The sequence below is a fragment of the Enterococcus innesii genome, from assembly GCF_022846515.1.
In the GTDB taxonomy this organism is placed as follows: Bacteria; Bacillota; Bacilli; order Lactobacillales; family Enterococcaceae; genus Enterococcus_D; species Enterococcus_D innesii.
Window position 1 is genome coordinate 3,050,172 of record NZ_AP025635.1, and the last position, 115,343, is coordinate 3,165,514.

111 protein-coding genes, 1 tRNA gene and 1 other annotated feature (2 of these 113 cut by a window edge) are annotated in these 115,343 nt (G+C 40.8%); of the genes, 90 read left to right on the top strand and 22 right to left on the bottom strand.

Features of this window, described 5'->3' with window-relative positions:
* From ENLAB_RS14265 to ENLAB_RS14275, 3 genes are all read left to right on the top strand, one after another.
* Positions 1-1,151: the 3' portion of a CCA tRNA nucleotidyltransferase gene (locus tag ENLAB_RS14265; RefSeq protein WP_244351705.1), read on the top strand. 64 nt of this gene lie to the left of the window's left edge; 1,151 of the gene's 1,215 nt are visible here — the last part of the coding sequence; the start codon falls outside the window, past its left edge; the stop codon is at positions 1,149-1,151.
* A 7-nt stretch (positions 1,152-1,158) separates the two neighbouring features.
* Entirely contained in the window at positions 1,159-1,527 is a 369-nt protein-coding gene (locus ENLAB_RS14270; RefSeq protein WP_077452636.1) for a thioesterase family protein, read from the top strand.
* A gap of 67 nt (positions 1,528-1,594) precedes the next feature.
* Positions 1,595-2,053: a hypothetical protein gene (locus tag ENLAB_RS14275; protein WP_008381061.1), complete on the top strand. Its 459-nt coding sequence runs from the start codon at positions 1,595-1,597 to the stop codon at positions 2,051-2,053.
* Positions 2,054-2,086: 33 nt separating this feature from the next.
* Here the strand turns inward: ENLAB_RS14275 and ENLAB_RS14280 are convergent, their stop codons facing one another.
* The 7 genes from ENLAB_RS14280 to ENLAB_RS14310 form a co-directional block, all read right to left on the bottom strand.
* The gene (locus tag ENLAB_RS14280) at positions 2,087-2,362 is read right to left on the bottom strand and encodes a hypothetical protein (RefSeq protein ID WP_074933093.1); all 276 of its coding nucleotides are present in this window, start codon (positions 2,360-2,362) and stop codon (positions 2,087-2,089) included.
* Between the two features lie 142 nt (positions 2,363-2,504).
* Positions 2,505-3,899 (bottom strand): Y-family DNA polymerase, encoded by a 1,395-nt coding sequence (locus ENLAB_RS14285; protein ID WP_077452635.1) that lies wholly within the window; start codon positions 3,897-3,899, stop codon positions 2,505-2,507.
* A 254-nt stretch (positions 3,900-4,153) separates the two neighbouring features.
* Positions 4,154-4,540, bottom strand: coding sequence for a VOC family protein (locus ENLAB_RS14290; RefSeq protein ID WP_077452634.1), 387 nt, complete (start codon positions 4,538-4,540; stop codon positions 4,154-4,156).
* Between the two features lie 64 nt (positions 4,541-4,604).
* A complete protein-coding gene (gene fosX / locus ENLAB_RS14295) occupies positions 4,605-5,015 on the bottom strand; it encodes a FosX/FosE/FosI family fosfomycin resistance hydrolase (protein WP_244351707.1) in 411 nt (136 codons plus the stop codon).
* Positions 5,016-5,085: 70 nt separating this feature from the next.
* A complete protein-coding gene (locus tag ENLAB_RS14300) occupies positions 5,086-5,337 on the bottom strand; it encodes a hypothetical protein (protein WP_074933086.1) in 252 nt (83 codons plus the stop codon).
* Between the two features lie 329 nt (positions 5,338-5,666).
* A complete protein-coding gene (gene rpmG, locus ENLAB_RS14305) occupies positions 5,667-5,816 on the bottom strand; it encodes a 50S ribosomal protein L33 (RefSeq protein ID WP_005229384.1) in 150 nt (49 codons plus the stop codon).
* A 137-nt stretch (positions 5,817-5,953) separates the two neighbouring features.
* Positions 5,954-6,913, bottom strand: a complete 960-nt coding sequence (locus ENLAB_RS14310; protein WP_244351709.1) for an ABC transporter substrate-binding protein — start codon at positions 6,911-6,913, stop codon at positions 5,954-5,956.
* Positions 6,914-7,115: 202 nt separating this feature from the next.
* On the opposite strand from ENLAB_RS14310, the gene ENLAB_RS14315 reads away from it, so the two are divergent.
* The 9 genes from ENLAB_RS14315 (at position 7,116) to ENLAB_RS14355 (ending at position 13,376) form a co-directional block, all read left to right on the top strand.
* Entirely contained in the window at positions 7,116-7,907 is a 792-nt protein-coding gene (locus ENLAB_RS14315; RefSeq protein WP_077452630.1) for an ABC transporter ATP-binding protein, read from the top strand.
* On the top strand, positions 7,904-8,884 hold the full coding sequence (locus ENLAB_RS14320; RefSeq protein ID WP_008381077.1) for a FecCD family ABC transporter permease: 981 nt from the start codon (positions 7,904-7,906) through the stop codon (positions 8,882-8,884). The genes ENLAB_RS14315 and ENLAB_RS14320 overlap by 4 nt, the downstream gene beginning before the upstream one ends.
* A complete protein-coding gene (locus ENLAB_RS14325; protein ID WP_194195305.1) occupies positions 8,884-9,861 on the top strand; it encodes a FecCD family ABC transporter permease in 978 nt (325 codons plus the stop codon). The genes ENLAB_RS14320 and ENLAB_RS14325 overlap by 1 nt, the downstream gene beginning before the upstream one ends.
* A 90-nt stretch (positions 9,862-9,951) precedes the next feature.
* Entirely contained in the window at positions 9,952-10,491 is a 540-nt protein-coding gene (locus ENLAB_RS14330; RefSeq protein WP_244351711.1) for a 5-formyltetrahydrofolate cyclo-ligase, read from the top strand.
* Between the two features lie 12 nt (positions 10,492-10,503).
* Positions 10,504-11,172: a rhomboid family intramembrane serine protease gene (locus ENLAB_RS14335; RefSeq protein ID WP_005229393.1), complete on the top strand. Its 669-nt coding sequence runs from the start codon at positions 10,504-10,506 to the stop codon at positions 11,170-11,172.
* 30 nt (positions 11,173-11,202) lie between these two features.
* Complete coding sequence (locus tag ENLAB_RS14340; protein WP_005229394.1) at positions 11,203-11,412, top strand: YqgQ family protein; 210 nt, start codon at positions 11,203-11,205, stop codon at positions 11,410-11,412.
* Positions 11,412-12,383 (top strand): ROK family glucokinase, encoded by a 972-nt coding sequence (locus tag ENLAB_RS14345; RefSeq protein WP_005229395.1) that lies wholly within the window; start codon positions 11,412-11,414, stop codon positions 12,381-12,383. The genes ENLAB_RS14340 and ENLAB_RS14345 overlap by 1 nt, the downstream gene beginning before the upstream one ends.
* An 83-nt stretch (positions 12,384-12,466) precedes the next feature.
* A complete protein-coding gene (locus ENLAB_RS14350; protein WP_016613157.1) occupies positions 12,467-12,868 on the top strand; it encodes a rhodanese-like domain-containing protein in 402 nt (133 codons plus the stop codon).
* 151 nt (positions 12,869-13,019) lie between these two features.
* On the top strand, positions 13,020-13,376 hold the full coding sequence (locus tag ENLAB_RS14355; RefSeq protein ID WP_244351714.1) for a DUF488 domain-containing protein: 357 nt from the start codon (positions 13,020-13,022) through the stop codon (positions 13,374-13,376).
* Between the two features lie 55 nt (positions 13,377-13,431).
* Here ENLAB_RS14355 and ENLAB_RS14360 read toward each other — a convergent pair whose 3' ends face one another.
* Positions 13,432-13,599: a DUF3042 family protein gene (locus ENLAB_RS14360; protein ID WP_017144401.1), complete on the bottom strand. Its 168-nt coding sequence runs from the start codon at positions 13,597-13,599 to the stop codon at positions 13,432-13,434.
* Between the two features lie 150 nt (positions 13,600-13,749).
* On the opposite strand from ENLAB_RS14360, the gene ENLAB_RS14365 reads away from it, so the two are divergent.
* The 10 genes from ENLAB_RS14365 to argS all read left to right on the top strand — a co-directional run bounded on the left by ENLAB_RS14365 (position 13,750) and on the right by argS (position 24,683).
* Positions 13,750-14,907: a galactokinase gene (locus tag ENLAB_RS14365; RefSeq protein WP_244351717.1), complete on the top strand. Its 1,158-nt coding sequence runs from the start codon at positions 13,750-13,752 to the stop codon at positions 14,905-14,907.
* A gap of 41 nt (positions 14,908-14,948) precedes the next feature.
* The gene (gene galE, locus ENLAB_RS14370) at positions 14,949-15,947 is read left to right on the top strand and encodes a UDP-glucose 4-epimerase GalE (RefSeq protein WP_081118772.1); all 999 of its coding nucleotides are present in this window, start codon (positions 14,949-14,951) and stop codon (positions 15,945-15,947) included.
* A 3-nt stretch (positions 15,948-15,950) separates the two neighbouring features.
* Positions 15,951-17,435: a UDP-glucose--hexose-1-phosphate uridylyltransferase gene (galT, locus tag ENLAB_RS14375; protein ID WP_244351720.1), complete on the top strand. Its 1,485-nt coding sequence runs from the start codon at positions 15,951-15,953 to the stop codon at positions 17,433-17,435.
* Between the two features lie 32 nt (positions 17,436-17,467).
* A complete protein-coding gene (locus ENLAB_RS14380; RefSeq protein ID WP_081118770.1) occupies positions 17,468-18,448 on the top strand; it encodes a LacI family DNA-binding transcriptional regulator in 981 nt (326 codons plus the stop codon).
* 263 nt (positions 18,449-18,711) lie between these two features.
* On the top strand, positions 18,712-19,437 hold the full coding sequence (gene tsaB / locus ENLAB_RS14385; RefSeq protein WP_081118769.1) for a tRNA (adenosine(37)-N6)-threonylcarbamoyltransferase complex dimerization subunit type 1 TsaB: 726 nt from the start codon (positions 18,712-18,714) through the stop codon (positions 19,435-19,437).
* Positions 19,421-19,963: a ribosomal protein S18-alanine N-acetyltransferase gene (gene rimI, locus ENLAB_RS14390; RefSeq protein ID WP_005237007.1), complete on the top strand. Its 543-nt coding sequence runs from the start codon at positions 19,421-19,423 to the stop codon at positions 19,961-19,963. Before tsaB ends, rimI (ENLAB_RS14390) begins: the two co-directional genes overlap by 17 nt.
* Positions 19,956-20,429 carry a ribosomal protein S18-alanine N-acetyltransferase gene (gene rimI / locus ENLAB_RS14395; protein WP_081118768.1) on the top strand — a complete coding sequence of 158 codons (474 nt, stop codon included), beginning with the start codon at positions 19,956-19,958 and terminating at the stop codon, positions 20,427-20,429. The genes rimI (ENLAB_RS14390) and rimI (ENLAB_RS14395) overlap by 8 nt, the downstream gene beginning before the upstream one ends.
* Positions 20,422-21,441: a tRNA (adenosine(37)-N6)-threonylcarbamoyltransferase complex transferase subunit TsaD gene (tsaD, locus tag ENLAB_RS14400; protein WP_077452619.1), complete on the top strand. Its 1,020-nt coding sequence runs from the start codon at positions 20,422-20,424 to the stop codon at positions 21,439-21,441. The genes rimI (ENLAB_RS14395) and tsaD overlap by 8 nt, the downstream gene beginning before the upstream one ends.
* 135 nt (positions 21,442-21,576) lie before the next feature.
* Positions 21,577-22,590 (top strand): ornithine carbamoyltransferase, encoded by a 1,014-nt coding sequence (gene argF, locus ENLAB_RS14405; RefSeq protein WP_077452618.1) that lies wholly within the window; start codon positions 21,577-21,579, stop codon positions 22,588-22,590.
* A gap of 79 nt (positions 22,591-22,669) precedes the next feature.
* Positions 22,670-22,863 (top strand) — a binding site (T-box leader).
* Positions 22,864-22,991: 128 nt separating this feature from the next.
* The gene (gene argS, locus ENLAB_RS14410; RefSeq protein WP_096742445.1) at positions 22,992-24,683 is read left to right on the top strand and encodes an arginine--tRNA ligase; all 1,692 of its coding nucleotides are present in this window, start codon (positions 22,992-22,994) and stop codon (positions 24,681-24,683) included.
* Positions 24,684-24,764: 81 nt separating this feature from the next.
* Here argS and ENLAB_RS14415 read toward each other — a convergent pair whose 3' ends face one another.
* Positions 24,765-25,235 carry an arginine repressor gene (locus tag ENLAB_RS14415; RefSeq protein ID WP_005236999.1) on the bottom strand — a complete coding sequence of 157 codons (471 nt, stop codon included), beginning with the start codon at positions 25,233-25,235 and terminating at the stop codon, positions 24,765-24,767.
* 301 nt (positions 25,236-25,536) lie between these two features.
* Between ENLAB_RS14415 and rpsB the strand changes: the two genes are divergently transcribed.
* From rpsB to ENLAB_RS14460, 9 genes are all read left to right on the top strand, one after another.
* Positions 25,537-26,325 (top strand): 30S ribosomal protein S2, encoded by a 789-nt coding sequence (gene rpsB, locus ENLAB_RS14420; protein WP_005229426.1) that lies wholly within the window; start codon positions 25,537-25,539, stop codon positions 26,323-26,325.
* A gap of 110 nt (positions 26,326-26,435) precedes the next feature.
* Entirely contained in the window at positions 26,436-27,317 is an 882-nt protein-coding gene (tsf, locus tag ENLAB_RS14425; protein ID WP_005229432.1) for a translation elongation factor Ts, read from the top strand.
* Between the two features lie 147 nt (positions 27,318-27,464).
* A complete protein-coding gene (pyrH, locus tag ENLAB_RS14430; protein ID WP_005229433.1) occupies positions 27,465-28,187 on the top strand; it encodes a UMP kinase in 723 nt (240 codons plus the stop codon).
* 1 nt (position 28,188) lies between these two features.
* Positions 28,189-28,746, top strand: coding sequence for a ribosome recycling factor (gene frr / locus ENLAB_RS14435; RefSeq protein ID WP_077452616.1), 558 nt, complete (start codon positions 28,189-28,191; stop codon positions 28,744-28,746).
* A gap of 191 nt (positions 28,747-28,937) precedes the next feature.
* Positions 28,938-29,738 carry an undecaprenyl pyrophosphate synthase gene (uppS, locus tag ENLAB_RS14440; protein WP_244351723.1) on the top strand — a complete coding sequence of 267 codons (801 nt, stop codon included), beginning with the start codon at positions 28,938-28,940 and terminating at the stop codon, positions 29,736-29,738.
* A complete protein-coding gene (locus ENLAB_RS14445) occupies positions 29,735-30,541 on the top strand; it encodes a phosphatidate cytidylyltransferase (protein WP_077452615.1) in 807 nt (268 codons plus the stop codon). The genes uppS and ENLAB_RS14445 overlap by 4 nt, the downstream gene beginning before the upstream one ends.
* Before the next feature lie 149 nt (positions 30,542-30,690).
* Positions 30,691-31,959: an RIP metalloprotease RseP gene (rseP, locus tag ENLAB_RS14450; protein ID WP_081118765.1), complete on the top strand. Its 1,269-nt coding sequence runs from the start codon at positions 30,691-30,693 to the stop codon at positions 31,957-31,959.
* A 69-nt stretch (positions 31,960-32,028) separates the two neighbouring features.
* On the top strand, positions 32,029-33,738 hold the full coding sequence (locus tag ENLAB_RS14455) for a proline--tRNA ligase (RefSeq protein ID WP_244351724.1): 1,710 nt from the start codon (positions 32,029-32,031) through the stop codon (positions 33,736-33,738).
* A 108-nt stretch (positions 33,739-33,846) separates the two neighbouring features.
* Complete coding sequence (locus ENLAB_RS14460; RefSeq protein ID WP_086292830.1) at positions 33,847-38,196, top strand: PolC-type DNA polymerase III; 4,350 nt, start codon at positions 33,847-33,849, stop codon at positions 38,194-38,196.
* Positions 38,197-38,479: 283 nt separating this feature from the next.
* Here the strand turns inward: ENLAB_RS14460 and ENLAB_RS14465 are convergent, their stop codons facing one another.
* The 3 genes from ENLAB_RS14465 to ENLAB_RS14475 all read right to left on the bottom strand — a co-directional run bounded on the left by ENLAB_RS14465 (position 38,480) and on the right by ENLAB_RS14475 (position 40,860).
* Complete coding sequence (locus ENLAB_RS14465; protein ID WP_200125250.1) at positions 38,480-39,421, bottom strand: AEC family transporter; 942 nt, start codon at positions 39,419-39,421, stop codon at positions 38,480-38,482.
* Positions 39,422-39,527: 106 nt separating this feature from the next.
* Complete coding sequence (yidC, locus tag ENLAB_RS14470; RefSeq protein ID WP_010749323.1) at positions 39,528-40,457, bottom strand: membrane protein insertase YidC; 930 nt, start codon at positions 40,455-40,457, stop codon at positions 39,528-39,530.
* 124 nt (positions 40,458-40,581) lie between these two features.
* A complete protein-coding gene (locus ENLAB_RS14475; protein WP_005236969.1) occupies positions 40,582-40,860 on the bottom strand; it encodes an acylphosphatase in 279 nt (92 codons plus the stop codon).
* Between the two features lie 95 nt (positions 40,861-40,955).
* Here ENLAB_RS14475 and ENLAB_RS14480 point away from each other — a divergent pair, with 95 nt between their 5' ends.
* Together ENLAB_RS14480 and ENLAB_RS14485 are read left to right on the top strand one after the other, a co-directional pair.
* On the top strand, positions 40,956-41,717 hold the full coding sequence (locus ENLAB_RS14480; protein ID WP_244351726.1) for a TrmH family RNA methyltransferase: 762 nt from the start codon (positions 40,956-40,958) through the stop codon (positions 41,715-41,717).
* A gap of 124 nt (positions 41,718-41,841) precedes the next feature.
* The gene (locus ENLAB_RS14485; protein WP_077452608.1) at positions 41,842-42,351 is read left to right on the top strand and encodes an HD domain-containing protein; all 510 of its coding nucleotides are present in this window, start codon (positions 41,842-41,844) and stop codon (positions 42,349-42,351) included.
* Between the two features lie 48 nt (positions 42,352-42,399).
* Here ENLAB_RS14485 and ENLAB_RS14490 read toward each other — a convergent pair whose 3' ends face one another.
* Complete coding sequence (locus ENLAB_RS14490) at positions 42,400-43,599, bottom strand: YdcF family protein (RefSeq protein WP_244351727.1); 1,200 nt, start codon at positions 43,597-43,599, stop codon at positions 42,400-42,402.
* Positions 43,600-43,723: 124 nt separating this feature from the next.
* Here ENLAB_RS14490 and ENLAB_RS14495 point away from each other — a divergent pair, with 124 nt between their 5' ends.
* Positions 43,724-44,236, top strand: a complete 513-nt coding sequence (locus ENLAB_RS14495) for a GyrI-like domain-containing protein (RefSeq protein WP_244351729.1) — start codon at positions 43,724-43,726, stop codon at positions 44,234-44,236.
* Positions 44,237-44,292: 56 nt separating this feature from the next.
* On the opposite strand, the gene ENLAB_RS14500 is transcribed toward ENLAB_RS14495, so the two are convergent.
* The 3 genes from ENLAB_RS14500 to ENLAB_RS14510 all read right to left on the bottom strand — a co-directional run bounded on the left by ENLAB_RS14500 (position 44,293) and on the right by ENLAB_RS14510 (position 46,590).
* Entirely contained in the window at positions 44,293-45,627 is a 1,335-nt protein-coding gene (locus ENLAB_RS14500; RefSeq protein WP_142962855.1) for a serine hydrolase, read from the bottom strand.
* 239 nt (positions 45,628-45,866) lie between these two features.
* Positions 45,867-46,031, bottom strand: coding sequence for a hypothetical protein (locus ENLAB_RS14505; RefSeq protein WP_170920150.1), 165 nt, complete (start codon positions 46,029-46,031; stop codon positions 45,867-45,869).
* A 214-nt stretch (positions 46,032-46,245) separates the two neighbouring features.
* Complete coding sequence (locus ENLAB_RS14510) at positions 46,246-46,590, bottom strand: DUF4828 domain-containing protein (RefSeq protein WP_244351731.1); 345 nt, start codon at positions 46,588-46,590, stop codon at positions 46,246-46,248.
* 182 nt (positions 46,591-46,772) lie between these two features.
* Between ENLAB_RS14510 and sfsA the strand changes: the two genes are divergently transcribed.
* From sfsA to ENLAB_RS14565, 11 genes are all read left to right on the top strand, one after another.
* Positions 46,773-47,498, top strand: coding sequence for a DNA/RNA nuclease SfsA (sfsA, locus tag ENLAB_RS14515; protein ID WP_244351734.1), 726 nt, complete (start codon positions 46,773-46,775; stop codon positions 47,496-47,498).
* 18 nt (positions 47,499-47,516) lie between these two features.
* The gene (locus ENLAB_RS14520) at positions 47,517-48,518 is read left to right on the top strand and encodes a Gfo/Idh/MocA family protein (protein WP_244351737.1); all 1,002 of its coding nucleotides are present in this window, start codon (positions 47,517-47,519) and stop codon (positions 48,516-48,518) included.
* Between the two features lie 14 nt (positions 48,519-48,532).
* Positions 48,533-49,807, top strand: coding sequence for a DEAD/DEAH box helicase (locus tag ENLAB_RS14525; protein WP_244351740.1), 1,275 nt, complete (start codon positions 48,533-48,535; stop codon positions 49,805-49,807).
* Positions 49,808-49,873: 66 nt separating this feature from the next.
* The gene (locus tag ENLAB_RS14530) at positions 49,874-52,588 is read left to right on the top strand and encodes a sigma-54-dependent transcriptional regulator (protein ID WP_077452600.1); all 2,715 of its coding nucleotides are present in this window, start codon (positions 49,874-49,876) and stop codon (positions 52,586-52,588) included.
* Positions 52,589-52,722: 134 nt separating this feature from the next.
* Entirely contained in the window at positions 52,723-53,040 is a 318-nt protein-coding gene (locus ENLAB_RS14535; RefSeq protein ID WP_005229471.1) for a PTS sugar transporter subunit IIB, read from the top strand.
* A gap of 38 nt (positions 53,041-53,078) precedes the next feature.
* Positions 53,079-53,396: a PTS lactose/cellobiose transporter subunit IIA gene (locus ENLAB_RS14540; RefSeq protein WP_005229473.1), complete on the top strand. Its 318-nt coding sequence runs from the start codon at positions 53,079-53,081 to the stop codon at positions 53,394-53,396.
* A gap of 102 nt (positions 53,397-53,498) precedes the next feature.
* A complete protein-coding gene (locus ENLAB_RS14545) occupies positions 53,499-54,914 on the top strand; it encodes a PTS sugar transporter subunit IIC (protein WP_371179804.1) in 1,416 nt (471 codons plus the stop codon).
* An 87-nt stretch (positions 54,915-55,001) separates the two neighbouring features.
* Positions 55,002-55,223, top strand: a complete 222-nt coding sequence (locus ENLAB_RS14550) for a hypothetical protein (protein WP_081118753.1) — start codon at positions 55,002-55,004, stop codon at positions 55,221-55,223.
* Between the two features lie 42 nt (positions 55,224-55,265).
* Positions 55,266-55,451, top strand: coding sequence for a DUF3188 domain-containing protein (locus ENLAB_RS14555; RefSeq protein ID WP_010749336.1), 186 nt, complete (start codon positions 55,266-55,268; stop codon positions 55,449-55,451).
* Entirely contained in the window at positions 55,451-55,864 is a 414-nt protein-coding gene (locus tag ENLAB_RS14560; RefSeq protein ID WP_086292815.1) for a DUF3284 domain-containing protein, read from the top strand. Before ENLAB_RS14555 ends, ENLAB_RS14560 begins: the two co-directional genes overlap by 1 nt.
* A 60-nt stretch (positions 55,865-55,924) precedes the next feature.
* Positions 55,925-57,106, top strand: a complete 1,182-nt coding sequence (locus tag ENLAB_RS14565; protein WP_244351743.1) for a GNAT family N-acetyltransferase — start codon at positions 55,925-55,927, stop codon at positions 57,104-57,106.
* A gap of 76 nt (positions 57,107-57,182) precedes the next feature.
* Here the strand turns inward: ENLAB_RS14565 and ENLAB_RS14570 are convergent.
* Positions 57,183-57,254: transfer RNA gene (locus ENLAB_RS14570), tRNA-Arg, on the bottom strand.
* Positions 57,255-57,323: 69 nt separating this feature from the next.
* Between ENLAB_RS14570 and ENLAB_RS14575 the strand changes: the two genes are divergently transcribed.
* The 5 genes from ENLAB_RS14575 to ENLAB_RS14595 all read left to right on the top strand — a co-directional run bounded on the left by ENLAB_RS14575 (position 57,324) and on the right by ENLAB_RS14595 (position 61,498).
* On the top strand, positions 57,324-58,256 hold the full coding sequence (locus ENLAB_RS14575; protein ID WP_244351746.1) for a DUF7916 family protein: 933 nt from the start codon (positions 57,324-57,326) through the stop codon (positions 58,254-58,256).
* A 96-nt stretch (positions 58,257-58,352) separates the two neighbouring features.
* Positions 58,353-59,048, top strand: coding sequence for a ThuA domain-containing protein (locus ENLAB_RS14580; RefSeq protein ID WP_200125241.1), 696 nt, complete (start codon positions 58,353-58,355; stop codon positions 59,046-59,048).
* Positions 59,049-59,155: 107 nt separating this feature from the next.
* Positions 59,156-60,280 (top strand): baeRF6 domain-containing protein, encoded by a 1,125-nt coding sequence (locus ENLAB_RS14585; protein ID WP_244351748.1) that lies wholly within the window; start codon positions 59,156-59,158, stop codon positions 60,278-60,280.
* Positions 60,281-60,558: 278 nt separating this feature from the next.
* Positions 60,559-60,759: a cold-shock protein gene (locus ENLAB_RS14590; protein WP_003126918.1), complete on the top strand. Its 201-nt coding sequence runs from the start codon at positions 60,559-60,561 to the stop codon at positions 60,757-60,759.
* A 106-nt stretch (positions 60,760-60,865) separates the two neighbouring features.
* Entirely contained in the window at positions 60,866-61,498 is a 633-nt protein-coding gene (locus ENLAB_RS14595) for a YfbR-like 5'-deoxynucleotidase (RefSeq protein ID WP_086292805.1), read from the top strand.
* 98 nt (positions 61,499-61,596) lie between these two features.
* Here the strand turns inward: ENLAB_RS14595 and ENLAB_RS14600 are convergent, their stop codons facing one another.
* A complete protein-coding gene (locus ENLAB_RS14600) occupies positions 61,597-62,367 on the bottom strand; it encodes an SDR family oxidoreductase (RefSeq protein WP_244351750.1) in 771 nt (256 codons plus the stop codon).
* Positions 62,368-62,579: 212 nt separating this feature from the next.
* Here ENLAB_RS14600 and ENLAB_RS14605 point away from each other — a divergent pair, with 212 nt between their 5' ends.
* The 18 genes from ENLAB_RS14605 (at position 62,580) to ENLAB_RS14690 (ending at position 86,954) form a co-directional block, all read left to right on the top strand.
* The gene (locus ENLAB_RS14605) at positions 62,580-65,336 is read left to right on the top strand and encodes a helicase C-terminal domain-containing protein (protein WP_244351752.1); all 2,757 of its coding nucleotides are present in this window, start codon (positions 62,580-62,582) and stop codon (positions 65,334-65,336) included.
* 48 nt (positions 65,337-65,384) lie between these two features.
* Positions 65,385-65,885, top strand: a complete 501-nt coding sequence (locus ENLAB_RS14610) for a cell wall elongation regulator TseB-like domain-containing protein (protein WP_244351754.1) — start codon at positions 65,385-65,387, stop codon at positions 65,883-65,885.
* Between the two features lie 50 nt (positions 65,886-65,935).
* Positions 65,936-67,129, top strand: coding sequence for a pyridoxal phosphate-dependent aminotransferase (locus tag ENLAB_RS14615; protein ID WP_244351756.1), 1,194 nt, complete (start codon positions 65,936-65,938; stop codon positions 67,127-67,129).
* 43 nt (positions 67,130-67,172) lie between these two features.
* Positions 67,173-68,471 carry an asparagine--tRNA ligase gene (asnS, locus tag ENLAB_RS14620; protein ID WP_005236932.1) on the top strand — a complete coding sequence of 433 codons (1,299 nt, stop codon included), beginning with the start codon at positions 67,173-67,175 and terminating at the stop codon, positions 68,469-68,471.
* 179 nt (positions 68,472-68,650) lie between these two features.
* The gene (locus tag ENLAB_RS14625; protein ID WP_244351759.1) at positions 68,651-70,603 is read left to right on the top strand and encodes a CDP-glycerol glycerophosphotransferase family protein; all 1,953 of its coding nucleotides are present in this window, start codon (positions 68,651-68,653) and stop codon (positions 70,601-70,603) included.
* A 161-nt stretch (positions 70,604-70,764) separates the two neighbouring features.
* Positions 70,765-71,910: a CDP-glycerol glycerophosphotransferase family protein gene (locus ENLAB_RS14630; protein ID WP_244351762.1), complete on the top strand. Its 1,146-nt coding sequence runs from the start codon at positions 70,765-70,767 to the stop codon at positions 71,908-71,910.
* Positions 71,900-72,640, top strand: a complete 741-nt coding sequence (locus tag ENLAB_RS14635; RefSeq protein WP_142963214.1) for a WecB/TagA/CpsF family glycosyltransferase — start codon at positions 71,900-71,902, stop codon at positions 72,638-72,640. The genes ENLAB_RS14630 and ENLAB_RS14635 overlap by 11 nt, the downstream gene beginning before the upstream one ends.
* Before the next feature lie 90 nt (positions 72,641-72,730).
* Positions 72,731-76,075 (top strand): CDP-glycerol glycerophosphotransferase family protein, encoded by a 3,345-nt coding sequence (locus ENLAB_RS14640; RefSeq protein WP_244351765.1) that lies wholly within the window; start codon positions 72,731-72,733, stop codon positions 76,073-76,075.
* Positions 76,076-76,202: 127 nt separating this feature from the next.
* Positions 76,203-78,503 (top strand): CDP-glycerol glycerophosphotransferase family protein, encoded by a 2,301-nt coding sequence (locus ENLAB_RS14645; RefSeq protein ID WP_244351768.1) that lies wholly within the window; start codon positions 76,203-76,205, stop codon positions 78,501-78,503.
* 23 nt (positions 78,504-78,526) lie between these two features.
* Positions 78,527-80,242 (top strand): putative glycosyltransferase family protein, encoded by a 1,716-nt coding sequence (locus ENLAB_RS14650; protein WP_244351770.1) that lies wholly within the window; start codon positions 78,527-78,529, stop codon positions 80,240-80,242.
* 126 nt (positions 80,243-80,368) lie between these two features.
* Positions 80,369-81,712, top strand: a complete 1,344-nt coding sequence (mltG, locus tag ENLAB_RS14655) for an endolytic transglycosylase MltG (protein WP_086292795.1) — start codon at positions 80,369-80,371, stop codon at positions 81,710-81,712.
* Between the two features lie 115 nt (positions 81,713-81,827).
* Positions 81,828-82,307, top strand: a complete 480-nt coding sequence (greA, locus tag ENLAB_RS14660; protein WP_005229556.1) for a transcription elongation factor GreA — start codon at positions 81,828-81,830, stop codon at positions 82,305-82,307.
* A 152-nt stretch (positions 82,308-82,459) separates the two neighbouring features.
* Positions 82,460-83,191 carry a cell wall-active antibiotics response protein LiaF gene (liaF, locus tag ENLAB_RS14665; RefSeq protein ID WP_010749367.1) on the top strand — a complete coding sequence of 244 codons (732 nt, stop codon included), beginning with the start codon at positions 82,460-82,462 and terminating at the stop codon, positions 83,189-83,191.
* Positions 83,188-84,255 (top strand): sensor histidine kinase, encoded by a 1,068-nt coding sequence (locus tag ENLAB_RS14670; protein WP_077452577.1) that lies wholly within the window; start codon positions 83,188-83,190, stop codon positions 84,253-84,255. The genes liaF and ENLAB_RS14670 overlap by 4 nt, the downstream gene beginning before the upstream one ends.
* A 3-nt stretch (positions 84,256-84,258) precedes the next feature.
* On the top strand, positions 84,259-84,888 hold the full coding sequence (locus tag ENLAB_RS14675; RefSeq protein WP_077452576.1) for a response regulator transcription factor: 630 nt from the start codon (positions 84,259-84,261) through the stop codon (positions 84,886-84,888).
* 86 nt (positions 84,889-84,974) lie between these two features.
* Complete coding sequence (locus ENLAB_RS14680) at positions 84,975-85,640, top strand: potassium channel family protein (protein ID WP_005229566.1); 666 nt, start codon at positions 84,975-84,977, stop codon at positions 85,638-85,640.
* An 11-nt stretch (positions 85,641-85,651) separates the two neighbouring features.
* Positions 85,652-85,951 carry a HesB/YadR/YfhF family protein gene (locus ENLAB_RS14685; protein ID WP_244351772.1) on the top strand — a complete coding sequence of 100 codons (300 nt, stop codon included), beginning with the start codon at positions 85,652-85,654 and terminating at the stop codon, positions 85,949-85,951.
* A 58-nt stretch (positions 85,952-86,009) separates the two neighbouring features.
* Positions 86,010-86,954 carry a glycosyltransferase family 2 protein gene (locus ENLAB_RS14690; RefSeq protein WP_244351774.1) on the top strand — a complete coding sequence of 315 codons (945 nt, stop codon included), beginning with the start codon at positions 86,010-86,012 and terminating at the stop codon, positions 86,952-86,954.
* 64 nt (positions 86,955-87,018) lie between these two features.
* On the opposite strand, the gene ENLAB_RS14695 is transcribed toward ENLAB_RS14690, so the two are convergent.
* Entirely contained in the window at positions 87,019-88,014 is a 996-nt protein-coding gene (locus ENLAB_RS14695; RefSeq protein WP_244351776.1) for a phosphoglycerate dehydrogenase, read from the bottom strand.
* Between the two features lie 26 nt (positions 88,015-88,040).
* A complete protein-coding gene (locus ENLAB_RS14700; RefSeq protein WP_244351778.1) occupies positions 88,041-88,850 on the bottom strand; it encodes a DUF1189 domain-containing protein in 810 nt (269 codons plus the stop codon).
* A gap of 132 nt (positions 88,851-88,982) precedes the next feature.
* Here ENLAB_RS14700 and ENLAB_RS14705 point away from each other — a divergent pair, with 132 nt between their 5' ends.
* The 14 genes from ENLAB_RS14705 (at position 88,983) to ENLAB_RS14770 (ending at position 103,561) form a co-directional block, all read left to right on the top strand.
* Complete coding sequence (locus ENLAB_RS14705; protein WP_420681252.1) at positions 88,983-89,426, top strand: GtrA family protein; 444 nt, start codon at positions 88,983-88,985, stop codon at positions 89,424-89,426.
* Positions 89,427-89,502: 76 nt separating this feature from the next.
* Positions 89,503-90,108 carry a superoxide dismutase gene (locus ENLAB_RS14710; RefSeq protein WP_005229576.1) on the top strand — a complete coding sequence of 202 codons (606 nt, stop codon included), beginning with the start codon at positions 89,503-89,505 and terminating at the stop codon, positions 90,106-90,108.
* 144 nt (positions 90,109-90,252) lie between these two features.
* The gene (locus tag ENLAB_RS14715; protein ID WP_005229578.1) at positions 90,253-90,453 is read left to right on the top strand and encodes a cold-shock protein; all 201 of its coding nucleotides are present in this window, start codon (positions 90,253-90,255) and stop codon (positions 90,451-90,453) included.
* A gap of 109 nt (positions 90,454-90,562) precedes the next feature.
* A complete protein-coding gene (gene tagD / locus ENLAB_RS14720; protein ID WP_081119169.1) occupies positions 90,563-90,964 on the top strand; it encodes a glycerol-3-phosphate cytidylyltransferase in 402 nt (133 codons plus the stop codon).
* 168 nt (positions 90,965-91,132) lie between these two features.
* Positions 91,133-92,188 (top strand): ABC transporter ATP-binding protein, encoded by a 1,056-nt coding sequence (locus ENLAB_RS14725; protein ID WP_244351784.1) that lies wholly within the window; start codon positions 91,133-91,135, stop codon positions 92,186-92,188.
* A 45-nt stretch (positions 92,189-92,233) separates the two neighbouring features.
* On the top strand, positions 92,234-93,043 hold the full coding sequence (locus tag ENLAB_RS14730; RefSeq protein WP_086292785.1) for an ABC transporter permease: 810 nt from the start codon (positions 92,234-92,236) through the stop codon (positions 93,041-93,043).
* Between the two features lie 186 nt (positions 93,044-93,229).
* On the top strand, positions 93,230-94,258 hold the full coding sequence (locus ENLAB_RS14735; protein WP_096742483.1) for an LCP family glycopolymer transferase: 1,029 nt from the start codon (positions 93,230-93,232) through the stop codon (positions 94,256-94,258).
* Positions 94,259-94,569: 311 nt separating this feature from the next.
* Positions 94,570-96,690 (top strand): peptidoglycan D,D-transpeptidase FtsI family protein, encoded by a 2,121-nt coding sequence (locus ENLAB_RS14740; protein ID WP_244351787.1) that lies wholly within the window; start codon positions 94,570-94,572, stop codon positions 96,688-96,690.
* A gap of 190 nt (positions 96,691-96,880) precedes the next feature.
* Positions 96,881-97,162: a hypothetical protein gene (locus ENLAB_RS14745; protein ID WP_008379625.1), complete on the top strand. Its 282-nt coding sequence runs from the start codon at positions 96,881-96,883 to the stop codon at positions 97,160-97,162.
* 3 nt (positions 97,163-97,165) lie between these two features.
* Positions 97,166-99,202 (top strand): cation:proton antiporter, encoded by a 2,037-nt coding sequence (locus ENLAB_RS14750; RefSeq protein WP_081119165.1) that lies wholly within the window; start codon positions 97,166-97,168, stop codon positions 99,200-99,202.
* A gap of 202 nt (positions 99,203-99,404) precedes the next feature.
* Positions 99,405-101,312, top strand: a complete 1,908-nt coding sequence (locus tag ENLAB_RS14755) for an ABC-F family ATP-binding cassette domain-containing protein (RefSeq protein ID WP_244351802.1) — start codon at positions 99,405-99,407, stop codon at positions 101,310-101,312.
* Positions 101,313-101,329: 17 nt separating this feature from the next.
* On the top strand, positions 101,330-102,277 hold the full coding sequence (locus tag ENLAB_RS14760; protein ID WP_244351826.1) for a thymidylate synthase: 948 nt from the start codon (positions 101,330-101,332) through the stop codon (positions 102,275-102,277).
* 43 nt (positions 102,278-102,320) lie between these two features.
* A complete protein-coding gene (locus ENLAB_RS14765) occupies positions 102,321-103,067 on the top strand; it encodes a hypothetical protein (protein ID WP_140965436.1) in 747 nt (248 codons plus the stop codon).
* A gap of 5 nt (positions 103,068-103,072) precedes the next feature.
* On the top strand, positions 103,073-103,561 hold the full coding sequence (locus ENLAB_RS14770) for a dihydrofolate reductase (RefSeq protein ID WP_142962672.1): 489 nt from the start codon (positions 103,073-103,075) through the stop codon (positions 103,559-103,561).
* 61 nt (positions 103,562-103,622) lie between these two features.
* Here ENLAB_RS14770 and trhA read toward each other — a convergent pair whose 3' ends face one another.
* Entirely contained in the window at positions 103,623-104,276 is a 654-nt protein-coding gene (gene trhA / locus ENLAB_RS14775; protein WP_077452562.1) for a PAQR family membrane homeostasis protein TrhA, read from the bottom strand.
* 126 nt (positions 104,277-104,402) lie between these two features.
* On the opposite strand from trhA, the gene ENLAB_RS14780 reads away from it, so the two are divergent.
* The 7 genes from ENLAB_RS14780 (at position 104,403) to lepB (ending at position 109,911) form a co-directional block, all read left to right on the top strand.
* The gene (locus tag ENLAB_RS14780) at positions 104,403-105,245 is read left to right on the top strand and encodes a DegV family protein (RefSeq protein ID WP_185932336.1); all 843 of its coding nucleotides are present in this window, start codon (positions 104,403-104,405) and stop codon (positions 105,243-105,245) included.
* A gap of 210 nt (positions 105,246-105,455) precedes the next feature.
* A complete protein-coding gene (locus tag ENLAB_RS14785; RefSeq protein ID WP_081119159.1) occupies positions 105,456-106,442 on the top strand; it encodes an SGNH/GDSL hydrolase family protein in 987 nt (328 codons plus the stop codon).
* Positions 106,439-107,089, top strand: a complete 651-nt coding sequence (locus tag ENLAB_RS14790; RefSeq protein WP_077452560.1) for a YpmS family protein — start codon at positions 106,439-106,441, stop codon at positions 107,087-107,089. The genes ENLAB_RS14785 and ENLAB_RS14790 overlap by 4 nt, the downstream gene beginning before the upstream one ends.
* On the top strand, positions 107,089-107,610 hold the full coding sequence (gene msrA / locus ENLAB_RS14795; protein WP_216682676.1) for a peptide-methionine (S)-S-oxide reductase MsrA: 522 nt from the start codon (positions 107,089-107,091) through the stop codon (positions 107,608-107,610). The genes ENLAB_RS14790 and msrA overlap by 1 nt, the downstream gene beginning before the upstream one ends.
* Complete coding sequence (locus ENLAB_RS14800) at positions 107,603-107,824, top strand: YozE family protein (protein ID WP_081119156.1); 222 nt, start codon at positions 107,603-107,605, stop codon at positions 107,822-107,824. Before msrA ends, ENLAB_RS14800 begins: the two co-directional genes overlap by 8 nt.
* 75 nt (positions 107,825-107,899) lie before the next feature.
* Positions 107,900-109,330, top strand: coding sequence for a S41 family peptidase (locus ENLAB_RS14805; RefSeq protein ID WP_244351828.1), 1,431 nt, complete (start codon positions 107,900-107,902; stop codon positions 109,328-109,330).
* Between the two features lie 32 nt (positions 109,331-109,362).
* The gene (gene lepB, locus ENLAB_RS14810) at positions 109,363-109,911 is read left to right on the top strand and encodes a signal peptidase I (protein ID WP_086292763.1); all 549 of its coding nucleotides are present in this window, start codon (positions 109,363-109,365) and stop codon (positions 109,909-109,911) included.
* 134 nt (positions 109,912-110,045) lie between these two features.
* Here lepB and ENLAB_RS14815 read toward each other — a convergent pair whose 3' ends face one another.
* Positions 110,046-111,530, bottom strand: a complete 1,485-nt coding sequence (locus tag ENLAB_RS14815; protein ID WP_244351830.1) for a helix-turn-helix domain-containing protein — start codon at positions 111,528-111,530, stop codon at positions 110,046-110,048.
* 333 nt (positions 111,531-111,863) lie between these two features.
* On the opposite strand from ENLAB_RS14815, the gene ENLAB_RS14820 reads away from it, so the two are divergent.
* Positions 111,864-115,343 carry the 5' portion of a SpaA isopeptide-forming pilin-related protein gene (locus ENLAB_RS14820; protein WP_244351832.1) on the top strand. It continues 96 nt past the right edge of the window, so only the first 3,480 of its 3,576 coding nucleotides appear in the window; it begins with the start codon at positions 111,864-111,866; its stop codon lies beyond the right edge, outside the window.

The following is a 115,343-nucleotide window of genomic DNA, read 5'->3' on the forward strand; positions in this document are numbered from 1 at the left end:
CCGCAGGCTATGAAGCCTACTTCGTTGGCGGCAGCGTGCGGGATACGATCTTAGGCCAGCCGATCCATGATGTCGATATTGCTACCAGTGCATTTCCAGCCGAGATCAAGGCGCTTTTTCCTCGAACCATTGACATTGGTATCGAGCATGGGACGGTGCTGGTCTTGTGGGAGCATGCACAATATGAGATCACCACGTTTCGAACCGAAGCCGCCTATCAAGATTATCGTAGACCTGACAAAGTCGATTTTGTCCGTTCCTTGAAAGAAGATCTAAAGCGGCGGGATTTTACCATCAATGCATTGGCACTTCAAGAAGATGGGGTCATCATTGATCTTTTCGATGGACTTGCAGATATCGAAAATCAAATTTTACGAGCAGTGGGTCACCCACAGGAACGGTTTCATGAGGATGCGCTGCGAATGATGCGGGGGCTACGTTTTGTCAGCCAATTAGGCTTTGTTTTGGAAAAAGAAACGTTGGCTGCTATCCATACGAATCATGCCTTGTTAGGAAAAATCTCTGTTGAACGGATCATGATTGAATTCGTCAAATTACTGTTAGGCAATCATCGTAATCAAGCATTACAGGCTTTCGTAGAAACCGAATGCTATATCTACTGCCCAGGCTTACGGGAATATGGCGAAGCGTTGTTGCGGATGGCAGACTTGCCCGCGATTCCTTTAGAAACCGAAACGGCTGCTTGGGTTTTGCTCATTGACCAAATCGGTTTAGCGCCAGAGGCAGTCCGCAGCTTTTTAAAAGCTTGGAAATGTTCCAATGACTGCATCCGCCAAGTACACACGGCTTATCAAGCACTGCTAATGCGTCGAAACGGCGAATGGAACGATCTGCTGTTGTATCAGTTCGGTCTCGAAGCGACCTATTTAGCCGAGGGATTATTGCGTTATGACAAGCTGCCCAATGATCCAGCAAAAATCAGTCAGCGGTATCAGCAACTACCGATCCATTCTTTGAAGGAGCTGGCGATCAATGGACGCGATTTGCTGCAGACAGTTGATCGTTCTTCTGGTCCGTGGCTCAAAGAAGTCTTGGCTGCTGCCGAAGCTGCAGTCATCACACGGAAAGTTCCTAATGAGAAAGAAGCACTATTGGCATTTGCCCAAGCATATTTAGCGAAGGAGGGATAACTGAAGAATGGAAAGTAAAAAAGACTTTCTCGTTGACCTTCAAGACACTGCGGCTGTTATGGGTTCTGGGGGCTTGGCAGTTTTAGCAACCCCTCGACTGGTAGCAATGGTGGAAAACACCTGTTGGGAAGCACTTGAGCCTACTTTAGATAAAGGGTTTACTACCGTGGGTACAAAGTTTTCGATCGATCATTTAAAACCTTCCCCGGTCGGAGCAACAATCACTGTTTTTGTCCAATGGGAAAAAGAACAAGGATTCCAGTTTGATTATCAGGTGACCGATGGGTCTCAACAACTCATTGCCAAAGGGACTCATCAACGAGCGGCGGTGGAAATCTCTCGGTTTATGAAAAAAGTCAACGAAAACCAAAGTTAATTTGTGTCCCAGTAGCGACTATGTGTTAGAATTAAAATGTATTATTAATAAAAAGGAGCGTTTTGTCATGGCTAGAGAAATGAAAGCTTTAAAATTTTATTTCCGTAATGGAGAAACATGGACGATCGAGCGCCGTTACATCGGTGACTTGTGGATCAAACAAATCACGACCAGTTTTGGCCGTATCCACGGAAGTGAATTTGTTGAGATTCATCCATGTGCTGGGTTCAAAATTGAAATCTTCCAAGAAGGCGATCATGTGGCAACACATGACATCAACTTAGGCGGACTTGAATTAGGGATGTTTGCTCGTGCGTTGAAATATGAAGATATTGAACGGATGGAAATTCTTTACCGTAACGGTACACCGGATCTTGTGTATTTCCCATACAAGGACAAAGATACGGAAGGATTGGATAATGTATACCAATCAACAAAAATCAGTGAAAAAACGAAGAGTCTGTATATCGTGATCGACCCAAATCAAACGGTTGATGACGTTTATCAAGAACATTTCGAAGAATAAGAAAAACGCAGAACCAGCTGGTTCTGCGTTTTTTTAGAATGATTCTTGGAACATATCCGTATACTTTTTTAATAAAAGATAATCTTCGGCATATTCATCTTTTAAAACGATCGTATCGCCAAAAAAACTTTTACGAGCATGTTGAATGATCCGATGCTGAATGTCTTTTTCCAGAAGGTAATCGATCTCAGACTGTTTCAGGTTTTGTGCAGCAGTCGCCCGATTCTTTTCTACATATTGCAGCAAATCGTACTCAAGGTGTCCTGCACCATTGATGACTCGTTTGTATTCGATTTTGTCAATTTTCATCTGCTCACACTCCTTGCTATTAAAGTACCTTAGAAAGGAACAAAGGGGGAGATGAATGAATCGAAATTACATAAATCTTTAAAAAATAGACCATTTGTTAATGTTATCTTAAGAATTGTGAGCACAAAGGAAAGAAACAAATTTATGTAACTGTCGTTTGCGAACCATTAGCTATCGATTCTTTCTCCGTTTGCTGATGGACAGGTCCTATGTTGGCGATCCCATCTAGACCACCAGCATGACCACCAACTAATTTGCTACGGGCAATGGCACGAGCGCCTTCCATCCGGCTTGTGGCGTGAACGATCGAAGTGAAGCCGTATTTTTCACGAATCTTATCGATGATCAAATCTAATTTACGTTGGCGCAACTGCGTTTCTGCCTGCTCAAAAAGATCCAGCTGGACATTTTCTGTATAAACCAATTTTGAATAGGTAATACCGATGTGGCGAACGACTTGCCCCGTATAAAATTTTCGAAAGAGAAACAGGCAATGAGCCACAAGTTTGCGGGTATTGTCAGTTGGCGGGATCTTCATTTGTCGGGAAAAACCAGAGGCAGTTTCCCCAAAGGCTACGCCGATGTAAACATTGATACAAGCGGTCTGACAATGATGGCGGCGAATTCGGGCGGCAACTTGCTCCGCCATTTCCTTGATGACGATCTCAATTTCTTCTTGCAAGTAATAATTGCGATGTAGGACCTGACTGTTGCCATAACTTTTTTCCATGACCTGCGGTGTCGGTTCAGCTAAAATCGTGCGATCAATGCCGTGAGCGTGATGGTAGAGCTGCTCACCAATGATCCCCATGCGGCTGCGCAAAAGATCAGGACTGGCATGAGCCAATTGTTCGATCGTTTCAATCCCCATCAAGTGAAGTCGTTTTTCTGTGCGTCGACCGATTCCCCAAAACTCCGTCATAGGGGCGATTTGCCAAACTTTTGTCGGTACATCTTCGTAGGTCCATTCGGCAATCAAGGAACGGTTGTGTTTGGATTCGTTATCCAAAGCCAATTTTGCTAACAAAGGGTTGTCGCCAATACCGATGGTGACATACAATTTCGTTGTTTCGTAAATGTCTTTTTGAATTTGCTGGGCAATCAGCCATCGCTTTTCTTCGCGAGAAATGGTTTTATCGGGAATGAAAAGATCCAGTGTACGGGTCAGATCCATCATCGTTTCGTCAATTGAATAGATCAGCAAGTCGTCTTGTCCGACATATTTGCGAAAGACATTATTGACTTTGGTATTTTCTTTGATATAAAAACTCATACGTGGCGATGCTTTGTATAAATCCGGATGCGTCGGCAGATTGTCATTGCGAGTCACGTTTGAGATTCCTAATGCCGATTTTGCCTTGGGGGAAGCCGCTAAGATTAAGCCGTTTCCAGTATTGTCAGAATGAGACATGACGACCAGCATCGCTTGGATAGGGTCTAATCCGCGCGAGATGCATTCGACAGAAGCATAAAAACTTTTGACATCGATAAATAAGATATCGCGTTTTGGCTCGAGCGCATAATTAAAACCACCCATTTTTATCACTCCTTAACGAAATTATACGAACGTTTGTTCTTTTTTGTCAAGCGAACAGGAGCGGATGAGTGGATTTGTTTTTTTATAGAGATATTATTTTCGTTTCTAACTGAGGGAAAACGTTGGTTTATAAGAAATACATTCGATTCAGATTGTCAGAATTCGATTGGACATTAAAACGGGATTTTGTCTTTTTACCCGCCGGAATGATTAAAAAAACAGCCGATCCATTGGATCGACTGTCGCTTTATGGATCAATTTTCGGCAGGTAGCGTTGCAAACAAACTTAAGAGATTGCCGTCTATATCTTTGACGATGGCATAGCGTTGCCCCCAAAAGGCAGACCAGGGTTCTTTGAAAGACTGATACCCGGCAGCTACGACTTTTGCATGAAGGGCATCAACTTCTTCAGGGGAATCACATAAAAAGGCTAATTCAATCGTATCACCCACAGTCATTGGTGGATGTCCGTAGATCCCGGCAACCATTTTGCGGCTATTCAAGGAGATGCGAACACCATCATTTGCTAATTCCATATAATCTTCTGAGTGCTGACCTAATGGCGTGAAGCCAAGTACTTGATAAAAAGCCAGTGCCTGTTCCATGTTCTTTGTGATAATACCGACCATATCTAGTTTCATTTTTTTCTTCCTTTCATGTGGGAATTCTTTACATAACAGTCCATGCAGTTGCGAGCAATGAAGATTACTTAGTTTCTGTCAGACGGTAATGGTGCAATCGTTCAGCCAACGTACCAGTATGCAGTTCAAACAAATGGTTGTCATCGTCGTAAAAATAAATAGAAGCACCTTCGCCTTTAATACGAGCACGATCTTTTTCAATCTTCAATCCTAGTCCTCGGATGCGCGTAATCAAGGAATCGATTTGAGTTGGATCGATTTTAAAGGCAATATGGTTATACGTTTTCGGCAGCTTCTGGGAGGCATCCTCCATAACAGCAAGCCATAAGCCATCGATCAAAAAGAATTTTTCTGGGAAGTAAGAATGAGACTGGTCTCGGCTATCATAAATTTCCTCTGCTTCAAACAATGTTTCCAGCATCGTTGTCGTCTTTGCTAAATTCTGTACGATCAACGTGATATGGGAAATCTCCATCGCATCAACACTCCTTTGTTATGACGAAATAGGGGAAAGAGAAACAATTAGTATCAAAAGAAGCATTATGTTAGTGATTGTGAAATACCAAGAGGAAGAGCAGAACATAAAACAGTGCATCTGTTGCGCAAGGAATAAGTTTCTTCTTGTATTTTGTCCAAAAGAAGACATTTATTAAGAAGAGGACAATCACCGTCGGTAGGCTAAAGGTCCAAGCAGGGTGTTTGATGAAAATGAAAAGCATATTTCCAATAAGAGCAAAAAGAAAAGCGCCATAAAACAGACGATAGTTACTAGGTAGATACGTAAAATTGCCAAGCATGGGTTCACCTCCTATAGGCAGTATAGCATGAAAGGGGCGGCTGGTACTCAAAGTATATTGAAAGGACAGCTAGAAGAAAAAGCTGGTTCACGTTCTATGTGCCGCCTTTGTTGAACATTAGTTTCTTTTTTTCATTATACATTAAAATTTATTTATACGTCGCTTCAAAGAAAAAGTTGGTTCAAAAGTTCAAAGCAAATAAGTGAAAATAGGGGAGTGGTTGTGTAAAGAGGGAAATAAAAATGCAGCAGCTATCATTGCAAAATGTCTGAAAAAAAGAAGTTCGCAAACGCCTTGGTTATCAGCGTTTGCGAACTTCTTAAATAGTATTATTTTGTTTCGCGGTGTAAAGTAACTTTTCTTTCACGTGGGCAATATTTTTTCTTTTCCAAACGATCAGGATTGTTACGTTTGTTTTTGTTTGATAAGTAGTTGCGTTCTTTACAAGAAGTGCACTCTAATGTGATGTTTACGCGCATGATTTTCCCCCCTAACGATACAAGAATCCTCTAAGAAATCTCTCAGACTAAAATATAATAGCATGTTTCGTGAGGGAATGCTAGCTTTTTCCTGAAATTTGTTAAGTAGTTTTACTTGACGAATTTCAGGGAACGTATCACTTCAATTTGCCTTGGATATCTTCGATCATTTTGGTATAGGCGATCGGACCGTTGTAGAGCCAGCTTGATTCAGGGCCGAATTCCCATAAATGATTGTTTTTGACTGCATCGAGATTTTGCCAGACTTGTTCACTGAAAAAATCAGCGCCTTTATCACTATTCACTAAAATCAAGTAATCGGCATCCAATTCTGCCAGCTTTTCAAGAGAAACCGCAGACCAATCGGCAGTGGCACTTTCACTGATTTCTGAAACTAGTGTGGGAACTTCAAAACCGAGTTCATGATAAAGTAGCTGACCACTTGATTTTGTTTCTGAAACCATGAAGACGGAATTATTGACCACCCATAAAACAGCGATCGACTTGCCTTTGATTTGATCAGCATAAGCTTCTTTGGTAGCAGCGACTAAATCATCATAATCGGCTTCTACTTGGGCAGCTTGCTCTTCTTTGTGTAAGACCTTTGCGATATCTGTCAAGCGTTCACGCCAGGTCACGTCTTCGCCATTTGTGACCACATAAGTTGGCGCGATCTTGCTGTATTGTTCATATTTGTCACCTTCCACCATGGAACTGCTGTCCATCAGTAGCAGGTCTGGTTCAAAGCTCAAGACATCTTCATAGGGCAGATCATAATTGATTCTTGGCACATCTGCTAGTTTGTCTTGCAAGTATGCTTGATCACTGTCATTGCCGACGGTCCATTGAGCAACTGGTGTTACCCCTAATGCAACCAAATAATCTTCCAAATAACTACCGATCACCCGTTGTGGGTTTTCGGGAACAGTGACTTCATTTCCCATCGCATCGGTAAAGGTTGTTGCTATTTCTGAAGAAGTAGTGGCTGATCCACTGCTATCCGTTGAGTCATTATTCGCGCCGCAAGCACCCAGTAGGGTAAGGAAGCAGGCAGCTAGTAGGGTAAGCCAAGTACTTCTTTTTGACCATTGTTTCATAGAAAAAATTCCTCCTTTGTTACATGTTGAGCACTTATTGCTTTAATTGAGAATAGTTCTCATTTGCTGATAGCTATTATCACGAAGAATCCCTCGTTTGTCAATCATATTTTTTTATTTCCTTTTTTTAGAACTATTGACGAATAGCAGGATTACATTCATAATTGATAAGCATTATCAATCAATTATTTTGGGGACGAATATGGCGAAATTACGAACAGTTGACTTAAGTGTCGGCTATCAAAAACAAAAAATTGTGCAAAATCTAACAATCGAGATACCAGAAGGAAAAATCATCGGGTTGATTGGTCCGAATGGCAGTGGAAAATCGACATTTTTAAAGGCACTCGCCCGAATTTTACAGCCTTTGTCTGGTGAGGTCCTATTAGATGCCCAAAACCTACAGAACATTAAAACCAAAGAAGTGGCTAAAAAGATTGCGCTGCTTTCTCAAGTTAGCGACTCATCGATTGGCTTGACGATTCGCGAAATCGTTTCTTACGGTCGTTTTCCCTATCAAAAAGGACTGAATAGTCTATCGGAACAAGATCTTGCGGCGATCGACTGGTCCTTGCAGGCAACGGGTTTGACGGCACTAGCAGATGAAACGATCAGCACGCTGTCAGGGGGACAAAAACAGCGCGTTTGGATCGCCATGGCACTGGCGCAAGATACGGATATCGTGATTTTAGATGAACCAACGACTTTTTTAGATCCTGCGCATCAATTAGAAATTTTGCTCTTATTACAGCAAATCAATAAAACCTACGGAAAAACGATCATTATGTCGATTCATGACCTGAATCATGCGTCACGTTTTTCTGATTATATTTACGCATTAAAAGGTGGAGAGCTGTTGGTTTCCGGTACACCGGAAACAGTGCTGACCAAAGAATGGCTGCAACGTTTGTTTGAAATCGATGCCGTGTTAGGTACCTTTCCTAATAGTACAAAGCCGTTGGTCTTGACCTATGAGTTAGGAGCCCAAGCATGAAAAAATTTCCTTGGTTGCTGCTGCTTTTTAGCGGCTGCTTTATTATCTGTTTCTTTTTAGCGATCACTCAAGGAGCGGCCGACCTTTCTTTTGAAACGATTTGGGATGCTGTCTTTGCTTTTGATTATGAGAATCAGCTGCATCAAGTCTTGCGCAATATCCGATTGCCGCGTGTTTTGGCTGCTTTTCTAGTAGGAAGCTGTTTTGCTGTTACAGGAGCCATCATGCAGGGGATTACGAGAAATCCCTTGGCAGACGGTGGTCTTTTAGGTGTCAATAGTGGGGCTGCCTTGGGACTAGCGATCGCATTTATCCTCTTTCCTAGTGTGCAACCGAGTCAAGCGGCGCTGTTTTCCTTTTTTGGTGCGTTTGCGGCAACTGGGCTGCTTTTTTTACTGACCAGATACGCCAAACTAGGCATGTCGCCCACGGGACTGATTTTGGCTGGTGTGGCATTAAGTTCTTTTTTCTCAGCCATTAGTCAAACTCTGTCATTGCAATTTGATTTAAACCAAGAGCTAGCCTTTTGGTTTATCGGTGGTGCGGCGAATGTGACTTGGCAACAACTGCGTTTTGTGGGACCCATCTATCTGATAGCCATCGTTTTTGTGCTACGTCTAGGAAAAGCCCTCAATCTGTTAGCGCTAGGAGATGACACCGTTATTTCATTAGGGAAGCATCCGCATCTGATTCGGGCATCTGCCTTACTGTTAGTCGTAGTTTTGGCGGGAATGGCGGTTTCGCTTGTTGGACCGGTCAGTTTTGTCGGCTTAATGGTTCCTCATGTCGTGCGAGGAATGGTGGGTAAAAACTATCAACTGATTTTGCCTTTGACGATCATCGGAGGCGGGACTCTAGTGATGGCCGCTGATCTGGCAGGTCGCTTGATCAATCCCCCTTTTGAGACGCCATTTGGGATACTGATGGCGTTGATCGGTGTGCCTTTTCTATTGGTCAAGATACGGAGGGAAGACTGATGAAAAAAACACTCTTTGTTTTTTTTCTACTGGTGATGGCCGCTTTTTTAGGAAGTGTCATGGTAGGAAAAACAATCTTATCCTTTCAAACATTAGGCGCAATCTTTCAAGGAACGGCGTCTTCAAGTCAAGTACTGACGTTTACTGAGTTTCGACTGCCACGGGCTTGTCTGGCATTGATCGCCGGCGGTGCCTTTGGTTTTTCTGGGTTTGTCTTGCAAGGGGTGACGAGAAATGAGCTGGCTGATGCAAGTATCGTAGGAATCAACAATGGCGCGGGTCTCTTTGTAATGATCTACTTAGGGTTTTATACCCAAGGATCGCAGCTCTTGCCTTTTGTTGGGATCATCGGTGGTTTATTAGCTGCATTACTGGTCTATTTGATTGCCTATAAGCACCGTCAATTGTTGTCGATGGAGCGAGTGCTGCTGGCGGGAATCGCTGTCAATGCAGGGTTGGCGGCGGCTACCTTACTTTTTACGGTGGAATTATCAAAAGATCGCTATCGCTTTGTAGCAGCATGGCTTTCAGGTTCGATTTGGGGAACTTCTTGGCAGCAAATCACCAGTCTGCTTCCTTGGGTCATCGTATTGTCTGCCGCAGCGTTCTGGACCGTACCAAGGCTTAATTTACTTGGCTTTGGCGAGGAGCAGGCAATTAGCTTAGGGGTTTCTTTGACCCGTTTGCGGACGTGGTTTTTAGTGATCGCGGTTGGTTTGGCTGCCAGTACGGTTGGCTATACCGGTAATTTAGCCTTTGTTGGCTTATTAGCGCCTCATATCGCCAAGGGGCTCATCGGCAGAGAATCTCGCAGTGCCTTTTTCTTAGCCGGAATGATCGGCAGTCTGCTAGTCTTAGTCAGTGATACGATCGGCCGTTTACTATTGACCAGCGGTGAGATCCCAGCTGGTATCATCATTTCTATCGTAGGGGCACCGTACTTCGTCTACTTACTGATCCGACGCAAGGGGCGATAAGCAAAAAGTCATGATCTTGCCAAGAAATCTGCGATTCTAGTTTGCTATTTGGACACAGTTTTTGGTACTATTTCTGAGAGGAGTGATCCAATGGAAAAACCAGTCATTAGAGAGCACATGATCCAAACATTAAAAAAAATGCCGATCAAGCAAAAGCAGCAGAAAGAAACGGTGATTTTGCAGTTGCTGTTTTCTTCTCAGATTTGGCAAACGGCTGAGTCAGTAGGTGTGATCCGTTCGTTGCCATTTGAATTTGATACAGCGGCTATTTTTGCTAAAGGATTTGAACAAAACAAACGAATCGCAGTGCCGAAAGCACAACAAAAAAAATTGCAGTTTTATCATGTGGAGCCGGCAACGCGTTATGAAACGTCGGCATTTGGGGTTGAAGAGCCGATCAGTGAGCAAGAAGCCCATCACTTGGATTTGCTGATTGTTCCCGGTTTGGCTTTTTCGAAAACAGGCTATCGCATCGGCTTTGGCGGTGGCTATTATGATCGTTTCTTATCAGCTTTTGATGGCAAGACCGTTTCTTTGGTTTTCGGAGAACAATTCAACGATCAATGGACACCAGATGTATTCGACATCCCAATCGATAAAATCTATACGGATTCGCTTATTCGCACGTAAAGGAGCACGTCAATGAATTCTCAAATGAAAAGATGGCTGAATCAGCCGGTCTTCACGTATCTGTTTTTAGCTATCCAAACAATTGTGTTTATCTTAGGTTATTTTAGTCCCTCTATTCAATCAGGCGGGGTGATGTTTGGTCCGTTTGTCGTCTATTTAAATGAATATTGGCGTTTCGTTACCCCAATTTTTCTACATTTCGGGTTGGCACATTTTGCGATCAACTCTGTGATTCTCTATTATATGGGGCAGCAAGTAGAAGCCATCTATGGTCATAGCCGCTTTTTTGCCTTGTATTTACTAAGCGGCATCATGGGCAATACCATGAGTTTCGCATTCAACCAAATAGGGGTTCAATCAGCAGGCGCTAGTACTTCTTTATTTGGACTTTTTGGGGCATTTTTGATCTTAGGTTGGCATTTTAGAAATGATTATCGCATCCAAGCAATGGTACGGCAATTTGCCTTATTCGTTGGATTGAACCTAGTTTTTGGGGTGTTTGATCAAACGATCGATATGTGGGGACACATTGGGGGGATCCTTGGTGGGTTATTGTTAGGGAATCTTTTGGCATTGCCAAAGAACTACGGAAAATATTCGATCCACACCAGAATCCTTTCTGGCGTACTCTTTGTTTTCTTATTGGCTATTTTTGTGATATATGGTTTTAAAAAATATTAATTACTTGTATAATAAGCAGGAAGTGGTTAAATGGAAACGTTATATGACGTACAACAATTACTGAAACAATTTGGTGTTTACGTATATGTCGGCAAGCGGATCTACGATATAGAACTGATGCAAATCGAGCTGAAGAACTTTTATGACAGTCGCTTGATAGATCGGGATGTATATCTGACTGCCCGGCGAATTCTTACGCGGGAGCATCGAATTGAAGAAAGCCGGGAGGAAAACAAGTGATGGACAAAAAAATCATCGGAATTGATTTAGGCGGAACAACTGTGAAATTCGCTATTTTAACGAGCGAAGGCGAGATTCAGCAAAAATGGAGTATTGACACCAATATTCTTGATGAAGGCTCACATATCGTGCCAGAAATCGTGGCATCGATCAATCATCGCCTAGAATTATATGGCTTACAGCCGGAAGCATTTATTGGTATTGGTATGGGGACACCAGGAAGTGTCGACCGTGACAAAGGAACCGTCATCGGTGCCTACAATCTGAACTGGAAAACACTTCAGCCAGTCAAAGAACTGATTGAAAAAGGCACAAAAATCCCGTTTGCCATCGATAACGATGCCAATGTAGCAGCTTTAGGTGAGCGTTGGAAAGGGGCAGGGGATAACAATCCTGATGTCATCTTTATCACACTAGGTACAGGTGTTGGCGGCGGTATCATCATGGAAGGGCAATTGCTTCATGGGGTTGCGGGTTGTGCCGGAGAAATCGGGCATATCACTGTTGATCCTGAAGGATTTGAATGTACTTGCGGCAAACGTGGTTGTTTAGAAACAGTTTCTAGTGCGACGGGTGTTGTGCGAGTTGCTCGACAGCTAGCAGAAGAATATGCTGGCGACTCGGCATTGAAACAACAGCTGGACAATGGGGAAGATGTTTCAAGTAAAGATATTTTTGAAGCAGCTCAAGCAAACGATCCATTTGGCTTGATGGTCGTTGATAAAGTGTGCTTCTACCTTGGGTTGGCATGCGGAAACCTAGGAAACACATTAAATCCATCAAGTATCGTTTTAGGTGGAGGCGTATCAGCAGCCGGTGAATTTTTACGTGAACGGGTTGCTGCCTACTTTGCTCAGTTTACCTTCCCACAGGTAACGGAAAGTACCGAAATCAAATTGGCAGAACTTGGGAATGACGCCGGTGTGATCGGGGCAGCATCATTAGCTTTGCAATTTGCAGCAAAAGCATAGATGACAAGCTGCTAGGCAATGATACATTCAAGCAGCATACATCAAAAAAAGAATGATTGTTACAACAGAGAGGAATAGAAGAAATGACACCAATTATGTGGCTAAACTTGGTTTTGGCATTAATTATCTTAGCAATCGCTTTGAACTGGGCGTATTTTCAAATCATGGGACGCCGTTCAGCAACGATCATCTCAGAAGATGAATTCAAAGCAGGAATGAAGAAAGCCCAAGTGATCGATGTTCGGGAAAAAAATGAGTTTGACAGTGGACATATTTTAGGGGCGCGTAATATTCCCTTTACTGTTTTGACGAATTCCTTCAGCGCATTTCGTAAAGATCAACCGATCTACTTATATGACACGCGTAAATCGTTGAGCATTCGGGCAGCAAATAAATTACGCAAAGAAGGCTTTACCAACGTCTATATCCTAAAAGAAGGGTATGAAGGCTGGAGCGGCAAGACGAAAAAGAAAAATAGTTTATAAAACAGAGAACTCAAGGCAAAAGAACACAAGCAAATTTGAATGAGCGACGAAACACCAAACGGAGTGTTTCAAGTAAGTCATTGTTCAAGTTACATTGTGGGCTTTTGCCTTTATTTATAGAACTTAGGTCTATCAGTAAGGAGAGTGTGCATTGATCAAGCGAAAAAGAATTTATGAAGCGGCGGAAACGACAGATGGCTATCGGGTATTGGTGGATCGCATCTGGCCCAGAGGAATGAAAAAGGAGACAGCACAGATCGATCTATGGCTTAAAGCAGTCGCACCAAGTACTGAATTGCGCAAATGGTTTGGGCATGATCCTGAACGTTTTGATGCGTTTAAAGACCGCTATCTACAAGAATTAGAGAAAACGCCAACCAAAGATGCCTTGGCACAGTTAAAAACGTTGGTTGCTGAACAAGAGACCGTGACCTTACTATACGGAGCGAAAAATGAAGAACAAAATCAAGCCGTGATTTTGCAGGACTTACTGGAGAAGGAAGAATGATACCTAAAAGAGCCGCCAGCCTATTGAAGGCTGACGGCTCTTTTGTAGCAAATGATTAACGGGCAACGCTTTTACGCATCGCACGTTTCCGTTTTTCATCATGATCCGCTTGTTGTTCATCAATTGGATCAATCACTTGTTTCTTGACCGTCATAACAACACTTGCAGCTGCAGCAACCGTTGCGACTGTTCCTACTAAAAATCCTGAAAGAAATCGTTTCATCATTAAACACCTCGCCTTTAGTTATAGGTTCATTATGAATGAAAACGGAAAAAATATCAAAAAAAATCACTTTTGGGATTGAAAACGCTTGAAATGATTTAGTAAATATTTTACAATAAGTTTACTAAAAAGAAAGTAGGAGTGAGAAAAATGGAGCAATTGCAACAGATCTTTATTGATAAATTTGGAACAGCAGGCACAGGCATGTATTTTGCGCCAGGGAGAATCAACTTGATCGGTGAACACACAGATTACAATGGCGGTTATGTTTTCCCGGCGGCAATCACATTAGGGACGTATGCAGTAGCACGAAAACGTGAAGACCAGTTGATCCAACTCTATTCAGAAAACTTTCCAGAAAAAGGCGTAATTTCCTTTTCGTTAGATGAGCTGGATTACCGAAAAGAAGATGATTGGACAAACTATCCAAAAGGGGTCGTTCGTTTCCTAAAAGAAGCGGGGCAAGGGATCGATCGTGGCTTTGACATCGCTTTTTATGGCAACATTCCCAATGGCGCAGGTCTTTCTTCCTCTGCATCGATTGAATTGCTGACGGGGGTTTGTCTAAAAGATCTCTTTGATTTAACCCTGACGACCTTGGACTTAGTTAAAATCGGCAAAAAAGTCGAAAATGAGTTTATTGGCGTTAACTCAGGGATCATGGATCAATTTGCGATCGGAATGGGTCAAAAAGACCATGCATTGCTTTTAGATACGAACACTTTAAATTATGAAGTCGTACCAGCGGCATTTGGCGATTATGTCGTAGCGATCATGAATACCAATAAGCGCCGCGAATTGGCTGATTCTAAATACAATGAACGACGTGCAGAATGTGAAGAATCATTAGCTCGTTTGCAAAAATCATTAGCCATTGATTCATTGGGCGCATTAGACGAAGCAACCTTTTTTGCAAATACAGCATTGATCGATGATCCACTCTTGATCAAACGGGCGAAACATGCAGTGACGGAAAACCAACGGACATTAAAAGCAAAAGCCGCTTTGACTGCTGGTGATCTTGAAGAATTCGGCCAGTTGTTAAATGCCTCCCATGCTTCATTGCGGGATGATTATGAAGTGACAGGGCGTGAACTAGATACATTAGTCGCAGCTGCTCAAGCGCATCCTGCTGTTTTAGGTGCGCGGATGACTGGTGCGGGCTTTGGCGGCTGCGGGATCGCATTGGTCAAAGCAAGTGAATGGGCTGATTTTGAAGCGTCCGTCAAAGCAACCTATTTAGCAGAAATCGGCTACGCAACCGACATTTATCAAGCAAGTATTGATGATGGTGCACGAAAACTGTAGAATAAGAAACGATGAAGGAATGAAGAAAGAAGGCTGAAAATATGGCGATTTTAGTATTAGGAGGAGCCGGCTATATCGGTTCTCATGCAGTCGATCAATTGATCGGACAAGGAAAACAAGTCGTTGTCGTTGACAATTTGCTGACAGGACATCGCCAAGCGATCCATCCAGCAGCAACCTTTTATGAAGGAGATATTCGCGACAAAGCATTTTTACAATCGGTATTTGAAAAAGAAACGATCGATGGCGTGATTCACTTTGCTGCCAGCTCTTTGGTGGGAGAATCCGTAGAAAAACCATTGAAGTATTTCAACAATAATGTGTATGGGATGCAGGTCCTCTTAGAAGTGATGAAGGAACATCAAGTGAAACATATCGTCTTTTCCTCTACAGCAGCAACTTATGGGGAACCTGACCATAGTCCAATCACGGAAGAAACCCCAACAAATCCTAAAAATCCATATGGCGAAAGCAAGTTGATCATGGAAAAAATGATGCGTTGGTGCGATGAAGCCTATGGAATGAAGTATGTCGCATTGCGTTATTTCAATGTGGCTGGCGCGAAGTCGGATGCTTCGATCGGTGAAGACCATGATCCAGAAACACACTTAGTACCGATCATCTTGCAAGCTGCTTTAGGACAACGTAAAGAGGTAGCGATTTTTGGGGAGGATTACGATACTCCAGATGGTACTTGTGTCCGCGATTATGTTCATGTCGAAGATCTGATCGCTGCTCACCTGTTGGCATTAGAGTATTTACAAAAAGGCAATGAGAGCAATGTCTTCAATCTAGGCAGCAATCATGGGTACTCTGTGAAAGAAATGGTGGAAGCTGCCCGCAATGTAACGAAAAAAGAGATCCCAGCCAGAGTGGCGCCGCGCCGTGCCGGTGATCCAAGTACCTTAGTGGCATCGAGTGAAAAAGCACGAAAGGTTTTAGGCTGGAAACCAGTCTATACCGACGTCGAAGCAATCATCGAAACTGCTTGGAATTGGCATGTCAGCCATCCAAATGGGTATCAAGGGCAGGAGGAATAACCAATGACGATCAGCCAAACAATCAGCGATTTCGTCACTTTAGCAATCAAGGCTGGCGGCTGGATGGAAATGGATCGTATTTATTTGCAAAACCGAGTACTAGCCATGATCGGGGAAGCTGTTTTTAAGCCCAGCGAAATTCGTTCTGTTGCTCGTTCCTCGATTGAATTGATGGACGAACTAGTGGCATGCGCTTTGAGCAATCAGCAAATTGGTGATTCTCAAGCAGAAAGAGAAATCTTTGAAGCCCAGTTGATGGACTTTTTGACGCCACCACCTTCAGTAGTCAATGCTTTTTTTGCGCAGCATTATGCCAATGATCCTAAAGAAGCGACGGATTATTTCTTTGAGCTGTGCCGTCAAAATGATTACATCAAGACCCGGGCCATCGCTAAAAATATCGTCTTTCCTGTTGATACGGAGTATGGGGAGATCGAGATCACGATCAATTTGTCAAAACCTGAAAAAGATCCCAAGCAAATTGCCCAAGAAGGTGCCGCTGCTTCTGTAGATTATCCGAAATGTATGTTGTGTTTGGAAAATGAAGGCTACCAAGGACGAGTCAATTATCCAGCACGGACCAACCATCGGATCATTCGCATGAATTTGGATAATGAAGCATGGGGCTTTCAATATTCTCCATACGCCTATTACAATGAGCATTCGATTTTTCTCTCTTTAGATCATCGTCCTATGAAAATCAATTTGCAAACCTTTGCTCGCTTGTTGCAGATCATTGAAGTGATGCCGCATTATTTTGTCGGGTCCAATGCCGATCTGCCGATCGTTGGTGGTTCGATCTTGTCTCATGACCATTATCAAGGAGGACGGCACACGTTTGCCATGGCAAAAGCGCCGATCGAGCAACGCTTTTCTTTGACTGGTTTTCCTGATGTCGCTGCGGGGATCGTGAAGTGGCCAATGTCGGTGATACGACTACAAGCGAAAAACAAACAAAAATTAGCCGCCGCTTGCCAATATGTGTTAGCACAATGGCAACAGTACTCAGATCCAAGTGTTTCGATCAATGCCTTTTCAGAAGATGGAACGCCTCATCATACGGTGACACCGATCGCACGCAAGCAAGGAGAGCTGTTTGAAATGGACTTAGTCTTGCGGGATAATAATGTTTCCGAAGAACATCCTGACGGCATTTTTCATCCGCATCAAGAAGTGCAGCATATCAAAAAAGAAAATATCGGATTGATTGAAGTCATGGGCTTGGCAGTTCTCCCACCGCGTTTAGCTCCGGAACTAGAAGAAGTGACTGCTTATCTATTGGATCAGCCCAATCAGATCGCGGCATACCATATTCCTTGGGCAGATGCGATCAAAGCCCAGTACCCAGAATGCAATGCCGAAAACGTGTCGCAGATTTTACGTAATGCATTAGGGGAAGTCTTTACACAAGTATTGACGCATGCAGGCGTCTTCAAACGAGACCAGACAGGACAAGCGGCCTTTGCTCGCTTTATAGCTACTTTATAAAAAAGTTCCCCGCAAAAAAAGGAGGCTGGAAGATGGCAACGATCAAAGATATTGCACAACAGGCTGGCGTCTCGCCAGCCACTGTATCACGGGTGCTGAATTACGATTCAGAATTATCGGTCAGCTCTGAAACCAAAGAGAAAATTTTTAAAGCCGCAGAAGCACTCAATTACACAAAACATAAAAAGAAGAGTCAGCCGGAAACCAGTAGTATGCGCTTGATCCAATGGTTTGATACCGAGGAAGAATTAGCGGATCTTTACTACTTAGCGATCCGTATCGGGATTGAAAATAAAACCGAAGAATTAGGGATTCGGTTGCTGAAAGAACCTTATGAAGGATTGACTGATACCGCCGTCGATGGAACGATTGCACTAGGAAAATTCGATGATCACCAGATTCGACAATTGAAAAAAAGCCAATCCAATTTGTTGATGGTCGATTTTGACGCATTGTCCCAGGGCGTCAATTCTCTGGTGGTGGACTTTCAACAAGCGGTGGATTTAGTGATCGATGACTTTATTGCAAAAGGCCACCAAAGGATCGGTTTGTTATCAGGCGTTGAGTTTACCAAGGATCATCACCAAGAAATCGAAGACCCTCGGCGCCGGATTTTTGAGGAACGGCTCCGCCGGTTGAAGTTGCACCACCCGCAATATCATCTCAGCGCACCCTTTACAGTAGAGGGCGGTTATGAGGCGATGAAAGAGTATTTGCAGCAAAACAAAGAGTTGCCAAGTGCTCTATTTGCTTCCAGTGATGCCTTAGCGATTGGCGCTATGCGTGCTTTGCAAGAAAAAAACATCAAGATTCCTGATGAGATTGCAATTATTGGCTTCAATGATGTCAGTGTTGCAAAGTACGTCTTTCCGACTCTGTCAACTATCAAAGTTCATACGGAATGGCTGGGAGAGTTGGCAGTAACGACCTTGCTGGATATAATTACGAATGCAGCACCCGTTCCTCGCAAAGTTACGATCGCAACGGAACTGATTACGCGCCAATCTTCCTAGCAACCAGTTGAATCAACGAAGGATGTCGTTACACACGCAACTGAGTTTTAATGGAATAACAAAAAAATGCATATCGCCTTACCCGAACCTTTAAACAGCCTCGTCGGTTTGCAGCTGCAGCCGCGCTTGCTTTTTTCAAAGGTTCGGGTATTGTTGTCCTATTGCTTTTTTTCTAAACGCAGGCATCTTTTTGGAGACTTGGTTGGGCATTTGATTAGAATATGGTAGAATATGAGAGAGTTTTTTGAATGGGGAGAAGATAGATGAAAACATTAGCGATTGATACCTCAAACCAGACACTGGCGGTTGCGGTGGTCGATGGTCAAGAAGTGTTGGGACAAAGCCAGACGATGGCGATCAAAAACCACAGCACAGCATTGATGCCTGCCATTGATGGATTGATGCAAGCGGTGGGGATGGCACCTAAAGAGCTGGAGCAAATCGTTGTTGCGAAAGGTCCTGGTTCGTATACAGGTTTGCGAATCGGCGTCACAACAGCAAAAACGCTGGCACAAACATTGAACATCCCGCTGATTGGTGTTTCTAGTTTGAAAACAGTCGCTGCCAATTGCGTGGGCGTATCTCAAGTGATCGTTCCGTTGTTTGACGCTCGCCGTCAAAATGTCTACGCAGGTGCCTACCAATGGCATAATGGGACCTTAGAAACAAGGATCAAAGACCAGCATATCTCACTGTCTGAGTTATTGACCCAGCTAAAAGCAGTCGATAGTCAAGAAGTGCTATTTGTCGGCGCCGATACCATCAAATTTAAAGACATGATCGAGGCGGAGCTGCCGACAGCCCATATCAATCAAGTGTCGTTATGGAATTACCCGAATGGCGTGGTTTTAGCTGCTATTGCGAAAGAAGAAGCGCCGGTAGCTTCGATCCATGATTTTGTACCAGACTATTTAAAATTAGTTGAAGCCGAAGAAAAATGGTTAGCCTCGCATGAACCGGGAGTGGATGCCTATGTTGAAAAAATTTAAAACGATGACGGGAAAGCTGGCTCTTTTCCGTCAGATTCAATACCCAGAGCGTAAAAAAGAGATACGAGGGGAAACATATGTTGTTCGTGAATTAGTCGGTGATGACATTAAAGAGCTGTTGCAGGTGGAGCGTCTCGTGTATGCTGGGGAACTGCCTTGGACCAAAAGCGCCTTTTTGTCAGAGCTTTATTCACGGGTCAAACATCTTTATTTGGGCATCTTGCATAATGAGCGGATGATTGGGTTTATCGGGGTGCGGATTTTAGGCGCTGATGCCCATATCACCAATATCGCGATCATTCCTGATTATCAAGGAAAAGGGATCGGTTCTTTCTTGCTAGGAGAAATCGAACGTTATGCAAGGAAAAACAAATGCGACCGTTTGACATTAGAAGTTCGCCTGGGCAATCGTGATGCGCAACGTTTGTATCGGACCCTCGGGTTTGTTTCACAGGCGATCAAAACGGCGTACTACACCGAAGGCAATGAAGACGCATTGGATATGGTGAAATTTTTAAATGACTAACGAACAAGCAGATCAAACGATCCCGACACCGCAAATGCTTTGGTCATTGGCAGATCAGAGCTATCCCTTTGGCTCGCCTTGGAATCTACAGCAATTTCAACAAGATTTGCAAAACAGCAACAGTCGCTATTTGTTCCGTTATGGAAAAACTAATCAAGAGCTGATTGGGTTTCTCTGTTTTCAGCAAGTGCTGGATGAAGCAGAGCTGTTTAATGTAGCGGTTTTACCAGCATATCAAGGGCAAGGTTTGGCGAAAGAATTGTTGAAACGAATGGAAACGATCGTGGAACAAACTGATGGTCGGCGAATCTATCTTGAAGTGCGCGTGTCGAATTTGCAAGCACAAGCTCTTTATTTACGTATGGGCTATACAGTCATCGGTCGTAGAAAAAAATATTACAGTCATCCTGAAGAGGATGCGTTGATTATGGAAAAGAAAGTAGGCGGACAAAAATCAAATGAATGAGTTGATTTTAGCCATTGAAAGCAGTTGTGATGAAACAAGTGTGGCAGTGATTAAAAACGGTGACACCATTTTAAGTAACATTGTTGCTTCGCAGATCAAGAGCCACCAGCGCTTCGGCGGTGTCGTACCAGAAGTCGCTAGTCGTCACCATGTTGAACAGATTACTTTATGCATCGAGGAAGCATTGACACAGGCTGACACACAGCCTGAAGAATTATCAGCTGTTGCTGTCACCTATGGTCCAGGGTTGGTTGGGGCATTATTGATTGGACTTTCTGCAGCGAAAGCCTTTGCCTGGGCCCACAGCTTACCACTGATTCCGGTCAATCACATGGCAGGACATATTTATGCAGCTCGTCTAGTGAAGCCATTGGTTTTTCCTTTAATGGCATTATTGGTCAGCGGTGGCCACACCGAATTGGTGTATATGGCAGAAGATGGCTCTTTTGAGATCATCGGTGAAACGAGAGATGATGCCGCTGGAGAAGCCTATGACAAAGTCGGTCGTGTTCTGGGTTTGCCTTATCCTAGTGGAAAAGAAATTGATCGCCTTGCGCATCTAGGCAGTGATACGTATCACTTTCCTCGAGCAATGATACAAGAAGATAATTTTGATTTTAGTTTCAGCGGCTTGAAGAGTTCCTTTATCAATTTTGTGCATAATGCACAGCAAAGAGAGGAAGCTTTGTCAGTAGAAAATCTAGCAGCTAGTTTCCAAGCCAGCGTTGTCGAAGTATTGGTTCATAAAACGTTGCGGGCATGCCAAGCCTATCCAGTAAACCAGCTGATCGTCGCTGGCGGGGTCGCCGCGAATCAAGGGTTGCGTGACGCTTTACAAGAAGCGATGCAGGAATTGCCGGAAGTGGAATTGTTGATTCCACCATTGCGTCTTTGCGGAGATAATGCGGCCATGATTGGTGCCTATGCCCATGTTGCGTTGAAAAAGCAGCGCTTAGCAGACCTTTCATTGAATGCTGATCCAAGTGTCAGCTTTGCCCATCCGATTTCTTAAGATGATAGCACCTAAGATCCGTTCTTAGGTGTTTTTTTGTTTCATTTATGAGCAAACAGAAGATTTCGTTGTATTTTATTTCATCATTTGGTATCATTGTGTATATTTATTAATTAATGGAGGGGCGGGTATGCAATGACATCGGTTTTTAAAGGACGCAGTTTTTTAGCAGAAAAGGATTTTACTAAAGAAGAACTACAATATTTGATTGATTTTTCCCAGCACTTGAAAGGGATGAAGGCCAACAATCAACCACATCGTTATTTAGATGGCAAAAACATTGCACTTTTGTTTGAAAAGAATTCGACACGGACGCGAGCAGCCTTTACGGTTGCAGCGGTAGATCTGGGGGCGCATCCGGAATTTTTAGGGGCCAATGATATTCAGTTGGGGACTAAAGAATCCGTTGAAGATACCGCCAAAGTATTCGGCCGCATGTTTGACGGGATAGAGTTTCGCGGCTTTAGTCAGCAAGTTGTCGAAGATCTGGCCAACTATTCAGGCGTACCTGTTTGGAATGGCTTAACGGATGAATGGCATCCAACACAAATGATCGCTGATTTTTTGACTATTCAAGAAAACTTTGGTGAGCTGACTGGCTTGACCATCGCATACTGTGGGGATGGGCGCAACAATGTCGCCAATTCTTTGTTAGTGACTAGTGCGATTTTAGGGGTCAATATTCATGTCGTCACCCCAAAGGCCTTGCAGCCAGAAGCAACCATCATCGCACAGGCACAAGCCTATGCCAAGGAATCTGGGGCAAAGATTTTGGTGACTGATGATGTGGATCAAGGTGTTCTAGGCGCCGATGTCGTGTATACCGATGTTTGGGTATCAATGGGTGAAGAAGAAAAATTCCAAGAACGGATCGAACAGCTGCTGCCGTATCAAGTCAACCAATCGTTGATGAAAAAAACCCAAAATGATCAAGTGATTTTTATGCACTGTTTGCCGGCTTTTCATGATGATCAGACCACGTATGGCAAAAAAGCAGCGCAGGCGTATGGAATTTCTGAGATGGAAGTCACTGATGAGGTCTTTCGCAGTAAGTATGCCCGTCAATTTGATCAAGCCGAAAATCGTTTGCACTCAATCAAAGCAATCATGGCAGTGACTGCCGGAGATCTATTTATTCCTAAAGTATAAAATAATTTTTTTTGAAAATGCCAAAATCTCGCTAGCCAAACAAACATTTCTTTGCTATACTTTCTGGGAAGTAAATAGCCTTGATTTGATGAAACAAGAGAAGTAGCGATTCGAGTATCAGTTAGCGAGTTCGGGGTGGTGGAAGCCGAATTGATCAGATTGTGAAACGCACTTGTGAGAATTTGCCAAGCAAACGGAATTCTGCCGTTATCAGAAAAAAGTGGGTCCGAAAAGGACAATCAGAGTGGTACCGCGGGAAATCTCGTCTCTAGTGCATGTTATGCGCTAGAGGCTTTTTTTGTTTTTATCAATCATTTCTTGCATAAAAAACATACAGCTGTTTGCTTGCTTCAAACAACTTTTCATCAAAACATGGGCTCAGTCATTATAGGAGGGATACTATGAATAACAAAGAAATCGTCGCACAAGCGATCCATCAAGTAGTAAAAGAAGATCTATCGATCGAACAAGTTCAGCAATTACTGGAAAATCCAAAGTCAGCCGACCATGGGGATGTGGCATTCCCAGCCTTCTCGCTAGCAAAAGTCTATCGGAAAGCGCCGCAGCAAATTGCCGCAGACTTAGCAGAAAAAATCGATCAAGCGTCTTTTGAAAAAATTGAAGTGGTCGGTCCATATTTAAACTTCTTTATGGATAAAAAAGCAATCTCTGCCCACGTCTTAGAGCTGGTTCTCAAAGAAAAAAATCATTTTGGCGATCAAACCATCGGCAATCAGCAAGCAGTACCGATCGATATGTCTTCACCAAATATTGCCAAACCCATCTCAATGGGGCATTTGCGTTCCACTGTGATTGGTAACTCGATCGGCTTTATTTTAGAAAAAATCGGTTATCAGCCAATTCGCATCAACCATTTAGGCGACTGGGGCACACAATTTGGGAAATTGATCGTTGCCTATAAAAAGTGGGGGTCAGAAGAAGCGGTCAAAGCGGAACCAATCAACGAACTATTACGTTTGTATGTTGATTTTCATGAAGCAGCCGAGACAGATAAGCAATTAGAAGATGATGCGAGAGCTTGGTTCAAGAAACTAGAAGATGGTGACCAAGAAGCAATGGATTTGTGGCAATGGTTCCGTGATGAATCATTAAAAGAATTCAATAAAATCTACGATATGTTGGAAGTTTCCTTTGATTCATTGAATGGCGAAGCTTTCTATAATGATAAGATGACAGAAGTCGTGGAATTATTAGAAGAAAAACACTTGCTGAAAGAAGACCAAGGGGCAGAAATCGTTGATTTGGCTGCCTATGACTTAAATCCAGCCTTGATCCGCAAATCCGATGGTGCGACCCTTTACATCACACGGGACATGGCTGCCGCACTGTACCGCAAACGGACCTACAACTTTGCAAAATCATTGTACGTGGTAGGGAATGAACAAAGTTATCACTTCAAACAATTAAAAGCTGTTTTGAAGGAAATGGGCTTTGAGTGGGCAGATGATATGACCCACGTACCATTTGGGTTGATCACCAAAGATGGGAAAAAACTGTCTACAAGAAAAGGCAAGATCGTTCTTTTAGAAGAAGTATTGAATGAAGCGATCGATTCAGCAAAAGAACAAATCACTGAAAAGAACCCAACCCTTGAAAACAAAGAAGAAGTAGCAAAACAAGTTGGTGTCGGGGCAGTCGTTTTCCACGATTTGAAAAATGACCGTTTGAATAATTTCGACTTTACGCTAGAAGAAGTTGTCCGTTTTGAAGGAGAGACCGGTCCTTACGTGCAATACTCTCATGCCCGTGCCATGAGCATTCTTGAAAAAGCCAACTTTGATCCCGCTGCTGTCAGCAGTCTGGCGTTGGCAGACGCTGAGAGCTGGGAAGTTATCAAATTGATCCAACGCTACCCAGAAACGGTCATGCAAGCGGCGGAAAAATATGAACCATCCGTCATTGCCAAACATGCCATCAAATTGGCACAGGCCTTTAATAAGTATTACGCCAATGTGAAAATCTTGGCTGAAGATGCGGAAAAAGACGCACGTCTGGCTCTAGTTTATGCAGTAACGACCTTATTAAAAGAAGATTTACGGTTGCTTGGTTTACATGCACCCGACAAAATGTAACAAAAAAGCTGTATCCTTGTTTCGACAAGGACACAGCTTTTTTGTAGTAAAAATACAGATAGGTCACATTTGTTCAGTGTTTTATAAGACCGCGTGGTTTCTGATAAATTGATAAAATGTTTCGGCGTCTTCGTCGCTGCGGGAAATCACCGCTACTGTATCAAAGCCCGCCAACGAGCATACTTTTTCTGGCATGGTCACTTCATCGATCGCTGCCGAAAGCAAAGGCGCATTGTCCGCAACGGTATGGATCAAGGTCATGAATTGCACACGATCTACTTTAGTGACAACGTCTTCGATCATCTGTATCAAGCGCTGCTCTTCTTCTTTTTCATCCTCAGAAGCTTGCATTCCTTGAAAAATGACAAACTTTGTCTGACCTGACTCATCAGGTACTTTCACGATTTTCAAATCACGAATATCGCGAGAAATGGTCGCTTGCGTGGCGGAGACTCCTTGGACTTCCAATTGCTGCAATAATTCTTCTTGCGTGCGTACAGTATGTTCAGTAATGATTTGTCTAATAAGTAAATGGCGATCAGCTTTTCGCATAGGTAAACTCCTTTAAGCATGATTGATTAAGTCAGCCTTATCATAGCAGATAACACCGAAAAAACCTAGATATAATAAGAAAAGAATTAGAACGTTAAAAAAAAGCCGAACCACGAATCGTAGTTTTTCATTTGAATCAGTTGCATTTCTTTTTTAGCTACTGTATACTGTTTAAGGCGTGAGTTTTTCACGTCAATCCCACATCTTGTTCCATCTGCGAAGCGGTGCTGATCGATTCAGTTCTTCAAAGAGTAAAAGAGCAAGAGAGGAAAACAAAAAACCAAATTGGAGGAAACACAACATGGCAGTAATCTCAATGAAACAATTACTAGAAGCCGGCGTACACTTTGGTCACCAAACTCGTCGCTGGAACCCAAAAATGAAGAAATATATCTTCACAGAAAGAAACGGCATCTACATCATTGATTTGCAAAAAACAGTGAAATTAGTAGACGCAGCTTACGACTACATGAAAAATGTTGCTGAAGAAGGCGGCGTTGCATTGTTCGTAGGTACTAAAAAACAAGCACAAGAAGCAATCAAAGAAGAAGCAATCCGTTCAGGTCAATACTATGTTAACCATCGTTGGTTAGGTGGAACTTTGACAAACTGGGAAACAATCCAAAAACGTGTTGCTCGTTTGAAACAAATCAACAAAATGGAAGAAGATGGTACATTTGCTGTTCTTCCTAAAAAAGAAGTCGTTGGCTTGAACAAAGAGCGCGAACGTCTTGAAAAATTCTTAGGCGGTATCGCTGATATGCCAAGAATTCCAGATGTAATGTACGTTGTTGACCCACGTAAAGAACGTATCGCGATCCAAGAAGCACGCAAATTGAATATCCCGATCGTAGCGATGGTCGATACAAACTGTGATCCAGACGAAATCGATGTTGTTATCCCATCAAACGATGACGCTATTCGTGCCGTTAAATTGATCACTGCGAAAATGGCAGATGCTTTCATCGAAGGTAACCAAGGCGAAGACCAAGTAGCAGAAGAAGATTTTGCTGCTGAATCAACAGAAAACGCAACTTCAATCGAAGAAATCGTTGATGTTGTCGAAGGCGACAACGCATCAGCTGAATAATAAATGATGGAGCTGTTTCAAAGGCTAGGCGCCAAGCCTCACTCTCCTTTGAAACAGCTTTTTTTAAAGACAAGCAATCTTGTTTAAAAACATTTAGGAGGAAACAAAAAATGGCAGAAGTAACAGCTAAATTAGTAAAAGAATTACGCGATATGACTGGTGTAGGAATGATGGACGCAAAACGTGCATTAGTTGAAGTAGAAGGCGACATCGAAAAAGCCGTAGACTTATTACGTGAAAAAGGTATGGCAAAAGCTGCGAAGAAAAACGACCGTATTGCTGCTGAAGGATTAGCATCTGTAGCGATCAACGGCAACACAGCAGCAATCGTTGAAGTGAACTCAGAAACTGACTTCGTTTCTAAAAACGAAATGTTCCAAGACTTAGTAAAAGAAATCGCTGAAGTAATCGCAGCGAACAAACCAGCTGATATGGATGCTGCTTTAAAATTAGAAACTTCTAAAGGCACAATGGATGCTGCGTTGATCGAAGCAACACAAGTAATCGGAGAAAAAATCAGCTTCCGTCGTTTTGAAGTTGTTGAAAAAGATGACAATGCTGCTTTCGGCGGTTACCTACACATGGGCGGACGTATTGCTGTATTGACTGTTCTTGAAGGAACAACTGACGAATCAGTTGCGAAAGATGTTGCGATGCACGTTGCAGCGATCAACCCTCGCTACGTGAACGAAGCACAAATCTCTCAAGAAGAATTGGATCATGAAAAACAAGTCTTGACAGAACAAGCATTGAACGAAGGCAAACCAGCGAACATCGTTGAAAAAATGGTTGAAGGACGCTTGAAGAAATTTAAAGCAGAAATCGCTTTGGTTGACCAACCATTCGTTAAAGACCCAGATATGACAGTTGAAAAATATGTTGCATCAAAAGGCGCAACTGTGAAATCTTTTGTCCGCTTTGAAGTCGGCGAAGGTATCGAAAAACGCGAAGACAACTTCGTTGAAGAAGTAATGAGCCAAGTGAAAAAATAATTCTGTTCCTCGAACAGATGGGAACGCATGGAAGTGCGCTCCCTTTTTTTAAGCAAAAACGGTTTTTGAAGAAATAGTGTAGATAATTTTCAACGAAAGAGCACCAATATGCTACAATAGTATTGGAGAATGTACGGAGGAATCATGATGGGCAAACCAAAATATCAACGTGTTGTATTAAAATTAAGTGGTGAAGCATTAGCGGGTGACGAAGGCTTTGGGATCAAACCACCGACGATCCAAGAGATCGTTAAAGAGATCAAGGAAGTCCACGAATTAGGTGTACAGATGGCAATCGTGGTCGGCGGCGGAAACATTTGGCGTGGACAAATCGGCGCGCAAATGGGGATGGAAAGAGCCCAAGCTGATTACATGGGCATGTTAGCGACTGTGATGAATGCTTTAGCATTACAAGATACACTAGAAAACGCTGGTGTACCAACGCGTGTCCAAACTTCGATCGAAATGCGTCAAATCGCAGAACCTTATATTCGTCGCAGAGCAGAACGTCACTTAGAAAAAGGGCGGGTCGTCATTTTTGCCGGCGGAACCGGAAACCCTTATTTCTCAACTGATACGACCGCAGCCTTACGGGCAGCTGAAATCAACGCCGATGTCATTTTGATGGCAAAAAACAATGTTGATGGCGTCTACTCAGCAGATCCTAAAACGGATCAAAGTGCTGTGAAATTTGAAGAATTGACTCATTTAGAAGTCATTTCTAAAGGATTGCAAGTAATGGATTCAACCGCAAGTTCATTAAGTATGGACAACGATATTCCATTAGTCGTATTCAACTTGAATGAGCATGGAAACATTCGCCGCGCCATTTTAGGTGAACATATTGGAACGACAGTAAGGGGGAAATAACATGGCTGACAAAATTTTAACAGAAGCAAAAGACAAAATGAAAAAAGCAGCAGAAAACTTGCAGCGGGAATTAGGACAAATCCGTGCTGGCCGCGCGAACGCGAGCATCTTAGACCGCGTAATGGTTACTTATTATGGTGTACCAACACCCTTGAACCAAATGGCTTCAATTACGATTCCAGAAGCAAGAATTTTGATGATCACACCTTTTGACAAAACAATGATCCAAGAAGTAGAAAAAGCTATCATGCAAAGTGATGTAGGGATTACACCTGCCAATGATGGAACGGTGATTCGTTTGGTGATTCCTCAATTAACGGAAGAACGTCGTAAAGAATTAGCAAAAGATGTGAAAAAAGAAGCTGAAAATGCGAAAATCGCCGTCCGTAACATTCGTCGGGATGCCATGGAAGCTTACAAGAAACAAGAAAAAGCTGGCGATATCACAGAAGATGATTTGCGAGAATCTGAAAAAGAAGTGCAGACTGCTACAGATAACAGCATCAAAGAAATCGATGCCATCGCAGCTGAAAAAGAACAAGAATTACTTGAAGTTTAAAAGGAATGACGAAGAGTCGCTTCAGCGGCTCTTTTTTTATGGGCGAAAGTAGCTCATGTACTTGAAAATGACAGCTGTTTTTTTGTTTTTTCTTAATATAGAAATCTTTTCTTGGTTTTCATAGGCAAGAAATCTGATTATTGTTATAATGTAAAAGATGAATTTCAAGAATTGGAAGAGGAGCGAATACGATGCTGCGTTTTTTTCCACAAAAAGACAAATATATCAAAGAAGCGGCTGAACATGAATTTGATCCATCACTGCCGATTCCCCAACACATCGCGATCATTATGGATGGCAACGGCAGATGGGCGCAAAATCGGCGCTTGCCAAGAGTAGCTGGCCACAAAGAAGGCATGGAGACGGTAAAGAAAATCACGAAACACGCTTCACACTTAGGTGTGAAGGTATTGACGCTTTATGCATTTTCGACAGAGAATTGGAAACGGCCGAACGAGGAAGTAGACTTTTTGATGCAACTGCCCGTCGACTTTTTCGACACCTTTGTTCCTGAGCTGATCAAAGAAAATGTTCAAGTCAAAGTGATGGGGTTCACGGATTCTTTACCCGCGCATACACAAGAAGCGGTCAAGCGAGCGATCGACCAAACCAAAGATAACACCGGGATGATCTTGAATTTTGCTTTAAATTACGGCAGCCGCGCGGAAATTTTGACAGCTGTCCAAGCACTTTATGAAGAACTCTCAGCTTACGGCGAAGCTCTACCAGAGCTCACGGAAGACATGCTGGGGACGCATTTGATGACTGGTTTTTTACCAAACGCGTTACGTGATCCTGAATTGGTGATTCGAACGAGTGGTGAGGAACGTATCAGTAATTTCTTATTATGGCAGATTGCATACAGCGAGTTATTCTTTACAAAGGCGCTCTGGCCTGATTTCGATTCTGCGTTATTAGAGGACGCGATTGGGAGCTTTCAACAACGAAACCGGCGTTTTGGCGGTTTGAAAACGAAGGAGGAAGAAGAGTGAGACAACGTGTAATCACTGCGGTCGTCGCATTAGCCTTTTTCCTGCCAATTATTTATATTGGCGGCATTGCCGTCGAATTGCTGGCAGCAGCAATGGCAGGAATTGGTGTTTATGAATTATTTCGGATGAAAGGATTAGCTATTTTCAGTTTTGAAGGAATTCTTTCAATCCTCGGAGCGGTAATCTTAGTTTTGCCTCAAGAACGCTGGTTTTTCTTTTTGCCAGAGGGGACAGATAAAAGTGCCTTGTTTTATCTGATCGTTCTTTTGTTACTAGGGATCGCGGTTATTTCGAAAAATACGTATACCATCGATGAAGCTGGCTTTCCGGTGATCGTTAGCTTATATACCGGTGTCGGGTTTGAACGTTTTTTGACGGCACGGTCAGCAACGGATGGCTTAGTCGTTTTAGTTTTCGGTCTCTTTATCGTGTGGGCAACGGATATTGGAGCATACATGGTGGGACGGCGTTACGGTCAACGAAAATTATGGCCGGAGATTTCTCCTAATAAAACCATCGAAGGGGCCCTAGGAGGGATTGCTGCTGCGGTGGTCGTAGCTGGTTTGTATCTATTAGCATTTCCTGGGAAAGATTATTTTGGACACGGTAGTGCCATGATGATTTTATTGACGGTCCTCTTTTCGATCGCTGGGCAATTCGGTGATTTAGTGGAATCGGCGATCAAACGTCATTATGGCGTGAAGGATTCAGGGAATATCCTGCCAGGTCACGGGGGAATCTTAGATCGCTTCGACAGCATGTTGTTTGTGTTTCCAATCATGTATTTATTTGGCGTCTTTTAAAAAATAGTTAGAAGCGCAGGCTTGGCTTGCGCTTCTTTTTTTAAATTCTTGTTACAACGGGAATGTGAGTTCCTCAACGGGAACCGGTGTGATAAAATAAGGAAAGGCTGCCCTGAATGAGAGGGATGCTGTGAAAGAGAGGAACGAGCATGAAAACGATACTTGTATTTATCATTATCTTTTCCGTGGTGGTAGTGATTCACGAATTCGGACACTACTTCTTTGCAAAACGGGCAGGTATTTTAGTAAGAGAGTTTGCCATCGGTATGGGGCCTAAATTGTTCGCGCATCAAGCGAAAGATGGGACGACCTACACGATTCGGATGCTGCCATTAGGCGGGTATGTCCAAATGGCAGGCTGGGGCGAAGATGAAACCGAATTAACGCCTGGTATGCCAGTCTCCTTGGTTCAAGATGCAACTGGCAAAGTCATCAAAATCAATACGAGCAAAAAGATCCAATTGCCGCAAGCGATCCCCATGGAAGTGACCGACTTTGACTTGGAGGAGAAGTTGACGATCACTGGCTTCATCAACGGCAATGAACAAGAAGCAGTTACGTACGCTGTGGATCATGACGCAACGATTATTCATGAAGATGGCGTTGAAGTTCGGATCGCACCAAAAGACGTTCAATTCCAGTCCGCAAAGCTTTGGCAACGAATGCTGACGAATTTTGCCGGACCGATGAATAACTTTATTTTATCCTTGGTTTTATTCACTGGGTTGGTGTTTGCGCAAGGTGGTGTCGCGAACCAAGATGCAACCATCGTGACAGGAATCGAAGCAGGAACCCCGGCAGCTGAAGCCGGACTGCAAAATGGCGACGAAATCTTAGCAGTTGAAGGTGTCGATGTATCCAACTGGTCAGAATTGACGACAGAGATCCAAAAGTATCCAGATACTCAGATTGCTCTAGAAGTTAAACGAGGAGCAGAAACACTAGATTTGACGGCAACTCCTGCGAGTCAAGAATCTGGGGAGACTACGATTGGTTTCTTAGGGATCACGGCTTCGTTAAAAACTGGCATCGGAGACATCTTACTGGGCGGCTTGCAAACGACCATTGACAATTCATTGGTGATTTTTAGAGCAGTCGGCAACTTGATCGCCCAACCAGATATCAATAAATTGGGTGGACCGGTAGCGATTTTCCAACTGTCTTCTCAAGCCGCATCGCAAGGTGTCACAACGGTGATCGCCATGATGGCGATGATTTCCATCAACTTGGGGATCTTTAATTTATTGCCGATTCCTGGATTAGATGGCGGGAAACTGGTTTTAAATATTTTAGAAGGTGTGCGAGGCAAGCCAATCAGTCAAGAAAAAGAAGGCATCATTACCCTGATTGGGTTTGGGTTTTTGATGCTGCTGATGGTTCTCGTTACCTGGAATGATATCCAACGTTTCTTCTTTTAAAAATAAGACGCACAAGCAAATCAATTGTTGATCGGGTGAACATGATTTTTTGTAGCAAAGGAGAAAAAAATGAAACAGTCAAAATGTTTGATTCCGACATTGCGGGAAACCCCCAGCGATGCGGAGACGTTAAGTCATCAACTGTTAGTTAGGGCCGGGTATATTCGACAAGTGGCTGCAGGCATCTATGTCTACTTGCCATTAGCACAAAGGGTGTTAGAAAAGATCAAGCGGGTCATTCGTGAGGAACTGGCACAAATCGATGCCGTAGAGATGGCGATGCCTTCTTTGCTTCCGTATGAACCATGGAAGGAGTCTGGACGGGCCTCATTGTATGGTGAGTCTTTGTATCGGTTGACAGATCGAAACGAACGAGAGATCGTTTTAGGACCCACTCACGAAGAGCCGTTCACGACATTGATCAAAAACGAGATCACGTCTTATAAGCGGCTACCCTTGAGCTTGTATCAGATTCAAACGAAATATCGGGACGAACAGCGGCCGCGTTTTGGATTGATTCGCAGCTGTGAATTTATCATGCAAGATGGCTATTCTTTTCACGCCGATGAAGCCAGCTTAGATCAAACCTATAATCGCTACGAAATGGCTTACCATGCCATTTTGAAACGCTGTGGGATCGAATATCGGACAGTGGTCGGGGATAATGGCTTGATGGGTGGCCGAGATTCAAAAGAGTTTTTGGCATTGTCTGGAATCGGCGAAGAGCTGATCTGTTATTCGACTGAAAGCGACTATGTCGCCAATTGGAAACTAGCAACTAGTCAGTATATCGCTAAAAAATCTCATGAGACCTATTTAGAGTTACAAAAAGTCGTTCATGAAGAGTCTCTATCGTTAGAGGAACTGGCGAAAACATACGAAACGGATTTGCAAAAAATCGTTCAAGTATTTTTGCTACTCGTTGACGAGCAAGTCATTATGGTATTGCTTCGAGGTGATCACAGTCTTAATGAAACAAAGATCAAGCATTTTTTAGCCGCTGATCAAGTGAAGATCTTGACTGCTGAAGAAGCCGAGTCGTATCTGACCAGTGACGCACAACTTCGCAGCCCCATTGCGCTTGCTGATTCGATCCAATTGTATGCGGATCAGCATGTCCAAGATATGGCGAATCTGATCGTACCAGCGGCAGAAAAACAGAGCTATTTTCTTAATGCAAATGTAGGCCGTGATTTTCAACCACTAGCCTTTGCCGATTTTCGCTTGGTTCAAGAAGGCGATCCTTCCCCAGATGGAAAAGGGACCTTAACCTTTACGCGAGGAATCGAAGTTGGGCATATCTTCAAGTTAGGAACCAAGTACAGCGAGGCGCAAGAAGCGACGGTTGTCGATGAAAATGGCGATGAACAACCAATCATCATGGGCTGTTATGGTCTGGGGGTTTCTCGGTTGCTTTCAACGATCGTCGAACAATATGGCAATGAGTTTGGGATCGATTGGCCCCAAGAAATTGCCCCATTTGATGTGCATATCATCCAAACGTCGATTGAAGATAGCTATCAAAATGCCTTAAGTGAAGAAGTAGAAGAAATGATGAACCAAGTCGGCTATCAAGTATTGGTGGATGACCGCAATGAACGTGCAGGGGTCAAATTTGCAGATGCCGATTTGATTGGTTGTCCGATTCGCTTGACCATCGGTAAAAAAGCCGTAGAAGGCATCGTGGAGATCAAAATCAAGCATACTGGCGCAACCGTTGAAGTGAGGAAAGAAGAAGTCGCTTCGACCCTAACGATTTTGTTAGCCAACCAAGAATAAATCGAAACAAATGGTAGATCGAGAAAGGAAATCCTTTCTCGATTTTTTAATGAAAGTGAAGACAAAAAGAGGTATACTAATGAGTACTGAGAAAAGGAGGATCTTCAATTGTCAAAAGAAAGAGAGACCTTTGAGATATTATTAGACCAAATTGCAGCTGCCCCAAATCTTCGGCAGCATCCATTGATGCAGACTGCCCAAATCAGACAAGTAACCGTGCATCGACAATCAAAAGCCTGGACATTTTATTTCCAATTCGAACGTTTATTGCCGGTGATGGTGTATCAGTCCTTTAAACAACATATTGAATTGGCATTTAAAGAGATTGCGGAAGTTCGCATTGTCATTGAAGCTCAAGACGGTTCCTTTGATGAGCAGTTCATTCAAGAATACTGGCCATTGGCGTTAGCCAATCAAAATTGCGATCGGCCGTTAGTTCATCAAGTGATCAAAAATCAAATGCCCATGATTCAAGAGAACAAGGTGATTTTACCCGTCAACAATGATGCGGTCATCACGATTTTGCAGCAACAGTACTTACCGATCATTGAGGAAAATTATGGGACTTTCGGGTTTCAAAAATTTCGGATCCTGCCACAGCTAGACAAAGAACAGGCTGAGGCAGCCTTGAAAGAACTTGAAGCACGAAAAGAAGAACAAACGGCAGCCTTCCAATTGCAAGCCGCTGAGAACTTAATGGCTCACGAGCAACGCAAAAAAGAAGTCAAAACAGTCGAATTTGACGGACCAATCGCCTTGGGACGTAATATTCCTGCTGATGAACCTGTGACACCGATGATCAATATCATCGAGGAAGAACGCCGAGTTACGATCCAAGGGTATGTCTTTGATAAAGAAGTCCGCGAATTGCGTTCAAAACGGAAGATTTTGATTTTGAAAATCACCGACTATACGTCGTCGTTTAGTGTGAAAAAATTCTCCAACAATGAAAAAGATGAACAAGTCTTTGATGCTATTGCTAAAGGTAGTTGGGTCAAAGTGCGTGGTAGTGTTCAAGAAGATACCTTTATGCGAGATCTCGTTATGAATGCGCAAGATTTGCTGGAAGTCAAACACGAGGCCCGCAAAGATTATGCACCTGAAGGCGAAAAACGGGTCGAACTTCACCTGCATTCCAATATGAGTACGATGGATGCAACCAACAATGTGGCAGACTTTGTCGCTCAAGCTGGCAAGTGGGGTCATAAGGCGATTGCGATCACCGATCATGGTGGAGCACAAGGGTTTCCTGATGCCCATCACGCCGGAGAAAAAGCCGGGGTGAAAATTCTTTACGGTGTGGAAGCCAATATCGTGGATGACGGGGTAGCGGTTGCCTATAATCCGCAGCCTGTCCCACTGACTGATGCCACGTATATCGTGTTTGACGTGGAGACCACCGGATTGTCTGCAGTGTACGACACCATCATTGAATTGGCCGCTGTGCGGATGCATAAAGGCAACGTGGAAGGTTCCTTTGATGAATTCATCGATCCGGGCCATCCTTTATCACGAACGACCGTAGAATTGACGGGAATCACCGATGAAATGGTTCGGGGGTCAAAATCGGAAGAAGAAGTCTTACGCTTGTTCCGTGAGTTTTCTGAAGGAGCCATTCTAGTTGCCCACAATGCGTCATTTGATATGGGCTTCTTAAATACCAGTTATCGAAAATACGGTATCCCAGAAGCAGAAAATCCCGTCATCGATACATTGGAACTCGCTCGTTATTTGTATCCAGAGTTTAAGCGATTCGGTTTAGGTGTCCTTTCCAAAAAATTCGGTGTTAGTTTGGAGCAACATCACCGAGCGATCTACGATGCCGAGGCAACCGGTCATTTAGCGTGGATCTTTGTCAAAGAAGCGATGGAAAAACATGACATGCTACTGCACGAAGATTTGAACCGACACGTGGGGGGTGAGAACTCCTATAAAGCAGCTCGGCCTTTCCATGCCACGATCTTAGCCCGAACACAGGCGGGATTGAAGAATTTATTCAAGCTGATCTCGATGTCGAATGTGAAGTACTTCCATGATAAAGTTCCGCGGATCCCGCGCTCAGAATTGGTGAAATTGCGGGAAGGATTGTTAGTCGGAACCGCTTGTGATAAAGGAGAAGTCTTTGTCGCAATGATGCAAAAAGGGGTCGATGCAGCGCGGGAACTTGCCAAGTTTTATGACTACATCGAAGTCATGCCCAAAGCAGTTTATGCCCATCTTCTGGAAACGGAACTCGTGAAAAGTGAAAAAGACCTAGAAGACATCATTCGGAATCTGGTAAAGATGGGGGAAGAGTTAGGGAAAATCGTTGTTGCTACTGGGAATGCCCACTACCTGAACGAAGAAGATGCCATTTATCGTAAGGTCTTGATCAATTCGATGGGGGGCGCCAATCCCTTGAATCGACATAGTTTACCGGATGTACATTTCCGAACAACCGATGAGATGCTGACCGCTTTTCAGTTTTTAGGTCCAGAAGTAGCGAAAGAAATTGTAGTGACGAACCCGAATAAAATCGCTGATCTTTGTGAAAAAGTCATTCCGGTAAAAGATGATTTGTATACACCAAAGATTCCCGGATCTGAACAAGAGATCACCGACTTGAGTTACAACCGTGCCAAAGAGCTATACGGTGATCCATTACCAGAAATTGTGGAAAAACGTTTGAAAAAAGAGCTTGATTCGATCATTGGGAATGGGTTTTCCGTGATCTATTTGATCTCACAAAAACTGGTTCATAAAAGCAATGAAGACGGCTACTTAGTAGGGTCGCGGGGATCAGTCGGTTCTAGTTTTGTTGCAACTATGACTGGGATCACTGAGGTCAATCCATTAGCCCCTCATTATTATTGTCCCGATTGCCAGTATTCTGAGTTTTATGAAGACGGCTCGTATGGTTCTGGTTATGATATGCCAGAGAAAAAATGTCCAAAATGCGGCACCCGTCTGAACAAAGATGGCCATGATATTCCTTTTGAAACCTTCCTTGGCTTCCATGGCGATAAAGTCCCCGATATCGATTTGAACTTTTCAGGGGAGTATCAGCCAGAAGCCCATAACTATACGAAAGTGCTCTTCGGTGAAGAGTATGTCTATCGTGCCGGAACGATCGGTACCGTAGCGGACAAAACAGCCTTTGGGTTCGTAAAAGGCTTTGAGCGCGATCATAATCTTCATTATCGTGCAGCCGAAGTCGATCGTTTGGCAAAAGGCGCCACTGGCGTCAAACGGACGACTGGTCAGCATCCGGGGGGGATTATCGTTATTCCAGACTATATGGATGTCTATGATTTCACCCCGATTCAATACCCAGCAGATGATCAAAATTCAGAATGGAAAACGACCCACTTTGATTTCCATTCGATTCATGACAATATTTTAAAACTGGATATCCTGGGACACGATGACCCAACGGTGATTCGGATGCTACAGGATTTATCAGGAATCGATCCTAAAACAATCCCCACGGATGATCCGGAAGTGATGCGTATTTTTGGTGGTACGGATGTGCTAGGTGTGACTGAAGAGCAGATCTACTCAAAAACAGGTACATTAGGCATCCCAGAATTTGGTACCCGATTTGTGCGAGGGATGTTGGATCAAACCCATCCATCGACCTTTGCAGAGCTCTTGCAGATCTCTGGTCTTTCCCATGGTACCGATGTATGGCTGGGCAATGCTGAAGAGCTGATTCGTCGCGGAGACGCTAGTCTAGCAGAAGTAATCGGGTGTCGGGATGACATCATGGTGTATTTGATCCATGCCGGCTTAGATGACGGGATGGCCTTTAAAATCATGGAGACGGTTCGTAAAGGACAATGGAACAAGATCCCTGACGACTTGCGGGACACTTACTTGCAAGCGATGCGGGAGAACAATGTCCCTGAATGGTATATCGATTCTTGTTCGAAGATCAAGTACATGTTCCCGAAAGCCCATGCGGCGGCGTATGTTTTGATGGCGTTGCGGGTGGCTTACTTTAAAGTGTACTTCCCAATTCTCTATTACTGTGCTTATTTCTCTGTCCGGGCGGATGATTTTGATTTGATTGCCATGTCAAAAGGAAAAGACGCCGTAAAAGAACGGATGCAAGAAATCACTGACAAAGGATTGGATGCGTCAACGAAAGAAAAGAATCTGTTAACGGTTCTGGAGTTAGCCAATGAAATGTTAGAGCGCGGTTATGAATTTGGGATGATCGATCTGTATAAATCGGATGCGGAAAACTTCGTGATCGACGGGAAAAAATTGATCGCACCGTTTCGAGCAGTGCCGAGTTTGGGACTAAACGTAGCGAAACAAATCGTGGAAGCACGAAAAGACGGTCCCTTCTTATCGAAAGAAGACCTCGCCAATCGCGGGAAAGTTTCTAAGACCTTGATTGAATACATGACGGATAACGGTGTTCTTAAAGATCTACCAGATGAAAATCAGTTGTCGTTGTTCGATATGTTATAAGTCAACAGCTGTTCACTTAAAAAAAGCACATCATCGCAGCATCTAGTATAGCTAGTTTCTGCAAGACGTGCTTTTTTGTCTTGTTTGTGAGGGCCACCTAAGCAGCCACAATCTGGCGAAAATCAGAAAAATCGTGGTCTATAGTGACAAATCATAAGGGGAGTTGCCGTTCGGACAGCGAATCAATCGAACCTTTACCATACAAAGAGAAGAAAAATACTCGTTACCGAAAGAAGCGAATGTCTTTGGTAACGAGTATTTTTCGACAAAGTTCGTCAAATAGCTAAAAAAAGAAAAAAAGCAAAACAGGCAAATACACCATGTAAAGTAAGACGGAATACCCTAAACATGAAGTTGCAAATTCTTCGTCCCCTTGGTAGTTTCGTACAAGAATCGGGACAGAGTTTTGGACGGGCATAGAGGCTTGAATAATAAATACAGAAAGCATCAATTCAGGAACAGGGATGATTCTGCTTAACAACCACACGACTAGGGGCGAAAGAACGAACCGACCAAACAAGACACCGGCAATGTCTTTGGTCATTCGCAAATTTTTGAGTCCCCCAAAGTAGACAATGATCCCGATAATAAACATTGATAGGGGCGTCGTTAAATCTGCTAGGTAGCTTCCAAGGCCATCAACAAATGAGGGCAGCGGTAAGGTGAACAGCATCCAGATCAAACCGATGATGAAACCAATCAAGGCTGGTGAAAAAATCTTTTTTAGCATGACCAATGGATGAAAGGAAATCCGGGCTTCACCAAAATCAGGATTGTCTTTTGCTAACTCAAAAATACCGATGGTCCAAAATAATGTCGTATTTACAATATAGTACAACAATACATAAGGAACGGCTTTTTCACCAAAAATGGCTAAATTGATTGGTAAGCCGATGAAGATCGTATTGGAAAAGGTAAACATGGCGGAAAATGCGCCTTGGTGTTTGGCTTCAACTTGGGTGAAACGGCGCCATAAATAACCAGCGAAGTAAGTGATCATCATGGAAAGTAAAGGGATGATCATCCCCGAAACTAATGAAAGAAATTCATCTTTCGTAAAGTTTTTAATGATCGTCAAAAACATATTGGCTGGTAATGAGACATTCAATACCAATTTTGAAAACGTATCGGCGGTTCGATTAGAAAACCATTGTTTGTAAGACAACCAATAACCGATAAACATGAGACTGAAAATGACAAAAATATTGATATATGCTTGAAACATGCGCTCACCTCTCATTTACTATAGCGAAAGGCAGTAGAAGAAGCAACTGATTCCCATTTGAAAACAACAAAAAACCAAACCACTCATTGAGCGATTTGGTCAAGAATTACTTCCGTTGCTGCTTGCCAGCGTTACGACCTTTTCCGTTAGGCTTTGTCGTATTTAGCGCCTTTTTGACAGCTTCTGTTTTTTCAGGCGTTACGTCTTTACGAGGCGTAACTACCGTTTTAGGCGGATTTGCTTTCATTTCCGCTTCGACTTGGGCACGAATTTTTGGTTTCATGATGACATTTGTGATAAACGTTTGGATACAACTGAAGACCCCACCAACTACCCAGTAAAGTGTCACACCAGCTGGTGCACTCATGGACATGAAAACGATCATCAATGGAGAAACGATCAACATGGTTTTCATCGTTTTTTTCTGTTCTTCCGGAATCCCGATGGTTGAGATATATCCTTGTGCCAAGTAGGAAAGACCAGCAATCGCCACAAAGAGAATGCTTGGGTCGCCTAAAGATACGCCAAAGAATTCAGAGTTTTGGATTCCTTGTGTGTAACGAGCGGTGAAATAAAGAGCAGAGAAGATCGGCATCTGAATCAGCAAAGGGAGACATCCGATACCGCCAAACATACTGACGTTGTTTTCAGAGTAAATTTTTTGCATCTCCGCTTGCGCTTGCATTTGTTCTTCCCGAGTGGTTGCTTTTTTCAAATTGGCTTGCGCGATATCCACTTGGGGTTTCAGAAACTGCATTTTTTCACTTTGAACCATCGTTTTTCGAGACTGATGGATCCCTAATGGTAAGATAATGACACGGACAACGATCGTTACAGCGATGATCGCCCAACCGTAAGACCAGTTGAAGTTTTCAACGAGCATCGTGATCATATCCCCTAATGGTTTCACCAAAAAGCGATAAATCATTCCTGTTTCTTTCGGCGTACCATCAGCATTGGTACTGACACAGCCTGATAATGCTAATAACAGGCCAAATAATCCTGATGAAAGCAGCCATTTATTCATTTTAGACATTCTATTCTTCCTCTTCACAATAAATTTAGACAAAAATAACTATACTAAAAAAGACCGACTATTTCAATGTACAAAGAGAAATTCATTGAAAAATCAATCTTTCGACTTAGAAAACATTCAATTATCAATAATAGACTACGTCAAAGCTAGTACGTTCTTTAATGGTATCGTCTGGTTGGATGTCGATTTGGTTCACTTTCCCAGCGGGAGAAGGAGAATCTTTCACTCCGGCAACAAAGGCATCGATGATTTTTTCATCTCCCATCGCTTCAATCGAAACAGAACCATCTGCCTCATTTTTTACAGATCCTGTGACCCCCAACTGATCGGCAAGCATTTTCGTGGTATAACGAAAGCCGACACCTTGGACACGCCCTTGAACATGGATTCGTAGTTTCTTCATGGACAATCCCTCCTCTGCTTATAATGATAGCGTTTTTTCAGCAAAAGAACAAGTTAGATCGATTGACTCATGCTATAATAAATCGAGGTGACCACATGAAAGAAATTCAATCGAAAAAAAATACCTTTATCAAGGAAATCAAAAAACTAACACAAAAAAAACACCGTACACAGACCAATACGTATTTGATCGATGGCTGGCATTTAGTGCAAGAAGCGCTGCAGGCCAAAGTACCAATCAAAGCGTTGTTGGTAACACCGCGAGGGTTAAGCGAAGTCAACGGGCAGCTCGATGATTATCAGGAAGAAAGCTATTTGATCACAGAGGAGATCGCAGCGATGCTTTCTGATTTACCAACTCCACAAGGAATTTTTGCCGTGGTGGAAAAGCAAGAGCAAGACTTACAGACACTGACGGGCAACTGGTTGATTTTAGATAATGTGCAAGATCCCGGGAACGTTGGCACCATGATTCGAACAGCAGATGCTGCTGGGTTCAGCGGGGTTTTTCTCGGCGAAGGAACAGCCGATCTTTACAGCACCAAAGTCTTGCGCAGCATGCAAGGTAGCAACTATCATTTACCAATTTTAGAAGGAGCGATCCCGCCATTTCTCCAACAGCTACGCTCAGCTGGCGTGGCGATTTATGGCACCGAATTAAATAAAGAAGCCGTTCCTTATACCGAGCTTCCTAAACAACAAACAGCTGCCTTCATTTTAGGTAACGAGGGACAAGGGGTTCACCCAGAACTGTTGGCTTTGACTGACAAAAATGTGTATATTCCCATCTATGGTCAGGCAGAATCATTGAATGTCGCCATTGCAGCCGGGATTTTGATGTATTTTGCTGTCAGTTAGATTTTTAAGGAACTGTTAAACTATTTGAATCTGTTGCACCTCACCTAGAATCTTCGATGAATAGGTGCTATACTTTGTCTTGTAACAATCAAGCAGATCAAAAAAAGGTGGCAGACAAAAATTTATGACAGAAAAATGGCAAGAAGATAGCGAATATATGTCTTACGTGGCTGACCTGTTAGAAACAGAAGCTGTAAAAAAATTAGCCAACTTTGTGCAGCATATGAACTCCACACGTTTGGAACATTCGATCAGCGTCTCTTATTATAGTTACAAATTGGCCAAGAAATGGGGCGGCGATGCTCGTGCAACAGCTCGTGCAGGACTCCTTCATGATTTATTCTACTATGACTGGCGTACTACAAAGTTTGATGAAGGTACCCATGCGTATATGCATCCACGAATTGCAGTAAAAAATGCTGAAAAAATCACTGAACTAAGTGATCTAGAAAAAGATATCATCTTGAAACATATGTGGGGAGCAACGATTGCGCCGCCACGTTATAAAGAAAGCTATATTGTTACAATGGTTGACAAATATTGTGCGATCAAAGAAGCATCAGAACCACTTACAGAAAGTATGAAAGAAAAATGGCAACAACGTTTCTGGAAGAAACATCGTACGATGCAATAAGAAAAAAGTTCTTCGAACCAGCCGGTTCAAAGAACTTTTTTTGTTTGCTTAGCCAAAAATAAGTTGGAGGATCGCTGCACCTACATAAAGGATCAGCAAGGTGATCAATACCGTTAAGTGTCGTCTTTTGTGCATAAAAAGGATCGCTACGAATTCTCGTAAGAAGGCATTAGGTAAATAGTAAAAGGCGGTAGGTGCTCCGATACCATCTGCTTTAAGTTGTGCTTGATCTGCATAGAGACCGGCACGAAAAATATGGTAATTGTTGGAGGAAAAAATTACTTTGTAGCCATTTGGCTTTAAGGAATCCATGATTTCTTTCGAAAACTTCATGTTTTCATAAGTAGTCGTGGAATTTGTTTCTACTAAAATCTCTCCTTCGGGCACTCCTTGCGCAACTGCATATTCTTTCATCGCGACAGCTTCTGGCCGCTTTTCATCGCTTCCTTGGCCGCCTGACATCAGTAACCGAGGAGCCGTTTTTTTCGCTTTAAATTGCGCTTCGTAGAACGAGATTGCTTTATTGATACGCTTGGCCAATAAAGGGGAGACCGTGGTGCCATTCAAAAGACCTGCTCCTAAGACGATGATAAAATCTTGATTGTAACGAGGATGATTGAACTGATAAATGACTGAAATCGATAAAAAGTTCAAAAAGACCACAAATAGATACAGCAGACTTAGGGGAACCACGCCGAATAAGGTTCGGATCCAATCCGGGAAAAAGTGCAAAAGGGGATCTGAAAATAATAAAACGGTCAAAACTAACGCTAAGATCAGGGTCAATAGATTGGCGATCGATCGCGATTCTCTTCGTAAAACAATAATGGAATTCCAGTAAAGAAAGACCACAAGGATGGCCAATCCGAATAATAATACAGCAAGGAAAATCGCTAGTAAAACAGCCAATAGACCACCTACAAGAATATCTTGTGTTCGGTATAGATTGATGACTAAGTAGCCACCAAATGCTAAGACAAACAAATTAAAGAGCAAGCCATTTACGAGTCGGTGCTTGTTGCGCCGATAAGAAAATAAAAAAAGGCCGGCGAAGGCGACTGGTATTAGAATAAAGAAACTGCCTGTCCGTAATTCTGAGACGGCTAAATAAATCAGCAGGGCTAAAATCGTCCAACAGCACTCAAAAAAGAAAATATCTGGCTCATCTTTTTTCTTGCGCCATTTTTGAACGACGATCACACCCGTCAAATAGCTGATAGCAAAAATCAGCAATTGCGTAAAATCCATGTTTTTCACTCCTTTAACGATACACCTAGTATACCGAAAAATGACAAAAATTGCTTGTTGCTAAGGTCAAAGTTGCTGAATTTCTTGCAATTCGCTAAAATGAAGAAAAGAAGGAGGAAGGAACATGCAATTAGGTGAAGTGATTCGCGTTGAACGGCCCGCTTTTTATGTGATCGGAAAAGAAGGCAAGGGATTAGCGGAAGAAGGAGCTTCTTGGGTACCAGCGCTATGGGAACTTGCAACAAAGGATTTTGAAGAGATCGAATTTCTAGTGAGCGATCAAAAGGCAGAAGAACTGGAATTTTGGGGCTTAATGAGTGATGGCACCAATTGGTTAGAGCCTTGGCAAGAAACCGGCCGTTATTTGGCAGGCGTTCAAGTCCATACAGAAAATTTTCCTCCCGTCGGTTGGGACCGTTGGGAAATGCCCGCAATGACCTATCTCGTTGTCAAAACGGATGAAAAAAACTTGACCATGATGACTGAAAAAATGTTGATGGAAGTTTTACCAGAAAACAACGTCTACTTGTCAGCAGCGATCCAAGAAAGATATCTTCCTCATTTTAAAGAAGGGGAAGTTGAATTGTTTTTCCCTGTTGAGCCTTTGGCAGCAGCAACGGTGGAAACGGTAGAATAAAAAAATCTGTCCGTGAGGCAATCTTTGCTCAGGACAGATTTTTTCTATGGTTTGGATTAAAAAAGATTCTCGAAAAAGTTAGACACACCGCGCCAAGCACGAACAAAGATGTTGGCTTTTTCCACCGTTTGTGTTGTAACTAATCCTGCAGTTTCGTCATGATCAGAATCATCAATATAACCAAGCGTATCAGCTGGAATCGAAGCACTTACAGTACCGACTTCTGTACCCTCAGTCAATGGCGCTTGCAAGGCAGAATCACGATAGTGCTCATTAAAGTCAATGGTTGTTTCAAAGGCTGTTGCATCCATATCTCCACGTACCCATAAGGTCAAACCTTGATTTAAGGCAACGGGAACACTCAATTCTTTCCCATCTTTAACTGCCACCGTCTGTGTATCTTCTAACTGTGCATTTTCTGGTAAAATTTCTACTTGTTCCCAAGCGTCGAAGGAGTAGTCCATCAACCGACCTGTTTCGATAAAGCGTACGCTTGGATTTTCCGCATGACCATTGACGTTTAGCACGACGGTGATAATTCGTTGACCATCCTTGACGGCGGTTCCGACAAAGCATGCCCCTGCCATATCTGTCGTACCAGTCTTAAGACCATCAACACCATCTTTCGTATTCGTAAAACCTGGAAGCATCCAGTTCCAATTGACCATCTCGACAGGCGAATAGGAACCTTCGCCAAATTGTTTGGTGGAAAGACTCGTTACTTCTAAAACGTCTGGAAAGTCTTGCAGCAAATGACGAGCAATCAGGGCGACATCTTTTGCGGACAGTTCGTTTTCGTCAGTAGAAGTTGACCCAGGATAAATATTGTCTCCTAAATAAGCATTGTTCAAGCCAGAAGCATTGACGATCTTTGCGTCGGTGATACCCCATGATTGCACTTTTTCTTGCATTTGATCAACAAAGGCACTTTCAGACCCAGCAATCAGTTCCGCGAGTGCGACGATTGCAGCATTTGCAGATTGGATATAACTGGCATCATACAAATCTTTTACTGTATAGGTAACGTCTTGATGCAAAGGGACATTCGATAAGTTTGGCGACACGCTGAGATTCGCGGCATAATCTGAAATAGGGACAGGATCATCCCAAGTGATGGTTCCTTGCTCTACTTGCTCAGCTACGAGGTAGAGACTGATGATCTTGGTAATGGAGGCGATGCCCATGGCAGTCTCACCATCTTGATCATACAATACTTTCCCTGTGTCAAAATCGATGGAGTAAGCGGCTTTTGCATCGACTGAAAAATCTTGGATCTCTTCGGCGCTCATAGCTGTATCATCAGCATACGAAACGAGTGGTAAGCCGGCAGCAGCAAAGAGGATTGCCAAAGCAGCAACGAAGGAATACCCGAACTTGGTTATTTTCTGCATATATGTAGTAGCTCCTTTAAAGTTGTATCTAAGCAAAAATTTTAACAAAGAGTATCCACCGTTGCAATACTCTAAGAGAAAACTTAGCATTTAATTGCGTAAGACCGATCCTTCAGTAGACAAACTGAGACGTTACGTGACTAAGGTTGTTTACTGTAAATACCAGCAAAAAAACTTGCCTTCCTATATTTATATAGAAGGCAAGTTTTTTGAATTGACATAGGGTCAAACTATTTCCCTTAGCGACGATTGGAATGGATTCTCGGGTTTTGGTTTTGGGCTCTGACGGGAACTTTCACCGCCTTCGTTTCTTGTTGCATGGCCAATTTTGCTAAAAAGAATGTCCCAGCTAACAATGCAGCTAAAGCAAAGATGGAAAAGAGTGAAATAAAGGTCGTTAACATAAAAATCCCTTCTTTCTATTTAAAATAAATGTGGAAGGTAGGAATCGAACCTACACCTTAATCTATGAACGATCAAACATCACTCAACGGAACACCTTGTTCAACCACTTGTTAAGTTAATGATAGCATGGATTGCCAAGAAATGCTGATAAAAAGTCTGAGAATTGACTGAAGAAAATGTGAAGAAAACATGAACCTGGCTTTCTCAGCGATCTTAGATGATTTTTGTCAAAGAATAGTGGCAATCTTCTGCTTCATCATATAAAGTAATGACGGAGCCTTTTTGTTCAAGAACTAAATGATAGCCAAATGTGTCCAGTAAAACTAACCGCGTCGGAGTCAATTCAACGATGGAAGCAGTCAAAGGCTTGCCTTCGATGGTCAATGAATAGTCATTGGCTATTGCTAATGTGACATCTTCTTTTGTCTTGGAAGTAAAACGCCAATTACCAATGAAATTCTGCCGATTCTCATTTTTTTGCTTTTCTTTTCGCAGCAGCAAAGAGCTGACCACGCCCGTTGCAAGAGATAAACCAATCAAAATAGACCTTTTCTTCATTTATACACGTCCTATCATTTACGATTCATCAAGTTGCGCCTTGTGGACAGGTGTCCACTTTTTCGCACTAGAAAATAATTGCCATAAGTATACCATGAGAAGGTAAAAAAGCATGGTACTTTAGTTTGAAGTTTAGAAGTTTTTATCAAAATATGCTATGATTCAAAAGAGCAGGTGAGAAAATGAATTATCCGAATACCCTTTTAGCCACGTTTCTCGTGCGAGACAACCGGTTCATTGCCCGATGTCTCGTTGACGATCAAGAAGTAATCGTCCATGTAAAAAATACCGGACGAGGAAAAGAGCTCTTGCACAAAGGTGCGCTTGTTACCCTGCAATATTGGGACAATCCGAAACGCAAAACCAATTACGACTTGATCTCAGTCAAGAAACAAGACCAATGGATCAATATTGATAGTCAAGTACCGAATCGATTAGGCTATGAAGGCCTCTTGGATGGTACGATCCAGTTGCCGAATATCAAAGGGAGAATCTCGCTTTTGCGAAGGGAAGTTGTCTATGGGACATCAAAATTCGATCTTTATTTTGAAACAGATGAACAAGAAAAAGGCTTTTTAGAAATCAAGGGAATGACCCTTGAAAACAAGCAAGTCGGTGCTTTTCCAGATGCACCAACCATTCGCGGCTTGAAACACGTCAATGAATTGATCCATGCCAAAGAAGCTGCCTATTATGCGGCGGTTTTGTTTATGATCCAATTTGAAGCGGTGCAAATCGCCACGATCCATCGACAGATGCAGCCGGATCTGGCCGCTAAAATCGCCGAAGCGCAAAGCAAGGGTGTCGAAGTGTTTGCCTATAATTGCCAAGTAAACCAAGGGATGATCACGGTCAAAGAACCGATCCCTTTTGATTTGAATGTCGTTTTTGACGACCCTAATCTATAGAAGAAAGAAGGAAAAAACATGATTCATTTAGGGATTATCGGCACAAATTGGATCACCGATCAATTTGTACAAGCAGCCCACGAAACCAAACGCTATCAATTGGTTGCCGTATACTCAAGAAAGTTAGCAACGGCACAACGCTTTGGAGAAAAGTATGGGGACATCGAGTATGCGACCGATCTGGACACTTTTTTTGGCTTAGCTCATATGGACACGGTCTACATCGCGTCACCGAATAGTTTGCACTTTGAACAAGCCAAGCAAGGTATTTTAGCAGGAAAAAATGTCATTGTGGAGAAACCAGCCTTTTCAACGCCTGAGGAAATGGCGGAGATCATCGAATTGGCAAATCAGCAACAGGTATTATTCTTTGAAGCAGCTCGCAACATCCATGAAGCAAGTTTTTCGACCGTAGCCGAATTCTTACCCACACGGGGTGCCATTCTTGGGGCGAACTTTTCTTATATGAAATATTCGTCTCGTTATGACGCTGTATTAGCTGGGGAGGAACCAAATATTTTTTCTCCACATTTTTCTGGCGGTGCCTTAGCGGATTTGGGCGTCTATCCGATTTATGCGGCGGTCGCTTGGTTTGGCAAACCGCAAGATGTTTATTATTTTGCCCGTAAATTACCGACTGGTGTAGATGGTATCGGGACTGCAGTGTTGCGCTATGCTGACTTTGATGTCACGATCCAAACAGGCAAAATCGCTGATTCAGAGTTGCGTTCAGAAATCTATTTTGAGGACGGTACATTAGACCTAAATGCCGTCAATGCCATCGAAGAAGCCGCATTTTATGAGCGAAAAACAAAACAAATCCAGGCATTAGCAGTAAGTGCCTTAGAAAACCCGATGATTGAAGAAGCACAAGATTTTGCAGACATCATCGAAAACAAAAATGATCCCCAACAAGGACAACGCTATGAGGAATGGGTAGAACTTGCCCGCAGTGTCAATGAAACCGTTGTTCTCATGCGTAAACAAGCAGGCATCGTTTTTGATGCAGATAAAAAATAAGGAATGGAACATTTATGACAGTATTTGAATTGACACAACTGCCAGACATCTGGCAGGAAAAATGGCAAGCGGCAGGGTATCACGCACCGTCCTTGATCCAAGAAAAAACCTTTGATCCTTTAAAAGATGGCGAGTCTGTCATTGGGGTCTCACCGACCGGTTCTGGTAAAACATTGGCATACCTTTTGCCACTGTTAACAAAGGTCGAAGCAAAGAAAGGCAATCAGCTGTTGATTTTGACTTCTTCACAAGAATTAGCGATGCAAGTCACAGAAGTAGCACGAGAATGGGCTCATGCCATTGGACTGACCGTTCTGCCACTTATTGGCGGCGCGAGCACGAAACGACAAGTGGAAAAATTAAAAGACAAACCTGAGGTCTTGATCGGTACCCCAGGCCGTGTGTTAGAATTGATCAAAGCAAAAAAAATCAAGACCCAGCAGTTACAATCGTTGGTATTAGATGAGGTTGACCAATTATTGAAAGAAGGGGCCTTTACGCTAGCTGCCAAAATCAATCAAACATTGCCAAAACAAATCCAGCGTAGCTTCTTTTCAGCAACCGCTAACGAAGTAATTGATGAGATTCGACCATTGGTGACAAAAGAGCCACTGATCATTGATGTTACCCAAGAAGATCAGAGCAAAGGCGTGATCCATCACTACTATTTGAATTATCCGCAACGACGCATTGTGGATGCTTTAAGACGCTTTGCTCATTTACCAAACTTTCAAGCCTTGGTTTTCTTCAATGAATTAAGCGCAATGGGGAATGCGGAAGAAAAACTACTTTTTCATGGCTTACCGGTGGCATCATTAGCATCTGATCAAAACAAACTTGCCCGAAAAGGCGCACTGGAGAGCTTCCGTCAAGGAAAACTAGTAGAATTATTGACGACTGATGTCGCTTCTCGTGGCTTAGATGTCGTGGATCTGCCTTATGTTATCAATACGGAAGTCCCGTTAGAAAAAGAATCCTATTTACACCGAGCTGGACGTGTCGGAAGAATGGGCAAAGAAGGAACCGTCATCACGATTGTTCAAGACCATTCGGTGAAGGATTTGAAAAAAATCACGAATCAATTGTCCATAGAGCTTAAAGAAGTCTTTTTACACGGCGGTCAGTTACACACAGAAGCACCTGTTATCGAAAAGGAAAGCAAGAAAGAAACCAAAACAGCAAGTGTGCAGAAAATTTCCAAGAAAACGCCTGAAAAATTACACACTCCTGTTAAAAAGACCAAGAAAAAGACGAAAAAGCAAAAAGACAAAGGAAAAAGACGCCATTGAGCGTCTTTTTGTGTTACCATTAACGTTGTTTATCGTTAGTGTGTAAAAAAATGAGGGGGCTATTGAATGAATTCGCGAAAAGAAGAGATTTTTCAAACGATTGAACTGCATAAGCAAGGGTTGACCGCAGTTGATGTCGCTAAAATCTTACAAATCGATCGCAGCAATGCAAGCCGTTATCTCAGTGAGCTTTATAAAGAAAAGAAAATCGGCAAACGTTCCGGCCGTCCGGTCGTTTATGAGCCATTAGAAGAAACGGTGCATGTGGATGTTTCCTCTGAAGTGAGTTTTGAAAGTCTTGTTGGGGTTCAAGCTTCTTTAAAAGTAAGTATCCAGCAAGCCAAAGCAGCAATTTTATATCCGCCTAGAGGACTTCATACCATCATTTTTGGAGAGACAGGTACGGGTAAATCATTATTTGCTGAATGTATGTATCACTTTGCGGTTGAATCAAATATGTTAGAAAAAGATGCTCCTTTCGTGTCCTTTAATTGTGCGGATTATGCACAAAATCCGCAATTATTGTTTGGACATATCTTTGGCATCAAAAAAGGCGCCTACACAGGTGCTGCAGAAGATAGTCCAGGACTGATGGCAAAAGCCGATGGCGGTATATTGTTTTTGGATGAGATCCATCGACTGCCGCCAGAAGGCCAAGAAATGCTCTTTACCTTCATTGATAAAGGGATCTACCGCCCATTAGGGGAAAGCAACCAAGTTCATGAAGCCGCTGTGCAGATCATCGGTGCTACCACGGAATCATCAGAAACCTTTTTGACGACCTTCAATCGGCGAATTCCCATGGCTATTACTTTGCCAAATGTGGAAAGTCGTTCCCTAGATGAACGGTATGAAATCATTTCCTTGTTTATCAAGCAAGAGGCGACTCGTCTAAATCAGCGGATCGATGTCGAGCGAGATGCGATATTGGCCTTTATGCTCTATGATGCAGAAGGCAACATCGGTCAAATCAAGCGCGACCTGAAACTCGTCTGTGCGAAGGCATTCTTACATTATCGGACCTATGGAAAAAAACACCTGCTGATTCGAAAAGGCGATTGCTCCTTGCAAGTTCAAAAAGGCTTGTTGAAGATCAAAGAAATGTCAGAACGCTTGGATCGGTTTTTAGATGGCAAAGGCGACTTTCTGAGTTTCGAACCCGGTGACCCAGATGTTGTCTGGTCTCGTGATCCGCAACGGAATATGCAAGTTTACAACGAGATCGAAGAAAAAGTCAGCTCACTGATTGAAACGGGCGTAGCCAATGTCGATTTAGAAAACTTGATCTCTAAGGATGTGGATGCCTACTTTGAAAAATATGTCGAAGAATTGATCCAAAACCCTGTTCATAAAGAATTGATTCCAGAAGACATTTGGAAACTGACAAATGTTCTTTATGACTTGGCAGGACAGAGGTTAGATCGAACTTATAGTGAAAAAGCCCGTTTTGCCTTTGCGTTGCATTTGCAAAGTACGCTGGAACGTGTTAAAGAGGGACATATGATCGTTCATCCGGATTTGAACACGGTTAGAAAAAACTTAAAATCCGAATTTCAAGTGGCAATGGATTTATCGACGATCATTGAAGAAGAACGTCATGTCGAGATCCCATTTGATGAAATTGGCTTTATCAGTATGTTTTTAGCGATTCAAGTCAAACAACCTTCGCCTTTGCCCCTTGAAAAAATCGAGATCATTGTCTTGATGCATGGCAAGGCAACTGCCAGCAGTATGTTGGAGACAGCCCAAGAGCTGCTGGAGACCGACCATGGCAAGGCAATGAATATGTCTTTGGATATGGAAGTCGGGCAAATGTATGACCAGCTGTTGAATTATATCAATGAAAACAAAGAGAAGATGAGCAATGGCTTATTGCTTTTAACCGATATGGGCTCCCTCAATTCCTTTGCGAATTTGATTTCCGAAGAGACGGGGATTCGTACGAAAGCTATTTCGATGGTCAGTACGATGATTGTTTTAGAAGCCTTGCGGATGGCAGAGAGTGGGCGCAGTTTAGAAGACGTCTACCAAAACATTCAGCGTTCTTTTGAAACCATCGTACAAGAACAGTTCCGTACGGTTCGTGAAGCAAAAGGAAATAAAAAGGCAGTCATCGTTACTTGCTTTACTGGGGAAGGTGTCGCTGCCAAACTTTATCAACGAATTTATCCCGTCGTTGATCAGTCAAAAGTCGAGATCATCCAAATGCAGTTTATTGAAAAAGAAACCTTCAAAAAACATATTGATGGCTTGCTAGAAGAATATGAGATCAAAGCCATTGCTGGCACCGTCGAGATCGATTATCAAAACATTCCGTTTTTCTCCGCCTATGATGTTTTTGATGACAATCGCTTGAATGTGCTAAAACGAATCGCTTCAGATGAAGTGCCGATCGAAAAGATCGTGCGTTCATTGGAAAATACGATAACTCATGTTGGGTCCGTCTATCATCTGATCGAGAGCCTGCAACGCATCGTTCATCAGATTCAAAATCAATTGCATGTGATTGTAGAACCAACCGTAGATGCAGGATTAGTCATTCATTTAGCCTTTTTGGTAGAAAGTTTATTGAAGAAGGAACCTTCCCGTACTTTCGCCAACCTGACTACTTTCCAAAAACGGTACCGAATCGAAATGGATGTTTTACGAACCCATTTATTACAAATTGAAAAAAATTACCAAATCAAATTTTCTGAAGATGAGATCGCCTATTTAACCCAAATGTTTTTAGAAAACAAAATCAAAAATTATGATGAATCCGCACACAATCTTAGTGTGTAACAGAAAAAATGTGAGTGTGTAAATAAAAAATTGGTTCAGACCATTGATAGATAAAGGTCTGAACTTATTTTTTTTTGGCACGCTTTTTGCTTTATAGTAAAGTGTAACTTACAACAGAAAGGAGCAGATACGCGATGGCGAAAAAAACGATTATGCTAGTTTGTTCAGCAGGAATGAGTACCAGTCTATTGGTGACAAAAATGCAAAAAGCAGCCGAAGCTAAAGGAATGGAAGCAGATATCTTTGCTGTTTCAGCTTCAGAAGCCGACCAACATTTGGAGTCAAAACCAGTCGATGTTCTATTGTTAGGACCACAAGTACGTTTCATGAAATCACAATTTGAACAAAAATTAGCACCAAAAGGCATTCCTTTGGACGTGATCAACATGGCAGACTATGGCATGATGAACGGCGAAAAAGTATTGCAACAAGCAGAAACATTAATGAACTAAGATTTTTTAGGATCGAAGTGTAAGGAGGATTTTTAAAGATGGATGAGCAAAATTTGGAAGCCATTATGGGATTGATCATGTATGGTGGTAATGCAAAAAGTGACGCAATGGAAGCAATCGCGGCAGCAAAAGAAGGGGACTTCGAATTAGCTGACCAAAAAATCAAAGATGCTGAAGCATCTCTTGTGGAAGCGCATCATTCGCAAACAGGATTGTTGACACAAGAAGCGCAAGGCAATCATATGACTGTGACATTGTTGACTGTGCATTCACAAGATCACCTAATGACGTCAATCGCATTTACCGATTTAGCGAAAGAAATCATTGATGTCTATCGACGTCTAAATAACGAATAATCTTTGAACGGATAGTAGTAGTTATTGTCGATGAATCAAAAAATCTTCTTTGACGAATAGAACTTATAGGAGGAATTAAGAATGGATGGATTAACAAGTTGGATGGAGAAGTACATTCTCCCTGTAGCTGCAAAAATTGGAGCCCAGAAGCACTTAGTTGCATTACGTGATGCCTTTATTGGAACAATGCCTGCTACTATGGCTGGTTCGATCGCAGTAATGATCAACGCGATCATTCGTGACTTACCACCGCAATTTTGGCCGAGTTATGATGCCAGTACCATTCCAGTTATTCGTGAAATTATTAGTATCAATGGCTTCGTATGGAATGGTACATTGGCTGTTGCTGGTTTAGTATTTGCCTTTTCTTGGGGATATAATCTGGCTCGTGCTTATCGAGTGAATGATCTCGCAGGTGGGATCGTTGGAGTAGCGACACTGATTCAAGGAATTGCTTTTTCATACAGCACTTCTGTGGCGACAGCTGTTCCAACAGCTTTGATGGATGAAATCAATGCTGGGTCAGCAACTTCCGGATGGTCTGCAACAGCAGATGCAATTACAGCAGGTGGATGGGGTTGGTTGAAACTCGATCATCTAAACGGAAACGCTTATTTTACCGTAATGATCATGGGGGCTATTTCAGTTATTATTTTCTGTAAATTGATGTTAGCTGATATCACTATCAAAATGCCTGATTCAGTACCGCCAGCAGTATCGAAAGCGTTCGCTGCGATTTTGCCGGCAACAATTGCCTTATATGTCATTGCTATTATTAACTTTATTGTCGGTAAACTGACTGATGGACAATTAATTATTGATCTTGTCCAAAAATATATTGCAGAACCATTCCTAGGCTTGTCTCAAGGGCTTGGTGCAGTACTGATCGTAACTGTTTTTGTTCAAATTTTCTGGTTCTTCGGAATCCATGGTCCAAACGTACTAGCTCCAGTTTTAGAAGGTATTTGGGGACAAGCGCAGTTGATCAATATCGATATTTTCCAAAAAGGATATGAAGGACAAACCGGTACAAACGCGGTTCTTGCTGCAATCGAAGATGGCAAGGCATATATGTGGGTACGCGGATCCTTTGACTCATTTGCTTGGTTTGGCGGTTCAGGCGGTACAATTGTATTACTGATTGCTATTTTGATCCTATCAAAACGTGCGGATTATCTAACTGTTGCAAAATTGTCAATCGGACCTGGTGTGTTTAATATTAATGAGCCGGTAATGTTCGGTCTGCCAATCGTATTGAATGCGATCATGTTTATTCCGTTCATTATTGCTCCGCTAGTAGCCACTTCAATCGGTTGGTTAGCAACGTACTTTGGTTTAGTAGCACCTGTTTCACAACAAGTAACGTGGGTCGTTCCACCAATGTTGCTATCATTCTTGGCAACAGGAGCTGACTGGCGTGCCCCAATCGTAACGTTGGTATGTATGGTCGTTACATTCTTCATTTGGGCGCCATTCGTTATTTCAGCAAATAAAATTGATCCAAAACTAGGCGAATAGACCTGTAGATTGTGAGGAACTGCTATGGCTTCGCTTGAAGTAAAGCAGTTCCTCCTTTTATTATTGATTATTTAGGAGGAAAAGAATATGATTTCAATAGCAAGTGCAATGCAGCAAGATGCCATCAAAGAATTACTTGAAGGATATAACGAAGATGGAATGTCTTTTACATTCAAAGAAAAACAAGGAATTAAACTTATTTTTACTACGACAGCTTCTGATTCAGAAGCGGCGGCAAAAAAAGCAAAAGAATTGATCAAAGCACAGCCTTGGGGTTCCGTTTTATACTTTCAAGCAGTTAGTGTTTGAGTAGGTTCTCTGTGGATCAACGAATAGATAGGATGATTGAAAATGATAAAAAACGGCTTGTTTATATGTAGTATCGGTCTACTCGTAGTCCTATACAGTATGAATCCAAGTAATCAGCAGTTAGATATATTCAGTTTTACAACAGGTATTTTCTTGCTTATTTCTGGCAGTCTTCTGTTCATGAAAGGAAAGAAGAAAGCCGAAGAGTCAGATAGGAGGAAGTCTTAATGAGAATTGAAAAAGATTTATCGATTCCAGCAAATGTCTTCTACGATCAAATTATGGATTCTGTTATCTTTGACATACGAAAAGCAACTGGAAAAACACTTTCTAGAAAGCAACTGGCAGGATTTCAATATGTAAAGGAATTTTCTACTACGAGTCGTGCGAAGATCGAAATCGAAGAAATCATTGAAAATCAAGTTTATCAATTCAAAACAGAAACGACAAAAAATGAATTTGTCGCTCGCTATGAAGTAACGCCACTTGATGGAAAGAGTAGCAAAGTCATTTATACGGAAACCATGAAATCACATGGCTTCATGCAGCAATTAAATGACATGCTCTTAGGCACGATTCTAGGATATTTCAAACGCAAGCAGTTTAAAAAAATGTTGAGTATGATGGAAGAAGCATATTAAGGGGTCGACTGACGCCTTTTTTGCGTTTCTTGCGTGTTTTTAAGTAGAGGAGATGAAGCAATGACAGATGTCAAAAAAATGACCGAATTTGGTTCGCAAGAAGTACTGGACTTGGTTTCTTATGCCTTTCAGTGGGAATTGAATGAAACAAATATCAAGCGCTATCGTAAGCTTGCGGAAAATTCTTGGAATTATGGTTCCTACGATGGGGATGGAAAATTAGCGAGCCAAATCATGGCAACGATTTTTGATGTGAATTTTCATGGAACGACCTATCCAATGGCAGGGATCGGTTTTGTGGCTTCGTATCCAGAGTATCGCAGCCAAGGTCGGATCGATCGGATCATGAAACAAATCATTAAAGATTGCTATGAACAAAAAATCGTTCTTTCCTATCTGGCACCTTTCTCCTTTGCGTTTTATCGTAGATATGGGTATGAGTACACTTTTGAACGGACGGTTTATGAAGTCGATGCGCATCAATGGCCCGATGGCAAGAAAGTGAATGGAACGATTCAACGCATGAACTGGGAGGAAGCACAGCCGGTCATTCACGAGATTTATCATCAATTGCCGCGCCATCAAAAAGGCGGGCTGATTCGCCAACCCTGGTGGGAAGAAATCAAGTTTGTTTTGCGCCGACCGTATACGTTTGCGATTTATCGCAATGAAGCAGGGGTCCCTGAAGGCTACTTGATTTACTTTATCGATGGGGGACGTTTCGATATTCAAGAGTGGGGCTATTTGACCGCTGATGCGTATCAAGGATTTAATCGGTTTATCGTCTCTCATGCAGATTCAGTAGCACAGATTAACTATCGACCAGGGTTTGATGGGGAAGTCCTACAAGCAAACGCGGCCAAACCATTGGCTCACTACCAAGTGCGCCCGGACATGATGGCGCGCGTCATCGATGTGGAAGGGTTTCTAAAAAGTTATCCATTCACATTGAAAAAAGCCGGCGGTTTTGCCATAGAAATTCAAGGGGATGAATATGCCCCATGGAATAATGGCTGTTATGAAGTGACAATCGAAAACGCTCAGCATCAGGTCACGAAAACGACGGCTACCAAGCTGCCCAAAGCAACCTTGTCGATTCAGCGTTTTGTGCAGCTGTTCATGCAGGCACAATCTCTCGACTCTTTGGTCTTTTTCCAGCAAATGGAAACGGAGAAGGAAGCTGCAGTGATGATTCAGGAAAACTTACCAGATGGAAAGCCGATTCTGGAAGATTATTTCTAAGCCAATCGACACAGACGCATTCACTTTCTAACAAAAAAAGATTCCTTAAAAATAAGGAATCTTTTTCTTCAAAAAACGTTCCCTGCCGGAATCGAACCAGCAACTAATCCTTAGGAGGGACTTGTTATATCCATTTAACTAAGGGAACACAATAGCTATATTTTACCTGTTATTCGTGTTTCTCGCAAGATGAGAAGGAAAAGAAAGGAAGAAAAACATGGTCAAACGATTGATAAGTGCAAACTATAGTGAAATCAAAGAAATGTCGGCGCAAGAATTAAAGCAATCCATTAAAGCGAGCGAAGGACGAGTGATCGTCTGTGAAACGGTGGTTCAAACCATACCGCAAGCTGGCGATATCACCAACGCAGAAGTCGCGGCAGCTTTTGGGGCTGACTTGATTTTGTTGAATGGCTTTGATTGTTATCGTCCAGCTATTTTTGGGATGCCTGGTATCACATTGGAGCAGCTGCTTGATCCTACACAAACGATTGAAAACCCGATTCCTCAACTAAAACAACTGATTGGACGACCTGTCGGCATCAATCTTGAGCCGATCCCAGCTACGACGGAGATGATGAGTGAAAAGATCAGTATCAGTCAAGGCCGAACAAGTTCGGTTGACACCATCAAAAAAGCCCAAGAACTCGGGGTGGACTTTCTCTGCTTTACAGGCAATCCTGGAACAGGTGTGACCAACCGAGAAATCGCTAAAGCAGTAAAATTGGCAAAAGAACATTTCTCTGGGTTGATCATCGCTGGAAAAATGCACAGTGCCGGCTCAGATGAACCTGTGGTTGATCGAGAAGCCATCATTTCTTACGCTGAAGCTGGGGCAGATATTTTGTTACTGCCTTCCGTTGGCTCGATTCAAGGCTTTCTAGAAAAGGATCTGATTGAAGCTGTTCAAATTGCCAAACAATATGACTTATTGACGATGTCAGCGATCGGAACGAGTCAAGAGAGTGCGCGTCCGGAAACGTTGCGACAATTAGCCATTATCAACAAAACTTGTGGGGTCGATCTGCAGCATATCGGTGATGCCGGTTATGGCGGCATGGCACCGACCGAAAATATTTTTGAAACATCGGTTGCAATTAGAGGCATGCGCCATACGATCAATCGTGTCGGGCGTTCAATCAACCGTTAAATCAGAAAAAAATACTAGCGAAGGAAAACGGAGAATCGTTCTGCTTCGCTTTTTGCATTTTTTTCGCTAAGTTAGAAAGAAAGGAGGGAACATAAAATGAAACAAGCATTGATCATTTATGGAGGTTGGGAAGGACACGCCCCAAAAGAGACCAGTCAGTTTTACCAAACGTTGCTGGAGTCAGAAGGATATCAGGTGACACTCGCCTCAGATTTTGAACCTCTCTATCATAAAGAAGAATTAAAAAGGCTGGATTTGTTGATCATGAATTGGACGCGAGGAGAATTGCCTGATGAGCCGCTGCAAAATGTCACTCAGGCTGTAGCAGAAGGATTGGGATTAGCAGGGGTTCATGGCGGCTTTGCCTCGGCTTTTCAAGCCAGTAAAGGCTGGTTGTTTCTGACTGGCGGCTGTTTTTTGGCACATCCCGGCGGCTTGGAAACGACCTATAGCATCGATCTTACGACAGATCACTATATTACGGCAAATACGCAATCGATCCCTCAGTTGACGACGGAGCAATACTATTGCCTGGTTGATCCAGCCGTCACTGTGTTAGCTACCTCAACATTTGTAGCCAACGATCATCCGAATGCAGCTAACCAAGAAGTCATACTGCCAATGATGTGGATCAAAAAATGGGGCAAGGGCAGAGTCTTTTTCCAATCCGTTGGACACAGTCTAAAAGAGCTGAAAGAGCCGACCATTCAGACTTGGACCAAACGAGGCTTTCTATGGGCCACCAGAAATACATTGGCTGATCCGCTGAAAAATAGCCAGTATAGTGAGTAATCAGAAAAACGAATGAGGAAATAAATGCGTGCAATCGTTTTACTTTATGGAAGAAAATAAGCATGGTACACTTTATTTGTATTTGATTAAGCAGGAGGTAATGTGGAATGGGAAAATTTGGAAAAAGTTTTTTATCGCAGGTAATATCTGACGGAATCAAAGGACCATTTGTCACGATCATGCTCAATACGCATGTCGGCCACCAGAATGTCGAAAAGGATCAAATCAAATTTAAGAACTTTGCCAAAGATGCGAAGCGCCGTTTTGAAAAAAAATACCCAGAACATGCTTGGGATCTTTTTCAAACGAAAATTGATGAACTGCTTGCAGATCAATCATTTTGGCGCAACAGTACAACAAGTGTGGCGGTGATTATTACCCCAGAAGAGGTACTGGTCCATCGGTTAAGTATTCGTGTGGATGATCAATATTACGTAGGGGAAACTCCTTATGTATTAGCTGTCATCAAAAACGCACAATTTAATTACCCATTTTATCTCTTAGCGTTGAATCGCGATTCAATGCAAGTCTATCAAGTTGAAAACAATCAAGTGCGTGAAGTCGAGTTGCCAGAAGAGGCACCGACGACGATCGAAAAAGCGCTGGGGGAAGAAATCACTGGCGGCGGCAACTTTAATTACAGTGCCCAAGGTGGCCCTAACTCAGGAGGAGAAGGCGTCGCTTATCATGGCTTTAGTGCCAAAGACGAAGAGGTCGAGATCGATCACGTCAACTACTACCAAGCAGTTGATGCATTTTTCAAAAATGATTTTTCAAACGAAGAGCATTTACCAATGTATCTTTTTGCGTTGCCAGAAAATCAAACGCTGTTTAAAAAAGTGGCAAAAACCAACTTTTTCAAAGCAGATCCAAGTATTTCTTCTTCACCAGCGTCGTTATCTTTGAAAGAGATCCAAACGTGTACGCAAAAGCTGATTGCGGAGTTGACACAAAAAGAAGTTGGGGAATACGGCAAGCTGTTGGATCGAAAATTTATTGACCAATTGGTTGATATCGTGCCTGCATCCAAAGAAGGCCGCATCGCCAATCTGTTTGTGGCTACCTCAAATCTCGCCGATGGGTTTGGAGAAGATCCTGATACAGAGTATGATCGTCGCCAAGTGTTAAATACACTGGCAATCGATGTTTTAGAAAACGGCGGTGAGGTATCTATCTTGGAACAAAAAGATGCCCCTGGAGAAAAAAGTTTGACGGCGATTTTGCGTTACTAAACACAGTTGCGTCGTCCATAAATAAATCGTTTCCATAAAAGAGAAGGCTGTTGCAGATCTTTAATGCAGCAGTCTTTTTGTGAATTATAAAAAAATAAAGGCGTTTTCATTTTTTTTGATTTTCTATTAGTCATAATGAAGATAATGTGCTATAATACAAAGTGTAGTTTTTGTTACGGTAAATTATGGTAGCTTGTTTCATCTTAAACATCTTCCACATTTTCACCTTATACAAGTAATTGCAAAATATGTGTATAAACACAAGGAGGATTTTTATTATGGAAACAGGTACAGTTAAATGGTTTAACTCAGACAAAGGTTTTGGATTCATCACTGCAGAAAACGGTAACGATGTATTCGTTCATTTCTCAGCTATCCAAGGCGAAGGCTTCAAAACTTTAGAAGAAGGTCAAGCAGTGACTTTCGATATCGAAGACGGACAACGTGGCCCTCAAGCGACTAACGTTAACAAAGCATAATTAGTGAATGCCTTTTAAGAGCAGCTTAGCTGCTCTTTTTTTGTGCGCGAGATAGTTGCTTGCAGACAAAGGAGTTGTTATACTCTTAAAAAAAGGAGGCACATTTATGGGATTGAATGAATTTATTCTCGGATTGGCTAATTTAGAAAAGATCCAACGAGCGCCGGGTTTTTTTAAATTTACTGAGCACAGTGTAGCTGCTCATTCATTTCGAGTAACGATGATTGCCCAGACCTTAGCTGATATCGAAGAACAAGCGGGAAATCAAGTCAACTGGCAAATTCTTTATGAAAAAGCCTTGAACCATGATTACACGGAACGTTTCATCGGTGATATCAAAACGCCGGTCAAATATGCGAACAAAGAATTGCGGGCAATGTTATCAACCGTTGAAGAAAAAATGACCGATGCCTTCATCGAAGAAGAAATTCCAGGAAGCTTTCAAGCAACGTATCGCAGACGCCTAGCGGATGGCAAAGACAACAGCCTTGAAGGGCAGCTATTAGCAATTGCGGATAAGATCGATCTTTTGTATGAATCTTTTGAAGAGATCTCAAAGAGCAACCCAGATAAAGTATACAAAGAAATGTTTCGAGAGGCCGTTTTAACCGTCAAAGAGTTTCAGCATCGTCCGTGTGTCACTTATTTCTTTGAAGCCATTTTTCCAGAGTTACTAAATGCAGATTTTTATGGCAAGACTGCCTTTCTAGAAGAAATCGCGGCTTTGGTGGAAAAATAACCAAAAAGAAAAAACGAAAAATCAAGAAATGATTCATCTCAAGGGCTTCAATGAAACAAGTGAGGGGATCAGGTTTGATTTTTCGTTTTTTTGTTGGATTAAAGTAAAGATTCCGCTCCATCAATATAGACTTCCGTTCCAGAAATATTGCCCGCAGCCTCTGAAGAAAGAAAAAGCACAAGGTTGGCGACTTGTTCTGGCACGCCTGTTTCTTGCTTTAATGGTCGAGAACGTTCTGGATATTTGACGGGGATCTCAACGCGAGCAACTTCTTCTTCAATTTCTGTGTTGGCATCGATATTCGTTGCGATCGCCCCAGGACAGATAGCATTGACCCGAATATTATAACCGGAAAGTTCCAGCGCAGCCATTTTTGTAAAGGCAACTTGTCCTGCCTTAGACGTACTATAAGCTGTCGCACCAAAATTGCTGAAGATGCGGTTTCCATTGACTGAACTCGTAATGACAATGCTGCCACCGTTTGTTTTCATAAAGGGAATGGCCGCTTTGACGGTAATAAAGGTACTGCGTAAATTTGTGTTGATCGTCTGATCCCATTCTGCCACCGTCAGCTCTTCGATCGGTGTCCAGGTACCGTTGATGCCGGCATTGACATGGAGTACATCAAGTCCACCTAGTTCTTCCACAAGACCACTCATTGCTTCTTGCAGCTTATCCGCTTCGGTGACGTCAACCGCTCGATAATGGGCTTGTGCGTCATAGTCAGCAAGAAACTCCTGCAGCTCTTTCTCATTGCGATCAATCAACCCAACAAGAGCACCATGGGCTAGAAATTGTTCTGCCACTGCTTTTCCAATTCCTGAAGCAGCCCCCGTTACAATCACTCGTTTGTTTTTGAAATCATTCATTTTTTTCGCCTCCTTATAGTAAATTATAAAAAAGATCCCTTTTTTTGTCGAAAAAAGCGATCAGCGACCAGCAACAAACTCTTTCAGATGGGACACGCGAACGGTTAGCTTTCTAGTTTTACCTCCTGAGAACCCTTGTATCTAGTGGGAAAACAGATGTAATCGCCATTGATTTTGTAGTATAATGCAGACAGTGTGCAAGGAGGAATACAATGAAACCCATATACGCTGTGGTGGATCTTGAAACAACAGGAACCGATTCGACGGTTGATCGAATTATTCAATTTGGCTGTGTCTTAGTCCAAGATGGCAAAATCATCAATCGTTTTGCCGCAGATATCAACCCTGACCGCAGAATTTCTAAGCAAATTCAACGATTGACACACATCACAAACCAACAAGTAAGCAAAGCGCCATATTTCGAAGACGTAGCTGATACGATCTATAACTTACTCAGCAACACGATTTTTGTAGCGCATAATATTTATTTTGATTATCATTTTTTAAGCAATGAATTTGTGCGTTGCGGGCTGCCACCTTTATCACTTCCCGGAATCGATACGGTGGAATTGGCGCAAGTGTTTTTACCAACAGAAAGCAGCTTCCGTTTAGGTGACCTAGCAGACAGCATTGGCTTTCGTCATGATAACCCGCATCAAGCTGATAGTGATGCAGAAGTGACCGCAGCTTTATTTTTGTATATCGAAGCGATCATGCGAGAACTGCCCCGGACGACCCTTAAACAAATTGCGCTTTTAAGCGGTCAAATGGGCATGCAAACGAGTGACTATATCCATGGGATCTTAAAAGAAAAAGGCCCAGAGTTGGCAGAAGATTTCGAAGTGATCGACGGTATCGTCTTGCGGAAAAAGACCGTTCCGCTTTTTGAAGCTCCGCATTTTCAAGAAACGTATCCGAAAGTTAAAACGGAAAAAGAACAGCGCTTTGGCCAGCACTTAGTCTATCGGAAACAACAAGCACGCTTGATGAATGCAGTGTATACGCATTACACCCAGCCAGAGAAAAATCTGATCATTGAAGCAGAAACAGGCATGGGGAAAACCATCGGTTACTTGTTTCCAGCCGCCTATTTAGTGACGCCAGAAAATCCATTGATCGTTAGTACCTCATCAATTCTATTGCAAAATCAAATCATCAACAAAGACATTCCTTTGGTAAACCAAGTACTGCAGCAACCTTTGCAAGCGGTCTTGGTAAAAAGCCATCGTCATTACATTGATTTGCAGCGTTTTAAAGCGACCCTTGATCAACCGGTAGAGCAAAAGCAATATGCGCAATACCAAATGGGGATCTTAGTTTGGCTGACTAAAACAGAAACGGGGGATTTCGATGAATTGAACTTGGTTCGACTTGATCATCCCTTGTTTACCGACATCCGCCATCGCGGCGTTGCCTTTTTAGCCAAAGATCAACCCTTCTATGAACAGGATTTTGTCCGACATTTATATCAGCGGATGGCGCAAAGTAATGTTTTGATCGTCAACCATGCCTTTTTGATGCAGGAAAACCGGCGATTGCAGCCGCTTTTGCCAGAGAGTGATTACTTATTGATCGATGAAGCCCAACAGTTGCCGCAGCAAGCAGAAGGCTTTAGTCAACATGTCTTTGACTCTGCGCACTTCAAGCGGCAGTTTTTACAGCTAAATGAAGAAGGGCTATTTGAAGAAATTGCCCAAATCATTACCGAGGATGACTTTCTGCAACGGATGTTCTCGTTGTATCGAAACGCGTTGTCGATCTTGGTCGAAACACAAGAGCAGTATTTTCGCACCTTATCGATCGATGCGCCAGAGCTACAAGTCGTGCACCATGACGACCTCTACGATGGCACGTTAGCACAAGACAAGCTGCATCAGAAATTGAGCCTTTACTATCAAGAAATCGATGAGATCCAACAACAGTTGCGTCAGCGATTCGAGTTGACCAATGATCGGTGGTATGCAAGACAACGAATCGTGATTGCCCGTTTGTTTGATTTCTTTAGTCAAATGGAAACCCAGGAACAAACGGTGACCGCATGGTTGACTTGGTGGCATCCTCGTTACGTTCATTGGTTAAAAAAGCATCCCCAGTCAGGAAATGCTGTGATTGAATTAGCTGATCTAGAAGGGCATTCGATCGTGGAAAGCACGTGGTATCACCGCTATCAGCACATCATTTATCTAGGGGGGACATTGAAGATCCCAGGCAACAAAGAATATTTTGCCCATCAGATCGGCTTGACCGATGTGCCAGTCAAAACGATTCCTGCCTTTTATGATTACAGCAAACAAACTCGACTCTATGTAGTTAAAAAAGGTCTCTCGATCCAACAAGCATCAGCTGCCGAATACGCGGATTATTTAGTCGAAGCGTTAGTCCCAATTTTGTTTGACAATCCGCAACCAGCGCTTGTGTTGTTTACGGCGCATGAAACTTTGAAAAATGTCTATGATCGATTGAATAAAAAAGCCCTGCATTATGGCAGAGAAATCGTTGCTCAAGGAACTGGCGGAACCCGTGAGAAAATCTTAAAGAAATTTTTATTAGCGGAGAATGGCATCTTATTAGGGACTAGCAGTTTTTGGGAAGGGGTCGACCTACCAGGTCAGGCCTTGAAGATCGCTGTGGTGACTCGCTTGCCTTTTGAGAATCCTAAGCAACCAATGGTCCAAGCACGGCACGCCTTTTTGGAAGCAGAAGGCATTGATTCTTTTAAAGAAGATGCCTTACCTAAAGCGATTTTACGGCTGCGCCAAGCATTGGGGCGTTTGATCCGTTCCGAGGAGGATACCGGTGTGATGGTCGTCCTTGATCGACGCTTGCTATCGACGAAGTATGGCAAACGAATGGTCAAAGGCCTACCAAAAAACTTACCTCTGATTGAAGCCAGCCCAACCGAGATTGCCGAAGACATCCAACATTTTTTTGCGCAAGAGGAAAAAGCAGCAGCTGATTTTGAAAAATGAGTTGAACATCTGATATAATGAATTTTATTTAAGATTGGAGTACGAAGTGTGAAAACAAAAGACAAAGAACATCGGCGTGTGGTTATTTTGCTGAGTGCGATCACGGTTTTACTGGTCGTTATTCTCTTCGCTTCTATTTTCTATCTCCGTTCTTCTCGTCCAATGCGACAAGCAAGAAACGAAGCAATCGAAATAGCAGAAAGATACACCGATTTAGCAGAGGTCGAACAATTTTATTGGTTTACCCGTGAGGAAACATCTTTTAGCATTGTTGGAAAAGATACCAATAACAATGAGATCGTCGTAATCATTCCTAAAAGCGGCGAAAAGGTTTCCGTTTATAATCAAGGGGATGGATTGACGGAAGCACAGGCCAAGGCCTTCGTTCGCGACAACCATCAAGGGCAGCAAATCCAAAAAGCAGCATTGGGTATTTTTAAAGGCGAGCCCGCTTGGGAAGTCATGACTAAAGACGACCAAGGCCGCTTGAACTATTATTTGATTGGTTTCAAAGATGGAGAAGAAATCAAAGCGGTCACCGAACTATAGAAAGCCGCTTATGATAGACAGAAATTTGGATCGTAGGAAGGATGATAAACATGGTACTTTCAAAAAGAGCAGAAAAATTAGAACCCTCCGCTACGTTAGCGGCATCTGCTAAGGCAAAAGCATTAGCAGACCAAGGTGTAGACGTATTAAGTCTAACCGTCGGTGAGCCCGACTTTATTACCCCGAAGAACATTCGCCAAGCAGCGATTGCAGCGATTGAGAGCGGCAAAGCTAGTTTTTACACAGCAACTGCTGGGATTCCAGAGCTAAAACAGGCGATTCTTGCTTATATGAAAGAGTTTTATGGTGCTGACTATGATTCAAACCAAGTGATCGTGACAGATGGTGCGAAATTTGCCCTTTATACACTGTTTCAAGCGCTTCTTGATGAAGAGGATGAAGTACTTATTCCAGTTCCTTACTGGGTCAGTTATGCGGAACAAGTCCGTTTAGCAGAAGGTACACCTGTATTTGTTGAAGCTAAGCAAGCAGCAGATTTTAAAGTTTCTGTTGCTCAATTAGAAGCCACTCGTACAGAACATACGAAAGCCATCATTTTAAACTCGCCTGCCAACCCAACAGGGGCGATATACTCAAAAGAAGAATTAACGGCAATCGGCAACTGGGCAATGGAAAACAATATTTGGATCATTGCCGACGATATCTATGGTCGTTTGGTTTATAACGGCAATACCTTTACATCAATCGCTAGCTTATCAGAAGAGATCCGCAAGCAAACCATCGTGATCAACGGTGTTTCTAAAACCTATTCTATGACTGGGTGGCGGATCGGATTTGCTGTCGGCGATGCAAAAATCATCAAAGCGATGGTCGATATCGCTTCCCAAGCTACCAGCAACCCGCCGGCTGCTAGCCAATACGCAGCAGTTGAGGCACTGACTGGTAATCAAGAATCGATCGAAGTGATGCGTCAGGCCTTTGAAGAACGCTTGAATAAACTATATCCGTTAATTGCCGCTATTCCTGGTTTTAAAGTGACGAAACCCCAGGGCGCTTTTTACTTGTTCCCAAATGTCAAAGAAGCCATGACAATGTGCGGCTATCAAACCATTGATGCCTTCGTAGAAGCTTTACTAATGGAAGCCCACGTGGCAGTAGTGACTGGTGCTGGTTTTGGCACACCGGATTATTTACGGATCAGCTATGCAACTGATTGGGACACGTTAGCGGAAGCTACCAAACGAATCCATGATTTTGTTGAAAAGAAACGCCAAAAAGCTTAAAATGCTCTATGGTGCCTTTATTAATTAGATAGGAGAGAATCAAGTGGAATCTATTCAAATTTTAGATGCAAAAAAACACGTTGGCGAAACCGTTCAAATCGGAGCATGGGTTGCTAACAAACGCTCTAGTGGCAAGATCGCCTTCTTACAACTTCGCGACGGAACAGCGTATTTCCAAGGAATCGTTGTAAAAAGTGAAGTAGGGGAAGAAGTTTTCCAATTAGCGAAAAATCTAAATCAGGAAACTGCCGTACTGGTCACTGGGGAAATCAGAGAAGACAGCCGCTCAAAATTTGGCTATGAAATTGGCATTTCTGGTTTAGAAGTTGTCGGTGAAAGCCACGATTACCCAATTACACCAAAAGAACACGGAACAGATTTCTTGATGGACCATCGTCACTTATGGTTGCGTTCGTCAAAACAACATGCCATCATGCAAATCCGAAACGAAATCATTCGGGCAACGTATGAATTCTTCAACAAGAATGGCTTTATCAAAATCGATCCACCGATCCTAACCGGATCAGCACCAGAAGGAACGACCGATTTATTTGAAACCAACTATTTCGATCAAAAAGCATATCTATCTCAGTCCGGTCAATTGTACATGGAGGCTGCTGCTATGGCGTTTGGCAAAGTCTTTTCTTTTGGACCAACCTTCCGTGCCGAAAAATCAAAGACACGTCGTCACTTGATTGAATTTTGGATGATTGAACCAGAAATGGCCTTTATGCACCAGGAAGAAAGCTTGGAAGTCCAAGAGCAGTACGTGGCATTCTTAGTGCAAAATGTGCTTGATAACTGTGACTATGCACTAGACGTTTTAGGCCGTGACCGTGAAGTCTTGAAAAAATACACCAAATTACCATTCCCACGAATCTCTTACGATGATGCAGTGGAATTATTACAAAAGAACGGCTTTGATGATATTCAATGGGGCGATGACTTTGGCTCACCACATGAGACCTTTATTGCCAATTCATTCGATCAGCCCGTCTTTATCTTAAACTATCCAAAAGCCATCAAACCTTTCTATATGAAGCCACATCCAACGAGAGAAGATGTCGTGATCTGTGCCGATATGATTGCACCAGAAGGCTATGGCGAGATCATAGGCGGTTCTGAACGTGCCATCGATCATGAATACCTGCTAGAACAAATCCGCGCCCACGGCTTGGACGAAAACGAATACTCATGGTATTTAGACCTACGCAAGTACGGCTCAGTTCCTCACACCGGCTTTGGTCTTGGATTAGAACGGACCGTTACCTGGTTATCAGGAATCGAGCACGTAAGAGAATCCATTCCGTTTCCACGGTTGTTGAATCGGATTTATCCGTAGGGAAAAGTTTTAATCTCTGTAGTTTAATAGACCAGTTCTTTTTTAATTGAGAACTGGTTTTAATTTTAATTCTTTAATACTTTTTACTAAAAAATATTATGTAAAAATTGTTGGTTAAAAATGTGAATGGCTAATTTAAGCATCCATTTTAATAAGATTGAAAATAGAAGAGTGGGGTCATGGAAAAATTATATATAAAAGCTGAAAATGGACGTTTTGTTCTTCGAACTGAAAACTCTGAGCTAACAAATTTAGTTATAAAAAATAAAAAAGGTGTTTCTACCTTTAATAAAATTGATAGTCTAACATGGTATGTTGAGGTAACTGATGTAGCCAATCTAATGACTAAAGACCAAGAAGACCGCGTTAATATTTATTATGGCGATGATTCAAAAGAAATATCCATAGATGATTTTGATATTCAATTTGCAAATTCGCCACAATTGCTTGCAAATGACACTTTAATATATTTATATATTACTTTAGACAAAACCTTAAGGTTTATTTGGAACCAAATTCCTTCAGCAAAAAGTTATGTGAAGAATTGTAAAATTTCGAACTCGGTTATTAAGAAAAATCACCTTATTTCTTTTAAAGTAGATGTTGAATCATATGGAATTCCGATTAACAACTTGGATTTTATTATCTCTAATCGCAAGGAAAAGTTTCAATTTGATTTGAAATCTAAGTGGTTAGAAAGTAGAAGAGTGGAACCTAATGTATTTTTTAATGCATTTGAAGTTACAATAGACTTTCCTCAGGTATTAAAAACAATAATCACGAGATTTGACTACGATGACTATGATACGACCGTTATTGACTTTTTTATTACTACTAGCTCAGAAATGCTACCATTGACAAATTTTAAATCTAGAATAATTTTCACTGATCTGTTCAATGAAGAAACTTGGTTAGACTATTCGGATAATATGAAAGTTTTAGTGCGATGGTATGAGACAGGGTTGGGGAATTTATCGTGTAGAATTGGTTTTTTAAAAAAAGATATATATAGTTATTTTAAAGAGAAGGAAAATTCTGAAATAATAGATTCAGAAAATACAATCTTGATAACAGAATATCCATACAAAGCTCAGGAAAATGGATTAGCTTTTTTTAAATATTTAATGGAGGAACAGAATACTTTTAAACCTATTTATATTATCTCACGTGCTTCAAATGATTTACATCTTTTGGAAAAATACCTATCAAATGTTGTTTTTTATAAAAGCAAAGAGCATATAGATTACTTTTTTAAAGCTAATTTTTTGGCGCATACACATACCCCTAACTATGCAGTACCTGTTTTATCTGCTTCCGCTGAACAGAAAATCAAAGGTATGTATAAGCTGTTTTTACAACATGGTATAATTGGAGTCAGAAATTTAGAATATATGTATGGGAGAAAAACACATCCTAACCTAATAAATAAATTTATTGTTTCTTCTGAGCGAGAAAAGAGCATTGTCAGAGATGAACTATATTACCCTGAAGAAGATATAGCAGTAACTGGTTTAGCTAGATTTGATAATTTGCTGAAAGATAACGGTTTTTTTGAGTCGTATAAAGTACGAAAGAAAGTTTTAATTATGCCTTCATGGCGAATGGGGCAAGAAAAACTTTCGGATGAGGATTTTATAGAAACAACGTTTTATAAGGTTTTTCATTCCTTAATTAATAATGCAAGGTTAAGAAAATTGGTTTTGGATAAAGGAATTACAATCGACTTGTATCTTCACAATAATTTCCAAAAGTATAACCATCTATTCACTTCTGATTTTGTTAATATCATCAAGGCATCCGATACTACCGTCCAAGCACTATTAAAAGGACATGGGATATTAATAACTGATTTTTCAAGTGTGGGTCTGGATTTCGCCATTCAAAGAAGACCTGTTCTTTACTATCAATTTGATGTTGAATTGAAGGAACAAAGAGCAGAAGAATCGAGTAAGAATTTTCTTCCAGGAAAAATTTTCCATATTGAGGATGACCTAATAAACGAAATTGATCAAAAGGTAAAACGATACAAAATGGACAAGGAATTTAAGAAATTAATACCTGAAAAAATTTATAAATATAATGATCGTAATGCTTGCAAAAGAATTTACGAAACTTTAAAAAAATCAATTTGATTAAATTTTAAATAATACTTAATAAACAGCCATCAAATATTTATTCCAAAGTAAGAAGTGCGGAATTTATATGAAGATGTGCTGTTTATTAATCTACCCGTTTTTGTAAAACTAAAAATATAGTATAATTAATTTAAATGTCAAAAGGTTGAAGAGGAACTATGATTACTAATTCTATTACTACATATCTTAAATCGTTTTATTTAGCCGCAGTAAGTAAAGTAAGCAAGCTATCTAAAAATAAACACAATAACATTATTATTTTGTTGAGTTTTGAATCTACGAGTTATTATTTTTTGGAAGAGTTGTACAAGATTTATGGGAAAAGATTAGTTGTGATTTATACAAGTAATTGCACTGACTTAGCTAAAAAATTTAAGCTAAGAGGATGTCAAGTTTATAGTCTAAATTCCCTTAGTAGTCTATTTACAAAAATCATTCCATTATTAAAGGGGGCAAAGGTAATAATATGTGATAATTATTTTCCGATTTTGGGTGGTATTGATTTTTGCAAAGAAACAAAGATACTTCAAATTTGGCATGCAAACGGAGCAATTAAGACATTTGGACTTGAAGCAAATTATGCTAAACATGCTTCGGATAAAAATAAGGATAGATATAGACAAGTTTATAAAAAAATCACGGATATAGTAGTTAGTTCATCAAAAATGGCTGATATATTTAAGAGTAGCTACCAAATCGATCCAAATATTTTGAAATTTGGTTATCCTTTAACAGATTACTATCTCAATGAAGGAACAAAAAAGAAAATGTTACAGGTGAAAGAAAATATAAATAAAAAAATCATTTTGTATGCTCCTACTTACAGAGAACATAGCCATAGTTATATTGATTTAGGATATTTATCTTCAAATATCTCAGATGATAGTTTATTGTTGGTGCATCCTCATCCAAGAGATAACGTGCTTAAAGAGCAACTAAAAATATATCCCAGTATCAAGACACATTTGAATAAATTTAATTTGCAAGAAACTCTTTTTTTAACAGATGTTTTGATTACTGATTATTCCTCCATCCCATTCGAGTATTCTCTTGCTAATCCTGATGGGAACATTGTTTTTTTCTGTCCTGATTTGGATAACTATAAAAAAGAAGTTGGATTACAAGCTGATTTTTTTATGAGTGAAGAGTATGAGATAGTCGAGAACATTGAAGATGTTGTTGAAATTATTAATAAGCAAGAAAATACTAGTTTAAAGCATTTTAATCTAATATGGAATGAATACGCAAATGGAAAAGCTATTAAGCAACTTATAGAATGGATTGAAGTCACTTATGAAATCTGAATTAATAATGGGAATTCCAGTTGATAATTTATCGTATGATAATATAATTGAAGATATTTCCAATTACTTGGATAGACACCGTAAAATGACAATTATTAGTATTAACCCGCAAATTGTTACGGAATCAAAAAAATATCCTGATATCGTTGATTTTATTTGGAGAAGCACTCATAGGATCCCGGATGGTATAGGAATTGTTTTAGTTTCAAGATTAACTGGAGGGAGTATATTTAATAGAGTAACGGGTTTTGATTTAATGATAAGAATATTGGCTTATGCAAATGAAAATAATAAACGAATTTTTTTATACGGGGCAAAACCGCAAATCTTAGAAGATACTGTAAAAAATATAAAACATTCATATCCGGATTTAGTTGTGGCAGGAGCCATAGATGGATATAATCAATTGAAGGATAAAGAAATTATCAGTCAAATTAATGAATCAAAATCTGATATACTTTTTGTTGCTTTAGGGTTTCCACGTCAAGAACAATGGTTAGCTCGTAACATACATGAACTTAATGTGTCCATTTTTCAAGATGTAGGCGGAAGCTTTGATGTAATTAGTGGACACGTTAAAAGAGCACCAGATATTTTTATTAAATTTCATCTGGAGTGGCTCTACCGATCTTTAAGTAACCCCAAACGATTAGGAAGAATTTTACAACTTCCTATCTTTTTATGTAAAAGTATTGTTTGGAGTATGCGCAATGATAAAAGAAATAGATAAAATTTATTTAGTAAGTAAATTAAATAGTTGATCTTTTTGGATTGAATAAAAAGATGAAGTTAATTTACATAACTATTGGAGGAACTAATTGTGGTTTTGAAGAAAATATATACAAAAGCTAATTCCGTGCAACGGATTATTTTTCCCGATCTAAAACATCGTATGAGACTATATTATGCAGATCATTATGAGAGCACACCAATTGAGTCTAAAACTATCCTATATGAAACAAGAGATGGCAAATCAATCGTAGATTCCCCATTGGCTATATTTAACTACTTAACAAAAGATGAAAGATTTTCTGACTTTAATCATATTTGGGTTATTGATAAAGACGTTGAAGGCATAAAAAATACTATTTCGGAGCCATCTAAAAAGAGAGTAAAATTTGTTTATCGTGACACACTGGAATATGTAGATGCACTCCTAAAAGCTAAATACCTTGTTTCAAATTCGACATTTGAATCATTTTTTGTTAAAAGACCAGATCAAATATACATTAATACTTGGCATGGTACACCTCTTAAGTTTATGGGGTTTGATATACCGGGATCAATTTCTCATTCTCAAAATGTGTTAAGAAATTTTTTGATGACAGATTATATTCTATCACCAAACGCACATACTTCTAATGTTTTCATTGATAGTTATAAATTAAAAGGAATTTATACAGGAGAAATATTAGAGGGGGGATATCCTAGAATCGACGCTACACTATCCCAAAATAAAGATTCTGTTTATGAAAAACTGCAGGGTGTTGGTGTAGATTTACGTGGTGATAGAAAGAAAATTCTCTATTGTCCTACTTGGAAAGGTCAAAATGTTCATCAGGCAACAGATGATATTGAACAAATAGTCAATGAAACGTTAAGATTAAAAGAAAAGTTTTACGATGAATATGATGTTTTAGTAAAAGTTCATCCATTTATTTATAATGAGTTAAAAAATGATAGTAGATTATTTGGTCTATTAATATCAGATCTAGTTGATGCCAACGAAGTTTTGTCTATCACTGATGTGCTCATCACGGATTATTCAAGCATATTTTTCGACTTCTTAGTTACAAAAAAACCAATCATTTTTTACGCATGGGATAAAGATTTATACAGTTTTGAAAGAGGAATGTATCTGACAAATGATGAGTTACCTGGTCCTACTGCAGAAAACTTTGAAGAGTTGCTAAAATTGATTCAATCGGTAGAAATGAATCATACTAAATTTCAAAAGAAATATGAAGAGATGGCTAAGCGTATGGTTCCATATGAAGATGGACATGTAACAAAAAAATATGTAGATTACATTTTTAACAACCAAGTTTCAGATAAGATTAAAGTTCATACAGTGAATTCAAAAAAGAAAAAGCTGCTAATATTTCCTGGTGGCATGAGGAACAATGGAATAACATCAAGTTTTTTAAATTTGACAAACAATATTGATTATACAAAGTATGATGTTACCGTTATTTGCAATCCTTCAAATAATGAGGAAATCAATAACAATCTTAAGGCAATGAATAAAAACATTCGGCCTCTTTTCCGCTTTGGAATTGATATTCTTACGAGAAAAGAAAAATTAATTAACAAAAAATTTGCTGATCAGGGTGTAGAGAAAAATCAAAGAAGAAATTATCCGGAAAACGGGTATCGTAGAGAGATGAATAGGCTTGTTGGTAACTTAAAATTTGACGTAGCGATTGATTTTAGTGGTTACAGCTACTTTTGGGGAAGGCACATTTTAGGAGCAGATGCAAAAAAATATATAGTTTTTATGCACAATGATCTCTATTCCGATTCTCGTAGAGAAGTGAATGGGAAAATGCCAATGTTTAAAGATTTAAATGGTTTGTTCTCTATATACTATAAGTTTGATAAGCTATTGAGCGTTTCACCTATGACAAGAGACGTCAATTATAATAATTTGAAGAATTATGTTACTAATGAGCAAATGAGTTACGTGTATAATACAATTAACATCGAGAAAATTTTAGAAAAACGGACTGTAGTCGAAGTGAAACAACAATTGAATGTGAAAAGAGGTTTCTTACAGTTTGAGAATTCTGGAATAATTGAGTATGCATTGAATATTAACTCCTTACAAAAGAAAACATTCTCTAGAAAAGAAGTATCAAAAGAATCTACAGTGGTCCAATATGCATCGTTTTGTGTTGATGATGAACTATTTTTTAAAGTTTCTGTTGACAATATGTATTTAGGTTGGATATCCCAAAAATATGTAATTCCCAAAGAAATTAATACTCAAAGAATTGAGGACTTCCACGGTTTTGCAACAGTATCAAGATTTTTGAATTATCCGATTTGGGAAGACATAAAGACTAATACGAAAAAAGATAAAATTATTAGTTACGTACGGCCATTTAAAAATCGGTATTTTGAGATTGACAAAGTTGCATACACAGATGCAGGAAGATACTTCTATGTGAAGTATAACCAGAAATCATTGGGGTGGGTATCACCAAGACCTTTAATGAGAATACATGAAACAAGTCGTTATTCTCCTATAAACAGTTATTTCATACGCCGCACAAAAAAACTAGAAACAATTGAACCTGTTTATTTTACAGATTTCGTTGAGAACACGAATTTTTATGGAAAAATCAAAAACATACCGAATATTGAATTATGGTCTGCCCCAAAAGGAACTACTGGTTCGGAGAGTATTCCTTTTTCAGAGGACTATTTGGAACAGCCCTTTAAAATTAAGGAAATCAGTCATGTGGGAAGTAATAAATTTTATAAATTACTTTTAAATAACGATATATCAATTGGTTATATTGATTCGAAATTTGTAATTGAAATTTCAGAAGAAGACTTTAAAGAAGCAAATGATAAATCTGAAAAAAAATCAGAAACAAATTTCGTATTACCCAAAGTCGATCTAGGTTTTCAAAAAGTTCCGTTTCTTGACAAAAATTATTTTAATATAGTGAATATGGGAAGGTTATCTCCAGAAAAGAATCAGAAAAATTTGATTGAAGCTTTTGCTGAATTTAGACTAGAAAATCCGAAGAGTCGGCTTTACATTTTAGGAAAAGGTCCTTTAGAAAAAGAGCTGATTCAGTGTATTAAAGATACAAATCAAGAAGGATCAGTATTTATGTTAGGTCATCTGAGTTCTCCCTTTAATTTTATTAAAGAAACGGATCTATTTGTTTTACCATCTTATTACGAAGGGCAGCCAATGGTATTATTGGAATCAATGACTTTAGGAATGAAAATACTGGCTTCTAACATACCAGCGAATATTAATGTACTAGGTCAAGATGAAGAATATGGATTACTCACAAAAGGAACTTCCTCAGAAGATATTAAAAATGGTTTATTAAGAGCCTGGTCTTACAAAGGTATTTTTACCTCTTTTGATCCATATAGATACAATCAAGAAGCTATTGAAAGTTTTTATAAAGAAATAAATTAAAAATCGTATACATTTAGCTATAATTGTTGATACGGCAAGTCGTGCTCATAATTATAGCTTTTTGTGTTACTATTTCTTGTAGGGAAGAAATAAAAGGATATTGATTCTACAATTATAGGAGCCGAAGATGAAATTTAAAGAAAAAATAAAAAATAATGTGATGACTCCCAATGAGTTGCGATATTTAAAGTTTAGAAACTTACCAATAAAAAAGAAAACGATTCTACTCGAAGGATCCCATGGAAGGGAGTTTAGTGGACACATTTTTGCTTTAACTAGAAATATTCTACAATTTTACCCGGAATATAGTGTTAAAATTGTTACAAGAAAAAATGCATATTTACCTGCAGAGTTCGAGAATTATAACATTGAGCACTTAAGTAAGGAATACTTTGAATATTTAGCAACTGCTGAAATACTTATAAATGATACATCCTTTTGGTCTTTTTTTAATAAACGTATTGAACAAAAATATTATATATTTTGGCATGGAACACCATTAAAATTTTTAGGTAAATCTACACAGATACAAGGATATGGAAATATTCAAAGAAATTTGGCTTCTGCGGATAAAGTATTTGTCAGTAATGAATTTACTAAAAAGGTTTTAATTAAAGATTTTGGCATCGAAGATATAGTGAAAAATGAGATTGTTATAGCTCCATCTCCAAGAAATTCTTATTTGTTTGCTAACAGAGTTGTACCAAAAAGATATTTGTATATGCCCACTTGGCGTGGTAAAAATACAAATAATGTGATGATTTCTGATAAGTTAATAGATAATTTAAAGCGTCTGGATGATCTATTACTTGATAATGAAGAGATGTTTGTGAAACTCCATCCTTACGAAGAAAACTTAATAAATTTTGATTCTTACAATTTTAAACATTTGAAAAAGTTTCCCAAAGAAGAAACGTATACATTTATGCAAACAGTTGAAAAAATCATTACTGATTATTCTTCTATAATGTTTGATTTTTTAGTGACAAAGAGAGAAGTTCTATTATTTACTTTTGATGAAAAAGAGTATGAAGCAGAAAGAGGAATGTACTTCAAAATAAAAGATCTTCCATTTAAGAAGGTTACAGATCCTGAAAGTTTAATCTTAGCTTTGAGACAAAATTATAGTTTTAGGAATGATGAATTCATAAAAACGTATTGTAATTCAGATAATGAAAATGGTGCATTACAAGTTATAGACTTTTTATTATCAGAAAAAAAATCCTCTAATATAAATGTTCAAAATAACTGGAATGAGAAGGAGAACGTTCTAATTTATGCCTATCAACTTGCTGATAATGGAATAACAGCTTCTTTATTAAATTATTTTGAAACTGTTGATTTAACGAAACGAAACTATATATTGACATGGCAAGAAGGTATGATTCCAGAAAAGTTAGAATATAAAATTAAAAACCTTCCCAAAGGGGTTTTCACATTTATAAGTGCTGGCAAATTGCAAGCAACAATTAGGGAGTCATTTGCGACATTAAGTTATATGAATGAAAAACCAGCATCAAAAAAGTTGGTCGAACAAATGTATTTGAGAGATTTCAAAAGACAGTATCCTAATTTAGCCCCCTCATATTTTATTCATTATCCAGGATATGACCGCTCATATGCATCTTGGATGTGGATACTAAAAAAAATTGGAATCAAGACAATTATTTTTGTGCATACAGACATAGAAAAAGAAATGGAACTAAATAAATATTTAAAAAGGAATATTTTATTTGAAGCTTACAAGGAAGCAACCAAAGTTATTTGCGTAAGTGGGACAATAAAGAATAAAATTGATTATCTAGTTCCCGAGGCTAATACTTTTGTTAGTAATGTCCTAATAAATAAGAAAAAAGTAGAAAAGCTATCTAATTTGCCTATTACGGATCCTATACCATTAGAACTAATTGAGAAGTTTGAAGATAAATCGAATAAGATTTTTATTAACATCGGTAGATTTTCAAAACAAAAAGGTCTAGATAGATTGATAAAAGCATTTGAAACTGTTGAAGAAGAAAGTGTATACTTAGTTTTAATTGAGTCATATGGTCCCGAGAAGGAAACAATCATAAATAAAATTAACAGTAGTAAAAAAAAGGATTCTATCTATCTCTTGCAGAATTTGGGAAACCCTTATAATTTATTGAAAAAAGCATCATATTTTATTTTTAGTAGTAGATATGAAGGGTTAGGAATGGTTGTATTAGAAGCACTAGCTGTGAATACACCTGTGATAATGACTGATGTACCGGAAACATTGGAAATCTTAGATGGGTCAAATAAAACAATAGTAGTTGAAAATTCGATTGATGGCTTGATTCGAGGGTTTAATCTAGGTATTAAAAATATTTTGCCTAATGAAAAGTTTATGTTTTCATCGTATGAAGAAAAAGCGTTAAATACTTGGGAAAAAATTTTCAAAGATTAGTATTTTTTGTAAGGAGTTGTAATATGTATTTAAACAAGGTTACAGGATGGAAAAAGGGTATAATTATTTGGGTGATATTTGCTATTTTATCGATAATTATTCAAAGTCCTCAAATATTTTCAAAAGGTTATATTCTCGGCGTTGATTCTATTTTCCATATGAATAGAATCTATGAGACTATGATGCAACTAAAAACTGGGGACTTCAATTACTTTATCTCTTTGTTTTCCTATCAACAATCTGCAAGAATTGTGAATGCATTTTATGGACCAGGAATGTCATATATACTGGGTGCAGTCTTATTGCTTTCGGGAAGCTGGGTTAAGTTTCAGTTAATTACATCTTTTTTTGTTAACGTTATTGGTGCGTATGGTGTCTATCGTATTGCAAAAAAATTATCAGTTAGTGACGTTTTAGCAGTTCTCTCGGGTGCTATCTATATGGGTACTTATTTTGTTGCCTCTTGGAATACTGCAGGATCTTTTACAGGTATTGGAAATATGCTCATTCCATATGTCATATTTTATGGGATCGAGATGTTAGTAGATAAAAAACAAAATTTTTCTGTGTTAGGTTTAGGATTGAGTATGGGAGTCTTATTACAAACCCATGTGTTTTCCTCACTCCTAGCAACTTTGGTTCTGCTACCTTGTGTGATATATGCTTTCATAAAAACTACTTTAAAAAAAGAATTCTTGTTAAGCATGATCTTTTCTGTAGGGATAGCTATTTTATTAAGTTTGAATGTTTGGTTAGGAATGTTTTATCTTTTAAAGGATAATCAACTTTTACAAACAGTTCCGTTAGACTTATTAAAAAATGCAGTGTATTTCTTACCAGAAAAGGGAAATGGACAAGCGAATATTGGAATTGTGCTGAGTTCTTTGTTCTTTTTCCAAGTAATAAATTTAGTTATTAATTGGAGACATATAAATAATACAACAAAAATTTTAATGACTACTGGAAGTATATTTTTACTACTATCAAGTCGTTTCTTTCCATGGAATATCTTCTCGAAATTATTCCCGGCGTTGGAATCATTCTTACAATTTCCATCAAGGCTCATTATCGTGCCGACAATTTTGTTATTAGTTACTTTTGAATATGCCTGCAAATATTTAAAGAAAGAAATGGTACTAATAGTATTAGGGATAGCAGCCTTGTTTTCAATTTCGATTGCACAAGACAGAGTGATGTCTCGAATGACGGAGTGGAACTCTGAAAATGTGTTGGCCTCACCAAATAAAAAGCCATCAAACTTATCAGCCAAAGAATTAAGAAATGTCATTAGAAGTAACAATCTGGGTGAAGTATTGGATGTTGTAAGAAAAGGGACCTCTGATTACTTACCATTAAAAGAACCGCTGAGTAACCAAGATTTTGAACACTTTGATCCATATTCCAAATATTGGGAATATGTAATTAATCCAAATCCCAATTTTGAGAAAAAGGTATTAAACGGAGATATAGTCGTTTCTTGGGAATCAGATGATGATAAGATTGTCAACGTTCCTATATTTAAATACGAAGGTACTGTGATTAAAGATCTTTCATCTGGAAAACCTATTGATGTAAGAACAACGGATATCGGTACAATCCAGTTAAATGCAGGTGAAGTACGTGCAATTAGGGTCTCTTACCCGATTCCCTTGACTATTAAGATTTCTTTATTCCTTTCAGGAATAACTTTCATTATTAGTTTAAGCTATATTATTATTAATCAGTTCAAAAAAATATAAAAATGTTTTTCATATAATCTTTTTTACTTTAGAATGAAACGAATTAGAAATTAATTCTATTCCACTCCTCCTAACTTTCGTGTATAATGGTACAAGCCAGTATTACGAAAGTTAGGAGGAGTTGTTTTGAGTAAACAACATCCAGAGGATAAGTCCTTTAAAGACGAAGTATTAGGAGCTTTAAAGCAACCTCAATCAGATCAAACCCAGGAAGACCAAGGTTTGAACGAGCGTCCTATTCAACAGCCTCAAGAAGAGGTGGGTTCGCGAACTGCAAGTGGAAAGACCAAAAATAAAAAAGCAAAGCAAACTGCTGCAAGTCGTAGGGCAGCAGCGGAAGAATTACCCATAGCTGAAGGTGGAGAAACGCAATTGCGCAAGCAGCAACGCAAAAAAGAAGACCGAATTGTCAATCGGATCGTTTTGATCGTAGTTCTTGCTTTGCTCGTTATCGGTGGAGTTTTAGGATTTTCAATGTATCGTTATGTATCATCCGGGCTACAGCCTTTGAATCCTGATGACACGGAAACTGTCGCTGTTGAGATTCCTAGTGGATCGTCCAACAAAGCAATTGGAGAAATATTGGAAGAAGACAATATCATTAAGAGTGGTATGATCTTTAACTATTATACGAAATTCAATAATTTAACTGGATTTCAAGCGGGAAATTATCAGTTTGCGCCAAGTATGACATTGGATCAAATAGCGAAGATGCTACAAAATGGCGAAGGATCGGTCACCTCTGACGCCAAAGTCACCATTCCTGAAGGATTTGATGTAGATCAAATCGGTGATGCTCTAGCGGAAGCAACGAATATCTCGAAAGATGATTTCTTAGCTTTGATGGAAAGTGACGAGTTCTTTGAAAAAATGAAAGCAACCTATCCTGATCTTTTAGCAAGTGCCGGCGATGCACAAGGTGTACGTTACCGACTCGAAGGATACTTGTTCCCAGCGACGTATGACTACTATACAGGGAATACCCTAGAAGAGGTCGTTACTCAAATGGTGGATAAATCAAATGCGGTCATGTCAAAATATTTCGATCAAATCGCTCAAAAAGAAATGACCGTCCAAGAAGTTCTTACTCTAGCATCACTTGTTGAAAAAGAAGGTAGTAAGTTAGAAGATCGTAAAAATATCGCACAGGTATTCTTCAATCGCTTAGCAATTGATATGCCGCTGCAATCGGATATTTCGATTCTATACGCGTTAGGCGAGCACAAAGAGCTAGTTACTTATGAGGACACTCAAGTTGACTCTCCTTATAACCTCTATGTGCATACTGGCTACGGACCTGGACCATTCAACAATCCAAGTGAAGCAGCGATTCAAGCGGTCTTAGATCCAACACCGAACAACTACTATTATTTCGTTGCTGATATTCATACTCAAGAAGTTTACTTTGCAGAAACCTATGAACAGCATATGCAATTAGTGGAACAATACGTAAACAATACCTCAAATTAAATTTTCATAGGTTTATAGTTTACATTTAAAAAAAAGCATGGTAATCTTTTGTGGACTCATCGCAAAAGATTACCTTTTGCGATTTATTAGAAGTTACTAAAAGGAGAAAAGAACTATGGTAGAAAAAGTTTACCCAATGACACTTGAAGGAAAAGAAAAGTTAGAACAAGAATTAGAAGAATTGAAAACGGTAAAACGCGGTGAAATCATTGAACGTATCAAGGTAGCCCGCAGTTTTGGCGATTTATCCGAAAACTCAGAGTATGAGTCTGCCAAAGATGAACAAGCGTTTGTCGAAGGTCGAATCACTACTTTAGAAAATATGATTCGATTTGCAGAAATCATTGATAATGAAGGTGTCGACTCTGATGAAGTTTCCATCGGAAAAACAGTGATTTTTGTGGAGTTGCCTGATGGTGACGAAGAAGAGTACATGATCGTCGGCAGTGCTGAAGCAGATCCCTTTTCTGGTAAAATTTCCAATGATTCACCAATCGCTCGTGCTTTGATTGGGAAAAAAGTCAACGATGAAGTGACGATCTCAACGCCAGGCGGAGATATGCAAGTAAGAATCACAGAAGTAAAGAAAAGTTAATCGTTTGATTGCTAGGTAAATCTAGTTGACCCTGTTGTTCATTCTCCTTTAGGGAAATTGATCATACAGGGTCTTTTTTCGGACCAGCGACGGATGGACAAACCCTTTTTTTCAGGTATGATAGAGTAGAATTACTAGGAGGAGGAGCTTGAATGAAAAGTCCTTGGCGTTTTTTCTTTATTGTTGAAGCGCTCTTACTGCTTTTTGCGGTATGGCAAATTTTATCTAATCCGCCATTATTATTTTTATTAATACTTGGTGTGACGTGCTTGGTTCTGGTGAACCGAAGTGAGCGCAAGAGCAATTTTAAAAATTTCTTGATGGTCTCAAGTTCCATTGCTATTTTGATCAGTTTGTTAAATAGTCCAGCATTGTGGCTGATGCTGATTTTTGCGATTTTATTTATTGGATTAAAAGGAGTCGAGATTACCGGAATCGATTTGACTAAAAATTCCTTCTGGCGCAAAAAACAAATGATCATCGTTGAAACCGAAGAACCAAAGGCGGATCATCCGTTGAAACAAAAACAGCAATGGTTAGGCAATGAACGAATTGGCAGTCAAGTTTATGAATGGGACGATATCAATTTAGATATCTTGACGGGAGACACTTTCATCGATCTAGGCAACACGCTGTTGCCTAAGAAAGAAAATGTCGTGATCGTACGAAAAGGCTTCGGCAGAACTCGTATTTTAGTGCCTGCTGGCATAGCAATCAAATTAGAGCACAGTACTTTTATTGGCTCCGTTATCTTTGAAGGTGAAGAAACGAGCTTGAAAAATGAAAAAGTGACAATCTACAGCCCCGATTATGGCGAAAATAGTCGGCGTTTGAAAATTTTAACGAATACCCTTGTTGGTGATGTTGAGGTGATTCGGGTATGATCGGGAAATTTTCAAGAGGCATGATCGCGTTTTATGCAGGCTTAGCAAGTTTTTTTACCATGATTTTGATGTTGTTCTCCTATTTGTATGCCAGTGGGAAAAATAATTGGCTGATAGAAGTCTTTCAAATCAAACTTTTTTTCATTCCTATCGTCTTTCACTTGCTTGTAATATCTGCATTGATTGCTTTAGCTGTCTTCTTACTGATTTCTTTTTTCCGCAACCGCCAATACGGTCCGGTGGAAGAAAAGCTAAGACTGTTAGCCAGTGGCTATATCGATAGCCCTTTATTGGAAACAAAAATCCCCCATGCGTCTGAAAACCATTTGATTGCGAATGTGGATCGTGATATTGCTAGTATCCAATCGAAGATGAAACAGATGTCGATGGAATTACAGCAATTGAATGCGAAACCGCAGTTTGTTGATGGTCAGACGAAAGAAGAGATTTTAGAAGCAGAAAGGCAGCGTCTGGCTCGTGAATTGCACGACTCTGTTTCTCAACAGCTGTTTGCCGCCATGATGATGATGTCTGCACTAAATGAGCAAGCGATTCGAACAGATGCTCCAGAAAGCCAAAAGAAACAGTTAGCGATGGTCACAGACATTATCAATGCTTCGCAATCTGAAATGCGGGCGCTCTTGCTTCATCTACGACCTGTAACTTTGGAAGGGAAGAGTCTAAAGCAAGGAATCGAGCAATTGTTAAAGGAATTAGAGACCAAAATCAAAATTCTATTGACTTGGGATATTGAAGACTTTACGATGCCTAGTTCGATTGAAGATCAACTCTTTCGTGTGATCCAAGAACTCTTGTCTAATACACTGCGTCACGCGAAAGCTGATGAGTTAGAAGTTTACTTGCATCGCATCGATAATAACGTGTTGTTGCGGGTGATCGATGACGGGGTTGGCTTTGATCCACAGGATCAAAAAGCCGGCAGCTATGGCTTAATGAATATCCGAGAACGGGTGAGTGCCGTTGGTGGTACGTTGAAAATTATTAGTTTTAAAAAGCAAGGAACCAGCATTGAAATCAAAGTTCCATTGTTGAAGGAGGCATAACGGATGATAAACGTGTTGTTAGTTGATGACCATGAAATGGTTCGTCTGGGGGTATCTTCTTACTTATCGATTCAAGACGATATAGAAGTGATTGGGGAAGCGGAAAATGGCCGAGTAGGGTATGAAAAGGCCTTGGAGCTGCGACCAGACGTGATTTTGATGGACTTAGTGATGGATGAAATGGATGGGATCGAATCTACGAAATTGATTTTAAAGGATTGGCCGGATGCAAAAATCATTATTGTCACTAGTTTTATTGATGACGAAAAAGTCTATCCTGCAATTGAAGCGGGTGCGGCCGGTTATCTGTTAAAGACGTCTACTGCTCATGAGATTGCGGAAGCCATTCGTGCCACCCAGCGAGGCGAGCGGGTCTTAGAACCCGAAGTCACCACGAAAATGATGGATCGTTTGACGAATCGGACACCGATCTTGCATGAAGATTTGACGAATCGGGAACAAGAAGTGTTACTGTTGATCGCCGAAGGAAAGAGCAACCAAGAGATTGCGGATTCACTCTTCATTACGCTGAAAACAGTGAAGACACATGTATCGAATATCTTATCAAAATTAGAAGTAGAAGATCGTACACAAGCGACGATATATGCTTTTAAACACGGTTTGATAAAATAAATTCTCGATAATTATGCCTCCTCATGGTCAGTTGAGGAGGTTTTTGTTATACTAAATTATGATCTGGTAAAAAAGGAGCGTTTGTGGTGAAGCAAAATTATGCAATAATCGGTCTGGGGCGTTTCGGCGGTAGTATTTGTCGTACATTGATTGAATCTGGTCAAGAAGTACTGGCCATCGATAGCAATGAAGATCGGGTGAATGAGTACATGAATATCGCCACCCATGCGGTGGTCGGCAATGCACAAGATGAGATGACCTTGCGTTCACTAGGAATTCGTAACTTTGACCATGTGATCGTTGCGATCGGTGAAGATATTCAAGCCAGTATATTGGTCACACTGATGGTTAAAGAAATGGGTGTTCCTAATATCTTAGCCAAAGCCCAAAACGAATACCATGCCCGTGTACTGGAAAAACTCGGCGCAGACCGTGTCGTCCATCCTGAACGTGATATGGGGATTCGCATCGCCCATAATCTAGTTTCCAAAAATATCTTAGATTATATTGAACTATCTGATGAATTTTCTCTAGCAGAAATTCGTGTGTCCAATCCACGCTTTTTCAATAAATCCCTGATTGAGCTGAATTTTCGACAAAAGTATGGTCTGACAGTTGTTGCGATTCGTCGGGGACCAGGACAAGTGATCGTTTCGCCAGATGCAGAGGCGATCGTGCGTGAAAATGACAATTTACTCGTGATCGGCAATACAGATGATGTAGATATACTTGATGAACATATGAATGATTAGGAGTGAAGAAAATGAACTTAACAATAAGTCCTGAAGCAATGCAATGGTTCAAAAAAGAATTGGTGGTAGACCAAGGAAGCGGGATTCGTTTTTTTGGAAAAATTTATGGCAAAACACAAGTGCATGACGGATTTTCCGTGGGGATGTCAGTCGATAAACCAGAACGTCCGATCGTTGAACGAACCATTGACGGCTTGCTTTTTTTTATTGATGAAGCGGATGAGTGGTTTTTCAAAGGCTATGATCTGAGAGTTGATTATGATCAAACATTAGATGAACCCAAGTATGATTTTAGTGAAGATAAAAAATAATATGAGTTTGGTCAAATGATGACCGATGTAACTCGATTGGCTCTAGGAGATGAAACCGATGTTATCAATTGTTGTACCTTGTTTTAATGAAGAGGCGAGCTTGCCGATATTCTTTGAGGAAACAGAAAAAGTGAAGAGACGATTAAATATGCCCTTTGAATATATTTTTGTCAATGATGGCTCTTCAGATCAAACACTACCTGTTTTAAGAGAGTTATATCGTGACCACCCCGAAAGTGTTCGCTATTTATCTTTTTCGAGAAACTTTGGCAAAGAAGCTGCACTTTATGCAGGCTTACAAGCGGCGAAAGGCGATTTTGTCACTGTGATGGACGCAGATCTACAAGACCCGCCGACATTACTGCCAGAAATGTTTGCGATGCTGGAAGCAAAACCAGAGCTTGATTGTGTGGGGACTAGACGGGCGGATCGCAAAGGAGAACCGAAGATCCGTAGTTTTTTCTCAGATGCTTTTTATAATATTATCAACAAGATTGCCGATACCGAAATGGTAAATGGTGCTCGAGATTTTCGCTTGATGCGCCGTAATATGGTAGATGCCGTTTTACAACTGTCAGAGTACAATCGCTTTTCTAAAGGGATTTTTAGCTGGGTCGGCTTTGATACAGAGTACCTCTCCTATGAGAATCGAGAACGAGTAGCGGGTGAGACTTCGTGGTCATTTTGGAAACTATTTCAATATTCGATCGACGGGATTGTCAACTTTTCGGATACCCCTCTGAACATTGCTTCGTTTATTGGGGCGCTTTCCTGTTTTGGCTCTCTGATCGCATTGATCTTTATTGTAATCAGAACCTTTATCTTTGGTGATCCAACAACTGGTTGGCCATCGATGGTCAGCATTTTCTTATTTGTGGGCGGTTTGCAATTGCTTTGTTTGGGAATCATCGGGAAATATATTGGAAAAATTTTCTTAGAAACCAAAAATAGACCCTTATATTTCTTGAAAGAAACTGAAAAAGATCAAGAAAAACAACGATAAATTAAAAGTGTACATTCTGAAGGTTTCGCCTCCAACTGTACACTTTTTTTGCGGAAAGAATTTGTTAGTAGCCTTTATCCAGGTTTATCTCATTTTTTTCAAGTTCTTGTTTCGCCAAAAATTGTTGGAGATTCGCTAAGAAAATGGCCATAAATGCCTTTTGAAAATGGGGCGTATGCCCTGAGATATGGGGGGTTATCAAAAGGTTCTCGATGAGCCATAACGGATCATTCTCGGGCAATGGCTCTTCTTCAAAAACATCCAGTGCGGCAAATGCTAGCTGCTTTTTTTCTAGGGCTTTTGCTAATGCAGTGGTATCCACACTTGGCCCACGGCCGACATTATAAAAGGAAGCACTAGGTTTCATTTGGGCAAAAAAAGCTGCATCATACAAGTGAGTGGTTTCTTCCGTCAGAGGAAGGATGTTGATGACGCAATCGGCGGTTTTTGCGCAAGCGTGTAAGTCAGATAACGCGAACGTTTTTTCAAAACCTATCACGTCATGCCCGCTAGTATTGATACCAATGGGACTTACACCAAAAAAGGTCAATGCTTGAGCTAACTTTTGGCCAATTTGTCCCGTACCAACGATCAAAATCTCTTGGTCTGACAATTTTGTATAGGGGATTGTATTTGGTGACCATTGCTGTTTTCTTTGTTGTTGGATTGCTTGGAAAATCCCGCGGTTTTCCATAAATAGTAGAGCCAATAGATGGTCTGTAATCGATTCAGCATGGATGCCGCTACCATTAGATAAGCGAATGCCGTATTTCGCAAACTCTTTTAAGGGTAAGGTGTCTACGCCAGCTGAAATTGCTTGGACCCATTTCAAATTTGTTTTCTCCGTTAGTAGGTAGTCCTTCCATTCGGGCTTCCAACCGATGGTAATTTCTACTTGTGACCAATCAATTGCTTGGTCCTTTCTGTACACAAGAAATTGATAGTCTTTTTCGATTTGTTTCACGTATGTGTCGCGAAACTCTCGAGTGGCTAAGATTATTTTTTTCATTGCCAAGCCTCCTTTTAACTTAAGTGTAGCAAAGAATGAGAAAAAAACCATGCTCAAGGAATTGAACATGGCATAGATCAGGTTTTAAACTGAATTTTTGGAGAATGTTTAACCCCTTGTGTGAATAAGAATAAAGAACCAAATAAAATAAAGGTAGTTGCATCGAAGGAAGGCAATAGTAGTTGTACGATTACACTAATAAGCGTAGGCAATGCAGCACTTACGATCAGAATCTTTAAATTTTCAAAGAAAGTATAGGAGAATCGTTTTAATCTTGTATAGATCGTTGCAATAAAGGTCCCCATCACTAAGGTGATCAACAAGCTGACAAATGATGGATACAATGCAACAAAAAAGACAATAAGTTTGATTAGCCAGGGGATCGCTTGGTTTGATAGCGCTTCTCGAATCGCCTGCCCGTTAAGATTGCGCAGCGCAGGCTCACTGTAATCAAATTCTAATTGATTAGAATCTAACATTGACGTCGATAAGCCAGAAGAGGGGATACGGATGACCAGCTGATCTTTTAACAAGCCAACAGCGATGACAGAGCCAGTGACATCAGATGCAATATCTGCTGGCGTACGGTTGCCATCTGGATCGAAAGTAAAGATGATCGAATCGGTTTGATAAATGAAACCTTGCGTATTCGGCGCTGTAGCAAGCTGCCCATTTTCGATCGTAAAATCTGGAATCGATTCTCCAATTTTTTGTCCGTCTGCTTGCACATCGCGAAAGACACCTAATACATTGATGGTCATCGGTACCGCGATAAGCACGGAGGCGCTTAATAGAAAAACGATTACTTTGGAAAATTCTGCTTTTTTGACAAATTTTAAATCAGGTATTCGGAAAAAAGCAATTTTAAATAGTTGGACGATAGTCATTTGCTGATGAACTCCTTTGTGGTATAACTAGAGTAATTGTAACGAAGGGTTCTTTGAATTACAAGGAATTCACAAAAAAAGAACCAATAATCGAAGGAATGAATTAATAAAGAAATGAAAGTAGGCAAAAGAATGCAAAAGTACAACGAATACAAACAGTTCTTGCAGCAAAAAAAGTTGTGGGAGCCGATTACGTATTTATTTTTTGGTGGATTAACGACCGTAGTCAACATTGTCGTCTACCTCGTTTTTCGTGAAGGATTTGGTTTTTATTACCAGACAGCGAATGTGATTTCCTGGATTGCTTCTGTTTTGTTCGCCTACTTTACAAATAAGTTATGGGTCTTTGAAGCAAAAACCGAGACAAAGCAAGAGTCATGGGCGTCATTTGGGAAGTTCATTTTCTTTCGCGTCTTATCATTAGGCTTAGATATGCTTTGTATGTATCTATTTATTTCAATTTTGGCAACCGGCGATCTAGTTGCCAAGCTGGTCACCCAAGTTGTTGTTGTTTTGGCAAACTATGTGTTTAGTAAATTTTTGATTTTCAATACGAAAAAAAGTGAGAAAAAGTAAGCATATTTTTTGAACAAAGTCTGATAGTCTGATAATGTTACTTATGTAAACATTATCATTGAGGAGGAATTTTTTTATGACTTACACATTACCAGATTTACCTTACGCATACGATGCATTAGAACCATACATTGATGAAGAAACGATGCATTTGCATCATGATAAACACCATAACACTTATGTAACAAACTTAAACGCAGCGATTGAAAAACATCCTGAATTAGGTGAAAAAACAGTTGAAGAATTATTAGCTGACTTTTCTTCTGTACCTGAAGATATTCAAACAGCAGTTCGTAACAATGGTGGCGGCCATGCCAACCACACGTTCTTCTGGGAAATCTTAGGCCCAAATGCTGGTGGCGAACCTACTGGAGCCATCAAAGAGGCAATTGAAGAAACTTTTGGCAGCTTTGAAGACTTTAAAGAAGAATTCAAAACTGCTGCAACTGGACGTTTTGGTTCAGGTTGGGCATGGTTAGTCGTTAAAGATGGTAAACTAGCGATTACTTCAACAGCGAATCAAGATTCACCATTGATGGATGGTCAAACACCTGTTTTAGGTTTAGATGTTTGGGAACATGCGTATTACTTGAAATACAAAAATGTTCGTCCAGATTACATCAATGCTTTCTGGAGTGTTGTTAACTGGGACAAAGTAAACGAATATTTCGCAAAAGCTTAAACAATTTACTAGAAAGAAGCCTGCTAAAAGGCTTCTTTTTTTGTGGATAGAAAGAATCGTTTTGATATTGCTAACGCTTACATAATCCGCTATAATAAAGGCGACGGAATCGTCGGATTATAATTATTGGAGGCTTTACACACTATGGAACATGGGAAAGTAAAATGGTTCAACAACGAAAAAGGGTTTGGTTTTATTACAGTTGACGGTGGCGATGATGTATTTGTTCACTTTTCTGCCATTCAAGGAGACGGTTTTAAATCACTTGAAGAAGGTCAAGAAGTTGAATTTACGATCGTTGAAGGTGCTCGCGGACCGCAAGCAGCGGAAGTAACCAAAGTCTAAATCAGAACAAAAAAGCTGAGGGAGTACTCAGCTTTTTTAATTTGCTATTTCTTTTCATATTTGGTATCTTCAATACATTAGTAAGACTAGGAAGCGAAGAGGGATAAGAATGAAACGAGTAATTACTTATGGAACATTTGATCTATTGCATTATGGACATATCAATCTTTTGCGTCGTGCAAAAGAGCAAGGCGATTATTTGATCGTGGCACTATCAACGGATGAATTCAATTGGAACGAAAAGCAAAAAAAATGCTACTTTTCTTACGAGAAAAGAAAGCAATTATTAGAAGCGATTCGGTATGTGGATCTAGTGATTCCTGAAGAAGGCTGGGCACAAAAAGTTTCCGATGTCAAAGAATATCATGTGGATACCTTTGTTATGGGAGATGATTGGGCTGGCAAATTTGATTTTATTCAAGAAGAAACAGCTGCTGAAGTGATCTATCTAGCACGAACTCCGGAAATATCAACTACTCAAATCAAAAAAGATTTGAAACTTACCAATTAAAAGGACTATTATAAAAAAGCATCTTTTACAGATGTTTTTTTTGTTGAACGCAACTTCAAGAAATTAAGATTTTATTACTAGTTTTTCATTGATTATTTGTTCAGAACACAAAATATGGTATGATGTTTTGTGAGTTGACTCGATCAATTAGAAATTCTATGAGAATGGATGAAGAAAGTGGAAAAAGAAATCAAAGTCCGTGCAACTTTAGTGACGAAAGAATACGACTTATATAAAAAGAAAGCGGATAAAGTAAAAGCATTATTCAAATTCTATCATCGCAATGTTCCTCGATTTTGGGCCTTAAAAGGGGTCAGCTTCGATGTGAAAGCCGGCGAATCAGTAGGGATCATTGGAATCAATGGTTCTGGGAAATCAACTTTATCCAACGTGATCAGTGGCATTATCCCACCGACATCTGGTACGATGGAAGTAAATGGTGACACCTCGATTATTGCGATCGGTGCGGGGTTGAAATATCAACTGACCGGACTAGAAAATATTCGACTTAAAGCCCTGATGTCTGGAATGACTAATAAAGAAATTGATGAAAAGATGCCTGAAATCGTGGCCTTTGCTGATTTGGGCGACTTTATCAATCAACCCGTTAAAAGCTATTCCAGTGGGATGAAATCACGGTTAGGCTTTGCTATTGCTGTTCATAATGATCCAGATATTTTAGTTATTGATGAAGCTTTGTCTGTCGGTGATGAAACTTTTTATCAAAAATGTGTGGATAAAATTATGGAATTTAAAGCAGCTGGAAAAACCATCTTTTTTGTCAGTCATGCTTTAGGACAGGTAGAAAAGCTTTGCGACCGGACGATTTGGATGCACTATGGTGATTTACGGATGTTTGGTCCTACTGAAGAAGTAATGGCTGAATATCGCAAATTCATCGATTGGTTCAAAAAGCAGCCAAAGAAAGAGCAAAAAGCCTATCAAGACAAATATAAAGAAGACCAGAAAGCCTTTAATTTGGAGAAATTAGCAGAAAAAAGCCGTGAAGATCACTTCTTGCAACAACAAAATCTTTCGGACCAAATGATTCAAAAAAACTTGAAACGTACACCTTTAGGGGAAAAAATGAGCTGGCTAACTAAAGGGATCCTAGGTTTGGTAGTAGCCGCAACGATATTTTGTTCGCTGGTTTCTTTTAGTGGGCGTTCGATTACTTACGCAATTAAGAATCCTGTTGAGACGATCAGTCAAGTTTTCAAATAAAGAAGATGTTTCTTTATTTAGTTCATATAGAAAAGGAAGAAGTTTGTGAAAGAGATTGCTGCAGTCATAAAAGAACAATTTAAGCATGCGGGAATTATATTCCGGATGTCTCGATATGAGGATAAGGCTACTTATCAGAGCCATTATTTGGGATTAGCTTGGCAAATATTAAATCCTGCGATTCAAATCGGTATTTATTATTTGGTTTTCGGATTAGGAGTGAACGGGAATAGGAAAGTTGATGGCGTTCCTTTTATTATCTGGATGCTGATTGGGATCACTGCTTGGTTTTATATTAATGCATCTGTACTAGGCGCTTCTAATAGTATTCACCGACAAGTTGGAATGGTAGCAAAGATGAAGTTTCCAGTAAGTATTTTACCATCGATCAATATTATAAGTAATTTGTCATCCTACATTCCTATGGTGGCAATCGTGGTAGGTTCGTTATTCATAGCAGGTGTAACACCAAGTATCTATTGGTTACAATTTATTTATTACTTTCTTGCGATGGTCATATTCCTATTTGCTTTTGGACTATTGAATGCGACCATAACAGTACTGATACGTGACTATCATATATTTCTACAGTCTGTTTTGAGATTATTATTTTATGTTTCTGGTCCGATTTGGGATATTAATAACCGAAACATGCCTGTTTGGTTGATCAAGATTCTTCGCTTGAACCCTTTTTACTATCTAATCGAAGGATTTCGTGATACTTTTCTTTCCCGTGCATGGGTTTGGGAAAAAACAACTTATACACTTATCTTCTGGTGTTTAACTTTGATGCTTCTTATTTTAGGAAGCCATCTGCATATGAAGTTTCGTGCTCGTTTTGTGGATTATATTTAAAAAAGTGACTTTTTTCGGTGCACTCTCTAACTTAGAGGGTGCACTTTATTTTTGTTTTATTTTTGTTTATTTCAAAGAAGTTACGGAAGCATTAAATATGAAGTTGATTCATGATAGCGATTGCTGAAAGATGCGTTTTGTGGGAAAATTTATTTGATGAGTGAATTTTTATTGGTGAGGTGTAAGATGCGGAGATATCAAAAGGTAATTTTAAGTATTTTAATCGTGTTAGTGGTTGGAATCATTGGAGTAACGATCTACGGGATGCAGGTTTATCAAGAGACAAATGCCACGTTTAATCAAATCTCTCACGCTGTTGATCGGAAAACAGACAAACGAGAGGAAGCGATCAGCATTGAAGATCGAGATCCGTTTTCCATTTTGCTGATGGGAATCGACACTGGGGCATTAGGTCGAACCGAGCAAGGTCGCTCGGATAGTATGATGGTGGTGACGGTCAATCCTGAAAAAAAACAGTCAACGATCATTAGCCTTGATCGAGATATTTACACACAAATCGTTGGTTACAATACGATCGATAAGCTGAATCATGCCTATGCTTTCGGTGGGGAGGCTATGGCCATGGACTCTGTTGAAAATCTCTTGGACATTCCTATTGATCACTATGTGACGATCAATATGCAAGGGATGCGGGATCTGATCGATGCAGTTGGAGGTATCGAGGTGACAAATGCTATCGATTTTACTTTAGAAGGTGTTCATGTCCCTGAAGGGCGAATCACCTTAGATGGGAAGACAGGTTTGGCTTATGCAAGGATGCGCAAACAAGATCCGGAAGGGGATATCGGTCGCCAAAGACGGCAAAGAGAAGTGGTTACGAAAATTCTTCAAAAAGTTATGAGTCTGGATGGCATCAGTAATTACCAAAAGATTCTCAAAGCGGTTGAAAAGAATTCGAAGACGGATCTTACGTGGAATGATATGATGGACATCGGTACCAATTATATTCCTGCTTTTACGACCATCAAACAAGAGCAACTCCAAGGAGAAGGGCAACTGATTGGTGGAGTGTATTATCAGTTATTGGGGACGAATCAGTTGTTGCATACGCAAAATTTGTTAAAGGAGCAGTTGCAGCTTCCGACGAACGAGGGTTTGACCCAAGGCGATGAATATACTAACGGATCGCCTAATTATCAGTTATACGACGACAGTTTGACCTTCTCAGAAGAAAATTCAACAACTGGGGAGTAGCTAGTATCTTTAGAAGCCTAAAAAAGCAGGGTGACCGAAAGTCCTCCTGCTTTTAGTTTTCCACAAAAGTACCAGGGGGAATCTTGTTTCACGAGATCATCAAATGAAAAAACATAAGAAAGCTTAAAAAAACAATTTTTTCATGAAAGAATGAAAATGAAACAATCAAACTGTGAAACATTTACTCGGAATGACGCCAATTTTTATAGTTTTTTCTAAGGATTAATGGATATTTTTTGTTTTTTCTGTTTCGAATCGAATTTTTTGGTAAAATAGGACAGTAGTCATTATAGATTGGAAGGATAGATGAGATGAAGAATTTGAAAGATAAAGTTGTCCAAGGGATACGTAAGGGGCCAGAAGAACCAAAGGCTAAATCGTATCGCAAATCTCATGTTCCATTTCGATTGAACTTTTTGTTTTTTATTATTTTTGCTTTGTTTGTATCTTTGATCGTTCAATTAGGCTATCTACAGATCGTCAATGGCGACAATATTGAGCAGCAGTTGAAAGCTTCATCTGTAGTGGAAGTCAAAGGAAGCGCCCCACGGGGAATGATCTATGACGCTTCGGGAAAAGCGCTGGTGGAAAATCAAGCCAATGCGGCAATCACATTTACCCGCGGAAACAAAATGACCGCTCAAGATCTGTTAGAAACGGCCAAAAAATTGAGCGAGTTGATCGAAGTTCCTGTGGACAAAAACTTGTCTGATCGAGATCTTAAGGATTTTTGGCTGGCAGATGAAGACAATCTTGAAGCAGCAACTGACCGATTGAGTGATGAAGAGCGTTCTTTAGGTACTTCTGAACAATATGCGGCAACCGTTGAGAAAGTGACAGAAGATGAAATCAATTTTTCTGATGCAGAATTAGAAGCAGCCACGATTTTTAAGCGGATGAATAGCGCCCAATCTTTGAGTACGGTCTTTATTAAGACGTCGGATGTGTCTGACCGTGAATTAGCTATTGTTGCTGAAAACATGGTCGATTTACCGGGAATCTCCACCGGTACCGATTGGACACGAAAGATCGTTGAAGGAAGTTCTCTGGCTAGTTTGATCGGAACGGTGACTAGTGAAGAACAAGGAATTCCTGAAGAAGTTCTAGACGAATTTTTAGAAAAAGGCTATGCTCGTAATGACCGTGTTGGACGTAGCTATTTAGAGCAGCAGTATGAAGAAGTCTTACAAGGTACAAAATCCATTTCTGAGATCTCCCTTGATAACAATAATAATATTGAAAGTCAAAAAGAAACCTTTGCTGGAGCAAAAGGGGATAACCTTGTTCTAACATTGGATGCTGAGTTTCAGGCGAAAGTTGACAAAATTTTGCAAGACAATTTCCAAAAACTGATTGATTCTGGGGCAGCTGAATATTCTCCAGGGGTATACGCAGTGGCGTTAAATCCAAAAACCGGCGGCGTTTTGTCAATGTCTGGTTATCATCATGACACAGGTTCAAATGAATTGCAGGAAAATGCCATTGGTACCTTCATTAATTCCTTTGTACCAGGGTCCGTTGTCAAAGCCGGGACTTTGGCTGCCGGCTGGGAAAATGGGGTCTTAAACGGCAATGAAGTGTTATTGGATCAACCAATCAGAATTGGCTCCGATGTCAAAGCCTCAATTTTCAACCCAACTGGGGCAAATAATCGTAACCTTTCTGCGGAGCAGGCGTTGGAAGTTTCTTCTAACTCCTATATGATGCAAGTCGCTTTACGTTTGATGGGCATCAATTATCAGTCAGGTATTTCGATTCCAACAGTGGATCGTCAAGGGGATGTCTATGAAAAACTACGTTCGTCTTTTGCCTCTTTTGGTATGGGAACTGAAACTGGGATCGATTTACCGGGAGAAGCGACTGGTATCAGCACATCGATCGATAACATGGACCCGGTCAGTGATGGTGGGAAGATCCTTGACTTGGCTTTTGGTCAGTTTGATACCTATACGACGTTGCAACTGGCACAATATGCAGCAACTGTTGCTAATGGTGGCAAAAGATTGCAGCCTCATATCGTCGACGGTATTTACGGCAATGATGAAACTGGCGGTCTTGGCTCACTGATTGAAGAGATCGAACCAACGGTATTGAACGAAGTTGGTTTAACAGATGCTCAAATGCAAATTGTTCAAAATGGATTTTATGATGCAGTTCATGGAACGGATGCTTGGGCAACTGCCAAAGGCTTGGCTTCTGCAAAAATGGAAGTGTCCGCTAAAACAGGGACTGCCGAGACACCGATCGTGGATAGTAACGGTAACACCGTCAGCTTAGTAAACTTGAATATCGTGGCATACGGACCTAGCAGCGATGCGGATATTGCCATCGCGATCGTAATGCCTCAATTAAAAGGCGACACAGATACCCATCCAAATATTCAAATCGCCAAAGAAATCATGGATGCTTACTACGACCTATATATGAAATAAGCATAAAAAATCGCAGTGAAGACTGCGGTTTTTTTGTTTTATAAGAAAACTGATAGAAAACCAACATTTAGTGAGAAAGACTTGCTATTTTTGAATGATTGGCTTAGAATACTAGCGGTCAAGAGATAATTTTGATTTGCACGTTAAATAAAAAGATAAACTGATGATAAAAGGGGTAAAAAACGTAATTATGAACAAGGAATGTTTAAGTAAGCAAGAACTAATGAAGCAGTTGGGACAATTTACACCAGCTGAAAAAAAGGAGATTCGGGATTATTTGCAACGGAAAAATCCATTGCTTTTCCGAAAATTTGAACGAATGAAACACGATTTATATCGCTTGGAATCACGGCGTGTCCAATGTGAGATTGAAAATAACGAAAAGGAGTTAGGTCTTCTAAACGATAAGATCCTTTTGAAAAAAGAAGATTTTCTTGAGCTGTTATTAGCAATTCGAAAGAAAAGAGGGTAATGGATGGAATTTATTGAACTCGTCATTATCATTGCAATTCTTGTCACATTATCAAATGTGGCGAGCAAAATATTGCCCTCGGTACCGATCTTTTTTATTCAAATTATTTTAGGAATTTTATTAGGTCTTACAGAGATGGGCCAAGAGATCGCCTTTGAGCCAGAAATGTTCTTAGTAATGATCATTGGTCCATTGCTATTTCGTGAAGGGGAGCGGGCAGACGTTCCGGAAATCTTAAAAAACAGCAAGATCGTGCTATTTTTGGCTTTTGGTGGCGTGTTAATGACATTATTTGCCGTCGGGGGAACACTCCATTGGCTAATGCCGACGATACCTCTGGCTGCTTGCTTCGCTTTTGGGGCTGCTTTAGGACCAACTGATGCGGTGGCAGTCTCTTCATTAGCAAAACGTTTGAAAATTTCCAAAAATATTATGCATATTCTGGAAGGCGAGGGCTTACTGAATGATGCTTCGGGGGTTACCGCATTACAGTTTGCTATCGTAGCTTTGACCACCGGGAGTTTTTCAGCAGCCAACGCAGGTTTCCAACTCCTTTTCTCTAGTATCGGCGGCGGACTTATCGGTTACTTGATTGTGTGGCTGAAACGCCGGATTTTACGTTTTATTGAAAAAATCTCGGCACAAGATGTCACAGTATACTTATTGATTGAACTACTCTTGCCATTTGCTGCCTATTTGCTGGCAGAAATGATCGGAGTCTCAGGGATCATCGCAGCCGTTGTGGCAGGTGTAGCCCAAGCCCAAAGAAAACGGCGGATCTCGTTGTTTGATGCAGAGTTGGCGAACATTTCGGAAAGCACGTGGTCGACCATAGTCTTTACATTGAACGCATTAGTGTTTCTCTTTCTAGGGATCGAGTTGTCACAAGTCTTCTCACCGATCTGGGAAAGCAAAAACTATGCAAACTGGCATCTAGTTATCACGATTTTAGTCGTCACAGCGGTGATTTTCCTCGTTCGTTTTCTCTTTTTACTATTTTATTATTGGTTCTTACAATCAAAAAAACAAGTGTCTATGAATCAAGTCGCCTTGTTGACCTTTGGTGGCGTCAAGGGAACAGTCAGTTTGGCAGCCATCTTTATTTTACCGGTGATGGTGCATGAGACACCGTTTCAGGAACGGAGCTTGCTCTTGTTTTTGACCGCCTGTGTGATTTTGCTGACATTGATCATCAGCGTGATGGTCTTGCCTTATTTGGCAGATGGTGAAGCTGCCGAAAGTGTCGACTTCAATCACTTGCTGATCTTAGAAGACGTCATCGAACAATTGGAAGCAGAAGAAAAACAAGAGCTTTCTGATAAAGGTCGCTTAGCGATCGATGCTGTCATCAATTCCTATGAAAATCGCCGTTGGGAATTGTATCGCAATAGTTTGACAGATTCAGAAAAACAAGAAATCCAAGAAATTCAAGGGTTGATCTTGTCGATCGAACAAGATGGCTTGGATGAAGCCTATCGAAATGGGAAAGTCAGTCTAAATGGCTATCGTTTTTATTCACGGTTTATTTCTCAGCAACAGCATTCCCTCGCAAAACAAATTCTCTCATTCTTTAGTTTTTGGCTCTTCTTTATTCAGCGCTTTATTCGTGTATTGATCCATCCTCGTTTGTTTTTACAGCGACGGCAGCAACTGAAAGATGCCTTGAAACAACGAGACATTTCTGAAGTACAAAAAATCTACTTAAAAAACAGCGAATACATTTTTCACAGTTTGAGCAATTTAGAAGATGTCTATGATTCCTCGCTGATCAATTTCTTTATTCGTCAACGAGAAATGAGCATCAAACGGTTTGAACATAGCAATTTCATTGAAACGATCATGATCGAGCAAGAGCCGATTTTTGTCAAGAAAGTCCTTTGGGGCTATTATCTCGAGCGCAAGACGATCGATGAATATGAAGTGGCTGAAAAAATATCGACGATTTCTGCAAATGAATACCGACGCAATGTCAATCTGTTAGAATCGTATGCGATGTCTCGAGCGGAAGAACAGCCGAAACAGCGGATGTTCCGCCGATAATATGTCTCAAAAGGTGCATGAATTGATGCACGTTTTATGGAGTGTCTTCGTCAGGTTATTCCCCGTAGGTGATCAACATGGATCATCCATGGAATAAACTGACGAAGGCATTCTTTTTTTACAAAAATTGATTTTTTTCTCTCATCGTCTCCGTTGATGAAATGTGGTACAATGAGCGAAGAAAAAACTCAGGAGGGATTCTGTGAAAGAATTAAAAGTAAGTGAATTAACCAAAACTTACGGTGAAAAAACACTGTTTGATCAGCTTTCTTTTCTGATACATGAAAAAGATCGAATCGGTTTGATCGGTGTCAATGGCACGGGAAAATCGAGTTTGTTACGGATCTTAGCCGGTTTGGATCGCGGAGATGGCGATCGCCAAACGGTATTTGCCGCCCAAGATTATCGCATCGGTTTCTTGGCTCAAGACAATCAGTTACAAGAAGAATTATCGGTTGTAGATGCTGTTTTTCAAGGCACAAGTCCGCTGATTCGCGTTGTTCGTGACTATGAAAAAGCGCTGATTGCCTTAGAGAATAATGGCTTGGATCAACAAACGCAACGGAATTATCAGTTGGCAGAAGAAGCGATGAATAAAGCCGATGCTTGGAATACAGATACAACTGCCAAGATTATTTTACAAAAGCTTGGGATCAGTGAGTTAGAGAAAAAGGTCAGTGAGTTATCTGGAGGTCAAAAGAAACGAGTAGCTATGGCTCAAGTGTTGATCGATGAACCAGACCTGTTGTTATTGGATGAACCGACTAACCACTTGGACTATGATGCAATTCAATGGTTGGAAGGCTATTTAAAGAATTATCGGGGTGCGTTACTGATGGTGACCCACGATCGCTACTTTTTGGATCGAGTCGTTAATCGGATTTTTGAATTGTCCTTTGGCAAGTTGCATGAATATCAAGGCAATTACGAGACGTATCTTCATGCTCGAGCAGAACGAGAACGTGTGGAGGAGACGCAAGAAGACAAGCGCAAGCAGTTGTACAAACATGAGTTGGCTTGGATTCGTACTGGTGCAAAAGCCCGTACAACGAAACAACAGGCCCGGATCGATCGTTTCGATGATTTAAAAGAAAACCTACATCAAGTAAAACGGAACGGCGAAGTGGCCATTGATGTTGCTACGACACGCTTAGGCAAACAAGTCTTAGAACTAAAAGATGCGAGTTTCCAGATTGAAAATAAAACGATTTTGTCACACTTTGATTTGTTGATTCAATCAAGAGAACGCTTAGGGATCACAGGAGAAAACGGTGCGGGCAAATCAACGTTGCTCAATATTTTAGCTGGACGCCTGCCTTTAGAAGAAGGGGAGCGTACGATGGGCGTGACGGTGAAAATGGCTTATTATACGCAAACGATTGAAGCGATGAACCCTGATCAGCGAATGATTGCTTATTTGCAAGAAGCAGCCGAGGAAGTGCAAAAAGTGGATGGCTCACAAGTCAGTGTCGCAGAAATGCTGGAACAGTTTTTGTTTCCGCGATCCATGCATGGCACCAAGATCGGCAAGCTGTCTGGCGGGGAAAAACGACGACTATTTTTACTCAAGCTATTGATTGGACAGCCAAATGTTCTCTTGTTAGATGAACCAACCAACGATTTGGATATTGATACCTTGACGATTTTGGAAAATTATTTGGAAACATTTCCAGGTGCAGTCATCACTGTTTCTCATGACCGTTACTTTTTAGATAAAGTTGCCCAAAAATTGCTGATCTTCGAAGGAAATGGCAAGATTAAGTCCTACTTTGGTTCCATCAATGAATATCTAGCAGCCAATACCAATAAAGCTAGTTCGAGTGTACTAGAGCCAAAAGAAACAAAAACCGATTCACATTCTGCTGAAAGTGAGGCGACTGCTGCAGCGCCTGTCAAAAAGAAACTGAGTTATATGGAACAAAAAGAGTGGGCGACGATTGAGGATGATATTGCGGCATTAGAAGAAAAAGCAGCCGCTTTAACTGAAGAAATGAATCATCAAGGTGCGGACTTTACGAAGCTCCAAAAATTACAGCAAGAAATCAGCGAGGTTGAAACGCAACTGGCAGAAAAAATGGATCGTTGGGAATATTTGAGCGAATTTGTCTAGAGTAAAGGAGAAAAACGATGGAACAAGCATATTTAGAGCTAGGAAAAAAGATTTTAACAGAAGGCAATGATAAAAGCGACCGTACAGGAACGGGAACGCGCAGTGTCTTTGGTCACCAAATGCGTTTTGACCTGTCCCAAGGCTTTCCATTGTTGACAACCAAGAGAGTTCCTTTTGGTTTGATCAAAAGTGAATTATTATGGTTTCTAAAAGGAGATACCAACATTCGTTATCTGCTAGAGCATAATAACCACATTTGGGATGAATGGGCGTTTGAACGCTATATTAAAAGTGATGCTTATACAGGTCCTGATATGACAGACTTTGGTCGCCGTTCATTGGTGGATGAAGCTTTCAATGAACAGTACCAACATGAGTTGAAACAGTTTTGTGAAAAAATCTTAGCCGATGATGCTTTCGCTGAAACTTTCGGCGATTTGGGTCATGTTTACGGGTACCAATGGCGGCATTGGGAAAAAAGTACGGGTGGGTTTATCGATCAAATCAAAGAAGTGATCGACATGATCAAAACAACGCCAGACTCTCGTCGCTTGATCGTCTCTGCTTGGAATCCAGAAGATGTACCGACGATGGCGTTGCCGCCTTGTCACACAATGTTTCAATTTTATGTTCATGAGGGTTGCTTAAGCTGTCAGTTGTATCAACGCAGTGCCGATGTCTTTTTAGGTGTTCCCTTCAATATTGCTAGTTATGCGCTATTGACGCACCTGATTGCTCATGAAACTGGACTAGAAGTCGGAGATTTTGTCCATACATTAGGCGATGCTCATCTTTATAGCAATCATATGGAACAAATGAAAGAACAATTGACTCGTACAGTGCGTCCTGCGCCAACCTTACAGTTAAATCCTGAAAAACAATCGATCTTCGATTTTGAAATGGAAGATATTACGCTGGTTGGGTATGATCCGCATCCAACGATCAAAGCGCCGATTGCAGTTTAAGTGGTTGTTTGGTTTCATTTCATAAAGAAAGGAATGAGGCGTAATGGAAAATACCCACAAACGAGGCTTTGCGGCGACCTTTCATCAGAGACATGCTGGATCGATTCATGCAGTGCTCATTGAGCAAGTCATTGATTTCTTGGATCAGCACTATGATGCAGTTTGGCTATCCGTATCCGAAGAAACGGTGCCGGAGCTAAAAGAAGCCATTCGTTCAAATCAGCAGTGCACTGCCATTTTTATACCAGCAAAAGGAGCGGCAGATGCCCGCAGAAGGCTTGTTTTTGCTGCACAGCACAACCTACCAATGCTGGATTCATTGCATATTTGTGATTTTGATCGCGTAGTGACGTGGATAGAGACGTACCCAGAAGAACTTGTGGCAATAAGCAAACAGCCATTACCAGAGAATACGTATTGTATCCTAGGACGAACTGCAAGGGCATTTGCGAGTCATCCGCAAACGTGGCAAAGAACGGAGTGCTTGATCAACGAGATCGCCACCGACTTTTTTCAAATAGAAGAAATTGATGTCGCAGCTGGCAGTGCTCTCTTTCCGATCTCCCTGATACCGACCTTGCTGAAAAACAACAACGCGCGTTTAAACGATGGAGAATGGCCAAGAAATGTCCAAAGAAGTGGCGGCACAATTGTTTACCAAGCCTGTGATGGCTTGCGCTTTGATGAACGCAACAAAGATCCATTTGAGCATGAATCGGCTTTTCAGCTGATGCAGCGACTGCAAGTCGCTGCGGATATTTCTGAATCATTTTATACAGAAGGGATGTAATATTTATGTTGATCGCACTTTGGGCACAAGATCAAAAGGGGTTGATCGGAGCGGATGGCACACTGCCGTGGCATTTGCCGAATGATTTGAAATTTTTTAAAGAGCAAACCATCAATAATACGATCATTATGGGGCGCAAAACCTTTGAAGGCATGGGAAAAAGATTGTTGCCACAACGGACGACGATCGTTTTGACAAGTGATCGAGATTATCAAGCCGACGGTGCCTTGGTGATGCATGACCGTGAGGAAATTTTGACGTATGTGAAGCAGCAAGAGCATCCAGTTTTTTTAACTGGTGGAGCGGGTGTTTTTGAAGCGATGATTGACGATTGCGATCAATTGTACCGTACAGTGATCGGTGCGGAATTTAATGGAGATGTGTATTTCCCAGAGATTGATTGGACGCAATGGAAACTTGATCATGTGGTCGATGGGATCATCGATGAAAAAAACCATTATCCTCATCGATTCGAGTTTTATCATAAAAAATAAAAGATCAGGGATCTTTCTCTAATGAAGGTTCCCTGATCTTTTATTTAATCGCGCTTACTGTTTAAGTATAAAACAAGACGGAGAAGTACATTAGTCCAGCACCTAACATAACGAATAAGTGCCAAACCACATGCATGAATCGAACGGATTTTAAACTATAGAATAGCGCACCTACAGTATAAGAAACACCACCGCTTGCTAGTAAAAATGTTCCCCAATAGCCTAAATGCTCGATCAGAGGTTTAAAGGCAATTACACATAGCCAGCCCATGATGATGTAGATCAGGGTGGAGATTTTAGAGACGGTCTCTTTTTTATGAAGAGTCAGTGACTTATAAACGATGCCGCTAATTGCGAGTAGCCAAATCAAGACGAAGAGTGACCAGCCAAGCCAGCCTTGGATACTAAGCAAACAAAAAGGAGTATAGCTTCCAGCGATCAGCAAGAAAATGGAGGCATGATCAAAGACTTGGAAGACCTTTTTTGCTTTGGTAAAAATCAAACTGTGAAATAAGGTAGAAAAGAGGAAGAGCAAAATCATCATTGACCCATATATGGCATAGGAAACGATGTGGATAGGTGACCCTAGATTTGCCCCCTTGATTAAGAGAATGACCAGTCCTGCGATACTCAGTCCTAATCCGATCCCGTGGGTTACTGCATTTAATACTTCATTGACGATCAAATATCTGCGACTAAACTTCATGTGCTGCATTCGGCACCGTCCTTTCGAATCGAAATTAGATGAAAAAAAATTTTCTCTCTGTTATACTTAGTATAAATGGTCTGTGGTTATTTTACCATGAAAAAAGACTTGATTTAAAGAGAGAGTGAATATATGATGGCAAATCTTAAAATTGTGACAGATTCTTCCAGTACGATGGAACCAAGTGTCCGTGATGCTTTGGCTATCCATGTTGTGCCTTTATCTGTAATGATTGATGGTGTCGTTTATCCAGATGATGAAACGCTACCGGGAGAAAAATTTATGCAAATGATGGCGCAAGCCAAAGAATTACCTAAAACTAGCCAGCCGCCGATCGGTCATTTTGTAGAATTATATGATGAATTAGGCAAAGATGGCAGTGAAATTTTATCGATCCATATGACCAAAGGCCTGAGCGGAACCGTGGAAGCGGCTCGTCAAGCCAGTCATTTATCAAAAGCCAAAGTCACGGTGATCGATAGCGACACAACAGATCAAGCGCTGGCTTTTCAAGTGATTCGGGCAGCTGAATTGGCTAAAGCCGGTAAGACACTAGAAGAAGTGTTACCTGAAGTGGATTTGGTGCGTGAACATACGAAATTATTTATCGGCGTTTCAACGTTAGAAAACTTAGTAAAAGGCGGTCGTATCAGTCGTGCCAAAGGTCTTTTATCGAGTTTGCTGAACATGAAAGTGATCATGGATTTTGATCATTCAGAACTGATTCCAGTCGTCAAAGGACGCGGTGTCAAGACGTTTAATAAATGGTTTGAGGAATTAAAAGCAGAATTGAAGAATATGCCTAGAGTGACGAAAATTGGTATTTCTCATGCTGAAGGATTAGAAATCACGGAACGTTTCCAAAAAGAACTAGCAGAACTGTTTCCTGACTTGGAGATCCCATTGCTTCACACAACACCGATCATCGCCACTCACACTGGCAAAGGTGCTTTTGCGATTACTTACAGTACGGAATAAAAAGGATGTTTCTTTCAGCGATTCGTTTGATGACGAATCGCTTTTTGGTGTATGAAAAGCTGAAAAGAAGAAAAAGCAGAATGAAGCTGCGATTTTTGTCTACTCAGAGAGTAGGGAGCTGTTTTCTTTCTTAAGTTTGAAGGATTGCGACTAGGAATTTTATGAGAATTTTGTTAAAATAGCAAAGATTACAAAGGAGTTTGAATACCTGTGAAATGGAAAAAAATAGTAACTTATTTACTTGTTGTGGGACTGATAGCCATTGGAACTGGCTTCTTGTTTCATTTTGCTGTTCCCAAAGCGCAACCACTGTTGACCCCTGTTAATAAGCTGGCGGCCAATGATTCAAAAAAATCCGCCATCGAGTATCTCGCACTTGGGGATTCATTAACGGAAGGGGTTGGTGATGAGACAGCTCGTGGCGGCTTTGTGCCAATTTTAGCGGGGGATTTAGAGGACCGCTATGATTTGAACAATTTGGTAACCAAAAATTATGGGGTCGCTGGTGAAAGAAGTGATCAGATTTTAAAGCGAGTCAAAAATGATGAAGACTTGCGGCAAGACCTCAGTCAAGCGGATTTGATTACCTTGACTGTCGGCGGTAACGATGTACTAAAAGTGATTCAGAGCAATTTCTTCGGCTTGAGCATTGAGACGTTTACGGAACCGATGGAAGATTACAAAGAACGTTTAAAAGACTTGTTTGCTCAAATTCGCGATTTGAATAGTGATGCACCAATCTATGTCTTGGGCATCTACAATCCATTTTATCTGAATTTCCCAGAAATCACGGATATGCAAACGATCATTGATAACTGGAATAAGCAAACGGAAACGTTCGTTAATCAGCAAGAAAAGGCCTTTTTTATTCCTATCAACGATTTGCTCTATAAAGGGTTAAGTGATGAGGTCGGTATTGCTGATACCGAAGGAGGGGAATCAGAGGGAACTGCCGAATCATCGGATTCAGAAAGTTTATCTGATTCATCAACGACAGCTTCGGATGAAACGCAAAGTAGTCCTTCAACGACCACTGATTCATCGCAAGCCGTTGGAAATAACATTACAAACAATGTTTTGTATGAAGGCGATCGCTTCCATCCCAATAATCTTGGGTATCAACTGATGGCGAATGCCGTTCGCGATGAAGTGATCAAAACGCAAAACTATTGGTTGCTAGAGGAGGATACAAAATGAAACCAAGCGAATCAACGAAGCAGCCGGAAAAAACAGCTACAACGAATAAAAAAGCGATCAACTACTGGAAAATTGCCTTCCTAGTGTTGGTCGGTATCCTTTTAGGGACAACGGTTTTCTTTGCTTCAAGAATTTTTCAGCAGCGAGAAACCGGCTTAAATGAAAGTGCCGAACTTGTTCAACGGGAGGGCAGTCCTGTTCTGACCGTTAACAGCAACAAAAGCCAAGTCAATCAATTGATTGATTTTTATCTATCTGATTTTCAAAAGGATCAAGAGGTCAAATATAATTTTGAGCTAAGAAATGAAGCACTCTTAACAGGAGAGTTTCAAGTATTAGGATTTCCTATCACTTTCTATCTCTATTTTGATCCTTACGTGACGGAAGAAGGCAATGTCCAATTAAAGGCCAAAAGCTTATCAATCGGCACCTTGGATCTGCCCACCAGTGAAGTGATGAAAATGATCAAACGTAGTTTTAAATTTCCTGAATGGATCGATGTCAATGCCGATGAACAAATTATTTTGATTCGATTGGATCAGTTCCGTATGCAAAACGGCTTGTTTATCAAAGCCAACAAAATCAATCTTGTGGATGATGAAATTCAAATGAGTTTATATTTACCAGCTGAAACGGAGGATGAATAATGGAACGAGCAATTTTTGCCGGTGGGTGCTTCTGGTGTATGATCCAACCCTTTGATGAACTAGAGGGCGTGCATTCGATTTTTTCTGGCTATACCGCAGGACATACCGAAAATCCAACCTATGAAGAAGTCAAAAGCCATCAAACCGGGCATACCGAAGCAGTGGAAATCATCTTTGATCCTGAAAAAATCAGTTATGAAGACCTTTTGACGATTTATTGGCAGCAAACAGATCCAACGGATGCTTTTGGGCAATTTGAAGATCGTGGCGACAATTATCGTCCGGCTATCTTCTATTTTAATGAAGAGCAACGACAAAAAGCCGAAGCCAGCAAAGAGGCACTTCAGGCTTCCGGTCGCTTTACCGATCCGATCGTGACCACGATCGAACCAGCCCAACCCTTTTATTTAGCGGAAGAAGAACATCAAGAGTATTACAAAAAGAATCCTGAGAATTTTGCTCGCAATCACGCTCGTAGAGCAGCCTTTTTAGAAAATCATTGGGAGCAAGATCATGCGTAAAAGTTTTTATAGCTATTTAATGGCAGTCAAAGGTCCGAGTCATACAGATGAGGCTCAGATCTTTGCCACTCATGCAAGTCATGATATTCAGTTTCCAAAACACAGTGATGATTATGATGAAGTTTCTTCTTATCTGGAACTAAGCGTTGATTATTTGCCGTCCATGGATATTTTTGATCGTATCTGGGCAGAGTATCTCGAAAATAACAAATAAAAAACTGTCCTTCGTTTTGTATGGTTGCATAAAATCCACAGAACGAAGCTGTTTTTTCTCAGAGAGGTGTTGTGAATGAAAGGTTTAACGACGAGCCGATATATCGTTTCTCTCGTTTGTGTCGCAATTTTGTCAGGAGGCGGTGTCTATTTATGGCAAACGGCTCAGCAAAATCAGCAGACGACGCAACCGGTGACAGAAACGAGCACAGAAGCCAGCGGGATGGAGAAAATCCAGTCGCTATATGACCAGATCCTCGCGAATTATTACCAAGAAGTCGATGAGGATGCCTTGATAGAAGGCGCCCTACAGGGAATGACTGATGCGCTAGATGATCCTTATACAACGTATTTGAATCAATCGGATGCGGATAACTTAGAACAATCACTTTCTGGCAGTTTTGAAGGGATTGGTGCTACCTTGTCGATCGTGGAAGACTATCCAGAAGTCGCACAAGCCCCGATAAAAAATACGCCTGCTGAAAAAAGCGGCCTGCGAATGAATGACCGAATCGTCAAGGTAGATGGTGAAGATACGCAGGGACAAGAATTATCTGAAGTCGTGGGTAAGATTCGTGGTGAGAAAGGGACGAAAGTCACCTTAACGATTCAACGTGGAGAGGACACATTTGATGTGGAGATTACTCGGGATGTGATCCCCATCGAAACGGTTCATGGAGAAATCGCTGAAAGTGATGAAACGATCGGTCGTATCGACATTACTTCCTTTGGTGAAAACACGGCAGCTGAGTTGAAAGAAACCATCACCGAACTGCGGGAAGCCGGTGCAAAGTCGTTTGTACTAGATTTAAGACAAAATCCTGGTGGACTGCTAGACCAAGTCCAGATCATGGCGAGTATGTTTTTGGAAAACGGTCAAACGATCGTGAAATTTGCCAATAACCAAGGGGTAATCAGTGAAACCAAAGCGAGTGAAACCTTGGACGAAGGATTCAAAGTCACAGAGCCGGTCATTGTTATAGTCGATGGAGGCAGTGCCTCCGCATCGGAAATTTTTGCTGCAGCCTTGCAAGAATCAGCGGATATTCCAGTCGTTGGTACGGAAACCTTTGGTAAGGGGACTGTCCAGAATGTGAAGGATCTGGGGGATAACAGTGAATTAAAAATGACGGTCATGAAATGGTTGACCCCGAATGAAAATTGGGTCAATGATCAAGGTGTGATGCCGGATTATGAAGAGGACTATCCAGAATATGCGTATTTCCCGCCATTACCACGGGACCATGCTTTAAAAGCTGGCCAATCGTCAACGGCAGTCAACAATCTAAATCAGTTTCTTAAAGCGTTGGGGTATTCAACCAGTGGTGATACCTTCAATGATGAGACGACCGCAGCTGTGCAGTCCTTCCAAGAAGCCCATGATTTAAAGGGAACTGGGGAAGTTGATGCAGACACGGCCCAAGCAATTGAAAAAGAAGTAACGGCGAAACTCAAAGCAGAGGACCCAGCATACTTAAAAGCACTGTCCTTGCTTTCTGAACAATAAACTAAGTGAAAAGTTGGAGAGGAGGCAGACGTGTGGAGTCAAAAAAACTTTGGGTTGATCGTTTTTGGCTAGTAGTGAAATATGCGTTGATCGCTTTTGCAACAGCCTTCTTGATTCGGGCATTCTTGTTGATCCCAGTTCCTGTTGAAGGAAATTCGATGGAAGGAACTTTAAAACAAGGAGACATGGTGGTCATTGAGAAGATTTCGCCGATCCAACGTTTTGATGTCGTTGTTTTCCAACTGCCGGATGGTTCGACCTATATCAAGCGGGTGATTGGCTTACCGGGTGAGTCAGTGAAATATGTCAATGATCAGCTTTACATTGATGATGAACCAGTAGATGAAGATTTTCTAGTGAAAAACCGTAGCAATGACCACGAGTCTGCTTCTTATACCAATGATTTTGATTTAGAATCTTTATTAGGCGTTGAGAAATTAGGGAAAGATAGTTACTTTGTCATTGGTGACAATCGACGTGCCTCCAAAGATAGTCGTTCCTTTGGACCAATATCAGGAGAGGCTATTTTAGGCAATGCTCGTTTTGTTTATTATCCATTGACCCATATTCGGTTGATTTAAACTATGTAATTATACACACAGACAAATAATGCATAACCCCTTGGATTCATCGATTGATTCCAAGGGGTTATTTGTATAGCTTTCAATCTTTTTCAAAAGACTTCCTTAGGTTTGCCGAAGTGCGCCAGTTGATTTTAACCCGTCAACTTTTTGATTTTTTCATTAAAAGCAGCCAGTAATTTCTGACAGAGATCTGTTTCAAAGTCATAATAGCGACAAAAATCAATGATTGCCGAATTCTTTTCGGTTGTATATGGAGGGAAAAGCTGAGGCGCACTCAGGATATAAAAATCAAATGGTTCTTCTGTTGGCAGTGTGATCCGCTCTATCGCAACGAATGGTAGTCGCTCACATATATTAAAAACTTCCATTGAAACCAAATAATTGGATACATAGACGAAAGCAACTTTAAGCTTATATTTCTGTTTCTTTTCGATGTAAACGGGGTAAAGCAAACAGGCTTGATAAAAGGCAAGATCGGCATAACAGGTTTTCAACCATTCATAACCTTTACGATTTGCTATTTTACGCCAAAAACTTTGAATGGTATTTGTCAAAATCGTATGTAATGGGTATTTATCTTTGATCACGTTTGCTTCGAAAAAATTGGAAAGAGGGACTTTTTGCTTGAATATGCAAAATTTCAGCAAGGTAAGATATGTATTCATATAAAGAAACGATTGGTGATCAAAGTCAAAATCGCAGAGAAATTTTTGGCAATGGTCTTCAAATTCAGTCATCAGTTCTTTTAGTTCCTGTTTTTCATGCTTGTAACAATTTGCAACGATCGGCAGACGCACATCGTTTGCGGAAGTCAGCATCGGCCAGTAATAAAAAAGAAAAAACAATGAATTGATCTCAAGAATGTCTATTGCTGAATCAATGAGCTTAAAGAAAGCAGAAAAGAAATCAAGACTTTCGCAACTGGGAATAAAGGACTTATTCGTTAATTCATAAAGATTCGTTGAGTGACCATCCTTGATCCGGAAAAGACAAATTTTGCAATGGAGTAATGCTTCTTTTTTACCAATTTCATATTTACTTTGGTATTTTGTTCCTTCATAGGTAACAAATAACTCTTCGATCTCTTGATTAAATGCCTGTGCCAAACTATCTCCTAAAGAAATATGCCAGATAAAATTAAACAACAAGATGCGAATCACCATCTCTGAACCGGTAAGCGTCATAGCCGATTGATTTAAGGTTATGTTGAATTCCTTTAAATGATCCTGCAGCTTTTTAGTTTGTCGGAAACAAGTCGAACGACTGATATAGTTTCTTTGGCAAAATGCCAGCAAGCTTTCATCTTGGTTGGTCAAGATACTTAACAACATTTTATAAGAAATACTTACTTGGGCTAAAAACTGCTGATATTGATTGTATTCAATCAAATTTTTAGGGAGACTGAGGGTGTTTTTATGTAATGAAAGATTTACTGGGGAAAGGTTTTGCAGGTCCTCTTGGATCGAGGAAAGTAAACTTTTCAATCTCGTTGTACTTAAATGGGTCAGATTTTTCACGAACTCTATGTTGTATTCACCCGGAGCAATTGATAATAATTTTCCGTAGAGTCCGATTTTGTCTAATGCTCGGGAATCTAAGAGTATTTTTTCAATCAAATGATCACCTTCTTATTTTAGTAATAACTTATTTATATAACTGTGTAAAGACACGTCTCAAAACTTTTGCTTTTTTTAATAAAAACTGAGACAAATCTTTTCAAAAAGTGTCTCATAAAGAAGAAAAATACAAAAAGGATTTGAAAATTGTTGCTTTTTTTCAGCTTTTAAATAACATAAACTGATAGGTTTTCATCAGAAAATCTGCGCATAAATTCTGTTTAAATAACGCACGAAAATGAGAGCTTTCCCATTTTTCTGAAAATGAAAAAAAGCGGTGTATTGTTCTTCTTTTTTGTATGATCAGCTTGTAATTCGAAAGGAGGTCTTTTTATGTTTTTTGCAAAGAGACACCACTGGTTCTCTTTCATTTTCTGTATGTTAGGGGGGATATTATTCATTATTTATTCAGGTTTGCAAACAAATGGGACAGCAAGTGCACAAGAAGAAAATACGATCGCTATTACCGAAACGGAGCAGATCAAGCTGACAGGTCAACGGGAGGGCAATCAATTTACTTTACGTTATCAGCTATCACAAAAAAACAAGCAGCAACGCATCTGGCTGCAATTATATGCACTGGATGAAACGAAAGAACAACCGCTAACGAAAACGAACAACAAAGAGGTGGTTTTTATTGAGGATGAATCTGCACAGTCTTGGCTAACAACACAAGACTTCTTGAAAACACCCTGTGAACAAGAAGTAACGTTTCAACTACCCAATGAAACAAAAAAACTGAAGTTGGCGCTTCAGATTGAAGAATATGATCATGAAAATCAAGAGTCGCACAAATTGGCGTCTTTGGATGAATTGATAGTTGATATTCCGCTTGCGACAGAATCTGCTTCCTCAGATAGGGTGGAAGTCAGCTCAACTGACTCGCAAGCTGCAGAAACCGGCACGGAGTCAACTTCGGAACAAGTGTCGAATGAAGACTCAAAAGGTGTTTTTAACGAAGAAACGCAGGAAGAGACAAAGGAAACAGGAACGACGTCAAGTTCTTCTGAAGATGAAACACTCATTGAACCGTTTAAACAAGAACGTCTTTATCAAAAAATGACCGTTTCACAGGCTTTTGCTTCGATTGAACCAGATTATACGACAGACCAAAGCGGGACGTATGCTTCGGCGAATTGGAAAACCGATGAAAAGAGTAACGTCTTAAATCATCAGGGGAACAAGGATGCAGGAGAAACCTGGGATGGCGTAACTACCTGGAATGGTGATCCAGAAAATGTGACCAACTCGTATATTGAGTATGGTGGTGTAGGTGACGAAGCAGATTTCGCTCTGCGAAAATTTGCCAAAGAGACGATTACCCCGGGACTATTTGATGTTTACCTAAATGTTCGAGGGAATGTTCAACGTCAAGTCGATCCCATCGATGTCGTGTTGGTCGTGGATTGGTCAGGCAGTATGAATGAGATGGGACGCATCACTGAAGTAAAAAAAGGTGTGGATCGCTTTTTGAATCAAATTGAAGGAAGCGGCATTCAAGACAGTGTCTACATGGGCTATGTCGGTTATTCCAGTGATGGTAGCAATTACCAAAACAAAATCTGCCAATTAGGAAAATTTTCGGAAGTCAAAGAGACGATCCGGACCATGACGCCAGAAACTGCAGCTGGGGGAACCTTTACCCAAAGAGGGCTGCGCCAAGCAGGGGATATGCTATCGACGCAAAATGGACATAAGAAAGTCATCGTTTTGCTAACAGATGGCGTGCCTACTTACAGTTACCATGTGTCCAAAGTGCAGACGCAAGCAGACGACAGTTATTATGGAACCGCCTTTTCACTTACTCAAGATCAGCCCATGAATACATCGTTTATCCACGATTGGTATTTTGCACCTGATCAATACGGTAACTCTAAACGGATCGACAATACGTTTGTCGCTACGATCGGTGAGGCGATGGCGTTAAAAGAGCGCGGGATTGAGATTCACGGATTGGGGATTCAACTGCAAGGAGATCAAACAGCTGGATATACAAAGGCCGATGTTGAGAACAAAATGAGACAGATGGTTTCTGCAGATGAAGAGGGGCATCTTTATTATGAGTCAGCCAATGAAGCAGCGGATATTGCCGACTATCTCGAGAAAAAAGCCCTTCATATTTCGGCGACAGTCACTGATGGAGAGATTACTGACCCCATTTCGCAGCCATTTTTATACGAAGAAAATAGCTTGTCCATCAAAAGTGTCGGTTCTGCTGATCTAACGGTGCAGCCTGAGGTCACGGTATCTGACAATACCCTCAACGCTTCTAGTCTTTATTTAGGCGAAGGACAGGAACTGCAAATTCATTATCAAGTGCGGATTCAAACAGAAACAGCGGATTTTAAACCAGATACTTGGTATCAAATGAATGGTGAAACGGTGTTTTATCCGAATCATCAATCCGATCAAAAGGCATTGTTTGGTGTGCCATCTGCCAAAGCATCTGGTAAGGAGTTGACGGTCAAAAAAGTCTGGGAGGAATACGATGGTGATGTGTCAAGTCGCCCAGAATCCGTTTATTTTGAAATAAGTAGAAGCCCGGTTACTAGCAAGGAGAGCTGGCAAACAGGATATCTCGAACTTACTGAGACCGATGCGCAAGATCAGACAACTTGGGAACGAAGCAAGGTTCCCGCGGTTTCTGAAAAGGATGGAACGAATTACGAAGAAACCCGTCTACTGCCGCTTTATAATAACCAAGGAGAAACTTTTGATTATCAAGTCACAAGTGAACGAACAGTGTCAGGCTATGAAGCGACAAAAGTGGACGCTTATACATGGAAAAACACAAAGACGTTTGTGCCCCTGGCATTAAACCTGATCAAAAAATCCGCTGTAGGAGAGGTGAAGTTGACAGGTGCCGTTTTTGAATTGACGGGGGCAGGGGAGACAGTGACCCTTGTGGATCAAGGGGATGGAACGTACGGGCTACCAGCAGATACTGCGTTGCAAAAAAGTCAGACGTATCGTTTAAAGGAAATCACTGCACCGGCGGGACATCACTTGGCTGAGCAAACCCAGTGGCAGATTCATGTCGATGCGCAAGGGCATGCGACGATTGATGGGCAACCCGTCACACTGGACGATCATACGATTACGCTGGAGATCACCAATCCCTTTACAGAAATTCCAGTCGCTATTCGAAAATACACGGTACAAAAAGAACAGCAAGTACTGTTAGCTGGGGCTGTCTTTTCTCTGCAACAAAAAACTGCAACGGGGGATTATCAAGAAATCGCCTCAGAAACGTCGGATGATGCTGGACTCGCCGGATTTATAATCGGGGAACCAGGGTCTTATCGCATCACAGAAACAGCCGGTCCGCTTGGATACGATACGGTTGCCGGTGATTATGAATTTGTCGTTGGTACAGACGGAAAAATCCAGTATCAAGGGGAAAACGTCGATGGGGATGCCAATTGTTGGACCCTTACCCACGCCAATCAGTTAAAACCATTTGATCTGGTGGTCAATAAACAGGATGAACTGGGACAAGCACTTGAGGGGGCAAAATTCCGGCTAAGTGGAAACGGACGGACTGTCGAACTGCCTGAAAACGGAGAAGCACTAGCGGTATTTCACTTCCAAGATCTTACACCCGGCAGCTATACCTTGGAAGAAACTGGTACACCCGCAGGCTATGCAGGTTTAACAGTACCTGTCCAAATCAAGATTGAAGAGGATGGTCAGGTCTTTATCGATGAAGAACGACAACCGAATCTTCTTGTTTCTGGAGAAAAGAACAATCAAATAGAATTGATCGTAACCAATCAAGTGAAAGTGTCTCTTCCTGAAACCGGAGGGAATTGG

Excerpts from the sequence above, each read along its gene's own strand:
- ENLAB_RS14490 (WP_244351727.1), bottom strand. The coding sequence starts at position 43,599 with ATGGATTTTACGCAATTGCTGATTTTTGCTATCAGCTATTTGACGGGT.
- ENLAB_RS14500 (WP_142962855.1), bottom strand. The coding sequence starts at position 45,627 with ATGCAGAAAATAACCAAGTTCGGGTATTCCTTCGTTGCTGCTTTGGCA.
- ENLAB_RS14555 (WP_010749336.1), top strand. The coding sequence starts at position 55,266 with ATGATAAAAAACGGCTTGTTTATATGTAGTATCGGTCTACTCGTAGTC.
- ENLAB_RS14545 (WP_371179804.1), top strand. The coding sequence starts at position 53,499 with ATGGAGAAGTACATTCTCCCTGTAGCTGCAAAAATTGGAGCCCAGAAG.
- tagD (WP_081119169.1), top strand. The coding sequence starts at position 90,563 with ATGAAACGAGTAATTACTTATGGAACATTTGATCTATTGCATTATGGA.
- ENLAB_RS14685 (WP_244351772.1), top strand. The coding sequence starts at position 85,652 with ATGAACTTAACAATAAGTCCTGAAGCAATGCAATGGTTCAAAAAAGAA.
- ENLAB_RS14505 (WP_170920150.1), bottom strand. The coding sequence starts at position 46,031 with ATGTTAACGACCTTTATTTCACTCTTTTCCATCTTTGCTTTAGCTGCA.
- trhA (WP_077452562.1), bottom strand. The coding sequence starts at position 104,276 with ATGCAGCACATGAAGTTTAGTCGCAGATATTTGATCGTCAATGAAGTA.
- ENLAB_RS14540 (WP_005229473.1), top strand. The coding sequence starts at position 53,079 with ATGGATGAGCAAAATTTGGAAGCCATTATGGGATTGATCATGTATGGT.
- tsf (WP_005229432.1), top strand. The coding sequence starts at position 26,436 with ATGGCAGAAGTAACAGCTAAATTAGTAAAAGAATTACGCGATATGACT.
- ENLAB_RS14465 (WP_200125250.1), bottom strand. The coding sequence starts at position 39,421 with ATGTTTCAAGCATATATCAATATTTTTGTCATTTTCAGTCTCATGTTT.
- ENLAB_RS14360 (WP_017144401.1), bottom strand. The coding sequence starts at position 13,599 with ATGAAACGATTTCTTTCAGGATTTTTAGTAGGAACAGTCGCAACGGTT.
- ENLAB_RS14345 (WP_005229395.1), top strand. The coding sequence starts at position 11,412 with ATGGACAAAAAAATCATCGGAATTGATTTAGGCGGAACAACTGTGAAA.
- ENLAB_RS14600 (WP_244351750.1), bottom strand. The coding sequence starts at position 62,367 with ATGAATGATTTCAAAAACAAACGAGTGATTGTAACGGGGGCTGCTTCA.
- frr (WP_077452616.1), top strand. The coding sequence starts at position 28,189 with ATGGCTGACAAAATTTTAACAGAAGCAAAAGACAAAATGAAAAAAGCA.
- ENLAB_RS14745 (WP_008379625.1), top strand. The coding sequence starts at position 96,881 with ATGAACAAGGAATGTTTAAGTAAGCAAGAACTAATGAAGCAGTTGGGA.
- msrA (WP_216682676.1), top strand. The coding sequence starts at position 107,089 with ATGGAACGAGCAATTTTTGCCGGTGGGTGCTTCTGGTGTATGATCCAA.
- ENLAB_RS14330 (WP_244351711.1), top strand. The coding sequence starts at position 9,952 with ATGGAAAAACCAGTCATTAGAGAGCACATGATCCAAACATTAAAAAAA.
- ENLAB_RS14365 (WP_244351717.1), top strand. The coding sequence starts at position 13,750 with ATGGAGCAATTGCAACAGATCTTTATTGATAAATTTGGAACAGCAGGC.
- ENLAB_RS14335 (WP_005229393.1), top strand. The coding sequence starts at position 10,504 with ATGAATTCTCAAATGAAAAGATGGCTGAATCAGCCGGTCTTCACGTAT.
- ENLAB_RS14485 (WP_077452608.1), top strand. The coding sequence starts at position 41,842 with ATGACAGAAAAATGGCAAGAAGATAGCGAATATATGTCTTACGTGGCT.
- ENLAB_RS14280 (WP_074933093.1), bottom strand. The coding sequence starts at position 2,362 with ATGAAAATTGACAAAATCGAATACAAACGAGTCATCAATGGTGCAGGA.
- rpsB (WP_005229426.1), top strand. The coding sequence starts at position 25,537 with ATGGCAGTAATCTCAATGAAACAATTACTAGAAGCCGGCGTACACTTT.
- ENLAB_RS14290 (WP_077452634.1), bottom strand. The coding sequence starts at position 4,540 with ATGAAACTAGATATGGTCGGTATTATCACAAAGAACATGGAACAGGCA.
- galT (WP_244351720.1), top strand. The coding sequence starts at position 15,951 with ATGACGATCAGCCAAACAATCAGCGATTTCGTCACTTTAGCAATCAAG.
- liaF (WP_010749367.1), top strand. The coding sequence starts at position 82,460 with ATGAAAAGTCCTTGGCGTTTTTTCTTTATTGTTGAAGCGCTCTTACTG.
- ENLAB_RS14480 (WP_244351726.1), top strand. The coding sequence starts at position 40,956 with ATGAAAGAAATTCAATCGAAAAAAAATACCTTTATCAAGGAAATCAAA.
- ENLAB_RS14770 (WP_142962672.1), top strand. The coding sequence starts at position 103,073 with ATGTTGATCGCACTTTGGGCACAAGATCAAAAGGGGTTGATCGGAGCG.
- ENLAB_RS14340 (WP_005229394.1), top strand. The coding sequence starts at position 11,203 with ATGGAAACGTTATATGACGTACAACAATTACTGAAACAATTTGGTGTT.
- ENLAB_RS14805 (WP_244351828.1), top strand. The coding sequence starts at position 107,900 with ATGAAAGGTTTAACGACGAGCCGATATATCGTTTCTCTCGTTTGTGTC.
- galE (WP_081118772.1), top strand. The coding sequence starts at position 14,949 with ATGGCGATTTTAGTATTAGGAGGAGCCGGCTATATCGGTTCTCATGCA.
- ENLAB_RS14800 (WP_081119156.1), top strand. The coding sequence starts at position 107,603 with ATGCGTAAAAGTTTTTATAGCTATTTAATGGCAGTCAAAGGTCCGAGT.
- ENLAB_RS14475 (WP_005236969.1), bottom strand. The coding sequence starts at position 40,860 with ATGAAGAAACTACGAATCCATGTTCAAGGGCGTGTCCAAGGTGTCGGC.
- ENLAB_RS14760 (WP_244351826.1), top strand. The coding sequence starts at position 101,330 with ATGGAACAAGCATATTTAGAGCTAGGAAAAAAGATTTTAACAGAAGGC.
- ENLAB_RS14520 (WP_244351737.1), top strand. The coding sequence starts at position 47,517 with ATGATTCATTTAGGGATTATCGGCACAAATTGGATCACCGATCAATTT.
- ENLAB_RS14595 (WP_086292805.1), top strand. The coding sequence starts at position 60,866 with ATGGGATTGAATGAATTTATTCTCGGATTGGCTAATTTAGAAAAGATC.
- ENLAB_RS14585 (WP_244351748.1), top strand. The coding sequence starts at position 59,156 with ATGGGAAAATTTGGAAAAAGTTTTTTATCGCAGGTAATATCTGACGGA.
- ENLAB_RS14615 (WP_244351756.1), top strand. The coding sequence starts at position 65,936 with ATGGTACTTTCAAAAAGAGCAGAAAAATTAGAACCCTCCGCTACGTTA.
- ENLAB_RS14645 (WP_244351768.1), top strand. The coding sequence starts at position 76,203 with ATGAAATTTAAAGAAAAAATAAAAAATAATGTGATGACTCCCAATGAG.
- ENLAB_RS14705 (WP_420681252.1), top strand. The coding sequence starts at position 88,983 with ATGCAAAAGTACAACGAATACAAACAGTTCTTGCAGCAAAAAAAGTTG.
- ENLAB_RS14415 (WP_005236999.1), bottom strand. The coding sequence starts at position 25,235 with ATGCGAAAAGCTGATCGCCATTTACTTATTAGACAAATCATTACTGAA.
- sfsA (WP_244351734.1), top strand. The coding sequence starts at position 46,773 with ATGAATTATCCGAATACCCTTTTAGCCACGTTTCTCGTGCGAGACAAC.
- ENLAB_RS14690 (WP_244351774.1), top strand. The coding sequence starts at position 86,010 with ATGTTATCAATTGTTGTACCTTGTTTTAATGAAGAGGCGAGCTTGCCG.
- ENLAB_RS14495 (WP_244351729.1), top strand. The coding sequence starts at position 43,724 with ATGCAATTAGGTGAAGTGATTCGCGTTGAACGGCCCGCTTTTTATGTG.
- ENLAB_RS14725 (WP_244351784.1), top strand. The coding sequence starts at position 91,133 with ATGAAGAAAGTGGAAAAAGAAATCAAAGTCCGTGCAACTTTAGTGACG.
- uppS (WP_244351723.1), top strand. The coding sequence starts at position 28,938 with ATGCTGCGTTTTTTTCCACAAAAAGACAAATATATCAAAGAAGCGGCT.
- tsaB (WP_081118769.1), top strand. The coding sequence starts at position 18,712 with ATGAAAACATTAGCGATTGATACCTCAAACCAGACACTGGCGGTTGCG.
- ENLAB_RS14525 (WP_244351740.1), top strand. The coding sequence starts at position 48,533 with ATGACAGTATTTGAATTGACACAACTGCCAGACATCTGGCAGGAAAAA.
- ENLAB_RS14580 (WP_200125241.1), top strand. The coding sequence starts at position 58,353 with ATGAAACAAGCATTGATCATTTATGGAGGTTGGGAAGGACACGCCCCA.
- ENLAB_RS14285 (WP_077452635.1), bottom strand. The coding sequence starts at position 3,899 with ATGGGTGGTTTTAATTATGCGCTCGAGCCAAAACGCGATATCTTATTT.
- ENLAB_RS14550 (WP_081118753.1), top strand. The coding sequence starts at position 55,002 with ATGATTTCAATAGCAAGTGCAATGCAGCAAGATGCCATCAAAGAATTA.
- ENLAB_RS14735 (WP_096742483.1), top strand. The coding sequence starts at position 93,230 with ATGCGGAGATATCAAAAGGTAATTTTAAGTATTTTAATCGTGTTAGTG.
- ENLAB_RS14320 (WP_008381077.1), top strand. The coding sequence starts at position 7,904 with ATGAAAAAATTTCCTTGGTTGCTGCTGCTTTTTAGCGGCTGCTTTATT.
- ENLAB_RS14455 (WP_244351724.1), top strand. The coding sequence starts at position 32,029 with ATGAAACAGTCAAAATGTTTGATTCCGACATTGCGGGAAACCCCCAGC.
- ENLAB_RS14310 (WP_244351709.1), bottom strand. The coding sequence starts at position 6,913 with ATGAAACAATGGTCAAAAAGAAGTACTTGGCTTACCCTACTAGCTGCC.
- ENLAB_RS14635 (WP_142963214.1), top strand. The coding sequence starts at position 71,900 with ATGAAATCTGAATTAATAATGGGAATTCCAGTTGATAATTTATCGTAT.
- ENLAB_RS14700 (WP_244351778.1), bottom strand. The coding sequence starts at position 88,850 with ATGACTATCGTCCAACTATTTAAAATTGCTTTTTTCCGAATACCTGAT.
- ENLAB_RS14695 (WP_244351776.1), bottom strand. The coding sequence starts at position 88,014 with ATGGTTTTTTTCTCATTCTTTGCTACACTTAAGTTAAAAGGAGGCTTG.
- yidC (WP_010749323.1), bottom strand. The coding sequence starts at position 40,457 with ATGTCTAAAATGAATAAATGGCTGCTTTCATCAGGATTATTTGGCCTG.
- ENLAB_RS14630 (WP_244351762.1), top strand. The coding sequence starts at position 70,765 with ATGATTACTAATTCTATTACTACATATCTTAAATCGTTTTATTTAGCC.
- greA (WP_005229556.1), top strand. The coding sequence starts at position 81,828 with ATGGTAGAAAAAGTTTACCCAATGACACTTGAAGGAAAAGAAAAGTTA.
- ENLAB_RS14790 (WP_077452560.1), top strand. The coding sequence starts at position 106,439 with ATGAAACCAAGCGAATCAACGAAGCAGCCGGAAAAAACAGCTACAACG.
- ENLAB_RS14765 (WP_140965436.1), top strand. The coding sequence starts at position 102,321 with ATGGAAAATACCCACAAACGAGGCTTTGCGGCGACCTTTCATCAGAGA.
- ENLAB_RS14590 (WP_003126918.1), top strand. The coding sequence starts at position 60,559 with ATGGAAACAGGTACAGTTAAATGGTTTAACTCAGACAAAGGTTTTGGA.
- ENLAB_RS14670 (WP_077452577.1), top strand. The coding sequence starts at position 83,188 with ATGATCGGGAAATTTTCAAGAGGCATGATCGCGTTTTATGCAGGCTTA.
- argF (WP_077452618.1), top strand. The coding sequence starts at position 21,577 with ATGACATCGGTTTTTAAAGGACGCAGTTTTTTAGCAGAAAAGGATTTT.
- ENLAB_RS14275 (WP_008381061.1), top strand. The coding sequence starts at position 1,595 with ATGGCTAGAGAAATGAAAGCTTTAAAATTTTATTTCCGTAATGGAGAA.
- rseP (WP_081118765.1), top strand. The coding sequence starts at position 30,691 with ATGAAAACGATACTTGTATTTATCATTATCTTTTCCGTGGTGGTAGTG.
- ENLAB_RS14650 (WP_244351770.1), top strand. The coding sequence starts at position 78,527 with ATGTATTTAAACAAGGTTACAGGATGGAAAAAGGGTATAATTATTTGG.
- ENLAB_RS14780 (WP_185932336.1), top strand. The coding sequence starts at position 104,403 with ATGGCAAATCTTAAAATTGTGACAGATTCTTCCAGTACGATGGAACCA.
- ENLAB_RS14750 (WP_081119165.1), top strand. The coding sequence starts at position 97,166 with ATGGAATTTATTGAACTCGTCATTATCATTGCAATTCTTGTCACATTA.
- ENLAB_RS14315 (WP_077452630.1), top strand. The coding sequence starts at position 7,116 with ATGGCGAAATTACGAACAGTTGACTTAAGTGTCGGCTATCAAAAACAA.
- ENLAB_RS14605 (WP_244351752.1), top strand. The coding sequence starts at position 62,580 with ATGAAACCCATATACGCTGTGGTGGATCTTGAAACAACAGGAACCGAT.
- ENLAB_RS14510 (WP_244351731.1), bottom strand. The coding sequence starts at position 46,590 with ATGAAGAAAAGGTCTATTTTGATTGGTTTATCTCTTGCAACGGGCGTG.
- ENLAB_RS14625 (WP_244351759.1), top strand. The coding sequence starts at position 68,651 with ATGGAAAAATTATATATAAAAGCTGAAAATGGACGTTTTGTTCTTCGA.
- ENLAB_RS14350 (WP_016613157.1), top strand. The coding sequence starts at position 12,467 with ATGACACCAATTATGTGGCTAAACTTGGTTTTGGCATTAATTATCTTA.
- pyrH (WP_005229433.1), top strand. The coding sequence starts at position 27,465 with ATGGGCAAACCAAAATATCAACGTGTTGTATTAAAATTAAGTGGTGAA.
- ENLAB_RS14530 (WP_077452600.1), top strand. The coding sequence starts at position 49,874 with ATGAATTCGCGAAAAGAAGAGATTTTTCAAACGATTGAACTGCATAAG.
- ENLAB_RS14380 (WP_081118770.1), top strand. The coding sequence starts at position 17,468 with ATGGCAACGATCAAAGATATTGCACAACAGGCTGGCGTCTCGCCAGCC.
- ENLAB_RS14270 (WP_077452636.1), top strand. The coding sequence starts at position 1,159 with ATGGAAAGTAAAAAAGACTTTCTCGTTGACCTTCAAGACACTGCGGCT.
- rimI (WP_005237007.1), top strand. The coding sequence starts at position 19,421 with ATGTTGAAAAAATTTAAAACGATGACGGGAAAGCTGGCTCTTTTCCGT.
- ENLAB_RS14740 (WP_244351787.1), top strand. The coding sequence starts at position 94,570 with ATGAAGAATTTGAAAGATAAAGTTGTCCAAGGGATACGTAAGGGGCCA.
- ENLAB_RS14300 (WP_074933086.1), bottom strand. The coding sequence starts at position 5,337 with ATGCTTGGCAATTTTACGTATCTACCTAGTAACTATCGTCTGTTTTAT.
- ENLAB_RS14575 (WP_244351746.1), top strand. The coding sequence starts at position 57,324 with ATGGTCAAACGATTGATAAGTGCAAACTATAGTGAAATCAAAGAAATG.
- rimI (WP_081118768.1), top strand. The coding sequence starts at position 19,956 with ATGACTAACGAACAAGCAGATCAAACGATCCCGACACCGCAAATGCTT.
- fosX (WP_244351707.1), bottom strand. The coding sequence starts at position 5,015 with ATGGAGATTTCCCATATCACGTTGATCGTACAGAATTTAGCAAAGACG.
- ENLAB_RS14560 (WP_086292815.1), top strand. The coding sequence starts at position 55,451 with ATGAGAATTGAAAAAGATTTATCGATTCCAGCAAATGTCTTCTACGAT.
- tsaD (WP_077452619.1), top strand. The coding sequence starts at position 20,422 with ATGAATGAGTTGATTTTAGCCATTGAAAGCAGTTGTGATGAAACAAGT.
- argS (WP_096742445.1), top strand. The coding sequence starts at position 22,992 with ATGAATAACAAAGAAATCGTCGCACAAGCGATCCATCAAGTAGTAAAA.
- ENLAB_RS14710 (WP_005229576.1), top strand. The coding sequence starts at position 89,503 with ATGACTTACACATTACCAGATTTACCTTACGCATACGATGCATTAGAA.
- ENLAB_RS14715 (WP_005229578.1), top strand. The coding sequence starts at position 90,253 with ATGGAACATGGGAAAGTAAAATGGTTCAACAACGAAAAAGGGTTTGGT.
- ENLAB_RS14675 (WP_077452576.1), top strand. The coding sequence starts at position 84,259 with ATGATAAACGTGTTGTTAGTTGATGACCATGAAATGGTTCGTCTGGGG.
- ENLAB_RS14535 (WP_005229471.1), top strand. The coding sequence starts at position 52,723 with ATGGCGAAAAAAACGATTATGCTAGTTTGTTCAGCAGGAATGAGTACC.
- ENLAB_RS14565 (WP_244351743.1), top strand. The coding sequence starts at position 55,925 with ATGACAGATGTCAAAAAAATGACCGAATTTGGTTCGCAAGAAGTACTG.
- rpmG (WP_005229384.1), bottom strand. The coding sequence starts at position 5,816 with ATGCGCGTAAACATCACATTAGAGTGCACTTCTTGTAAAGAACGCAAC.
- ENLAB_RS14325 (WP_194195305.1), top strand. The coding sequence starts at position 8,884 with ATGAAAAAAACACTCTTTGTTTTTTTTCTACTGGTGATGGCCGCTTTT.